We start from the raw sequence: 95,010 nt of genomic DNA on the forward strand, positions 1-95,010 counted from the left end.
ATGTACATGCCTTCCGGGGCGGTCCCCGTCGGGATGCCCGTCAGGTGGCCGTCGCGCCAGTAGCTGTTTCCGGGATTGATGTAGAGCGAGTAGGCCTTGCTGCCCCCGACCGTCAGCGACTCGGTGGTCGCCCGCGCCGGGCTGCTCGACGTGGAGCCGGGAACCACGCTGGATCCCTGGTACCACATGTCGTTGCCGCGCCCCGACTGGTCGTATACCACGGTGATGACGCAGGTCGTGCCGGCGCAGAACGAATCCTGGGTCGCCGCGTTCGCCGATCCGCCCGCGGCCAGGACGCCGATGTCCCGGCTGGTGTTGTCCGAGGCGCGCCGCACCTGGTACAGGTTGCCGCTGTAGGCCTGGTAGAGCGCTCGGGTGGTGCTGTGCGCCGCGACGCAGGGCGTACCGCCGGCGGCGTAGATGTCGCACGGGCCCGAGCCGGGCGGAGCGGGAGAGGTGGACATCGTCGGCGACGGCGAGGGCGTCCCCGCCTGACGCCACTGCTGGTTCGCGCCGCCGTTGCACGACCACAAAATGATCTTGGTGCCGTTGGCGGTGGCCGCGCCGTTGGCGTCCACGCACAACCCCGACTGCACGCCGGTGATGGTTCCGTTGGCGTTGAGGTTCCACTGCTGGTTGGTCTGGCCGTTGCAGTCCCAGATGATGACCGCGGTGCCGTTGGTGGTTCCCCGGCCGCTGGCGTCAAGGCACTTGTTGCCGTACACATTCAGCTGCTGGCTGGACGTCAAGGTCCAGGACTGGTTCGCATTACCGCTGCAGTCCCACAATTGCACCTGCGTGCCGTTGGTGGAGCTGCTGTTGGGCACATCGAGGCATCGACCGGATTGTCCGCCGACGATCGGCGCGGGTGATCCGACGGTGGCGGCCAGGGCGACGGTGGTCTGCGCGGCAAGAGCGATGCCACTGGTGATGGCGAGGGCCAACGCACACAGCACGCCGAGCAGGGGTCGATGACGGGTACGCCGGAGACTGGAAACAACCATGGCGGGTTCCTCGCAGTGTCGAAGGGTGGCCGGCGCACGAGCAGGCGAGCCGCCGGTCGAGCGGCTCGTGGCACCGAGTGCGGCACGGGACGGAGGAGCGGTATGCAGGACGTCGACAGTGGGGCTTTGGACTGCCGGCATCCCATGTCAGTGGGGGCCACGGGATCGACGAGGGCAATCGTCTCGATCCCGCTGAATACCAATTACCGACCTCGCAAGGGATCGAAGTCAAGACCTTAAGCCTACTTACTTCGATCGATGTGTCGACTATGGACGGCTTCGGCACGATATCTCCATCTACCACTCTCTCGCTCGGTCGCACTGACGACTCTGGAGCTGGTGAGCAGATAACACATAAGTCATACTCTTTTTCAGACGAGGGGGAGGCGCGGTGTGACGCAGGCACGACCCACGCACGACCGGCATCCGGACAGGGTCTACCGGCCGGGCTACGAGGTGGCCGCTGAGCAGCTACTCGGGCTGATAACCCGGATGGGCCTGCGCCCCGGCGACCGCATGCCCACCGAGAACGAGCTGGCGATGCAGTTGGGCACCAGTCGCACCGTGGTACGCGAGGCCGTGAAGATTCTGTCCGCCCTCGGCCGGATCCGCGCCCACAAGGGCCGGGGTCTGTTCGTGGCCGACGACGAAGGCATGCTCGGCACCGGCCGGTGGGCGTCCTTCTTCGTCCCGGACGACCTGGACCACGTCTACATGCTCTTCGAGTTCCGGCGAGCCCAGGAGATGGAGACCAGTCGGCTCGCCGCGCGCCGCGCCATTCCGGCGGAGATGGCGGCCATCGAGCGGGCGGCCTCGCTGTGCCGCCGGGGCCTCGAAGCCGGACGCGAGGACGTGTTCACCGAAGGCGACGACGCCTTCCACCGGAGCATCGCGGTCGCCTCCCACAACATGTTCCTGCAGATCGCCGTCAACGAAGCCCGCCGCTTGCAGGCCCAATCCAACCTCTTCGGGCTGCACGGGTCGATCGGCGGTCATGCCGGCCAAGCAGTCGACGAGCATGACGCCATTTGCCAGGCGATCCGGGCCGGCGATCCGGAAGCGGCCGCCCAGGCAGCGGCAACCCACATCGACAACACATTGGACGAATACCGCCGGGCGATTCAACGGCGCATCTTCTCGCCAGACCGGTGACGATCAGTCGCCCGACTCCCGTAGGCGGGCCCGCTCCTGCTCGATGATCTGCCGTTCGGCGGCAGCGCGCGTACCGTCGTTGTCGGTCGTATCGATGGCCTGCGCGTTGGCGTCCTTGGCTGCGCTTGGCCGGGCGTATTCGTCGAAGAGCGCGGCCTTGCCCGCGACCAGCTCGCGCATGCGAGTGTCCACAGTGTCCTCGGCTACCAGCCGGAAGACCTGTACCGGCCGGACCTGGCCCATCCGATGGCAGCGCGCGATGGCCTGCTCCTCGGTGCTGGGTTTCCACTGCGGCTCCACCAGGATCACCACCGAGGCGGTCTGCAGGTTCAAGCCGACACCGCCGACGTCGATCTGACTGACCAGCACGGCTGGCTTCCGGCTGGCCGTGAACGCATCGATGACGTCCTGGCGCTGCAACGGAGGAGTCGCGCCGGTCAGAGGTCCATGCGCTCGGGAGCCCAACGCCGCCGCGACCGCGGTGAGCACATCCCGGAAGTACGAGAACACGACGACCTTGTGCCCTTCCACCATCGCCTCATGGGCGATCTGGCGGATGTGTTCGAGCTTGGTCGATGTCCTCGTCGGATCACCGAAGGTGGCCCGTCGCATGGTCATGAAGTGTCCGTCCCAGACGGCCTTGCGGTAGCCGGTGACTTCGTCGCGGGCCAGTGAGACCGGTTGCGCGGTCTCGATCCGTGCAGGCAGTTCGGTGAGCACGTCGGACTGGTTACGGCGCAGGTACGCCGGCGCGATGGCGTGGCGGAACGCCTCGGGTGAGGGCGCCGCGGCGGCCTGCCGGGCAACGGTGGGGTTGATGTGCTCGGTGAGCACGGCGAACTCCGCGACCCGGTTCTCCATGGGAGTGCCGGTCAGCAGGGCGACCCGCTCGATCCGTTCGATGAGGCGACGGCTCTGCTCGGTGCGCTTCGCGGTCGGGTTCTTGATGTGGTGCGCCTCGTCGAATGCCACCATGGCGACTTTGATCCCCTTGAGGTCCATCCGGCTCAAGGCGGTGTAGGTGCTCACGCCGATGCCACCCTGGCCGCGCCAGGCGGCGGTGTTCTTGGCGAAGTCGCCGCCGTACAACAGGCGCGGGATCAGCCGGCAGTGTCGCCGGATCTCGTGCATCCAGTTGCCCGCCAGGCTCGGCGGGCAGATCACCAGAAAGTGCCGCTCGCCCTGCGCGGCCAGGTGGCACATGGCAGCCAGCGTCTCGACGGTCTTGCCCAGGCCCATCTCGTCGCCCAGAATCACCCGCCGCTGCGCGAGCATGAACCGGGCGCCAAACGATTGGTAGCCACGCAACGTGGAGATCAGCAGGCTGGTGTCCAACCGAAGGTCGTCGATGCGGGCGGCGTCGCCGGGCGACAGATACCCGGCCGGGCGTTGCTCGCCGCCATCCCTGCCGGTGACCTCGGCCAGCAGTGTCAGGTAGGTTGCGGCGTCGGCCTGGTACCTGCGCCACAGCTGCTTGGCGGTCGGCTCGTGCGCCAGCGCCGCGGCCGCGGCAAGCATCTTGGTGCGGGCCGTGGTCATCCGCGGTGAACGCAAGGCCGCCTCGAGCGTCGTCAGCGCGGCGAGGTCGGCCTGGCGGCCCCGACGGCCACGAAACAGGCTTCGCCAGCGGCTGGTGGCGCGCCGGGCACCGTCGATGCTGCCGGTGATCCCCTGATGGAGTTCGCGGGCCCGGCCGAGGACGGGGCGCACCCGGCGACGGACGACGGCCAGCCGATGCAGCGAAAGCAGCAGCTGGGTGTCGGCCGGTGAACGGCGGTCCGGGTCCGGCCGTAATAACGTGCCGGCCTCGACGGACTCGGCCAGGGCCTCGATGGCGGCCTCGATCGCGGCGACGGACGTCGGTCCCATACCCGGATACTCGCGCAGCTGGTGACGCCGGGCGATCAGCTGGCCGACGGTGGTGAGCCCGGCCGCCCGCAGCGACCCGAGGCGCAGCCGGCCGTCGGCCGTCTCCCGCAACCGCTCGATGTCGGCCTGATGCAAGCTTTGCGCGAACAGCTGTCGGCGGTGCGCGTCGGCGATCCCCAGGATCTCCGTGACCAGCCGCTGCTCGGCGTCGAGCAGAGTCCGGGCGGTCCGCTGTGCATCCACGGCGTCGGTGATCAGGACACGCGTCTGCGGACCACGAGCGGCGACCATCACGACCTCGTTTCACTCGCCACGCCAGGGGACGGCTCGTCGTACCGTATCTCCTGGGCGGCGGCGGGCGGTGGCGAGTAGATCACTGGGCTGTTACCGACACGGCCGGCCGCCGTGCGTCGAGAATGTGACCGGCCTCGCCCGAATCAATGCCGCCTCATTCGCGGCTACCTGGGCGCGACGCGCCGGATCAGCCGTAGCGGATCAGCGATCCCCACACCCGGGGCGCAGAATCCTCTGGCAGCCATACGGTCACCGCGGCGTACGCCGGCACGGACGGCTTGGAGATAGACGCTCTCGAGCGGGAATGGGGACATCTACCGGCCGCGTTCGGCGACTGGGACCTCGCGCCCTGTGGGCGTTCCGGACGCTGGACGACGACGGCGCGCCAGCCACGGCGGACCTCGCCAGGGAAGCGCCTGAGGATTGAGTTAGAGTTGAGCAGTAAGGCGTTGATGGGGACGAGTAGCTTCGGACGCAGCCGAGAGAGACCTGGGGACGGTGGAAGCCCGGGGCGTGCCCGCTGTGAAGATCACCCCTGAGCCGTCGGAGGAAAGGCCTCGGCCGAGTAGAACCGACCGCGTGAATGAGCGGGCCGCTGTGCGGCCAAGGAGGGTGGTACCGCGGGGTTCGCCTCGTCCCTCCGGGAACGTGTGAACGAGACCGGAGGAAAGATGCCGTACCAGCCCGTGCCTGCCCAGGTCGACCTCCCTGCGCTTGAGCACGCCGTGCTCGACTTCTGGCGCGAACGCAAGGTCTTCCAGCGCAGCCTCGACCAATCGCAGGGCAAGCCCGAGTGGGTGTTCTACGAGGGCCCGCCGACGGCCAACGGCATGCCCGGCGCCCATCACATCGAGGCGCGCGTGTTCAAGGACGTGTTCCCGCGCTACAAGACGATGAAGGGTTTCCACGTAGCCCGCAAGGCCGGCTGGGACTGCCACGGTCTGCCGGTCGAGCTGGCCGTCGAGAAGGAGCTCGGCTTCTCCGGCAAGCAGGAGATCGAGGCGTACGGGATCGCCGAGTTCAATGAGCGTTGCCGGGCTTCGGTGACCCGGCATACCGACGCCTTCGCCCAGCTCACCGAGCGCATGGGCTATTGGGTCGACCTCGACGACGCGTACCGGACGATGGATTCGGACTACATCGAGTCGGTGTGGTGGTCGCTGCGGCAGATCTTCGACAAGGGCCTGCTCGTGCAGGACTTCCGGGTGGCTCCATGGTGCCCTCGGTGTGGAACCGGCCTGTCCGATCACGAGCTGGCCCAGGGCTATGAGACCGTCGTCGACCCGTCGGTCTACGTGCGATTCCCGCTGACTTCCGGCCCGCTGGCCGGTGCGGCCTCGCTCCTGGTTTGGACGACCACGCCGTGGACGCTGGTCTCGAACGTCGCGGTGGCCGCCCATCCGGATGTCACCTACGTCGTCGCCACCGACGGCACTGAGCGCCTGGTGCTGGCCGAACCGCTGGTGGGCAAGGTGCTCGGGGAAGGCTGGTCGGTCGAACAGTCCTTCACCGGTACGCAGATGCTGCGGTGGGCGTACGAGCGGCCGTTCGATCTGGTGGCGGTCGAGGACGCGAATTTCGTCGTGACGGCCGAATACGTCACCGTCGAGGACGGGTCCGGCCTGGTCCACATTGCGCCCGCCTTCGGGGCCGACGACCTCGCGGTCAGCCGCGTGCACAGTCTGCCCATGGTGAACCCGGTACGTTCGGACGGCACGTTCGACGACTCCGTGCCGATGGTCGGCGGCGTGTTCTTCAAGACCGCAGACAAGGCGCTGGTGAAGGACCTCGCCGAACGGGGTCGGCTGTTTCGTCACCTGCCCTACGAGCACAGCTACCCGCACTGCTGGCGCTGCCACACGGCCCTGCTGTACTACGCACAGCCCTCCTGGTACATCCGCACGACCGCGATCAAGGACGAGTTGCTGCGGGAGAACGAGAAGACCACCTGGCAGCCGGAGACGGTCAAGTACGGCCGCTACGGGGATTGGCTCGACAACAACATCGACTGGGCCCTGTCCCGCAGCCGCTACTGGGGCACGCCGTTGCCGATCTGGCGCTGCGAGGCGGGTCACCTGACCTGTGTCGGCTCGCTGGCCCAGCTGACCGAGCTGACCGGCCGCGATCAGTCCACACTGGATCCACATCGGCCGTTCATCGATGAGGTGAGCTTCGACTGCCCCGAGTGCGCCGCCGTCGCGACGCGGGTGCCCGAGGTCATCGACGCCTGGTACGACTCCGGGGCGATGCCGTTCGCGCAGTACGGCTACCCGTACAAGAACCGGAAACTGTTCGAGACGCGGTATCCCGCCCAGTTCATCTCCGAGGCCATCGACCAGACCCGCGGCTGGTTCTACACGCTGATGGCGGTCGGCACGCTGGTGTTCGACAAGTCGTCTTACGAGAACGTCGTGTGCCTGGGGCACATCCTGGCCGAGGACGGCCGCAAGATGTCCAAACACCTCGGCAACATCCTGGAGCCGATCCCGCTGATGGACCAGCACGGCGCGGACGCGGTCCGGTGGTTCATGGCAGCCGCCGGCTCACCGTGGTCGGCGCGCCGCGTCGGGCACAGCACCATTCAGGAGGTCGTTCGCAAGGTCCTGCTGACCTTCTGGAACACCGTCGCCTTCCAGGCGCTGTACGCGCGTACCGCCGACTGGTCGCCCTCGGCCGCCGACCCGGCCGCCGCCCACCGGCCGCTGCTCGACCGGTGGGTCCTGTCGGAGCTGAACACGCTGGTGGATGCGGTCGATGCCGCGATGGAGGCGTTCGATACGCAGCGGGCCGGCCGGTTGCTGGCGGCATTCGTCGACGACCTGTCCAACTGGTATGTCCGCCGGGGCCGTCGCCGCTTCTGGCGGGGCGACCCGGCTGCGCTCGCGACGCTGCACGAGGCCCTGGTGACGGTGACCAAGCTGCTGGCTCCGATCACGCCGTTCGTGGCCGAGCGCGTGTGGCAGGACATCGTCGTGCCGGTGACGCCGTCTGCACCGGAGTCCGTCCATCTGGCCGACTATCCGAAGGCCAACCCAGCCCTGGTAGACGACGGCCTGGCGGCCGACATGGCTCTGGTACGCCGCCTGGTGGAGTTGGGCCGCACGGCGCGCGCCGAGTCATCGGTCAAGACCCGTCAGCCGCTGTCTCGGGCACTGGTGTCCGCACCCGGCTTCGCCGAGCTGCCGGAGTCCCTGGTCGAGCAGATCATCGACGAGCTGAACGTCCAGAGCGTGCAGTCGTTGGTGGACGTCGGCGGATCTCTGGTCGACACCACCGCCAAGGCCAACTTCCGTACGCTCGGCAAGCGGTTCGGCAAGGCGGTTCAGGCGGTGGCCGCGGCGATCGCCGCGGCGGACGCGGCTGCCCTGAGCGCTTCGTTGCGTACCAACGGATCGGCTTCGGTAGAGGTCGACGGCTCGGTTGTGGAACTCGGCCCGGACGAGGTCGTCATCACCGAAACGCCGCGGTCGGGCTGGGCGGTGGCCAGCGGCGGCGGCGCGACCGTCGCGCTGGACCTGGAAATCACACCTGACCTCAGGCTGGCCGGACTCGCGCGGGAGGCCGTCCGGCTGATGCAGGAGGCCCGCAAGTCCAGCGCCTTGGACGTTTCCGACCGTATCGCGGTCCGATACGAGGCGTCGGGGGAAACCTCGGACGCTCTGCGGGAACATCGTTCGCTCATCGCCGACGAGGTCCTCGCCATCGTCTTCGAAACCGGTGCGGGCGCCGGTGAGCCGTTCAGCGACGAGGCGCTTGGGCTGAGGTTCTGGATCACCAAGGCGTAGCTCGTAGTAGCTGATCACACAGACGGGCGTCGCCCGCCGGTGTATTCGATCGCGCCCGCTCACGGCCGGTGGCCATCATGACCCGCGTGCCCGCGTTTCCTCAGTCTGAGCAGATCATCGGCGCGCTGATCCCGCCGACGCTGCCGCGCGAGCATCCGCCGCCGCTACCCGGCGCCTGCTGAAGTGCGGATTCAAGCTTCGTGCAAGCCTGGTTCAACCCACCGGGCTCATACTTGCCGTCGTTCGCAACGCAAGGAGGAGATCTCTTGAAGCTACGAATCGTCGCTGCCGCTGTGGCGGGTGTCCTGGGAGCCAGTCTGATCGCCACGCCGTCGTACGCGGATTCCGGGTGCATGAACCTGATCTTTCACACGCCGACCAGGACTGAAGCTCGGGGTTGCTTTTACAGCTACGGCGATCACTTCACCATCGGCGACTACCGTGCCGACGGCTACCGCGCGGTGGTCGAGTGGGAGACCGACTATGGGCGCACCGGTGAATGCCACGACGCCAACGGCGCAGACAACGGCGACGTCGACTGCAACGAAAACCTGGCCGAGACCGGCAGCGTCAGAATAAGGACGGTCATCCGCGACGGCTCGGACGGATGGAACAGGTACCTGACCAACTGGTCCCCCTGGATGAAGATCAGCTGATCGTTTTCCGGGGCAGGGTCCGGGTGGAACGGAGCGCCCACTCCGTGCGGGTTGGGGCACCACGCCGCGGCGCGCCGACACGCAAGTGACCCTCGGTTGGGGCGTCCCGCGAGGGGCGCCCCGATGTCGTCTGGCGCAGTCATCGACGCCGTCCTATCGGGCGGCGTCTTTGTGCTTTGCGCTGCACCCACCGGAACGCGGTGATGTCATCGACCTCCACGCCACGCTCGACCAACAGCTCCTCAACGTCGCGATAGGACAGATTGAACCGGAGATACCAACGCCCTGAGGCTGCGCCTCCAGTGCGCCGGGACAATCCAGGCGCAGCGCCAGCGGAGCCTGCCGAGTCTTCTTCACGTCGTCGTTGGCGGCGAAGCCCGGATCGTGAGGGTGAAGACGTTGCCGCCGCCGGGACGTGCGAAGACCGTGACGGTGCCGCCGTGGGCGGTGGCGGTCTGCTGCACGATCGCCAAGCCGAGTCCGGAGCCGGGCACGGCTCGTGCGTCGTCGAGCCGGTAGAACCGCTGGAAGATGCGTTCGCGTTGGTCCGCCGGGATCGTCGGGGCCCGGTCGGCGATGCTGATGTCGGCGTACTCGCCGGAGGTGGTGGTGCGTTGTTCGACGTGGACGTCGACGGTCTGCCCGGCGCGGCTGAACTTGGCGGCGTTGTCCAGTAGGTTCACGACGGCTCGTTGCAATGCGCCTGGCTGGGCGAGAACGGTGACCGGCTGGGCGGCGTGCAGCGTGTACGCCGTCTGCGGGAAGTGCGCTTCGGCGAGGTCGACGGCTTCGGCCGCCAGGTCGGTGAGGTCGATGGTCGTGGCGGGTTCGTCGACGGTTCGCGACCGGGCGAGGTCGACGAGGTTGCCGACGAGCTGGGCCAGTTCGACGCTCTGCCGATCCAGGTCGGTGAGCAGCTCGGTCCGGTCGGTCTTGTCCAGCCGGTCGCCGGCGTGGATCAGGAACTCCACGTTGGTCCGCAGGCTGGCCATCGGCGTACGCAGTTCGTGCGCGGCGTCCTCGATCAGTTCCCGCTGCTGGCGTTGGGCGTCGCCGAGACGGTCAAGCATGTGGTTGAACGCCTGCCCCAGCTGGGCGACCTCGTCCTGCCCGTCGGTCGGGATGGGGCTGGAGAGGTCACGGGTCTCCGCGACATGCGTCGCGGCTTCGGTGAGCTGGCGTATGGGACGCAGCCCGGCTCGGGCGACGACGTGTCCGGCGAACGCCGCCGCCGCGGCCGCGCCGAGAATGAGGGTCGCGGTGACGGTGCCGAAGCGTTGCAGGGAGCCGTCCGTGCTGGCGAGCGAACGGGCCAGCTGGATAGTCTGCCCCTGGTTGCCGCGGATGGTCAGGATCCGATATCGCCCGTCATCGGTGCTGATGGTGTACACGGCCGAATCCTTGGCTCCGCCGGCGACCGCCTGATCGTCGGCGCTCCACGGCAACGGCTCGGTGCCGTGCGGGACGGTGGCCCGGGTGCCGTCTGGATAGCGCAGTTGCAGGCGCATCTCCTTGTCGCCGTCCAGCGGCGTGGCCGGGATAGTCGCCGCCGCTTCGGCGCTCAGGTTCGGCAAGGGGCCGTGCGACATGACTTGCAACTCCCGGTCCACCTGGCGGATCAGCGTCTGGCTGAGCGCGAGCCAGGCCAGTAACCCGACCGACACGGCTACCACGGTGACTGCGGCGGCGGCGATGACGGCCAGGCGACGACGGATGGATGGGCGGCTCACGACTGCGCCACGCGGGTCGACTCTGCCCGCAGGACGAAGCCGACGCCCCGGACGGTGTGCACGAGCCGGGCGCGGCCGCCTGCCTCCAGTTTGCGGCGTAGGTAGCCGACATACACGTCGAGGCTGTTGGACGACTGGTCGAGGTCGAAGCCCCAGACGTGCTCGAACAGCTGGCTTCGGGTGAGTACCTGCCCCTGGTGCTCCATGAGGGTCTGCAGCAGGTTGAACTCCGTGCGGGTCAGATCGATCAGCTCGTCGCCGCGGTGAACCTGGCGCGCGCGCCGGTCGAGGGCCACGTCACCGGCCCGCAGGACGTCGGCCTGACCCGGCGGCGGCCCGGCTCGCCTCAGCAGCGCGCGTACGCGGGCAAGCAGCTCCTGCAGTGCGAACGGTTTGACGAGGTAGTCATCCGCGCCGGCGTCGAGCCCGGCGACCCGGTCGGCCAGGGCGTCGCGGGCCGTCAGCATCAGCACGGGGGTGTGATCCCCGGCGGCCCGCATGCGTCGGCAGGCGTCCAGTCCGCTGACGCCGGGCATCATGACGTCGAGCAGAACGAGATCGGGCTGGCCGGCGGCGACCTTCACCAGGGTGTCGGTCCCGTCGACGGCGAGGTCCACGCGGTAGCCCTCGAAGCGAAGCGCGCGCTCGAGAGCCTGCCGCACCGCGGCGTCGTCGTCGCTGACCAGCAGCCGGTAGCCCGTCGTCATGGCACCACGATAGGAACGCCGGTGCGGAGTCCGGCGGGATTCTTACCGCTTTCTTAGACACCCTTGAGGTTCCGGGCCGGTTCGCCGTCGATTGTCCGCATCGGTCGAGAGACGGAATCTTACAGCCTGTTGAATAACCGGTTGGTTGATCCAACAGCGCCCTTCTCGGGCGTCCTTACCGCTGACCGGCACGTGCTGGGTTGGTCGGCGTTGGGGTTCCTGCGTCACCGGGACGGGTTTCACCGGCGGGCTGACGCTCGCCGGTCAGAGCCGTCCCTCGGCAAGGCATTGATAACCGGGCCTCGTGCTTCGGGGTCCCGGGTCTGGGCGTCATGCTGCTCGCCCCAGACAGCGAGGTTCGCCGCGGCGTTCAGATCCCGATCCGCCACATGGCCACAGGCGGCGCAGGTGAACATCCGCTGCGCCAGCGGCAACACTGCAAGGATCGCGCTGCACCTCGAGCAGGTTTTGCTGGAGGCGAACCACCGACCTGCGGTGATCACCTGCCCACCCGCCCACTGCTGCTTGTAGCCGATCATCCGCGCCAGCTCCGCCCAACCCGCATCGCTGATCGACCGGGCCAGCCGCCGATTCCGGACCATGCCCGCCGTGTTCAGGTCCTCCAACACCAGCCGGTCGTGGGTTTTGACCAGCCGATTAGCAACCTCATGCAACGCATGCGCGCGAACGTCTCTGATGCGCCGGTGACAACGGGCCAGCCGCGCCACCGCTCTACTGCGATTCTTCGACCCACACCGTGCCCGTGACACCCGCCGCGACAAACGCCGCAGCCGTGGCAGACCCGTGCGCAACGGCCGCGGCGGCTCCACCCGCAGGATCTCACGACCAGTACCGTCGGCCGCGACCACCAACGCGGTCAGCCCGCGATCGACACCGACCCAACCCCGCTGGCCGTCCTCCCGTGCCGGGTGGCGGCGGGCGGGGTGCAGATCGGCGGCCTCGACGGTGACGCTGATCGTCCACCGGCCCGCGTGCCGCGACACCGTGACGTACCGGATGGTGGCGCGGCCGTTGCGTAGCATGCGCCGCAGGCGGCGGGTGTCCTCCCGCACCCGCACGATCCCGATCTTCGGCAAGCAGATAGTCCGCGGACCGGCAACCGGGTCGCCGACCTGGATCGCCGCCCGACCGGCGGTGGTCTTGTTGCGGATCCGGAACGAGCCCGTCGTGGCGGTTTTGCGTTTGAAGCGGGGAAACCCCACCCGAGCACCCCGGCGCTTGCCTTTGCGGGAGTCGGCGAACGCTGTCAAGGCCCGGCCACAGTCGACCGCAGCCTCCTCGAACACCTGCTGACAGACTTCGCCCCGCCACCGCAAACCCGTACTGTGCATGGTCGCCTGCTCAGAGGAGTCCACCACCCACACACGACCCGCCGCCGACCGCTTCCACCCATTGAACGCATTGATCAGGTCAAACCCGGTCCACGGCACCTTCACCGAACCGTCAGCAGTCTTGCCCTTCGCATCCAATGCGTCCTTGACCATCGCCAGACACTGGTTGAACGCAAACCGCGCCGCACCTGCATGGCGCCCCAACACCACCAGCTGCGATGGTGAAGCATCGGCGGTGAACCGGAACGCCGCGAACCTAGCCACGCCGTCAGTCTCCCAGCCACCTACGACAACGAGTTCTTCAACAGGCTCTTAGGGAACTCTTAGAAACGGTTCCAGATGCTCTTAATGTCCGGCTCCAAGCTGATGCCGTTCACCTGACCACCACCGGTGATTCACCCGCCGTTTGCCGTACGGCCACCGGGCGGGTCTGATCCGGACCGGAAAGAGATGGTACTGCGTCATGCGACTGCGCCTTGGCCGCAAAAAGCCTCCCGACCAGGTCGAACCGCCGGCGATCGAAGATGGGTCGACCTCGGCGGACGACAACGACCACGCTGGTCACGCGTTGCGCGCCCCGAGCGCGCTGCACGCCTTCAACCGTTACGAGATCAAGTACCTCGTGCCGAGCGTCAAGCTGCCGGAACTGCGGCGTGAACTGCAGGCCCGGCTCGATGACGACGACAACGGCGTCGGCGGGTCGTACGGGGTGTGGAGCGTCTACTACGACACCCGGCATCTGCGTTTCTATTGGGAGAAGATCGAAGGTTTGCGGTTCCGGCGGAAATTGCGGATCCGTCACTACGGTGACCGGTCCACAGTCGGCGACGACACCACCGTTTACGTCGAGATCAAGCAGCGCGTCAACCGGGTGACCCAGAAACGGCGCATCGCCCTGCCGTACGGGCAGGCCCGGGAACTGTGCGATCTCCGGCGGCAGATCGACCACCTGCCTGCCCAGGCCGGCTTCGTCAACGAAGTCCTGGGCCTGGTCTCCGGATTCGATCTGCGGCCGACCGCCACCACCGGTTATCAGCGGGAGGCGTACGTCGGGCGCGACGCCGACCTCGGCCTGCGAGTGACCCTCGACCACCGCGTACGCGGCCGGGACCGGGACTTCGACCTGGCCGCCGACAGCGAGAACCGGCTGATCATTCCGGCGTCGTTGTCGGTGCTGGAGTTCAAGGCGAACGACCGCGTCCCGTATTGGCTGACCGATTTGGCCGCAGCGCTGGACCTGTCGATCGTCCGCGTCTCGAAGTACTGCCAGAGCATCGAGGCATTCGGCCAGGCGCCCCGCTCGATCTTCCACATCCCCGACGACCCCGCCATCCCCGACGCTGCCGTCGACCCCGACGACGCAGCTATCTCCGACGACCCCGCCGTGGCGAGCGCTGCGGCCGCAACCGTGAAGGCATGACCGTGAACTTCGAACTGCAAGACCTCACCGGCACGTTCAGTGTCACCGACATCGTCGTCGCCCTGATCCTGTCGTTCGTGCTCAGCGCGATCATCGGCTGGGTCTACCGGGCGACGCACCGCAATGTGTCCTACAGCCAGTCGTTCGTGCAGACCCTGGTCATCCTGGGCATGCTCATCTCGTTGATCATGCTCGTCGTCGGCTCGAACATCGCCCGAGCGTTCGCCCTCGTCGGAGCGCTGTCGGTGGTCCGGTTCCGCAACGCGATCAAGGAGACCCGCGACGTGGGGTTCATCTTCCTCGTCATGGGCGTCGGCATGGCGACCGGTACGCGGTTCTACGTGTTGGCGATGGTCGCGACGGCGGCCATCTGCTTGGTGATCATAGTCATGCACCGGTTCAGCTGGTTCCGGCTGTCGGTCCAGCGTCAGGTCGTCAAGGTGCAGGTGCCGCCCGAGGGCGACTACACCGCCGCCATCCAGGATGTGCTGATCCGGCATACCACGGAGTTCGAACTGGTCAGCATGGAGTCCATCCGGGGCGGCGCGCTCACCGAGTTGATGTACACGGTGCGGCTCAAGAAGGGTGGGGAGCCGAGTGACCTGATCGTCGCGCTCGGCCAGGTCACCTCCGGGCAACGGGTCACCGTGCTGACCGGGTACGACCAGACGGACCTGTGATGGCCGACGAAAGCCTTACGGCCGACGAAGGTGTTGTGGCCGGCGAATCTGTCACGGCCGGTGCGCGAGCGCCGGCCCCTCGCCTCAAGCACCGTATCCCGGTGCGGGTACGCCACTACTGGAAGCTGCTCGCCGTCTGCGGGCTCAGCCTGGTGGCGCTGGTCGTGCTCGCGGGCAACGTCGAGATCCGGCCTATCGTCACCAGCGGCGGCGCCGGCAAGTCCGACGACGTCGTGGAGAACGTCGCAGGCACCGTGGACCTGTTCGACGCGACCATCGCTCACACCATCACGCTCAGCTATGGCGAGGCCGAGTACCAGCGGATGATGGACGAGTTCATCGCGACGGGGGAGAAGGAGTACCTGCGCGCCGACCTCACCATCGACGGCACCGTCGTGGAGGACGTCGGCATCCGCCTCAAGGGCAACTCGACGCTGTCCGGTCTGACGCACAAGGGCAAGACACGATCGTTGTTCGGCGAGGACAACGGCGGTGGACCGGGCGGGGGCCGCCCCGGTGGCGGCTTCCCGGGCGGCGGGCAGATCCCCGGAGGTGGCCAGATGCCGGGTGATGGGCAGATGCCGGGCGGTGGCCAGATGCCTGGCGGCGGGCAGATGGCGGACGGCCTTCCCGGCGGCGGTATGGGCACGGTCTCGCTCGACAGCAGCCGTCCCGAAGAACTTCCCTGGCTCATCAGCTTCGACGAGTTCGCCGACGGCCGCCGCTATCAGGGCCATCGGCAAGTCGCCCTGCGAATCTCGGGCATGGGCGGCGGCAGCACGGTCCTCAACGAAGCCGTGTCACTCGCCCTCATCGGCAAGACCAGCGAACCCGCTCAGCAGTACGCGTACTCCGGGCTCCGGGTCAACGGGCGACCGGTCAGAACCAGGCTGCTCGTCGAGACGCCGGACGCCGGGTTCGCCGAGAGCCTTGGCGATGGAGTGCTGTACAAGACGTTGAGCACCGGGCAGTTCACCTACCAAGGCGAGGACCAGACCGACTACACCGAGGACTTCAAGCAGATCAACAACAAGGGCAGCTACGATCTGCAACCGGTCATCGACCTTGTGAAATGGGTCGAGCAGTCGTCCGACGCCGACTTCGCAGCGCACCTCGCCGACCATGTCGACGTCACCGCGTTCGCCAAGTACCTGGCCCTGCAGAACCTGCTGCTCAACTTCGACGACATGGCCGGGCCCGGTCGCAACCTGTATCTCTGGTACGACCTGAGCACCAAGAAGTTCCGGATCGTCGGCTGGGACTACAACCTGACCTTCAGCGGTAGCGCCACTCAGGGCCCGCACGACTCCACCTCCATGGGTGGCCGGTTCGGCGGCGGCATGCAACTGCCGGATGGCGTCAAGCTCCCCGAGGGATTCACTCCGCCGCAGCAGGCCGGGGGCGATCCCGGCGGCGGCTTCAGCATGGGCGGCAACAAGCTCAAGGAACGGTTCCTCGCCGCCGACGCCTTCAAACAGATCTACGACGACGCGTACCGCGAGCTGTATCGGAATTTGTTCGGCAACGGCGCCGCAGAACAGGCGCTTAACACGATCACCACCACCCTGTCGAAGGTGGACGGATACGACGCCGCCGCGGTGAAGTCCGACGCCGACAAACTGCGCTCGACCATCCAGCAGCGTACGACCGCACTGGCCAAGGACGCCGTCGTCACCGGCTGATCCTGGCCGCGGGCCCGGACACCGCCTCCTCATCTGGTGTCCGGGCCCGCGATACGCGCCATGATCACTTTGACGTCGGAGAACGCGACGGGGCGGCGCTCGTGGCGTCGAATACAAGCGTGGCTTCAGCGTTGCAGCGTCAGCAGACCGGGCCGATAGGGCAGCAGGCCGTAGTCGATACCGTCGGAGTTCGGGTTCCGGCCCTGGTACAGCAGTTGAAGGTGGCAGGCGTCGATGGTCATGGTCTGGTCGGCGTTAGCCCGGACCAGGTCGCCGTGGCTGATGTCGTTGGTCCAGGTGGCGCCGCTGTTGGCCTTGCCGGCGAAGGGGTTGCTCTCGGTGGCGGCCTGTGGTGTCCACGATCCGCCCAGGCTGGTGGCGGTGAACGAGCGGAAGTAGCGCCCGTGGGTTCCCATCGCCTCGACGATCATGAGGTACTGCTGCCGGCCCTGGACCCGGTAAACCTGAGGCGCTTCGAACAGGTTGCTTCTCGTATCGCTCATGATCGTGGTGTAGGTGGCGCCGAAGGTACCCGGGAAGTTGCCGATGGGCATGCCGGCGCGGTAGATCTTGCCGTTGTCCCCGGCGAAGAACAGGTACATTTTCGACGAATCGCCGATGATCGTCTGGTCGATCGGGCCGGAGTCGGAGCCGGCGATGGTTCCGGAAAACAGCGGCTGTGGCGACGACCATCCGTTCGGATTGGTGGGATCGCTGGAAGTCCGGTAGGAGAAGGCCTTCGCACCCCACTGGTAGGTGAGTACCCAGATCTTCTTCGGGGCGAAGTAGAACAAGGTGGGTGCGACCGTGCCGTACGGCACGGCTTTCTGGCTGGCTGAGCCCATATTGGACCAGCTGGTGAATGGACTGAAGGCCATCGAGCTCCAGGCGCTACCGCCGTCGTGGGTCGTGGCGTAGACGAGATGCTTTCCGTTGTAAGGCACGGTCGTGAAGTCTTTGAGGGATACCCAACCTGACTTCGGGGTCGCCAGCGGACCCGTCGATGTCCACCGGTACCGCGACGGAAGTGCGCACGTGACTGCATTCGATTTGGCCGGAACGCCGCCGGAGGGTTGGTGCGTGGGGACGCTCGACGGCGACGCGCTGGTGGCCGCCGAGGGTGACGACGGCGTGGGGCTCGCGGCGGCCACGTCTGGCGGCTGCGCACTTCGGGTTACGTCGGCCTGCTCCGCCGGCCCGGCAGCGCAACCGGCGGCGGCCCAGAACATGGCTGCTACGACGGCGATTGCAAATCCAGACCGCCGGCGAAGGCGCAGCTGCGACGGCGACATAGGGGCGTCTCCTAGGGTTCGATCAAGGGGGTTGCGTGGACGGATGGGGCTAGCGCCGATGCGACTCGAAGCTCGCCCGGCGTCTCGCCGCCGATCGGCGACGCCTCATCAGCGTCCCGGTGATAGCGCCGGCGGCCAGGAGTGCCGCGGTGCCGACAAGCCACACGGCGCCATGACCGCCGAGGGATGCCCGCTCGGGGGAGTGTGCGTCAGCCACGGCTGGAATCGACGACGTTGACGGCGAGAGCAGGTCCGTCGATGGCGACGGTGAGCCAGACGCCGCTCGAGCGGAGGCCGACCTTCGCGGCGTCGGTGTGGCCACGGGCGACGGCGAGGCGGTGGCCGGGCGGGGGCTCTGCGGTGCCGCTGAGCCGCCGACCGTGATGGTGGAGTTTCCGCTGCTGTGGTACCCCTCGGTGGCCAGGATCATGTAGTTGAAGCGGCCCAGTTTCAGTCCGTAGCGCGCCCAGGCGTCGAAGTGGTTGCCGGTCGTTATTGTGCCGCCGGTCTTCTTCGACCTGCGAACGCTCCAGTACTGCGGGAACGTAGCGGTGCCGACAATGGATGGGGCGTCGTATCGCATCGTCTGGTAGACGTCGTAGGTTCCGCCGTCGCTGGTGACAGTGCCTTTGAAGGTTCCCGTCGGCCGGTAGGTGCCCCAGTTGTCGACGATGTAGTACTCGACGAGGGGGTCGGTCGTCCATCCGTAAAGGGTGAGGTACGCGTTGCCGGAGGGATTGAAGCTGCCGGAGTAGCGCACGCTTTTGCGGCCCCCGGTGCTCCAGCCTTTACCGGCGACGAAGTTGCCGACATCGCTCCATGAAGTGCGGTAGTTGCCATCGGGGCCGAGTGTCATCGAGACGGAACCGGCGCGGTCGGACCAGAACGAGTAGTGGTATCCATCGTCGGTGCCGGCCTGGTAGCCGGTCTGACGGGAGGTGATGGTCGTGTCGGCGTAGGCGGCGCCAGGCAGAATGATCACTGCCGTGAGCACCGCCGCGAAGCAAGCGCTGCGGCGGAGTAGCCAGGCGCGGCTCTTCGGATGGACAGGTGAGTTGGTCATCACGTTCCACGTTGTCAGGGTTGCTGGAAGTTGCGAGTGGTCCATATCCGCTGGGACAGGTACTCCTTGACCCGTTTGACGTATTGCTCCGCAGCGTCGGTGTGCCACCGACCGGCGAACCACACGCCCAAACAGCCCCACGCGTCACCGGCCTTGTACTGCGAACCCCTGTCGACAGTGTTGAGCCAGGTCATCTTGCCCTCGTAGCAGGACCGCCAGACCGCGTACGCGTAGTCGGCGTTCATGGCCGTGGACTTTTCAACGCCCGGGAACGCCTGCATGTTGTACGGATACCGGACCTGCATAATGCCGTAGCTCTCAGGGCATTTGCCGGGGGCGCCGTCCTCCCCGAGCCCGTGCCCGGCTGGACAGCGCGACGCGTCGGTGCCGTAGTCGCCCTTGTTGTCCATGTGCCACCAGCTTTCGATGGCGGCCTGTGCCTTGACCATGTCTTCGTCGATGCCCCACTTGCAGGCAGCCCAGCGCAGGATCTGCTCGGTGGTACCGGTGAACTTGCCGTCGACGCGGGTTAGCGGCGCAGTCGCGCCCGGCACGGTGTGCCCGGTGGTCCGGTTGGCAGTGGCGTTGACCGCCTTGTTCTCGCGGATCGGTTTTGCGCGGACGGCGGTGGCGCACTGCGCGCCCGATGGCAGCTTTGCGCCGGGCGGCAGCAATCCGAACCGGGACACGCTGGGTTTAGGGCTGGCGTCCGACGGCGATGGTGACGTAGACATGCTCGCGGTGACAGCCGGTTGCATCGACTCCGTACCGGCAGCGGCTGTGGGCTCTTTAGGCGACGGCTCGTCGAACGCGCCCCAACCGTTGGCAGCGACGACACCGATGCCGAGCACCACGACGGCAGCCGCGGCCGCGATCGCCGGTTTCGCCGACAGCACTGATCCGGCCTTGGCAAACCAGCCACCTGAATTTCCGCTACCGGCGTGCGCGCGCCCGCCGACGCTTGCTCGCAGCTCCGGCAGGGCGAGCCCGACCGGCAGGGGGACCAGAGCCAGTCCGACAAGCAGGCGGTCGGCCGGCACAAGATCGCTCCAGCGGTAAGCACACCTGTCGCACTCGCGCGTGTGGCGGGCGAATCGCTTGCGCCACAAGGGCGAAGGCAGGCCGTTCCAGTCGCGGGCCAGCGAGGCGAGCTGGGCGCAGCGCGGTGAGGCCCGCAGCGCCCGCACGATCACGCGGGCCGCGTCCAACTGTTCCCTCATCCGCCGAACCCGGTCGGCCACTTGTTGCGACGTCAGCTCCAGCGCATCCGCCAGCTCCGAGCGGGTCAGCTCACCGGCGGCTTCAAGCCACCACAGCGACAGCAGATTACGGTCGCCCTCGTCCAGCCACCGGGTCGCCTCGGCTACCTCCAGCCGTTGCCCCTGCAAGCCGAGTTTGGCGATGGTCAGGTCCACGAAGTCGGCCGCGGGATCGGCGAGGTCTGGGTCCAGCTCGGTGGGCGACGCCAAGCGGTTACCGGTCCGCCATCGCCCGCGTACCTGCTGGATCGCGATCGCGACCAGCCACGGCCGGAACCGTTCCGGGTCGCGTAGGCCCGGCAGCCCACGAACGGCATGCAGCATGGTCTCCTGCACGACGTCGTCGACGTCGGCGTGCCCGTCCATCGAGCGGCCGACGATGTTGTACACCAGCGGCAGGCATGACGCCACGAGCCCGTCCAGCGCCGCCTGGTTTCCGCGCATCGCCGCGGTCACCGTCGCCGGATCGAATCTCACGTCTTGGTACACCTGGCTCGACCTTTCACCTGCCGTCGGCATATCGCCGGTCTCTGGTTTAGGAGATGTACGCGCAGCGGCGAGATGGCAGAAATCGTGGGAACTGGGGGAGGAAATTTTCCGGTCGGCTGGGAACGGCGGGATACCGGTGCATGCCGCCGCTGCCGACGGCAGCTCCTGCACGGGCGCCTATCGGCAGGTCAACGCATACTTGTCACGGCGTGAGCGGGTCGCAGCGGAAGCGGTCCAGAGGTTCCGTGAGCCGGGGGGCAGGTCGAGCGGTGCCGTAGTGGGCTTGCCTCGAATCTTCCTGTTACATCTTGACGAAGGTCACTTTTAGCGCTCACTGTTCACCTTGCGCGTTCAAACCCACGATCGGTGGGCTGCGCATCGGCGTCCCTCCCCACCATCCGTCCCCGAATTGCCACCGGGAAAATGTGAACGCTAACACGCCGCTTGCCTGCACCGATACCCGCGCGAAGGCTCGCCGGCTTACAGCGGGCCTCTCGGCTTCACGATCGCGAGAAAAGGTGGGTTCCGTCGCAAGACCGAGCCTGCCCGCCGCAACATCGCGCGACGCAGAACCCTGGCCGGCCCGCCATCCGTCCGGGCCGGAAACTCCGCACCGTCAATTTCCACGATTTCTGCCATGTCACTACCGCATACGCATCTCCTTAATCAGAGTCCGGCGAGCGTCAACCGCGCTCGCCCCTACTGACATAGGAGTACGTCGAGATGCGATCCATCGGGTGCCGCCCCCGGCGGCCAGCGTTCACGAGCGCCATCGCGGCAGCCATGCTCGCGGCCGTGACCGCTTGCGGCGGGCCGTCCGATACCGCTCCGGCCGCCAGCACGCAGGAGAGCCTCGCGGACGCGACGACGTCCCCGACCGAACTGGCTTCGCCCAACTCCTCGGTCTCAGCGTCCCCGTCGGCTCGCGCGAGCGCCACGTCCGGTGGCTCGACCAAGCGGTTCCTGGGCAGCAGCACGGTGCTCATCGGCGGCTCGATGTCCGACGAATCCGCCAGCGCGGCGCCGTTCGATCTGCGGTACGCCTACATACACAGCCAGCCCGCCCCGTCGTCGGCCTACTATTCGGCATCGCGTTGCCAGGCCGGGTGGTCGGGCTGGTGGGGTTGCTGGACCGGCCCCACCACCGCGCCTGGCACCCAGGTGACCGTCTACAAAAGCATGGCGGCCAACGCTACCTACCAGGGCCGCCCGCGCCCGCAGAAGTTCTTCTTCACCTGGTACTCATTGCGCGACCTTGGGGATGCGGCAGGCGAGGGCGACGGACCGGGCGAGGTCAAGGCCATCAACCGGCTTGACCTGCTCACGCGGTATCTGAACGACTACCGGTTCTTCCTGAAGAAGATCGGCAAGTCGCCCGACGCGATCGACCTCGAGCCCGACTTCTGGGGATTCGCACGATCGCTCGGCAACCTGCACAAAGTCCCGGCGCAGGTCTCGGGCGCGAATCCGACCGACTGTGGGTCACACGAAAACAGCGCCGCCGGACTCGCCCGCTGCCTGATCGCAATGACGCGCAAATACGCGCCGAACGCCGCGGTGGGCCTGCATCTGTCCTGCTTCGACTGGGAGTCGAACCCAGACAAATGCATCAAAGATTACGCGGATCTTGGCGCAGGCAACGGCGACTTCCTGGTCAGCGATGTGTCGGACCGCGATGCGGGCTGGTACGCACAGCCGGCCCACGGCGGCTACGACAAATTCTGGAACGATCAGAAGGCCGCTGCCGCGCTGCGGTTCTACAAGACGATGGCCGAAGCCGTCGGTAAGCCGGTGGTCTTGTGGCAGATTCCGGTCGGCAACATGGTGCAGAACAACACTCCCAACCACTACAAGGACGACAAGGTCGATTGGTTTTTCCGGCACATGGATCAGGTGGCCAGGGCGCATGTCGCTGCCCTGCTGTTCGGTGCCGGATGGACGGAACAGACGACGCCCGAGACCGATGGCGGAAACCTGATCCGCAAGACGATCGCCTACCGCAAATCGGGCGGTGTGCTGCTCAAGTAGGGGAGTCTACTATCGACGGTCGGTTGAAAGCGTTGCAGCTCAAGTGCCACGAGTGGGGGTTCTCCCCCTCGGACACCAACCTGTGATGTCTGCGGCGACCGCGGTCGCGCGATCACCATTCGCGGGTGGAGATCAGTTCCTCGATGTCGGCCTCGGCGAACCCGTACGCCGTAGCGACGAAGTGGAAGTCCATGCCGATCGTGTCGCGGGCAACGGTCTCGATCTCGCTGCCCGCCTGGTCGAAGACTTCCTCGAGCTCGTTGAACTCCTCCGTCGCCGCATGAGTGATCGCGTAGAGCGCGGCGAGGTCCGTGGGCTTCTCGGTTTCGATGCGGTCACACATCCGGACCAGGATCGCCTTGCCCAGGTCGACGAGATGATCCGGGTAGTAGCCGTCCTGGTACATATCAGCGAGAAACGAGTAGCCCGCCACTTCCTGATTGTGCGGCACGGTTCTTCTCCATACGTGCGGGGATTCCATCGTCGATGTCGCCGGACGACCCACATCAGCTTAGATCAACTGGGCAGGACAAGGGCCGCAGATACTCGCCGACCATGATCGCGTCGAGCCCGCGCTGTCCAGCGGCCTTTCGCCTGAGGGCATGACAACGCGCGGGACACTTGCAGCCGCGGAGGTCGATCCTTTGCTGCCGACGACGGCTGGCTACGCACGGATCCGGCTCGCTCTGGGCCTGGCCCTAGCCGGACCGGTGACCTGTGTTCGTCATCGGTTTCCCGCCCGGCCAGCCCAGCGAAACAGGCTGTAGTAATTGTGTGCAACGACGTCGCCTTGGTCGACCTCTTGCGTTACCTGTGATCGACGGCTCTTTGACAAATTTGTGACACCGCAGGCCTTTCGTTTGTCACATTCAACGATACATGTGCATGTTAACGTTCTCACCGGATGGACGATCCATCTAAATATTGAGATGCGGGAGGCATCATGATCAAACGGGCAGCGGCAACCATTATGGTTGCTCTCGGCGTAGCGGCCGGGACCCTCGCGATCGCACAACCGGCGTCGGCGGCCCCGGCGAACTACTACTGCAACTACGGCCCGAGCCAGGACAACTGCTACTTCTACTACAGCCACATGGCTGGAGCGCAGGGTGGCATCCTGCCGGCCGTGGCAGATCTGACGACCTACACGTTCAGTTCGTCTCAGACCGCCCCGGGAGCGGGCGCCGTCCTCGGCGCGAACTCGATGTCCGGGATCAACGGTGACAGCGTCAACTGCGTGCACATCTGGAGCGCCGTGAACTACACCGGCAACCAGCTGTTCCTGAACAAGTACGGCGTGGGCGTTTACACGTCGTATGACTTCGGCGTCGTCAGCAACGCCAACCGGTCCCAGTCCTGGGGCTGCTGACCCTCCGGTCAGACCGTAAACCGCGGGTGGTGTTCCAGCCCATTCGAGCTGGGCTGGAACACCACCCGCCACGATCTCACACATCGGAGTCATTTATGACCGCGCGATCCCTAGGCGTGGTGATGCTGTTCGCCGCCGCGCTGCTCTGCACCGCCTGCACAGATGCCGAATCCACCGCCCCGGCCCGACAGGCCCACAGCGACCTGGTCGTCGGCACGCAACCACCCATCGCGGCCGTGCCGCACCTGGACAGCATTGCGAACCTGACCCTTCCCATCGACGTCTACCGGTTCTCGGCGGCGCAGACCAAGATGATCGGCTCCGCGTCGGTGCTGCTGGTCAACGAGTGCGTACGCCGCTTCGGCTTCCCCCCGCTGCTGACCGACACCTACGGGCCCGGCGCGAGCAGCCTCACCCGCCGCTACGGCGTCACGGAATCTGAGATCGCCGAACAATACGGCTACCACGTTGCACCGCAGGAGAACATCAGTACTCCGAAGGACTCGACGGGCCAGCGGTTCACCAGGGCGGAGATGCTGGTGCTCAGCGGATCCGACTCAGGCATCGCCGCCGCACCCGGCGATCCGGCGCCGTCCGGCGCCGTGCACAGCGGCATGCCGATCCCGCCCGGCGGTTGTTACGCCGAGGCACGCAAGAAGATCAGCGCCGACGATCCAGCCGATACCAACCTGGCCAGCGAGATCGCCCGGGCCGGGTTCGATCAGGCGCAGGCCGACACGCGAGTGACGGCGGTGTTCGCCCAGTGGTCGGCGTGCATGCGTGAGCGCGGCTACACCGCGGCGGACCCGCTGGCTATCGCCGCGACGGCCGACCTGAGCCTGCCGACGCCGCGCTCGGCGGAGATCCAGACCGCGGTGGCCGACGTGGCCTGCAAACGCGAGCACAATGTGGTCGGGGTCTGGTTCACCGTCGAATCCGCCTATCAGAATGCCCTCATCCAGCGTCACCTGGAGAAGCTGACCGTGACCCGCCGGCAGCTGGACGCGGAGGTGCGCAACGCCGCCGCCGTGCTCGGATTGCCGGTGCCGAGGTGAGGGGAACACGGCTGGCGCGGCGACGCTGGTTCACCCTGGGCCTCGCCGTAGCGTGCGCGTTGTTGTCGCTCGGTGGCCTGGCGCTGTCCACATTGGTCAAATCGCCCGCGCAACTGGCTGCTGAGACCGGGCCGCCGACGGCCTCGCTGCTCACCAGTGTCGTCGAGCGGCGGGTTGTGGCCAGCACGATCGTCACCCGGGCCGCGGTCGTGTCGGCCCGGACCGTCGAGGCGACCCCGAGCGGACGCCAGGGCGAGGCCGCCGTGGTCACAGCGGTCCGCCGGGGGGTCGGCGCGGAGGTCAGGCCAGGTGATGTGCCGGTGGAGGTGTCCGGGCGCCCGCTGATCGTGCTCGCCGGGCCAGTGCCGGCCTACCGGGATCTGCGCCCCGATGACGAGGGCAAGGACGTGGCCATGCTGCAATCGGCGTTGCGCTCACTCGGGCTCTATTCCGGCCGGGACCGCGCGGGATATTTCGGCTCGGCCACCAAACAGGCGGTGGCCGCGCTCTACACGAAGATCGGCTATCGGGTGCCGACCACGGCCGGGGGCACCGACAAGGACAGTGACGCCCTGGCCGGTGGGCAGTCCATTGTCGAGGAGAAGCAGCGCGCGGTCGACGAGGTGCTACGCAAGATCGCCGCGCAGCCCTCGCCGGACCCGAGCCGCCCCCCGTCGGCGGAGGAACCACTGACTGAGCAGCTGCGTCGGGCCCGGGCCGAGCTCGATCGGGCGAAGTCGGCACTGGCGAAGCTGGTCGCGCGGACCGGGCCGATGCTGCCCGCCGGCGAGGCGCTCTTCCTCAGCGGGTTCCCGGCCCGGGTGGTGCAGTCACGGGCGAAGGTCGGTGAGACCGTGCAAGCACCGCTGATCACGCTCTCCACCGGGCAGCTCGCCTTCGAGGCGAAGCTCCGCCCGGACCAGGGCATCCTGATCAGAGTCGGGATGGCGGCCGAGGTCGTCGCCGAATCCCTCGGCGGTGCCGTCACCGCAACGATCAGCGAGATCGGGCCGGTCACCATCGACACCCCGGCCGCGGGCGGCGCCGCGGGACCGCCCTATCTGCCGGTGCGCATCACCCCGGCCCAAGCGTTGCCACTAACCTGGTCGGGGCAGAACGTGCGTCTGACGATCACCTCGGCGCAGACCCCGAACCCCGTTCTGGTCGTGCCCCTCTCGGCGGTGTCGGCGGCCTCGGACGGCAAGACCAGCGTCGCCAAGGTCGGCCCCAACCAGGCGCTGATCCGGGTACCCGTGACGGCCGGGGCCTCCGGCGATGGATACGTCGAGGTCACACCCGCCGTTGCGGACACGCTCGCGGCCGGCGACCGGGTGGTGGTCGGCCGATGATCAGCCTGCGCGGCATCGCCGTGACCTATCCCGGGCCGCCGCCGGTGCACGCGCTGCGCTCGGTCGACCTGGACCTGGACTCCGGCCAGCACGTCGCGATCGTGGGGCCGTCCGGCTCGGGGAAGTCCACACTGCTCAACGTGCTGGGCTTGCTGGACCGCCCCACGGCCGGCGTTTATCAGATCGACGGAACGGATGTGTCCCGGCTGCCGGAAAGCGATCGCACCGGAATCCGGGGCAGCCGGATCGGTTTCGTCTTCCAGGCATTCCACCTCATGCCCTACCGGACCGCCTGGGAAAACGTGGCCGTCGCCCAGCTTTACCGTGGCGTGCCCGCGCGAGCCCGCCGGGCGGCCGCCGCCGCGGCGCTGGACCTGGTCGGGCTCAGTCATCGGCGTGACGCGCTGCCGACAACCCTTTCAGGCGGGGAGCGTCAGCGGGTGGCGATCGCCCGAGCGCTGGTCAACCGGCCCGCGTTGATGCTCTGCGACGAGCCGACCGGCAATCTCGACAGCGCCAACGCCGCAGCCGTCCTGGACTTGCTCGACGGCCTGCGGTCCGAGGGCCTGACCATCGTGGTGATCACCCATGATGCCGTGGTCGCCGCCCGCGCGCAGCGTACCCTCGCCATTCACGACGGTGTGCTGTCCGAGGCGGTCAGCCATGGCTGACCCGGTGGTCCGATCCAGGTTGCGAGCCGTGGACCTGTTCGCAGAGGCGACCGCCGGGGTGGTGCAGCGGCCAGGCAGGTCCGCGCTCACGGTGCTCGGGACCGTCCTAGGGATCGGTGCGTTCGTTGCGATCCTGGGGCTGACCTCGACCGCGGGCGGCCAGATCGACCGCCGGTTCACAACGCTGTCAGCCACCGAGGTCACCGTCACCGACGTCGGTGTGCCCGCCAGTCCAGACGACACCGCGTCCTCGTTTCCGGCGAATGCCGCCGAACGCGTGCGCGCCCTCAACGGCGTCGTCAACGCAGGAGTGTGGTGGCCCGTACCGGTACGCCAGCCGAGGATCACCGCCGCGCCCCCGGCCGCCGCCGATTCACTGGCTCAGACCAGCGGTCTTTCTTTCCACGCCGCCGACCCGGGCGCGCTGGAGGCGATGCATCCCGTGGTGACCTCGGGCCGGCTGTTCGACGATTTCCACGCGTCCCGAGGCGAGCACGTCGCGGTGCTCGGCGCGGCCGCCGCCGCCCGGCTGGGGGTAACTCGGCTGGACGCGGCGCCCGCGGTATTCGTCGAGGGCCTCTCCTACACGGTTATCGGCGTATTCGACGACATCCAGCGTCACCCCGAACTGCTCCTGTCGGTGATCGTGCCGACGTCGACGGCTCTGACCGACTACGGCCCGCCACTCGATCCGCGTGCGTCGATGCTCATCGAGACCAGGGTCGGTGCCGCCGACCTGATCGCGAAACAGGCTCCCCTGGCGTTGCGGCCCGACGCCCCGGGCCGGTTCAAGATCAGCGCACCGGCTGATCCGCGGACCCTGCGCGGCGACATCGCCGGTGACCTCAACGTGCTGTTCCTCCTCCTGGCTGCGATCTCACTGGTGATCGGCGCGGTGGGGATCGCGAACACCACACTCGTCGCGGTGCTCGAACGCAGTGGTGAGATCGGGCTGCGCAGATCGCTCGGGGCACGGCGGCGGCACGTCGCCGCCCAGTTCCTCACCGAGTCGACGGCGCTCGGGACGCTCGGCGGTCTGATGGGGACGAGCATCGGGGTCGCAGTTGTTGTCTCGGTCGCGTTGTCGCACCAGTGGACCGCGGTGTTGAACCCCTGGACCGCGCTACCCGCGCCGCTGGTCGGCAGTGCCGTCGGGCTGCTGGCGGGGCTCTATCCGGCATTGCGCGCGTCCTGGATAGAGCCGGTGGAGGCCCTGCGCCGCTGATGGTGCGGCGGTCACGACGCGGCACAGCTCGTTGCCGAAGGTCATAGCGGTTCGCCAGAGCCATTCGCCCGCGGATTCACGGCGGGGGAGCCGAACGGGCGGTGCCGTGTCGCGGACTTGGCGGGCGAAGGTTTCGAAGCCAACGAGTCCGATTATCGGGATGGAACATCTTCGACTGAGCACGAACGGCACGCGATCGGCAGGGCGTTGATCCACGTGTTGGCCGCGCAGTGGCGGCGCCAGGAACTGTTCGGTTGACCTCGAACCGGCTACGAACGAGACGGCCGGCACCGGCGATAGCCACCCTCGGGTGGCCGCCGTGGTCGAAGCGTAAGGTCGGTGACTGTGACAGACTTGAACTCCACCGATCCCGCGTTCCCGACTGCCGACACCTTAGGGAGCGATGTCCTCTACACCGTCTATCTGACCTCCGTCGACGAGGTGCTTGAGCACGTCAGTGCGGCGGACACCCTGGGTCTCGGCTTCCGCCTCGAGTCGTACGTCCTGGCTGGCGAGGACTCCGAGTTGGGCGGCACCGAGTTCGAGTTCACCCTCCTGAACCATATGCCCGCCCGCCGTGAGGACAGCTGACAGATCTGAAGCGCCGCCCGCCCTTGGCGATGAGGAGTTCGTTCAGCGGGCAGGTCGGTCGCCGGAGTGACGATTCCCCTGGGGGCGCCGGCGAGGCGACCCGCAAGCCGGCACCGCAAGGCAACTTCGCGCAGTCTCCGCGGGCTTCGGCCATCAAGGCCGACAGCTACCACTGAATCTGACGCGGCCGGAACTCAACTAGGCACCTCAGTTGGGCGGGGCGGCGACGACCGTGAGGTGGATTCTCACCGCCACGGATCCCATGCCATGGGCGCAGCGGGAATCAAGGAACGCGGGTATCGTCCGCGTTCATGCGGATGGGGTTTTCGGTCGGGGTGCAAGAGCCTCATGAGGTCGTGTTCGAGTTCGACAAGGTCTGGGGCAGGCTCGTCATAACGGTCGACGGCGTGCCTGTGGTCAAGGATTTGCGGTTGGCCTCGCTCGACCTGACGAAGACCTACAGCTTCGAGGTCGGCGCGACGGAGTCGCATCGGGTAGTGATCGAGAAACGCCGCGAGCGGTTCTTCGCCGGCTTTCGGCCGCAGACCGTGCGCGCCTTTGTGGATGGTGAGCTCGTCGCGGAGGGCGTCGCCTGAGTTTCGTGGCCCGGCCTCATCGCGAGTTCCGTGAGCGTGGTGCGACCGTCGCCAGTCGGAAGCGGCGCGGTCGTGTCGGCGGCACACCACCAAACATCGACCGCGTCGCATACCGCAATGCAACTGCGTAACACGCACGTTCAACCGGTGCAAACACTGGCCGGGGCCGGCCACCCGCTTCAGCAAGCCGACGGCCGCCAGCACGATCATCGCTGATAAACGCGGGCGAATCGAGCATGATCACCGGGGCGCACGCAGGCGGTTGTTCAGGGCCCCGGATCAGTGGCGACCGGCGGAGGGATCATCGCCGGTCGCGCTCGCGTCGTACGACAGCAGCTCCCAGGAGTGACCATCCGGGTCCTCGATCGCCCGGTTGTACAGCCAGCCCAGGTCCTGCGCCGGACGGGGCTCGACCGCGCCGGCGGCCAGCGCCGCCTCGGCGAGCTCGTCCACGTCCTCGCGCGATCCGGCGGCCAGAGCGTTGATCACCTCGATCGGCCCCTGGGCGATCGGCCGTTTCGTGAAGTTCGCGAACTCTTCGTGGGTCATCAGCTGCACGGCGATCGCCTCGGTCAGCACCACCTGAGCCGATGTGTCGCCGCTGAACTGCGGATTGATCGTTCCGCCGAGCGCCGTGTAGACCTTCTTGCTCACCTCCAGGTCCGCGACCGGCAGGTTCACATAAATCTGCGTGTACGCCATTTCAGCGCCTTCCTTCAACGTCCTCGCGTACCGGTGTTGTCCGGCCGCATCTGAAACGTTAGGGGCGTATCTCGGCGTCGGTCTTGTACAGAAGCGACAGCACCTCGCCGGGTTGGGGGCGCTGCAGCTGAGTCGCCGTGCAGCCCAGGAAGCGGATCAACGAGTGAGCCAGGTGCGGCTGGTCGTGGTACCCGATTTGCTGGACGACGTCGGTGGCGGTCCCGCCATGGGCCAGGAGGATCGCCGCCTGGCGGGCCCGTTCGATCTGCCGGACTGTGCTTTGGGTCAACCCGGTCGCGGCCACCACCCGGCGCTGGACGGACCGCGGGGTGACCAGGGTCGTCGTGTCGCCGCGGAGCACGTCGGTGACCAGCGGGTCGCGTACCAGCATCCCGGCCCGGACCAGCCGGTCCACGAAGACGTCGGCGTTGTCGTAGGTCGGCAGCTGCCAGTCGTCGCCCTGCAGGACGAACGAGCGGTCGGTCACGTGCGGGCTCCGTACGGCGGTGTCGACCAGGTTCGTCACCGGCAACGGCCTCAGGTAGGCGCCATGCCGGAAGATGATTCCGAAGGTCTCGCCGTCGCCCGGGGGAACGTCCACCACCGCGGGCGTCGTCTCCGGACCTCGGACCGCCACGCTCGTGACGCCCTGGTGCCGCCAGATCACCAGCTCCCAGTTGGAGTTCGCCACCGACCGCATCCGGGCGGGCATCGTCGTCCCGCCGGCCCGATAGAGCCGTTCGACGTACGGAGAGTCGGACGGGCGCTGCTCGACCCCGAGATCCTGGTCCAGGTTCCGCCCGGTCGTCATGATCGCAAACGTAGCATGACCAGGGGCGAGATCACGTGCATCGATGCATTATGGGTAGTGGATACGCTCCGGTTCGAGGTGGCCGAGACGGCGCTGCGGCGGCGGTGGGCCGGCTTCAAGTCCTCCGAAGCCGGCCCACGATCAGGCGTCCGTCAGCCGGTCATGGCAGGCGCCATTGCTGATTGCTGCCGCCGTTGCAGGCCCACAGAACCAACTGGGTGCCGTTCGCCGTGTTGGAACCCGGGTCGTCCAGGCATTTGCCGGACGCCGGGTTGACCAGTCGTCCGCTGCTGGCCTGCCATTGCTGGTTCGCGCCACCGTTACAGGCCCACCACTCGATGAGCGTGCCGTTGTTGTAGTTGGCCCCGGTGATGTCCAGGCAACCACCACCGATGGTGATCGTGCCGTTGGCGTTGACAGTCCAGCTCTGGGCGGCGGCGTACCCGTTGCAGTCCCACATCTGGACCTTGTTGCCGTTCGTGGCGGCCGCGTTGTTGTTGTCCATGCACTTGCTGCTGTTCAGGCCGGAGACGATCGGCCCGGTGCGGCCACCTGCCGCAGGGCTGTAGGCGGCGGCCACGAGGTTGGCCTGGACCGAGTTCTCCGTCGCGTCGGACGGGTATCCGGAGGTCATGACGCCTTCGTAGAAGGTTCCGGCGGCACCGATGCTGTTGTCGCCGCCGATGCCGAGGATGATCGCGCCTTCCTTCTTCATCGGGTTGTAGCCCGACACGTTGGGGCGTGCGCCGTTGTAGAAGGTGGACAGTGAGCCGGACTGGGCGTTGCCGCCGCGGATCGACCAGTGGTTCGGCTCGCCCTTGACGATCGCGGTGGTGAACCGGTAGTTGATGGTCGGGTCGTTCGAGTTGTATCCCGCGTTCACGCCGGAGAACAGGCCGTTCTCCAGGTCGGCCATGATCCACGGCCCGTTTCCGGTGCCGTAGCCCCAGACCTTGATGTTGCCGAAGTAGATGGCCTCCATGGTGCCGTTGCCGTTGTCGCGGCTATTGGTCTCGGCGTTGCCGTAGTCGAAGCAGCATCCCCCGTTGTAGTGCGTGCCGTCGAAGATGGCGTACATGCCCTCGGGCTGGTCACCCTTGGCGACACCGTTGGTGGCGTTGTTCCGGTATCCGGTCCCGGGGGACACATAGACCCCGTACGCCTTGTGCCCACCGACCATGATCGGAGCGGCGGTCGCGTTCGCGAGGTTGTCGTAACCGCCGGCGGCCGGTCCGCTGAACCCACCAGGCGGGGCCTGCGTGAGATGGTTACCGCGGCCGCTCTGGTCGTAGATGATCGTGATCAAGCAGGTGGTTCCGGCGCAGAAAGAGTCCTGCTGCGAGGCGTCCACGTAATCCCCGGCCGCCAGCAGGCCGATGTTGCGGGTCGTGTTGTCCGACGAGCGGCGGACTTGGTACAGCGCACCGTTGTAGGAGCCGTACAACGCGCGAGTCGTGCTGTGAGCGGCGACGCAGGGCGTGCCACCAGCGGCGTAGATGTCGCAAGGCCCGGTGCCGGCGGCCTGCGAGACGCCGCCGCCGGTGACGGCGCCGACGAGCGCGGCGGCAGCGGCTACAGCCAGGACAGCGGTGCGAAGACGGTGGAGCCGTCGATGAGGTGCCATGGGGGTGTCCTCTTCTGGAGCGGTGCCTCGGACCCACGTGGTACTGCGCCGTCAGCGCATGGCGATGACGCGCGCGGGGGCGACAAGGTGGGTCCGTGGGCATGCGGATGTGAGAGCGCGGAGCTACAGATTCCGGGCGTGGCGGCAGGCGCTCTCCTTTCCGGACGAGGGGCCGGGCGTCGCCGTGCCGGTCGCGAGCCGGGGACGAGGGCTCGCTGGTGTGATCGCTAACATAGCCAACCTCCGATGCCGAAGGCAATAGCCAAATCTGGCCCATATTCGGTCTCAGAAAGTGTTATCTGACAGTCGCCGGGCGGCCCTTGGTTGCGTACCGTGCTCGGTCACGACGACCGGCTTGCCGTGGGCGAGTAGCGGCTGAAGTTTGCCCACGTTGTGACTCTCGGTCCGGGCCTCCCGGTAGTGGTCGATGCCCACGAGGTCGAACAGATCCCAGTCCACCGGCTCGAACGGCATTGCGGCGTACGCGCCGGACGTCGCGGGTGGCCCGAGCCAGGAACTCTCGCAGCGGCGCGACGTGGTGTCCGGCACGGATTTCGCCGCGCGCGTTCGCCAGCCGCCGCTGGAAGGTGCGGGCCGAGATGATTCCGCGCATGAACAGCGTCGACTCGGTGGCCACGCTGAACACCAAGCGGTCAGGCCGGATACGGCGCAGCCGCTCGGCCACCTCGGCCGCCCCGCCGATGTGCGCCAGGGTGGGCTCGGGGCTCTGGTCCCACAGCTCGGGAGAGAACCAGACCTCCAGGTCCAATGTCAGGGCGATCTCTGCAGCCACCCGGAGACGGTCGATGTCGCGGCCGCAGATCTTGACGGTGTTGCAGTGCCGGTCGTCGCGAATGACCTGCAACTCGCGTCGGACGACCGCGGGATCGAATACGGGGCGCCAGTCGGCCCAGAGGACCCGGCCGGCCGACGTCGTAGAGAACGCCCCGACGTTTCATCGCTTCGGCTTGTCCGCGCCGGCCTCGACCATCTTCTGGATCGCCTGACGAGTCACGCCCAGTTCTCGCGCGATGTCGGACTGGGACAGGCCGTCGCCCAGTAGCGCCTCGATCAGCCGTCGTCGTTCCCGAGCCAGCTCACGCACGACACGGGCATGCTCGAGGGCCGCGGCGCGTACCCGTTTCAGCTGATCGATGAGATCCGCTTGAGTCTGAGGCTCATTGGTCTTGCGCACCACGACATTATGACAACCCGGGGTTGTCGTTGTCAACCTGGGGTTGTCAAGACTGACGGGCCTGAGCTGGCGCATTGACCGTAGGGGCATCCACCGGGGCATCGTCTCCTGCGGCTCGACGGTTAGGGGTTGGCCGCCGATTTGGTTTCGCAGCGGCCCGGTACACCACAATGTCGGCAGGCCGCCGTCCCTCGCGGTCGGATCATCGGAGAGGACCACACGAAACTCATGGCGGCTCTAGGCAGCAGGGCACCCGATCCACACGCCGGCCCGCTGCGATGGCATACCCGGCCGACCGTGGCGGCGACCCTGCTGGCGGGCGGATTGAGCCTGGTCTGGGCGCTGTGGCTGGCCCGCGACGCGGGAGACCTCGCGGCGCAGTACGCGTGGACAGCTTTCGTCCGCGATCATCCCGGCTCGGCCTACAACTTGTCCTGGTACGGAGGAATACACCCAGCGTCATACAGCGTGATCTCGCCGTATCTGATGGCCCTGATCGGGGTACGCACCACCGGCGTCGTCGCCACCGTCGCGAGTGCCGCCCTCGCGGCCCGGCTGCTTTCCCGGTCGGGCGTACGCCGGCCTCTGCCGTCCGTCCTGTGGCTGACCGTCGCCGTCTGGCTCAATCTCGCCGCCGGACGCGTCACCTACCTGCTCGGCCTGGCCGTCGCCCTGCTGGCGGTGGTCGTCCTGCTGGACCGTCGGTCGCGTCCGGTGCTCGCCGCAGTACTGGGCGCTGTGGCCACCTTGTGCAGCCCGGTCGCCGGACTCTTCATCGAGGTGCTGGCCGCAGCGCTGTTCGTGACCGGCAGACGCCGCCCGGCGTACCTGCTCGCGGCTGGCCCGCCGGTGGTGATCGGCGCGACCGCTCTGCTGTTCCCGTTCTCTGGCGTGCAACCGTTTCATTGGTACGCGGCGCTGCCAACGCTCGCCGCCGCTGTCGCGGTCGCACTGCTGGTTCCGCGTGACTGGTCGACGGTACGGGCCGGAGCCTGGGTCTACGCGGCCGGCGTCGGCTTGTGCTGGGCGCTGCCGACGCCGATCGGGAGTAACGTCGAGCGGCTGTTACTGCTGGCCGGCGCGGCCGTCCTGATGTGCGCAGAAGCCGCCCGCAACCGCGTCGGCCGGCCCCGCTGGGCGAGCTATACAGCGATCGTGGCGATGGCCCTCTGGACCGTCGTGCATCCGGTCGTGAACATCGTCACCACCGCGCCTGTGACTGCGGGCGTGGCAGACGCACGTCCGCTGATCGCCGAACTTCATCGCCTGGCCACCCGTCAGGTCCGGGTGGAGGTGGTGCCGCTGCGCTCGCATTGGGAGGCGAGTGGCCTCGCACCGCATGTCAACCTGGCCCGCGGCTGGAATCGGCAGGCGGACGTGGCCCGGAACCCGTTGTTTTACCAGGATGAGTTGTCGGCCGAGGACTACCGTGCCTGGCTGCGTGAATGGAGCGTCGGATACGTCGTGCTCTCGACCGACGAGCCAGACGACGCCGGGATCGCCGAAGCGAAGATCATCAGCTCTGGGCCGCCGTGGCTGAGCCTGGCGTGGGCGGATGAAAACTGGCGGGTGTACCGGGTCGACGGCGTCGAGCCCCTCGCCACTCCGCCCGCCACGGTCACCTCCGACGGACCCTCGGAGATCACCCTCGACATGCCCAGCCCTGGCGCGGTGATCGTACGGATCGCCTGGTCACCGTGGCTCGCCATACGCGGCGTCGACGGCGATCCGGCCTCGCACGCCTGCCTGGCCCAGCACGGCAGGTGGACCGAACTGTCGACGCCGACCGCCGGCACGTTCACCATCGAAGCCCGCTACACCCTCAGCTGGGGCACCGCCTGTCCGAGCATGCCGTGAGGTGAACCGGCAGGAAGGCATCGGTCCTACCGCCCCAGCCAGCCGCCGTCGACGGGGATGACCGATCCGTGGATGTAGTCCGAAGCGGATGAGGCGAGGAAGACGACTGCTCCGGCGAGATCGTCGGCGCGGCCCCAGCGTCCAGCCGGAATGCGGTCGAGGATGGCGGCGTTGCGGGCCTGGTCGTCGCGCAGCGCCTGGGTGTTGTCGGTGGCGATGTATCCGGGCGCGATGGCGTTGACGTTCACCCCACGGCCGGCCCATTCGTTGGCCAGGGCTCGCGTCAAACCGACGAGGCCGGATTTCGCGGCGGTGTAGCCGGGCACGTTGATGCCGCCTTGAAAGCTGAGCAGCGACGCCGTGAAGATGATCTTTCCGTGGCCGCGATCGACCATGCGTCGGCCCACTTCACGGCTGAGAATGAACTGCGCCGAGAGGTTCACCGCGATCACCTCGTCCCAGTACTCGTCGGAGTGGGCGGCGGCCGGCGCTCGCTTGATGGTGCCCGCGTTGTTGACGAGGATGTCGACGGGCCGGCCATCGTACTCGAGCCGGTCGGCGAGGGCGGCGACCTCGTCGCGGTCGGTGAAGTCGGCCTGGTAGCCGGTGAAGCTGCGGCCGTGACCGCGTACGCGCTTCTCCACCTCGCTGCCGGTGGGTTCGAGATGGGCGCTGACCGCAACGATGTCAGCGCCGGCAGCGGCGAGGGCATCCGCCATGGCCAGGCCGATGCCTCGCCGCGCGCCGGTGATCACGGCACGCCGTCCGGTGAGGTCGAAGGGGTTCACGCGGTGGCCTCCTGGCAATCGATCAGGACCTTCATCACGTTGCCGCCTCTGCGTAACGCGTCGAACGCGGCTGCAGCATTGTCGAGCGGTTCGATACGGGAGATGAGCGCGTCGGCCGGCACGATGCCGCGGGTCAAGAGGTCGATCGCCGTGTCGTAGTCGCGGCGCTCGTAGACACGGGCGCCGATCATGGTCAGCTCCCGCCAGAAGAACCGGAACAGGTCGACCTCGCGTCGCTGATTGTGCAGGCCGACGACGACGAGCCGACCGCGTACGGCCAGCAGTTGGACGGCAGTATCGACGCCGGAAGCGGAGCCGGACACCTCGAAAGCGACCGCGACACCGGCATGGGAGGTCCACGCGTCGACTTCGGCGGCGACGTCCTGCTTCGCCGGGTCGAGCGTGCGCAGGCCGAGGCCTTCGGCGACCGCACGCCGGTGCGCATCCAATTCGAGAATGGTGACCTGCGCCCCGGCGGACCGTGCGACCAAGCCGATCAACACGCCGACCGGCCCGCCGCCGATCACGACGGCCGACTCTCCGGACTGCAATCCGGCGCGGCGTACATCGTGCACGGCGACCGCCGTGGGTTCGACCAGGGCGGCGTACGAAAGCGGTAGTTCGGGCGGCAGGGCGACGACCACTTTGGCCGCGACATTCCAGCGTTGCTGCATCGCGCCGGCGGTGTCGATACCGATGAAGTTGAGCCGGTGGCAGATGTGGCTATGGCCCGCGTGGCAGGCGGGGCAGGTGCCACACCAGTCCAGTGGCATGACGGTGACCGGTTGGCCGACGGTCAGATCCTCGACGCCGGGGCCGAGAGCAGCGATGCGGCCGGACATTTCGTGGCCGATCGGCTGGGGTGTGTGGACGCGATGATCCATTGCGCCGTGCAGGATGTGCAGGTCGGTGCCGCAGATGCCGGTGTACGCGACCGCGATCTGAACCTGCCCGGGACCCGGTGCGATCGGTGGCCGATCCTCGACCACGATCGTCGAGTTGCCGGCGTAAAGCGCTGAACGCATGTGACCTCGCCTCCGTCGGTCAGGTCGACTGGGCGTCACGCAGGTGCGTACGCAGCCAGTTCTCCGTCGTCGTGATGTGCATTAGTGCGGCTGCTTGAGCCAGGATCGCGTCGCCGGTGACCAGCGCTGTGTAGATGGCCTGGTGTTCGCGGAGGGTCTGCCCGGCGGCGTCGGCGTCCACAAGGCCCCGCCATACCCGGGCGCGCAGTGTCCGGCTGGAGATGCCGTCGAGCACCGTCAACAGCGTCTCGTTGCCGGTGGCGGCGATGACGGTGCGATGAAAGGCGGCGTCGTGCTGGTTGAGCAGTTCGACGTCGTCGGCTGCGGCCCGCATGGCGTCGAGGTGGCCCCTGACCTCGGCGAGCTGCTGCGGGGAGATGCGGGTGGCGGCGAGCGCAGTGGCCACCGGTTCGAACAGCCGGCGTACCTCGGTGAGTTCCAGCAAGTTTTCGCCCTGGAGGAGCTCCACTGCGTCGCCGATGCCTTCCAGTAGCAGTCTCGGCTGCAGGCTCGTGACGAAGGTGCCGTTGCCGCGCCGGACCTCCAGGACTCGGGCGGCGACCAGTGCGCTTACGGCCTCGCGCATGATGTTGCGCCCCACCCCGAGGTCGGCGGCGAGTTGCTGCTCAGGCGGCAGCTTGGAGCCGGGGGGCAGCTCACCGGACTGGATGAGCTCCCTGAGGCGGATCAGGGCCTTGTCGGTCAACGACATGTCTCGGCCTCTCGCGTTCAGCCCCGGCGGCGAAATCGGCGGGTGCGGGACGTCTTGTGAGCCGGGAGCGTAGCAGAGTAATCCCATGTCTCGAAACCGTCCGCAACGGACTGGCGACTCCATCAATCCGGCGTCTCTTCGATTTTCGCAGGTAGACATGCATGTAGCGAATTCCTCTCTAGACGGGGCTCGCTGCGACGGCTATAAAGACATCCCATGCCAAGTGTCGCGATGACAGGGCATCGATGGAGAGCGACATGGTCCAGCTACGGCGCGACGGTCGGCAGGCCAGCGTGCGGAAGAGGTAGGCAGTCATGGCTGAGGTGATCAGCACCGTCGAGGCGATGGACATCCGCTTCCCGACCTCGCGCGAGCTCGACGGGTCGGATGCGATGAATCCCGAGCCCGACTACTCGGCGGCTTACGTCGTGATCCGTACCAGCGGGGGCGGCGAGGGCTACGGCCTGGCCTTCACCGTGGGGCGTGGCAACGAGGTTCAAGTAGCGGCGGTGCGAGCCCTGGCGCCGCTCGTGGTCGGCCTGCCACTGGAGGATGTCCTGGCCGACCTCGGTGGGTTCTCCCGCCGGCTGACCGGTGACAGCCAGCTGAGGTGGCTCGGCCCACACAAGGGTGCAATCCACATGGCCGCAGCCGCGATCGTGAACGCAGTCTGGGACCTGTACGCCCGCAGGGAGGGCAAGCCCGTCTGGCGCCTGTTGGCGGAGATGTCCCCCGAACAGCTCGTTGACCTCGTCGACTTTCGCTATCTGCAGGACGCCCTGACTCGTGAGGAAGCGTTGGAGATCCTGCGGCGTGCAGAGCCGGGACGCGCGCAGCGGCAACGGCAACTGCTCGAACGAGGATTCCCGGCCTACACCACCACACCGGGCTGGTTGGGTTACACCGATGAGAAGCTGACCCGGCTGAGCAAGCAGGCGGTGGCCGACGGATTCAATCTGATCAAGCTGAAGGTGGGCGCCGACCGTGAAGCGGACGTCCGGCGGCTGCGGTTGGCCCGCGACGCGGTCGGCCCGGAGATCCGGATCGCCGTCGACGCGAACCAAGCCTGGGGGGTCGATCAGGCGATCTCTTGGCTGGAGCAGCTGGCACCTTACGACCCGTACTGGATCGAGGAACCGACCTCACCGGACGACGTGCTGGGCCATGCCGCGATCCGGCGTGCTGTCGCGCCCATCAAGGTCGCGACCGGTGAGCACTGTCAGAACCAGGTGATGTTCAAACAGCTGCTACAGGCGGGTGCCATCGACATCCTGCAGATGGACGCGAGTCGAGTCGCCGGGGTGACCGAAAACGTCGCGATCCTCTTGCTGGCCGCCAAATTCGGCGTGCCAGTGTGCCCGCACGCGGGCGGGGTCGGCCTGTGCGAAATGGTGCAGCACCTTGCGATGTTCGACTACGTCGCGGTCAGCGGAAGCATCGACGGCCGAGTCATCGAATACGTCGACCACCTGCATCAGCATTTCGTGGATCCAGTCGTGATCCGCGGCGGCTATTACGTCGCGCCGACCAGGCCCGGGCTCGGCGCGCGGATGCACGCGCGGTCGATCGCCGCGTACCGCTACCCGGACGGTCCGCAATGGACGTCCGCCATCTAGCCGACCTGCCCGGGTCAGCACCACAACGCACCTCCTGTAACGCGCAGTCCGAACCCGTTTCCCAACAGGAGTAGCTATGAATCGCACGAGAATTGCGGTCGCCGCGGTGACCGTCCTATCTGCCGTGCTCATGAGCGCGTGCACCGGCACCGATGCGCCCAGCGGCAGCACCGGAGGCGCACCCGTGGTCGGCGTCGACTACCCCCGGTCCGACACCGACTTCTGGAACTCGTACATCAAGTACACCCCGCAATACGCCACGCAACTCGGGCTGGACCTGAAGACCACCAACTCGCAGAACGACGTGGCGAAACTGACCTCCAACGTGCAGACCTTCATCAGCCAGGGAGTCAAGGGCATCGCGATGGCGCCGCAGGACACCGCCGCCATCGCCCCGGCGCTGCAAACCCTGGCCACGAAGAAGATCCCGGTGGTGACCATCGACACGCGCCCGGACCAGGGCGATGTGTTCATGGTGGTACGCGCGGACAACCGCGCCTACGGCGAGAAGGCGTGCCAGTTCCTGGGCGCGAAGCTCAAGGGCACCGGGAAGGTCGTCATGCTGCAGGGCGACCTCGCCTCGATCAACGGACGCGATCGCACCGAGGCGTTCAACGAATGCATGAAGAAGAACTACCCGGGCATCACGGTCTTCGGGGAAGCCACCAACTGGGACGGCGCGATCGCCTCCCAGAAGCTGCAGATCCGGCTCACCGAGCACCCCGACATCAAGGGCGTTTACATGCAGTCGAGCTTCGCCCTGGCCGGCACGCTGCAGCTGCTGAAGCAGCGTGGCCTGCTGACCGCGCCGGACGACCCCAAGCACGTGTTCGTCGTCTCCAACGACGGCATTCCGAAGGAACTGCAGGACATCGCGGCCGGCAACATCGACGCCACCGTCTCCCAGCCGGCTGACCTGTACGCCAAGTACGCGCTGTACTACCTCAAGGCAGCCATCGAGGGCAAGACATTCCAGCCGGGGCCGACCGATCACGACAGCACCATCATCCAGGTGCGTGCCGGAGTGCTCGAAGACCAGCTGTCAGCGCCACTGGTGACCCGCGACGGCGCTGTCTACGGCGGGGTGCAGAGCGTGAAGCCCGATGACAAGTCCCTATGGGGCAACAACATCAGCTGACGAGCCCCGAAGGACGGTAGGAACATGAGCGGCGACGGAGAGCGCTCCGCGACCGCAGCCACCGGCGATGGGCAGATCCACGTGGGCCTGCCTGTCGCCGAGGCGGCGCATATTTCCAAGCGGTACGGTTCCACGCTGGCGCTCGACGACGCCGGCATCACCGTACGCGCCGGTGAGACCCATGCGCTGGTCGGACGCAACGGCGCGGGCAAGTCCACACTGGTGTCGATCCTGACGGGGTTGCAGGCTCCGGACACCGGAGAGATCCGGTTCTCCGGCGTACCGGCGCCGCGGCTGTCGGACCGCGACGCATGGCGGCGTCACGTTGCTTGCGTGTACCAGAAGTCCACCATCATCCCGGAGCTCAGCGTGGGCGAGAACCTGCTGCTCAACCGGTACGAGCGGAGCCGCAGCGGGCTGATCAACTGGCGGGCTCTGCGGCACCGCGCGCAGGAGCTTTTGACCACCTGGTCGGTGGAGGTCGAGGCCCAGACCCGAGCGGCCGAGCTGAGCGTCGAGCAACGTCAGTTCGTCGAGATCGCCCGAGCGCTGTCGTTCGGCGCCCGGTTCATCATCCTGGACGAGCCGACCGCACAGCTGGACGCCGCAGCGATCGCCCGGCTGTTCGCCCGCATGCGCGATCTGCAGCGGCAGGGCGTCACCTTTCTGTTCATCAGCCACCATCTGCAGGAGATCTACGAGATCTGCGACATGGTGACCGTGTTCCGCGACGCGCGGCACATCGTCACCGCACCGGTCGGGGACCTGCCTCGGGGCGAGCTGATCGCCGCGATGACCGGAGAGGCAGGCGGCCTGGAGGCACCACGGTCGCGTACGGCCCTCGGCGGGACGGCGCAGGTTGTCCTCGACGTGGCCGCTCTGTCGACGGCAGGCACCTTCGACGACGTGACGTTCCAGGTACGCGCCGGTGAGATCGTAGGGTTGGCCGGATCAGGCGGCAGCGGCAAGACCGAGGTCGCCGAGACCGTCATCGGACTGCGAACCGCCGACTCCGGCACCATCGCAGTCGCCGGACACCGCCCTCGGCCCGGTGATGTCGGCGCGGCGCTGGCCGCCGGTGTAGGGTTCGTCCCCCAGGATCGCCATCATCAAGGACTCGTCTCAGGGATGTCGGTTGCCGACAACGCCACGTTGACCATCCCGCAGCGGATCGGATCGGCAGGCTTCCTCAGCACCCGTCGCCGCGACGCCGTCGCCGCGACCCTGATCGAGGATCTCGCGATCAAGGCGCCAGGGCCGGATCTGCCGGTGTCCGGGCTCTCGGGCGGCAACCAGCAGAAGGTCGTCATGGCGCGCGCCTTGGCCAACGATCCGAGTCTGCTTGTGCTCATCACCCCTACCGCCGGTGTCGACGTGCGGTCCAAGGAGTTCCTGCTCGGCAAGGTCGAACAGGTCGCCGACTCCGGGACCGGTGTCGTCATCGCCTCCGATGAACTCGACGACCTGCGGCTGTGCGACCGGGTCCTGGTGATGTTCCAGGGCCGCATCGTTGCCGACATGCCGAGCGGCTGGCGCGACCACGACGTCGTGGCGGCCATGGAAGGACTGACCATCGATGCCTGAGATCATGACCACGTCGGATGCTCCGGCCAAGGGTCCAAGCGCCGTGGCCGGGCCTCGCAGGATCGCCGGGAAAGTCGCCCTCGCCCGGCTGCGAGACCTCGCGCTAGTGCCCGCGGTCATCATCATCGCGATCGTCGGGCAGGTCATCAATCCGGTGTTCCTGAAGCCCGACAACCTGATCAACATCGGGCAGACGATGTCGGAGATGGCTCTGCTCGTCCTCGCACAGACCATAGTCCTGGTCGCCGGGAAGATGGACCTGTCGCTGGAATCGACTTTCGGACTGGCCCCGGGCGTCGCGGCGTGGCTGACTGTCGCCGTCGGGGCCGGCCACGGTCTCGGTCTGATCCCCGGCGGCTGGGCCGTTCCGATCACCCTGGCGGTCGGGGCGCTCATCGGTATCGCGAACGCCGCCCTGATCGTGCGTTTCGGGCTGCACGGATTCATCGTGACTCTCGGCATGCTCATCGTCCTGCGTGGGCTGCTGACGGGAATCTCCGGCGGCCAGACCTTCTTCAACCTGCCCGAGTCGATGATGTACCTGGGTACCGCCGTGTGGTTCGGCATACCGGCGTCGATCTGGATCTGCCTGGCGCTGTTCGCCGCCGGTATCGTCCTGCTGGGCTACACCAGCTTCGGGCGGTCGCTGTACGCCATCGGCGGCAACGTCGACGCGGCGAAGGCGGCCGGCATCCGCACTGACCGCGTCCTGTGGACGGCCCTGGTCGGCGCCAGCGTCCTGGCTGCCCTCGGCGGGCTGATGCTGTCCGGGCGGCTGGCTTCCGTCGCGGCCTCGCAGGGCAACGGGGCCATCTTCACGGTGTTCGCTGCAGCGGTCATCGGCGGTGTCAGCCTCAACGGAGGCAAGGGGACCATGTTCGGCGCTTTCACCGGAATCCTGCTGCTCTTCATGATCCAGAATGTGCTGACCCTCGCCGGTGTGCCGGCCCAGTGGATCGGCGCGCTCAACGGCGCCATCATCCTCATCGCACTGGTCGTCTCCCGGATCACCGGAGGCAAGGCCCAGGAGTAACGCGCCGTCACCGCCGATTCACCAGCAGAGTCCTCATCCGAAGGGAGCCCTACATGCGAGACTCAAGGAAACGGGTGGCCAGCGTGATCCGCTTGCGGCCGGAGAAGGCCGAGGAATATCGAACGCTGCATGCGGCGGTTTGGCCCGCCGTTCAGGAACGGATCCGGGCCAGCAACATCACCAACTATTCGATCTTTCTGCGCGACGGCCTGCTTTTCGCGTACTTCGAGTACGTCGGTGACGACTACGAGGCGGACATGGCGGCGATCCGCGCCGACGAGATCACCCAGCAGTGGTGGAAACTGACCGACCCTTGCCAGGAGCCGCTGCCGACGGCCGATCCGGGCGAGTGGTGGGTCGAGGCCGAGGAGGTCTTCCGCTTGGATGAACACCAGCACATCGGCGAGGACGGACGATGAGCTCGCCGGGCGCGGACGGACCGTTCGAACCGACACTCGCGTCCCTTGCCGACTACCAGGTCCCGGACTGGTTCCGTGACGCCAAGCTGGGCATCTGGGCGCACTGGGGTCCGCAGTCGGTGCCGCGTTACGGCGACTGGTACGCGCGCAACATGTACCGCGAAGGCTCCGATCAATACCGCTACCACGTACGCACCTACGGGCATCCTTCCGAGTTCGGATACAAGGACGTCGCAGCGCTGTGGTCGGCCGAGCGGTTCGATCCCGAGTCGCTGATGGATCGATACGTGTCGGCTGGTGCCAAGTACTTCGTCGCCATGGCGACGCACCACGACAACTTCCTCAACTACGATTCGGCGCTGCACCACTGGAACTCGGTCAAGGTGGGGCCTCGGCGAGACGTCGTTGCCGCCTGGCGGGCTGCCGCCGCGAGGCACGGGCTGCCGTTCGGGCTCAGCGAACACCTGGGTGCCTCGTTCACCTGGTGGGCCGGCAACAAGGGCGCCGACGAAGCCGGCCCGTATCGCGGCGTGCCGTACGACGGCACCGACCCGGCATACGAGGATCTGTATCTGCCGAACCACGAGCACTACGAGCAGACGCGGGGCGACTTCTTCCAGCCGTGGTACACGCCGAATCCGTGGTGGCATCGGCGGTGGCTGGCGCTCGTCACCGAGATGATCGACCGCTACCAGCCGGACCTGTTGTACTCCGACGGCCCTCTGCCGTTCGACACCGACGGCCACGCAGCTGGAGCGGCAGCGGTCGCGCGGCTGTACAACACCAGCGCCGTCCGGCACGGGGTCAACCGGGCCGTTTACACCCAGAAGGACCGTGATCCGAAGCTCGCTGCGATCGGCGTACTCGACATCGAGCGCAGCCAGGAGCCAGACATCCGGCCCGAGCCGTGGCAGACCGACACCTGCGTGGGCGGCTGGTTCTACGACGTGCGCTCGATCTACAAGACACCCGGCCACGTGCTGGAGATCCTGGTCGACATCGTCGCCAAGAACGGCAATCTGCTGCTCAACATCCCGCAGCGTCCGGACGGAACGCTGGACGACGAATGCGACCACCTGCTCGCGGAGATGGCCCGCTGGATGACCGTCTGCGGAGAGGGCATCTTCGGCACCCGCCCCTTCCGGGTCTACGGCGAGGGGCCGAGCCAGGTGCTCATCGACCACTTCCGCGAAGAACAGGTGCCTTGGACCGCGCGCGACTTCCGGTTCACCCGGCGGGGCGACATCTTGTACGCATTCCAGATGCGCTGGCCCGCCGACCGCCGGGCAGTCATCAGCACGCTGACGCCTGCCGATTCCGTGCGCTCGGTACGCCTTCTCGGGGCCGGCACTGTTTCGTGGCAGCAGACGGACGCGGCCCTGCTGGTCGAGCTACCCCCGACCGGCCCGGCGGGCGACGTCAACTGCCTGGCGATCGAACTGGCCGGTCATTGAGCGCTTCCACGCGCGTCAGTCCGGCAGCCAGCCGAGTTCGTGCGCCAGGGTCTTGGCGACCGCACGGATGCGGCCGTGTAATGCCGACTGCTCACGTGGGAGAATCAGGTGGAACGCCAGGGTGGGCACGCCCCGCAGCGGTCGCCAGGTGAGACCGGCCGGTTGGGTCGTGGCCGCGGCTTCTCCGGCCGGGGCGAGGGTGACCCCGTCGCGCAGGTCACGCTGAGACATGTCGAACGAGACTGCAGACGTGTGGATTCGGGCGGGTGGTCGGACGTCCCGGAACAGTGCGGACAGCTGATCGTGGACCACAGGATTGGCCGCTCGGTCTGGGAGCCGCAGCGGATACGCCGCCGCATCGGCGATCTCGATCTCCGGGCGTTCGGCCAGCGGATGGTGCTGCGCCAGCTGGACTCCGATGCGCGTACGCCGCAGCAGAAACCGGCGTACGCCACGGCCCGGTTGTTCACCGCGGGTGATCCCGGCATCGATGCGGGCGTCGGCGACTGCGGCGGAGATCTCCGGTGTCGCCATCGGGACTGCGCTTACCTCGAGTCCGCTGTTCTCCCGAATCAGTCTGTCGACCAGGGCCGGTGCCGTCCCGGCCCCGGCGCTGAGGCTGTATCCGATGCGCAGCGTGCCCAGTTCACCGGCTGCCGTGCTCCGGGCGGTGTCCCAGGCCCGGTCCAGCGCGGCTAGTGCGGGCGGCGCGGACTCCGCCAAAGCCGCACCGGCTGCCGTCAAGACGACGCTGCGCGTGTTGCGGACGAGCAAGGCCGTACCGAGTTCCGCCTCCAATCGGCGTACCCGGGCGCTGAGCGCCGGCTGTGCGATCCCGATCCGTGCGGCCGCGCGGGTGAAGTTCAGCTCCTGTGCCAGCACCAGGAAGTACCGCAGGCTCACCGTATCCGGTGCCACGTTTCCTCCCCGTCGATTGATCACGATCCGTTCTGAGTCTATGCCGAACTGATCTTTCCCTCGACCGCGCTTCAAGCTCTAACCTGCGCATACGAGCGTCACATCGAAGTCGGAGCTGTCCGGCCGAACACAGGAGGCTTCCATGGCCAAGGGCTACTGGGTCAGCGTCTACCCCGCTATTTCCGACCCTGGCAGGCTGACGGCGTACAACGAGTTGGCCCGTCAGGCCGTCCAGGCTGGGGGCGGGCGCACCCTGTCCCGTGGCGGTCGAGTCGTCGCCCACGAGGCGGGAATCACGCAACGAGTCGTTCTGGTCGAGTTCGACAGCTTTGAACGGGCCGTCGCGGCATACGAGAGCGAGGCATACCAGAAGGCGCTGGTGGCGCTCCCCGAGTCCGTCGAGCGCGACTTCCGCATCATCGAAGGCATCGACTGAGCGGCGTGTCCGTCGCTACGTCGGCATAGGTGCGAGTGTGCTGAGTTTGAGCAGGCCGTCGCGTAGCCAGAGGGCGGACTTCCAGCGCGTGAGGTTCTGCGCCCGCATGGCGGTGGTAGCGATGCGCTGACTCGGTCGCCGGCGCGCGTGGTCGTACGCGGCCAGGCCCTCGGCGACGTTGCGAGCGTCACGCAGGCAGTCGGCCAGGGCGACGGCGTCGATGATCGCCTCGCAGGCGCCTCGGCCGAGGTCGGGTGTCATCGCGTGAGCGGCGTCGCCGAGCAGCGCGATGTTGTCCCGCACGTAGGTCGGCAAGGTGGGGGTGACATAGAGGTCATGCCGCAGAATCCCGTCCTCGGTGATCGCGTCGAGGACCTCGCGCATCGGGCCGTGCCAGCCGCCGAACATCTCGTGGAGCCGGACGAGTTCCCGGCCAGGGCGGAAGTCCCGCTCGGGGGCCAGGCTGGCGCCGTACCAGTTGGTGCGTCCGCCTTCCTGCGGGCCGCAGCCGAACTTCCGTCCGCCGCTTCCCCACGTCTCGGTCATTCCATCGATGGGATGGTCGTCCAGCCAGCCCCGCCAGGCGGTCATCCCCGTATAGCGGGCGCGGTACTGCTCGCCGAACAACTGCGTACGCGTGCGGCTGAAGATCCCGTCGGCGGCAACGACGACATCGTGCCCGGAGGTCAGCCGGTCGACGTCATCCACCGGTTGTTGGAATCGCAGCACCTGTGGCGGGGTCGCTTTGTGTATCAGCTCGAGCAGCGCCGGGCGTGACAGGCTGTACACAGTGTCGCCGGCTCGCTGGGTGAGCTTCGCCATGTTGATGCTCGCGATGAGGCTGCCATCCGAACGGCGGAACTGGGCAGTCTCCGCGGTGCTGCCCAAGCTGCGTACGCCCGCGCCGACGCCGATCCGATCGAGTGCCCGGGTCGCTGACGGCCACATGCCCAGGGCCGTTCCCGCTCCAGACATCCCCGGCTCGCGCTCGAAGAGCGTCACGTCCCAGCCGTCGGCGTGCAAGGCGCTCGCCAAGGTGAGCCCGCCGATACCGCCCCCGATGATTGCCGCTGAACCACGCATGTGTTCAACCTACTACATATGTAGTGGATGGCACAACGCCTGTAGTATACGTGCGTGATCTCCCGCCGCGATCAGATACTGGATGCCGCCGTGCGGGTGCTCGGTGCGCAGGGCGTCCGGGCGTTCACGCATCGCGCGGTGGATGCGGAGGCTGGTGCGCCGGCCGGCACCACCTCGAACTACTTCCGCACCCGCGACGCGCTGATCGACGGCGTTGTCGAGAGATTCGCCCTGGTCGAGCGCCTGGCCTGGGAGGACATCGCGCAACAACTGCGGCCTGGTTCACCCGGCGAACTCGCTACCGCCATCGCCGCCTACGCCCAGGACGCGACCGGACCGCACCGCGTTCTCACCCTGGCGCGTTATGCGATCTTCATGGAAGCTGCCCTGCAGCCGCGCCTTCAGCAAACGCTCGCAGCGACGGCCGCCCATGTACGCGTCTGGATGGGCACCTGGGTCGCGGGTGTGGGCGTCCCGGATCCGGACTACGCGGTCGGGGTGCTGATGAACCACATGGACGGCATGATGCTGCACCAGCTCGCGTTCCCGGACCCGGACTTCGACCCGGGGCCCATGCTCAAGCGCGTGATCGACGGATTGCTCCGTTAGACACTTGACCTGTGCGGGTGGGTCTCCGGCATGGCAGACTCGAAGTGTGGCCGCACAGGACGAATCCTGGCGCTTAGAAGCCGACGACGAATGGCTGGCACGCCATCAGTCTCGGGCGATGGCCAACGTCCGGCGGCGCTTCAGTCGCATCCTGATCGCCGGCGATGCCGTCAGCAACGCCGAACTCGGCCCGTTCGGCGGGGCACCACGTAACCCGAGTCTGCGCACAGCGCCCGCGCGCTACGCGGTGATCCGGCACGTCGTCGCGGTGTACGCGTACACGTCGATCCGTCTGATGCTCGAGTACTGCCAGCGCTGCGGGCGGCCCATGCAAGAGGCGCACCATGTGGCGACGGTGCGAGCCGACGGCGTACGCCTGTCGCTCGGCGCGGTTCGTGCGTGCCGAAGCTGTGACACCGAGTCGTGGCTGTTTCGCTCCCACATGCCGGCCGTCGCCAAGGCGCGACGTGCGGCGGCCAAGACCGTGCTCTGACCGATACCGCTCCTAGGTAAGACCGTTCCGTGGATCATCGATCAGGAACAGCACTCCTGGCACACCCCAGATCACCCACATCGCGCCGTCGTGCCCGGGCCGTCCACGTCGACTTCGGGACCGTCCGCCGCGAGGCTCCGACGTGGGGGATGCTGTGGGCGTGGAGTACGTGTCCAGAGTGCCGCGACCGCCGCTGGACGGGCTGATCGACGACCTCTACTACCTGGAAGGCCCGCCGCCGTACGCTCGGCTGCTACTGCCGCCGATGCCCGGCGCACTTCTCATCGTCAACCTCGGGGAGCCGTTTCTCATCCGCGCCGGCGCCGAGATCGAGACGGCCGAGTACGCCGACGGCTGCGTGATCACCACGCCTACGCGTGCGTTCGAATTCGGCTACCCACCCCGGACCCGATCCGTCGGTGCGCACGTCAAGCCGTGGGGGCTCGCGCCGTTCCTGCCGATGCCCGCGGTCGAGCTGTGCGACCGGCCCGTGACGGTCGAGCAGGTATGGGGCCGGGCTGCAGTTGCCGAGCTACGAGATCGGCTGGCCGCCACGGACGGACCGCACGAGATGCTGACGCTGTTCGAGAACGAACTGCTGCGGCGACTGTGCGAGACGGCCGGCCTGGGGTTGGTCCGCCACACGAGCAGCGTCATCGCGGCGACGAGCGGCGCGGTGGCGATCGGCGACCTGACCGCGGCAGCTGGCGTCAGCAGTACTCATCTGGCCCAGCGGTTCAAGGAGCACATCGGCGTCACGCCGAAGCGACTCGCCCGGACTCAGCGCTTCGCCGCCACCATGCTGGCGCTCGACTTCACCGAATCGATCGACTGGGGCGGCGTCGCCGCCGGCGCGGGCTACTTCGATCAGGCCCACTTCGGCCACGAGTTCCGGGCGTTCACCGGGCTCACGCCGACCCGGTACGCCGAAGTCCGGCGACGGTTCCTGAGCGAACATCCCGGACACGCGTTGGACGGCTGGTCGTTGCCGGCAGATTGATTTTCTACAAGAACGCCAGCTCACGGCACGCTAGCTTGGGGACAACCCGAGTAAGGAGAGTTCCGTGGGCAAGGTGGTCATGTACAGCTCGGTGTCGGTCGACGGGTTCATCGCGGACGACAACGATCAGCCCGGACCGCTGTTCGACTGGCTGTCCAGCGGCGACGTCCCGCTGGACGAGAGCGGCGTACTCAAAGTGTCGCAGACGTCCTACGACTACACCCGGGCGTACTGGGACCAGATCGGGGTGACGGTCGCCGGTCGCCGCGTCTTCGACCTGACGGACGGCTGGGATGGCAAGCCTCCAAGCGGGATCGACAACGTGGTCGTCGTGACGCACCGGCCGGCCCCCGAGGGCTGGGATCCCGAAGCGCCGTTCCACTTCGTCGACGGTGTCGAGGCAGCGATGGCCAAGGCGCAGAAGCTTGCGGGTGACCGCGTAGTCGAAGTCGCCGCTGGGGACGTCGGTGGCCAGATGCTCGCCGCCGGTCTGATCGACGAGGTACGCATGGACGTCGCGCCCGTCGTGTTCGGGTCCGGCAAGCGCTACTTCGGGTCGGTCGACGCTCAGCACCTGCTGGCGGATCCGGATGTCGTGATTCAGGGCAACCGGGTGCTTCACCTGCGTTTTCCGGTTCGCCGCTGAAAGCGGGCGCTTACCCGGAGATGGCCAGTCGACCGGCCATCTGCCGTGAATGCCGGGGCTGCGATGATCAAGTGAATCGGGCTTGCGGCGATCAGCGCAGTGCGGCGATCAGCTCCGGCAGTGGCTCGATGACGAGGAACGTGCCGCCGGTCGGGTCGGCGATGTACGCGGCCGTGCCGATGTCGGCGTCCACCGGTCCGGCCAGCACCCGCCCGCCCAGCTCGGACGTACGCTTCACGACCTCGACGCAGTCGCCGACCTGGAGGATCGTGCGCCAGTGGGGTGGCGTACCCGGCGGGTAGTGGCCGCCGTTCATCATGCTGATGCCGCCGACGACCCGGTTCGCCGAGATCCACTCGTAGTATTCGTGGGCCTCGGTGGCGGTTCCGATCCGCTTGGTCCAGCCGAACACCGTGCCGTAGAACGCGGACGTCGCATCCATGTCACGAGTGACCACCTCACTCCAGGTCACCGCGCCGGGTTCGTCGACGACCTCGGCTCCGGCGAACGCAGCCCCGGGGATCGTTCCGTGTTGCCAGACGCCGACGACTGCGCCAAGCGGGTCGGTGAAGACGGCAGACCGGCCTCGTGGACCCCATTCGGTCGTCGGCCCGAGGGCGCTGCCGCCGGCGTCGAGTATCTGCTGAGCGGTGGCGTCGATGTCGTCGGTGGAGATGTGCGTCAACCAACCCGGCCGCTGGTCCGGCGTACCGGAGTCGGCCGGGATCTCGGCGAGACCCGCCACGGCGAGATCGCGAAGCAGGAAGACGGTGGCGCCGTTCTTGGCCGCTGCCGTCCAGCCGAAGAGGCCCGCGTAGAACTCCGCGGTGGCGGCGGCGTTCGGGCTGTAGTGCACTGCCCAACACGGTGTTGCCGGGGCATAGCCTCGTACTCGCACCTGGTGTTCCTCTCTCAGCTCGACGCGCCTAGGACAGTCACCATAGGACAGCCGAGCGTCGCGTTGATCAACCGTAGAGTCAAACGCCCGCGCGATGCGGCCGAGGTGATGTGGACTCCCGATCGAGCTGGACGGTGCGTTCCATGTCCACACTGGATGGTGTATGGCCGGGCTGGCGTCCGCCGGGCGGGGCCGCTACGGTGCCCGCGTGGGTATCTACCTGGTCGACATCGGCCCCGACAGCTGGGCCAAGGACGAGATCACCTTCGGCATCCGCTCGCTGCTCGATCGTGCCCTCGGCGAGCGGGGACTCGAACCTTATCCCGGGCCGGACCATGAGTCGGCGCCGGCGGAGAGCTTCGAGGAGAAGATCGCGCCGGATCTGGACGGTTTCACGGAGTTGTGCGCCGAACACGGAGCTGACGAGGTGCTCGACGCGGCGTTGTTCGTCCCGGTGCTGTTCGACGGCGTGATCACCCTGCCAGTCGGCAACGCGTACGACGAGGAGAGCACTCGGGTTCTGAGTTCACAACGGCTGCGAGACCTGGTCGCGCCGATGGCGTACCAGATCGGCTTGCCTGTGGAACTGGCGCGCGGCCCGCTCGCGCTCAGCACGAGTATCGAGGACCCGGTCGCCTTCTACGTCGCGGTTTATCGGCAGGCCGCCGAGTTCTCGCTGCGCCACGGCTGTCCGATGGGCTACATCTAGATCTCTTCGCGCCGGCGACGACGGGCGGTGATGCCAGCCGGTACGCTCGCCGCTCAAGAAGGGGCGAAGACCATGACGGACACGATGACCTTGTGGCGGCCGACCGGTCCGCAGGAGCTGGAGCTTGTACGCGCCTCCGGCTGGACGGCATGGCCGCCTAGGCTGCCCGACCAGCCCATTTTCTATCCGGTCCTCAACGAGCAGTATGCGATCATGATCGCCCGGGACTGGAACGTGCCCGCCTCGGGCGTCGGCTACGTCACGCGCTTCGAGGTGGAACGGGAGTTCGCCGCGCGCTACCCGGTCCGGCAGGCCGGCGGCCGCGACATTCTCGAGCTGTGGGTGCCTGCCGAGGAACTCGACGAGTTCAATCGGCATATCGTGGGGCCGATCGAGGTCGTCTACGAGTTTCGGCCGGACGGTGAGGAATAGCGTTCCGGATCTCTACTGCATTGCGGTGGCGACGGGGTGATCGAACGAGGCGGGGCAGCGGAAGACGTATAGGGCGTAGCCTCGGCCGATCACGACGTCGGTCGGTCCGGGTGAGGCTTGGCTGGTCTCCTCGACCGGCCGCCAGCTGCTGGTGTCTCCGCCCTGCCATTCACCGGAGTCCGCTGTGAACAGCAGCGTCATGGTGGTGCCGCAATCGGCGCAGTTCATCGGGTACGGGTCGGTGAGCGACCAGTTGGCGTACCCGCCGACCTTCCAGCCTGGGGCCAGCGAGAGGTCGTACTGGTAACCAGACCCGTCGTGCTTCTGCTCCCAGGCTCTGATGCGGGACTTGAGGTCGTCGGGCAGGAGGCCGGCGTACGGGAACTCGCGGATCTGCTCGGGATGCACCACGCACGGCGTCGGGAAGTAGTCGTCGTTCACTACTGGCGGCTCGGGCGCTGCATCGAGCAGTCGGCCGATTTCATCGCTGCGCCGCCAGTACACCCGCACGCTCGGGTTGTAGCCGAGCTCTGGATGGTCGAGCGGGCACCACAACACTTGCAGCACGTCGGCGTCGTCGGGGCCGGCGAAGTCGGGAGTGTCTCGCCGGTAGAGCTGTGCCACCGGAATCAGCGGGATGGGTTGCTCGACGAGGCTTTCGGGTTCGGAGTAGTCGTAGTCCGGCACCTGCGCTTTGTCGTCCTCGGTCAGGTCGTCGAAGTCGCCGGACGCGTAGACGGCCCGCATGTGGCGCACCGTCTGCGGGGTCAGCAGCCGGTTGACGTAGTGGTCGCCGCCGTCTTCGCATACCGGCCACGGCTCGTCGGCCGGCCAGAGCAGGGGTCCGGCGATCGAGCTGTCGCCGACCGCCGGTGCGCCGGGCCGTGGATGCAGCCGGGTCGCCGTCGTCGCGTACGCCGTGAGCTCCGGAAACGCGTCGGCGATGTCGAGCGGTCGGGGTGGAGTCGTCCGAGTCATGCCACAGAATGTCAGGATCCGGGGACGGAGTCGAACGTCGCCGGCACCGAGAGCCAGGTGGCCCGGCCGAACGGCCAGAAGAGCACGAAGGCGCGTCCGACCACCGCGTCGATCGGAATGGTCGCCTGCTGCAGGTCGTTGTGCGAGCGCCAGTTCTGCAGGGAGTCGGCGGACTCGTAGCGGTTGTCGCCCATCACCCACAGCCGACCGGCCGGGACGACGATGTCGAAGGTCTCCGGCGCCGCCTGCTGACCGGTGTGGTCGGTGTTGGGCCGGATGTAGGGCTCGTCGAGCGAGCGCCCGTTGACCTGAATCCGGCCCTGCTGGTCGCAGCAGACGACATGATCCCCGGGTACGCCGATCACCCGCTTGATGAAGTCTTCCTCGCTCGGATTCGTCCGCCAGGACATCGGCGAGACGAAGACGATGATCTCCCCGCCCCGGGGGTCCCGGAAGTCGTAGACCAGTTTGTTGACGAGCACCCGATCGTCGATGTCGAGCGTGTGCTCCATCGACGGTGAGGGGATGTAGAACGTCTGCACGACGAACGTCCGCACCAGCAATGCGACCACGAGGGCCACCACCAGGAGTACGGGGAGTTCCTTCCAGAAGGATCGGCTGGACTTGCGTACGCGGTCGGTGGTGGTCTGCTCGTCGATCACGATCGAAGCGTATGCGACCGAAGGCTTCCGCGTGGTCCGGATGATCTCCGGGAAGTGTCGGCCCGGTGCGGCATGATCCTCGTGTGATGGACACTGCCGAGTTGCTCGCCGGAGTCGACGAGATCCGCTGGAGCCGGATGCGGCACGCATACGGCCCGGCTGTCGAGGTTCCCGGGCTGCTCCGGGGCCTGGCCGATGCCGACCCGGCGAACCGCGAGGCGGCGCTGGACGCGATGTACGGCGGGATCCACCACCAGGGTGACGTCTACTCCTGCACGATCGCGGCGATCCCGTTCCTGCTGCGGATCGCCGCCGACACCGGTCGGCCCGGCCGGGCGGAGGTGGTCGAACTCCTCGGGAGCATCGGGGGAGCAGACGATCCTCAGCCGCGCACCGGCCGGTACGCACAGGCGCGGGCGGCTGTCGCGGCGGCGTACTCGTTGTGGTCGACTTTGATCGACGACGCGGATCCGCAGGTGCGCGCGGCCGTCACCACCGTCCTGCCGCTTGTGACCGAGCGGGCGGCCGAATCGGTGGAGTTGCTGCGGGCGCGGTTCGCGGTGGAGGAGTCCCAGCCGGTACGTATGGCGATCGTCGCGGGTGCGGCCGAGTTCGCCCGGCGAGGAGTCGCGACATCGGAGCTCGCCGGATGGCTCGATCACCTGCTCAACCATGATCACGACAGGCAGGTGAGGCTGGCGGCGCTCGTCGGGACGGTATCGCTTCCCACGCAGCCCGGCCGCCCGGAAGTGGCTGTCGGAACGGCGTTGGAGCTGCTCGACGCCGTCTACACCGGCGGAACGGCGACCGCCGAACCGGCCGGGTTCAGCACCCGTACGCTCGTCGGTTCCCTCCGCGAGCTGCGTGAGTCCGCGGCGGCCGGCCGCCGAGCGCCCGAGGCAGAGCAGCTCGTACGCGACGTCAGTGACGGGTTCGCCGACCGGGTGGCCGACCGCGTCGAGCTGCTGTCCACATTGCTGGCTTCGCCGGACTGGGAGCGACGGATCGACGCGGTGTATCCGGCGAGCAATCTGATGACCGGCTGGCGTGGGTCGTTCGAGCGGATGGTCGCGCTGATCGGTGACTTGTTGGCGGACGAGAGTCGGGGCGTTGCCCGCCGGGCCGTGTACGCCCTTGGGGATCTGGGTGAGCTGGCCCGACCGGCGGCCGACGCGTTGTTCGCGGGTCTTTCCCGGTCGCCGCGTTCGCTGGACGGCTCGGAGCCCACGGATCGGCTGCCGTGGGTCGTGGACTGGCCGAGTGACCGGCCGAGCGTCGGGCCGGCGTTGCGGTCGCTGGTGGAACTCCGGGATCCGAGGGCCTTGCCGATGCTGGAATGGGCGCTCGAACGGGCCGAGATTCCGGGGGATGCCGGGTACCTGGTCGGCCGATACGGCGAATCGGCGGCCCAGCTGCTGCCGCTCCTTCGGCGACGCCTGCCCGAGCAGGACGACCGTCGCCGCGACAGCCTCGTCTACGGGATCGGCGCCCTCGGCCCGGTCGCCGCGGACGCCGTACCCGACCTTCTTGAGCTGCCGATGAACGGGGCGGCGATCTGGGCTCTCACGAGCATCGGGCCGGCTGCGGCTGCTGCGATGCCGAGACTTCGCGAGCAGGCCGCAGCCGCAGACCGGTCGACCGCCGTCGCGGCCGCCGACGCGCTGCACGCCATCGGAGGCGACACTTCCGGGGCGTTGGCGGTCTACGATCGCTTCCTCAACGGCGATCTCTACGATCAGCGCGCTGCCGCTGATGGCCTGGGGCGGCTGGGCCCGGCGGCGGAGGCGTACGCCCCGAAGCTCCGGAAGCTCTTGCGGCGCAAGGATTCCTATGGCTGGCTACGGCTGGGCGCGGCGAGGGCACTATGGCGGGTCAGCGGAGAAAGCGCCGCCACGCTGCCCGTGCTCGCCGAGGTCTGGCAGACCAACGCCCACACGCGTACGACGATCGTCCAGGTCTGGTCCGAGATAGGCCCGGTTGCCGCCGACGCCCGGCCGTTGATCCACGCCGAGCTTGCCCGGGTACGCCGACACAACGTCAGCGAGGGCGCCTACAGCTCGGGCCAGGTCCCCGAGGACGAAGCCCTGCTCGCCGCGTGCCACAGCGCACTGGCAGCGATTACATAGCTCAGGCCGGCGCACCGATGATTCGGTCCACGATGGTGAATCCGGCTCGGCGGGCGGACTGTTCGGCGAGCTCAGCCAGCTCGGCGACCTCGGAATCGCCGGGTGTGTCGGCGTACGCCGAGTCCAGCGTGATCGCCCATCGGGTGTCCTCAAACCGCCACAGCCGCAGCATCGCAGTGGAGCCGTCGAGCGCGCGATAGCCGAACTCCCAGTCTTCGACGTCGGTCAGCCGGCCCCGGCGGCGCAGGCCGAGATCGGCCCGCAGACGTTCCAACGTGGACTGATCCAGCCCGCCACTCAGCCTGATGGTGAGCCGGCGTACCTCAGGCATCGGTGTCGCTGTCCGGAACGGCGAACGGCTCGGCGTCGCCGAACAGCCGCTGACGGCGCTCGGCCTCCGCACGGCGAAGCGCCTCGCGGGCCCGCTCGGCCTCTTCACGCGTGAAGGTCAGCCGCTCCCGCAGGGCCTCGTAGTCCTCGTCAGTGGGTGTGCGCTCGTCACTCACGCTGCCTCCGATCTGTCGTCTGACCCCGTGGAGCAGATCGAACGGATGGCGGTCAGTCTAGTCAACTAAATACGCCAGTGTCTCGATGAGACCGGGCACGTTTGCGTATGGCATACGCCAGACGTACGTCGTACACTATAATGCGTATGTAGTACGTGGAACGTGGTCCGATTCTCTAGACGGTGGTGTGTCCTATGAGAGCCTGGGAGCTACGTAGCAAGTGCCGACCGGCCGCCGGAGTCCGGGCCACGGTTTCTTCGGAGGGCGTGCTGGAGCTGTTCTCGGAACAGACCTCACGTCGCTATCAGTTCGGCCCGACCGGCACCGCGATCTGGATTGCGTTGCGCCGGAACGACGACGACGCGGACGCTGCCGCGGACATGCTGTCCGAGCTGTGGGGGACCGACCCCGAGGACACACGGTTCCGAGTTCGCGAGTGGATCGGCGAACTACGTCAGATCGGCCTCGTCCGAGTGAAGCACTAGGGGTTGCCGATCTGACGGCTGTCGATGGCATACGGGGGTCGCACATCCACCGGCCGGGTGCGACGGTGGGCCCGGCCCCGCCGACCACGTATCATGCGCTGTGCGAACGTAGTAAGCGGCGGATGATACGCGTGGCAGGCGAACAGGAGGCTGGTAGGCGATGCAGGACGACGGCGTTGTCGGACTCCCAGCCAGTTTCCAAGCCGCGTGGGGCCGCAAGGTCCGTCCGACGAAAGGACCGCGGCCGGGACTGAGCCTCGAGCGGGTCGTCGAGGCCGCCGTGCAGCTCGCCAGCTCGCACTCGCTGGACGCCGTGTCGATGAGCCGGGTCGCCAGCGATCTCGGTGCCTCCACGATGTCGCTGTACCGCTACGTGGCGTCCAAGGACGAGCTGCTCGAGCTCATGATCGATGCCGTGTACGCCCCGGTCGTCAGTGTGCCCGACTCGGACGCCGGCTGGCGCGCCCAACTGTCGACGTGGGCCTGGAGCAACCTGCGTGTGCTGCGTAAACACCCGTGGGTGCTGCGCATCCCGGTGCACGGATACCCGATGACGCCCAACCAGATCGGCGTGATGGAGAACGGGCTTCGCGCGCTGTGGGACACCGGCCTCGCCGAGAGCGAGAAGCTGTCGGTGATCATGCTGCTGACCAGCCTGGTGCGCATCCACGTGACGCTCGGCGGCGCGGTGACCGACGCGTTCTCGGAGGAGGGGCTGAGCGAAGTCCGGGGGACCGCGGCGTACGGGAGCATCCTGGCCCAGCTCGCGCCGGCGGCGAGCTTCCCGGCTCTGCACGCGGTCATCGAGGCCGGTGTCTTCGACGAGCAGGACCACCCCGACTTCGGCTTCGAGTTCGTCCTCGAGCGCGTGCTCGACGGCGTCGAGGCGCTCGTGCTGCTGCGCGCGGTGAATCCGGCCGCGACCACGCCCGCCTCCGCCTCCTAGGCACGTCCGGCCAGCTCATCCACCCGACCAACCGGGCGTCTGCTAGGGGCCCCCGGTGATGGGCGGTAGGGGTTGACCGGCGATTTACCGGCTGGCTAGCTTCGATTTCGTTCTCCCGGCCTGGCCCGCCGGACTTCACCCGCACGCCCGGCACCATTCGCACCTGCTCACCCCGGCACCGAGCCCGAAAGCCGAGCCCGAAAGCCGAGCCCGAAAGCCGAGCCCGACGACGGAGCCCGACGACCGAGCGCACCCGCGCCGGACGGCGATCCATCACGTCCTGGAACAGCCGGGACCGACCAAGCCGAGATCGACCAGAGGGGTGGTACGCGGGTGGCTGACGAGGACCAACTCCTCGATTACCTCAAGCGCACGACCGCGACGCTGCGCGAGACGCGCGCGCGGCTGGCCGACCTCGAGCGCCGGACCGCCGGAGAACCGATCGCCATCGTGGGGATGGCGTGCCGATACCCCGGCGGCGTCGATTCGCCGGAAGACCTGTGGCGCTTGGTGATGGACGAGGTCGATGCCGTCGCAGACTTTCCCACCGACCGCGGCTGGGACACGGCGGGCGTGTACGACCCGCAACCGGGCAAGGCCGGCCGCAACTATGCCCGGCAGGGCGCGTTCCTCTACGACGCCGGGAGCTTCGACGCCGGGCTGTTCGGGATTCCGCCACGCGACGCGCTGACGATGGATCCGCAGCATCGGCTGCTGCTGGAGGCGTCGTGGGAGGCGCTCGAACGAGCCCGGATCGACCCGACTTCGCTCAAGCGCAGCGCCACCGGCGTGTTCGCCGGGCTGATGTATCACGACTATCCCGACAGTCAGGGCGTCGGATCGCTCGCCTCCGGGCGGGTGTCCTACACGCTCGGTCTCGAGGGGCCGAGCATGACGATCGACACCGCGTGCTCGTCCTCCCTGGTCGCGCTGGACCTCGCGGTCGCGTCGCTGCGTTCGGGGGAGTGCTCCCTCGCGCTCGCCGGTGGCGTCGCCGTCATGGCCACAATGGACGTCTTCCTGGAGTTCTCTCAGCAGCAGGCGTTGTCCCCCGACGGGCGCTGCCGCTCGTTCGCCGCCCAGGCGGACGGCACCGGCTGGGGCGAAGGGGTGGGCGTACTGGTCGTCGAGCGCCTTTCGGATGCCGAACGCAACGGTCACCCGGTGCTGGCCGTGGTCCGGGGGATCGCGACCAATCAGGACGGTGCGAGCAGCGGCCTCACCGCGCCCAACGGTCCCGCCCAGGAGCGGCTCATCCGGCATACGCTGGACCTCGCCGGGCTGACGGGTTCCGATGTGGACGTCGTCGAGGCGCACGGCACCGGCACGAAACTCGGCGACCCGATCGAGGCGCAAGCCCTGCTCAACACCTATGGGCAGGACCGTCCGGCGGGTCAGCCGCTCTGGCTCGGCTCGATGAAGTCCAACGTCGGCCACACGCAGGCGGCCGCGGCGGTCGGCGGCATCATCAAGATGGTCCTCGCGCTCAGCCACGGCGTACTGCCCAAGACCCTCCACGCCGAGGAGCCGACGCCGCGCGTCGACTGGTCCGAAGGCGACATCCAGCTGCTCACCTCGGCCAGACCATGGCCCGACCTCGGTCGTCCGCGCCGCGCGGCCGTCTCGTCCTTCGGCGTCAGCGGCACCAACTCCCACGTCATCCTCGAACAAGCCCCGGCGCCCGTCCGCCCGACGGTCCCGGCTCGCGCGCTCCCGATCACCCCCTGGACCCTGTCCGCGAAGACTCCGGCAGCGCTGCGCGGTCAAGCCAGTCGCCTCCGCCATCACATCATCGAGTACGCCGAGGCAGATCCCGTCGATGTCGGGTTGTCGTTGGTGCGTACCCGGGCCGCGCTCGATCACCGGGCGGTGGTGGTCGGAGCGAGCCGGGACGAGCTGCTCGCCGGGTTGACCGCGCTGGCCGGAGAGACGGCCGATTCGGGTGTGGTGACCGGCGTGGCGCGCGGCGAGCAGCGTACGGTGTTCGTCTTCCCCGGTGTCGGCTCGGCCTGGCCCGGCATGGCGGTGGACCTGCTGGACACGTCACCCGTGTTCGCCGCCCGGATGGCCGAGTGCGCCGAGGCGCTGACCCCGCTGGTCGACTGGGACCTGATGAAGGTCGTCCGGGAGTCGTCCTGGCAGCCCGTCGACCGGCAGCAGCCCGTGCTCTGGGCGATCATGGTGTCGCTGGCGGCGCTGTGGCAGTCGCACGGCGTACGGCCGTCGGCGGTGGCCGGGCATTCGCAGGGGGAGATCGCGGCCGCCTGCGTCGCCGGGGTGCTGACGCTGGCGGATGCCGCCAAAGTGGTGGTGCTGCGCAGCAAGTCGCTGCTGGCGCTCACCGGCCACGGTGGAATGCTGTCGGTCGTCGCCGCCGAGGACTGGGTACGCGAACGGCTCGAACCCTACGGCGGGCGGCTCGACGTCTCGGCGGTCAACGGTCCCAAAACCGTTGTGGTGTCGGGTAATCCCGAAGACCTCCGCCGGTTCGAACGGGAGTTGGCGGCTGCACGGGTGATGCGATGGGCCGTGCCGGACGTCGACTTCGCGGCGCACACGGCTCAGGTGGACGCGCTCGAAGACGAGCTGAACGCGTGCCTCGCCGGGATCGAGCCGCAGCCGTCGGCGATGCCGTTCTACTCGACCGTGACGGGCGGGCGGCTGGACACCGCCGAGCTGGACGCGGCGTACTGGTATCGCAACCTGCGCTCCACGGTGGAGTTCGAGAGGACGGTACGCGCACTGCTGGCCGACGGCTACGGCGCGTTCCTGGAATGCTCGACGCACCCGATCCTGCGTCCCGGGCTGTCGGAGATCTTCGACGAGTCGAGCGCCCCCGCGACCGCGCTCGGCACCCTGGTACGCGACGACGGCAGTCTGCGCCGGTTCACCACTTCCCTGGCACAGGCCCATGTGTGCGGCGTACCCGTGGATTGGACGGCGACTTTCGCGGAGGCCGAGGCGACCGTCGTCGACCTGCCCACGTACGCCTTCGACCGCGAGCGTTACTGGCTGGACGCAACCGCGGGGGAGGTGGACGCGGCGGCGCTCGGGCAGCGGCCGGTCGACCATCCGCTGCTGGGGGCGGCCGTTACGCTCGGCGACGGCTCCACCCTCGTGACCGGGCGGATGGCGACCCGAACGCATCCGTGGCTGGCCGATCACTCCGCGCTCGGCACTCGATTGCTAGCCGCCACCGCGTTCGTCGAGTTGGCGATCCGGGCCGGCGACGAGGCGGGCTGCGCCCGGCTTGCCGAGCTGACCCTGCTGGAGCCGCTCGTCCTCCCGGATGAGGAGCCGGTGCGGTTGCAGGTCCGGATCGGCTTGCCCGATGCGAGCGGCGGCCGGCCGGTCGACATCCACGCCGCGGTGAGCGACCAGGACTGGATCCGGCACGCCACCGGCGTGCTCGTCGCCGACCGGGAGCCGGCCGGATTCGAGCTGACCGAATGGCCGCCCGCGGGGGCTCTTGCCGTCGACCTGACCGGTGCGTACGACGGGCTGCGGGCGGACGGCTACGACTACGGCCCGGCGTTTCAAGGGTTGCGCGCGGTCTGGCGGCGTGGTGACGAGGTCTTCGCGGAGGCAGTGCTGCCGGAGGTCGCCGGGCTCGGCGGATTCGGCTTGCATCCGGCGCTGCTGGACGCGGCTCTGCACTCGGTCATGGTCGGCGGCGAACCCGGCGAGACTCGGCTGCCCTACGCGTGGGCGGACGTGGCGCTGCACGCGGCCGGAGCCACCCAGGTGCGCGTACGCGTTGCTCCCGGGTCGGCGACGGGACTCAGCGTCCAGGTGGCTGACAGCGCCGGTCGTCCGGTGCTCTCGGCGGCTTCGCTGGCGACCCGCCCGGCACAGGCCGGACCGGGTCCGCTGTATGCCGTCGAGTGGTTCCCGACGCCGTTGCCGGACGCGTCAGTGGATTGGGCGTACCTCGAAGACGTGACCGAGGACGGGCCGGTGCCCGCAGTCGTCGTGCTGCGCTCTACGCAGCCAGACGGAGACGTCCCGGAAGCGTTGCGTACGACGGCTTCCCGAGTGCTTCAGTCCATTCAGGACTGGCAGATGCAGGATCGGTTCGCCGACGCGAATCTGGTGGTGCTGACCGAAGGCGCGCACGCCACCGAGTCGCTCGCCCTCGCGGCGGTCGCCGGGCTGGTGCGAGTGGCGCAGTCGGAGAACCCCGGCCGCGTCCTGCTGGTCGACACCGACGGGCGACCGGCCTCCGCCGAGGTGCTGGGCGCGGTCTTCGCCGGAGACGAACCCGAGTACTCCGTACGCGACGGCGAGCTGTGGATTCCGCGCCTGCGCCGGCTGGACCCGTCCCTTGCGATGGGCGAGTCGAGGCGGGAGCCGGACCCGTCGGGGACGGTCCTCGTCACCGGTGGCACCAGCGGCCTCGGCCGGTTGGTGGCCCGGCATCTCGTCACCGAGCACGGCGTCCGTCACCTCCTCCTCGTCAGCCGATCCGGACCGCAGGCGCCCGGGGCCGACGAGCTGATCGCCGAACTGTCCGGGTTGGGTGCTGCGGTGACGGTGGCCGCCTGCGACGTCGCCGAGCGCACGGCCCTGGCCGAGCTGCTGGACGTCGTCGACCCGGCGCATCCGCTCACCGGTGTCGTGCACGCGGCGGGCGTACTGGACGACGGCGTGATCGGCTCGCTGAACCCCGAGCGGCTCGACACCGTGCTGCGGCCCAAGGCGTACGCGGCGTGGCATCTCCACGATCTCACGAAGGACCACGAGCTGGCCTTCTTCGTGATGCTCTCGTCCGTCTCGGGTCTGCTGGGCGCACCCGGTCAGGGCAACTATGCGCTGGCGAACACGTTCCTCGACGCGCTGGCTGCGTACCGGGCGGACGCCGGGCTCGCCGCCACCTCCATGGTGCTCGGCCTGTGGGACACCGAGACCCGGCTGACCGGCGTGCTCGACCGCGCCGACCACAGCCGGATGAGCCGGCACGGCATCACCGCGTTGCCCGTGCGAGACGGGCTCGCCTTGTTCGACGCCGCGCTCCGGTCGGGCCGGCCGCGGCCGGTGGTCGCCCGGTTGCGCCTCAACATCGGCTCAGGCGCTCCCGCCATGCTCCGTGCGCTGCCCGGTGCGGCGGCCCGGCGTACGGCGGCCAACGCGGCAGGCCTGGTCCGTCCACTCGGGACGCTCACCGGCCCCACGCTGGAGAAGGCGATCCTGAGCACGGTTAGGGAACAGGTCGCCCGCATCCTCGGGTACGCCTCGACCGCGGTGATCGACCCGGGCAGCAACTTCCGGGACCTCGGCTTCGACTCCCTCACCGCGCTGGAGCTGCGCGACGCATTGGCGACCGCGGTCGGCGTACGCCTGCCGGCCACCCTCGTCTGGGACTACCCGACCGTCGCAGCCGTCGTCGCACATCTGCGCGACGCGACGAGCGGTGTGCGTACGGGGGTCAGGGTGGACGCGCCGACGCCGCGAGCAGACACCGACGAGCCGATCGCGATCGTCGGTATGGCATGCCGCTTCCCGGGTGGTGTGTCGTCCCCGGAGGATCTGTGGCAGCTGGTCGTCGACGGGCGGGACGTCGCCTCCCCGTTCCCGGATGATCGCGGCTGGCCGATCGAGCGGCTCTACGACGAACGGCCGGGCCTGCCGGGCCGCATCTCAGCCCGGGGCGGCGGCTTTCTCGAAGGCGCGGCGGAGTTCGACCCGACCTTGTTCGGGATCAGCCCCAACGAGGCGCTCGCCATGGACCCGCAGCAACGCCTGCTGCTGGAGACCAGCCTGGAGGCGTTCGAACGGGCCGGGCTCGACGTCACCTCGCTGCACGGCAGCAACACGGGTGTCTTCGCCGGGCTGATGTATCACGACTATCCCGGCAGCACCGCCAACGGGTCCATCGCGGCAGGCCTGGTGTCCTACACCTTCGGCTTGCAGGGGCCGTGCGCCACTGTGGACACCGCCTGCTCGTCATCGCTGGTGGCCCTGCACTGGGCGGTACGCGCCCTCCGGGCGGGCGAATGCGATCTGGCCCTCGCCGGTGGGGTGACCGTGATGGCCACCCCGGAATCGCTGCTGTACTTCAGCGCGCAGCAGGGGTTGTCCGCCGACGGCCGCTGCCGCTCGTTCGCCGAGTCGGCGGCCGGCACCGGGCTGTCCGAGGGCGTCGGCGTACTGCTGGTCGAGCGGCTGTCCGACGCCCAGCGCAACGGTCATGACGTCTTGGCCGTGGTACGCGGCAGCGCGGTCAACTCCGACGGCGCGAGCAACGGGCTCACCGCCCCGAGCGGCCCGGCCCAGCAACGGGTGATCCTGCGGGCGCTGGCCGACGCCGGTCTGTCCACTTCGGAGGTCGATGCCGTCGAGGCGCACGGCACAGGCACGAAGCTCGGCGATCCGATCGAGGCGCAGGCGTTGCTCGCCACCTACGGGCAGGATCGGACGGAAGATCAACCGCTGTTGCTCGGTTCGCTGAAGTCCAACCTCGGGCATACGCAGGCCGCCGCCGGGGTCGCCGGTGTGATCAAGATGGTTCAGTCGCTGCGGCACGGCGTACTGCCGGTGAGCCTGCATGCCGACGAACCGACGAGCGCGGTGGACTGGTCGGCCGGGCACGTGCGGCTGCTGACCGAGACGGTGGACTGGCCCGACCGCGATCGGCCGCGCCACGCCGCCGTGTCCTCCTTCGGGCTCAGCGGGACGAACGCGCACGTGGTGCTGGAACAGGCTCCGCCTGCGGATGCCGCCCCGGTCGAACCGGCTCCGGAGCGCGTACTGCCTTGGGTCGTCTCGGCCGAATCTCCGGCGGCACTGCGGGCTCAGGTGGGTGCGCTGCTCGACCACGTCCGGGCGGATCCCCAGATCGGTGCGCTGGATGTCGCGTACTCGCTCGCCACGCGGCGCGCCGTGCGCCCGCATCGGGCGGTGGCCGTCGGCCGCGATCAGGCCGCTTTGACCAAGGCACTTGCCTCGCTGGCAGATCGCGAGGCGGTGCGTTCCGGTGGTGGGCTGGCCTTCCTCTTCACCGGCCAGGGTACGCAGCGGCTCGGCATGGGCCGGGAACTGCACGCAGCCTTCCCGGTGTTCGCCGAGGCGCTGGCGGCGGTGGCCCAGGAGTGCGACTGGCATCTCGACCGGCCGCTGCTGGAGGTCATGTGGGGCGACGACGCCGAGTTGCTCGACCAGACCCGGTACGCCCAGCCCGCGATCTTCGCCGTCGAGGTGGCCCTCTATCGGCTGGTCGAATCGTGGGGACTCCGGCCGGACTACCTCGGCGGGCACTCCATCGGTGAACTGACCGCGGCGTACGCGTCGGGGGTGTTCTCGCTGGCCGACGCCGTGGCGTTGGTCGTCGCCCGAGGGCGGCTCATGCAGGCGCTGCCGCCCGGTGGAGCGATGGTGGCGATCGAGGCGACGCCGCAAGAAGTCGAGCCGCTGCTGACCCCGGGAATCGGGATCGCGGCGGTCAACGGACCCCGGGCAGTGGTGATCTCCGGCGACACGGCCGAGGTGGCGGCGATCAGCGATCAGTTCCCGGACCGGAAGCGTACGCGGCTTCGGGTCTCGCACGCCTTCCACTCGCCGCTGATGGAGCCGATGCTGGCGGAGTTCGCCGCGCTCGCCGACGGCATCGTGCACCACGAACCGGCCGTGCCGATCGTGTCCGCCCTGACGGGCACAGTCGCCGGGGCCGACGAACTCGGCGCGGCGGGCTTCTGGGCCCGGCACGTCCGGGAGACGGTGCGATTCCGGGACACCGTGCGGTTCATGGCGGACGCCGGCACCACAGCCTTCCTCGAGTTGGGGCCGGACGCCGCGCTTTCGGCCATGGGATCGCAGTGCGTCGACGATCCGACGACGGTCTTCGCCGCTGCGCTCCGCCGTGACCGTGACGAAGAGGTCGAGCTAATCTCCGCGATCGGCCGAGTCCACGAGCGGGGCGCCCACGTCGATTGGGCCGCCTTCTTCGCCGGTCGGGGCGCGCGTCCGGTCTCGTTGCCGACGTATCAGTTCCAGCGGCGGCGGTACTGGCTCTCCCCACGGGACGGTGGCGAGCTGTTCGCGGATACGGCGGTGGACGAGCAGCCCGAGGTCCTCGCGGCCGGCGAAGAACTCCGGCGCAGGGTGGCGGAGTGCCCGGCGGACGAGCGCGCCGGTGTGCTCATCGGCGTCGTACGCGATCAGGTCGCCACGGCATTGGGCTTCGACTCGGCCGACGACGTTCCGCCGGACCGCGTACTCGCCGAACTGGGCTTCGACTCCCTCGCCGCGGTCGAGCTGAGCCGACGGCTCGGCACACTCGCGGGTACGCAGCTCCCGCCGTCGCTGATCTACGACTACCCGACCGCCTCGGCGGTGTCGGTGTATCTCGCCACCGTGCTCGCCCCACCGGGTGACGACCCGGCTCGGCTGGTCCTCGGCGAGGTCGACCGGCTGGAGCAGCTGCTCGCCACTGTGGACGGTGATCGGGCTGTCGTCACCGCCCGGTTGGAGGCGCTGCTCCGAGGCTGGCGAGACGCCGGACCGGCGGACGGCGAAGTCCGGCTGGACTACCAGGCCGCCACCGACGACGAGCTGTTCAAGGTGCTGGACGACGAGCTGGGAATCGGGTGAGTCTCGGTGGGGGACAGTGACAAGCTTCGCGAGTACCTCAAGCGCGCCACGGCCGAACTTCAGCAGACTCGGCGGCAGGTACGCGATCTGGAGGCCAAGGAGCGCGAACCCATAGCGATCGTGGCGATGGCCTGCCGGTTCCCCGGTGGCGTCCGGTCGCCGGAGGACTTGTGGGACCTCGTGGCGTCGGGCACGGACGGAGTCTCGTACTTTCCCGAGAACCGAGGCTGGGACGTCGACGGACTCTACGACCCCGAACCCGCCACCCCCGGGCACACGTATGTCCGGGAGGGCGGCTTCCTGCACGAGGCCGGGGAGTTCGACGCCGACTTCTTCCGCATCACTCCGCGCGACGCCCGGGAGACCGATCCCCAGCAACGTCTGCTGCTGGAGACGACCTGGGAGACGCTGGAACGGGCCGGTGTCGATCCAGCCTCGCTGGCCGGTAGCGACACCGGGGTGTACGTCGGGATCGCGTACCACGACTATCCCTCGGGCGGCGGCATCGGCACGATGGCGAGCGTCGCGTCCGGCCGGATCGCGTACTCGCTGGGTTTGGAAGGCCCGGCGGTGACCCTGGACACCGCGTGTTCCTCGTCGCTGGTGGCGCTGCACCTGGCCGGGTACGCGTTGCGGGCGGGCGAGTGCGCCCTGGCGCTAGCGGGCGGGGTGACGGTGATGTCCACCCCGGCCCCGTTCGTGGGCTTCAGCCAGGACCGGGCGTTGTCCGCCGACGGCCGGTGCCGGTCGTTCGCGGCGGCGGCCGACGGCACGGGCTGGGCCGAGGGCGTCGGGATGCTATTGCTGGAGCGCCTGTCCGACGCGCGCCGCAACGGCCACCCCGTGCTTGCCGTCGTACGCGGTTCGGCGGTGAACCAGGACGGCGCGTCCAACGGCCTGACCGCGCCGAACGGGCCGTCCCAACAGCGAGTGATTCGGCAAGCCCTCGCCGTCTCGGGACTCAAGGCGTCCGATGTGGACGTCGTCGAGGCGCACGGCACCGGCACGGTGCTCGGCGATCCGATCGAGGCCCAGGCGTTGCTGGCGACCTACGGCCAGGACCGCTCGGCCGGGGGCCCGCTGTGGCTGGGCAGCCTGAAGTCCAACATCGGCCACGCGCAGGCGGCGGCCGGGGTCGGCGGCATCATCAAGATGGTCGAGGCGATGCGGCACGACCTGCTGCCCAAGACGTTGCACGTCGACGAGCCGACCCCCCGAGTCGACTGGTCGAGCGGCGACATCGCCCTGCTCACCGAGGCACAGCCCTGGCCGAGATCGGCGCGGCCGCGCCGGGCGGGCATCTCGTCGTTCGGGCTCAGCGGCACGAACGCGCACGTCATCGTGGAGGAAGCTCCGTCGCCCGAGTCCGTGGAGCCTGAGCCGGCCGGGGTTCGCCCGGCACCGGCAGTGACGGTCTTCACCGTGTCTGCGCACGGCGAACCGGCTCGCCAAGAACAGGCCCGCAAGCTGCTTACTCACCTGACCGATCAGCCGACGCTGGATCTCCGAGACGTCGCCTTCTCACTCGCGACCACGCGGTCGGCGATGCCATGTCGCGCTGTTGTCCTGGCCGACGACCGCGATGGTGCGATACGCGGACTGCAGGCGCTCGCCGGCGGCGATCCGGCCAGGGGCGTGGTGACCGGCACGGCGAAGATCCAGCCCGGTGTCGCGTACCTGTTCTCCGGCCAAGGCGCGCAACGACTCGGCATGGGACGGGAACTGGCTGACGAGTTCCCGGCGTACGCGAGTGAGCTACGCAAAGTCGTCGCCGAACTGGACCCGCATTTGGACACGCCGCTGCTGGACGTCATGTGGGGCGACGACGCCGATCTCCTGGAGCAGACTCGGTACGCCCAACCCGCCTTGTTCGCCGTCGAAGTGGCGCTGTTCCGGCTGCTGGAGTCGTGGGGCGTACGCCCCGGCTTCGTGGGCGGGCACTCGCTGGGTGAGGTCACGGCAGCCCACGTCGCCGGGATGATGTCGCTCCCGGATGCGGCTCGGCTGGTCGTCGCCCGGGGTCGGCTGATCGGTCGGCTCCCCGCCGGGGGAGTGATGGTCTCGGTGCTCGCCACCGAAGCCGACGTAGCTCCGCTGCTGATTCCGGGCGCGGAGATCGCTGCCGTGAACAGCCCGTCGTCCGTGGTCGTCTCGGGCTCCGGGGACGCGGTCGGCGCGGTGGCGAAGGCGTTGGAAGCATTGGGCCACAAGACAAAGCAGCTCGCGGTGTCCCACGCGTTCCACTCCGCTCTGATGGAACCGATGTTGGCGGAGTTCCAGGCGGCGGTGTCCGACCTCGAGTTCCACCCTCCGCGCATTCCAGTGCTGTCCAATGTGTTCGGTGAGGTGGTGTCCGACGCTCGCCTGGCCGATTCGGCGTACTGGGTGAGCCATGTGCGCTCGGCGGTCCGCTTCGCCGACGGCGTACGCGCACTGGAGGCGGCCGGCGTCGACACGTTCATCGAACTCGGCCCGGATTCGGTGCTGGCGGCGATGGGGCAGGACTGCCTGACCGGAGGCGGCGAATTCATCTCGACTCTCCGCCGGGGGCGGGCCGAGCCGATGGCGCTCGCAACCGGAATCGCGCGGGCGTACGTGCGAGGCGTACCGGTGAACTGGGCGAACTATCACGGCGGCGGCAACCGCGTCGACCTGCCCACGTACGCCTTCCAGCACCGGCACTACTGGGTCGACACCCCGGCACCGGCGGGGAAGTCCGCAGTGGACTCCTGGCGCTATCGGGTCGAGTGGGAACTCCGGCAGCGGCCGGAGGCCGGGCAGCTCTCCGGAACGTGGGTGCTCGCCGTTCCGGCCGCGTACGCGCAAGCCGAAGCACAGGCGGTGGCCGCCGAACTGAGCCGCAACGGCGCAACCGTGAGTTTCCTGGAGGTCGGCGACGACACCCGGGAAGAGCTCACGCATCGCCTCCGACGTCTGGAACCGCCGACGGGCGTGCTCTCCTTGCTGGCCCTCGACGACCGGTCCTGGCCGGCCGATGACGCCGTCTCCCGGGGATCCATCGGTACGTTCGTGCTGGCCCAGGCCCTCGCCGACGCGGCGATCACCGCGCCGTTCTGGTGTCTCACGACGGGTGCCGTCTCGGTGGCCGGCCACGAGGAAGTCGCTTCCGACGCGCAGGCGGCGGTGTGGGGGCTGGGCATCGGGCTGAGTCTCGATCGCCCGGCGAGCTGGGGTGGTCTCGTCGATCTGCCGACCGGGCTCGACGATGCCGCGTTGGCCCGGTTGTCCGGCGTACTCGCCGACTCTGGGGGCGAGGACCAACTGGCGCTGCGGGCTTCCGGTTGTTACGGCCGCCGGTTGGCGCGTGCGGAAGCGGCCCGCTCGGGGTCCGCCTGGCAGCCCCGGGGAACCACCTTGATCAGCGGCGGCACCGGCGGCCTCGGCGCACACGTCGCTCGCATGCTGGCGGCCCGAGGTGCCGAGCACCTGCTGCTGACCAGCCGTAGTGGCGCTTCCGCACCGGGGGCGGCCGAGCTGGCCGCCGAACTCGCCGACCTCGGTACGCAGGTCACCATCGAGGCGTGCGATGTGGCCGACCGTGCTGCGCTTGCCGAGCTGCTGGACCGGGCTCCCTCGGTCACCGCCGTGGTGCACGCCGCCGGGGTGGCCCAACGAGTCGCGCCGCCTGAGGAACTCACCGCGGCGGAGTTCGCCGAGATCGCGCGGGCGAAGGTGGCCGGCGCACGCAACCTCGACGAGCTGCTTCGCGACCAGGTGTTGACGGCGTTCGTGCTGTTCTCGTCCGGGTCGGCCGTCTGGGGCAGTGTCGGGCAGACCGCGTACGCGAGTGCGAACTCCGTCCTGGACGCCATCGCGCACCGGCGCCGAGCCCGGGGAGCCACGGCGACCTCGATCGCCTGGGGACCCTGGGCCGGCGGCATGGTCGACGCCGAACTCGGTTCGCTGCTGCGCCGGGTCGGCACGCTGCCGATGCGTCCGGCCGTCGCCGTCCAGGCGCTCGCGGGCGCGCTCGACGCCGACGAATCCCACCTGGTCGTGGCGGATTTCGATTGGGCTCGGTTCGCTCCGGCGTACACGTTCGCGCGGCAGCGGGCGCTGCTCGACGGGCTGCCCGAAGTACGGGCGATCCTCGACGGCGATCCGGCGGAGAAGTCGGCGACCGCCGGTCAGGAACTCGCGGCGGCCCTCGGCGGGCTGCCCGGAGCGGGTCAGCTGCAACTGCTCCTCGATCGCGTACGCGACCAGGTGGCGGAGCTGGCGGAATACGAAAGCGCGGCTGACGTCGGCCCGGACAAGTCGTTCGGGGACCTGGGATTCGACTCGGTCGACGCCGTGACGCTGCGGTCGAAGCTGAGCGCGCTGACCGGTCTCGCGCTGCCCAGCACGATGATCTTCGACTATCCCACCCCGCTCGCGCTGGCCAAGTTCCTCCAAGCCGAGCTGTGCGGGCAGGGGGCTGCGGTGTTGCCGGTGCTCGCGGAACTGGACCGGCTGGAGGACCTGCTGACCGGGCTGTCCACCGAGGAGCTCGAGGAGAACCGGGTGCTGGCCCGGCTCCAGACGCTGATCGGCCGCCTGTACGCCGGGCGGGACGACACCGTCGGCACCGACCTGGAGTCCGCGTCCGCCACCGAGGTCTTCGCCTTCATCGAACAAGAACTCGGTCTCTCATGACCGGCTGCGACTGGGGATGCGTGAGTGACGATGGCCAATGACGAGAAGCTGCTGGAGTACCTGAAGCGAGTCACGGCTGACCTCCAGCAGACCCGGCTCCGCCTGCGGGAGGCCGAGGAGGCCGACCACGAGCCGATCGCCGTCGTCGCGATGTCCTGCCGGTATCCCAGCGGGGTCGGCTCACCCGAGCAGCTGTGGGACCTCGTCGCCGGGGAACGCGACGGCATCTCCGGCTTCCCGGCCGACCGCGGGTGGAACCTCGACCTGCTCAGCGACGACCCGGAGCTGGTGGGCACCAGCTACGTGCGGGAGGGCGGCTTCCTGCACGACGCCGGAGACTTCGACCCCGAGTTCTTCGGGATGAGCCCCCGCGAGGCGCTCGCCACCGACCCCCAGCAGCGGATCATGCTCGAACTCGCCTGGGAGGCCTTCGAACGGGCCGGCATCGCGCCGGACTCGATGCGGGGCGCTCAGGTCGGCGTGTTCGCGGGCACGGGAGCGCAGGACTACCGGGACCTGGACGCCGACGCGGAGATCGTGGAGGCGTACCTCGCCACCGGGACTTCGGCGTCGGTCATCTCGGGCCGCATCTCCTACACCCTCGGGCTCGAAGGTCCGTCGGTCACTGTGGACACGGCCTGCTCGTCTTCGCTGGTCGCCCTGCATCTGGCGGTCCAGGCGCTCCGCCGCCGCGAGTGCGGAATGGCGCTCGCCGGCGGTGTCATGGTGATGTCGACGATGGTGCCGTTCGTCGCGTTCAGCCGGCAACGGGGACTGGCGCCGGACGGGCGCTGCAAGCCGTTCTCCGAGTCCGCCGACGGCACCGGATGGTCGGAGGGCGCGGGACTGATCCTGCTGGAGCGACTGTCCGACGCGCACCGCAACGGGCACCCCGTTCTCGCGATCGTACGCGGTTCGGCGGTCAACTCCGACGGTGCGGCCAACGGGCTCACCGCCCCGAGCGGGCCGGCTCAGCAGCGGGTGATCCGGCAGGCGCTGGCCGACGCCCGCCTGACGACGTCGCAGATCGACGTCATCGAGGCGCACGGCACCGGGACGACGCTGGGCGATCCGATCGAGGCGCAGGCGCTGCTGGCGACCTACGGGCAGAACCGGCCCGCCGACCGTCCACTGTGGCTTGGCTCGCTCAAGTCCAACATCGGCCACTCGCAGGCTGCGGCCGGGGTGGGCGGCATCATCAAGATGGTCATGGCGCTGCGGCACGGCGTACTCCCGAAGACGCTGCACGTGTCCGAGCCGACCAGCCACGTCGACTGGTCCGCCGGCGCGGTGGAGCTCCTGACCGAAGCCCGCGACTGGCCCCGGGACGACAACCCGCGACGTGCGGGCGTCTCCTCGTTCGGGCTCAGCGGCACCAACGTGCACGTGATCCTCGAAGAAGCGCCGGAGCCCGAGCCGGAGGCCGTCGAGCCACGACGTTCGCCCGACGTGGTGCCCCTGGTGTTGTCCGGTCGGGGGCAGGACGCTTTACGCGCGCAGTCCGCCCGGATCGGCGTACTCCTGGATGCTTCTGAAGGACCTGAACTGCTGGACGTGGCCTATTCGCTGACCACGTCGCGGACCTCGCTGTCGCATCGCGCGGTTGTGTTCGACGGCGCTGTGGGTCTCGCGGCGCTGGCGGCGGGCCAGGAGACCGCGAATGTGATCTCGGGTGTGAGCGCCGAGACCGCGCGCGTCGCGTTCGTGTTTCCCGGGCAAGGCTCGCAATGGCCGGGCATGGCGGTGGGGCTGCTCGATGCCTGCGGTCCGTTCGCCGACCGGTTGGCGGAGTGCGCCGAGGCGCTCCGCCCGCACGTCGACTGGGACCTGATCGACGTGCTCCGGCAGCGGCCGGGAGCGCCGGGACTGGACGATGTGGACGTCGTGCAACCGGTGCTGTGGGCGGTGATGGTGTCGCTGGCCGAGGCCTGGCGCTCGATGGGCGTCGAGCCGGCGGCCGTGGCCGGGCATTCGCAGGGCGAGGTTGCGGCGGCGTGTGTCGCGGGAGCCCTCAGCCTCGCCGACGGCGCGAAGGTGGTCGCGGTACGCAGCCGCATCATCCGCGAGGAGCTGGCCGGTCAGGGCGGCATGATGTCGATCGCGCTGCCCGTGGAGCGGGTCCGCGAACGGTTGCGCGACGGGTTGGAGATCGCCGCCGTCAACGGTCCCGAGTCGGTCGTCGTCTGTGGACGGACCGACGCGCTGGATTCGTTGTACGAGGCGGTTGTGGCCGATGGTGTGCAGGCCCGCCGCATCCCCGTGGACTACGCCTCGCACTCGGCCTTCATCGAACAGGTCGAGGACCGGATTCGCACCGAGCTTGCCGGGATCAGCCCGCAGCCGTCCGACGTGCCGTTCTACTCGACCGTCACGGCTGGAGTGCTCGACACCAGCGGCCTCGACGCCGGGTACTGGTACCGGAACCTGCGCCACACCGTCCGCTTCGAGGAGACGACCCGCGCGCTGCTCGCCGACGGCATCGGCGTGTTCGTCGAAGCCAGCCCTCATCCCGGGCTTCTCGTCGGACTGTCGGGCACGATCGCCGCCACGGGCGCCCGGGCGGTCGCGCTCGGCTCGCTGCGCCGCGACGAAGGCGACCTACGCCGGTTCCTCGTCTCGGTCGCCGAGGCGTACGTCGCGGGTGCGCCGGTCGACTGGCGGACGGTGTTCGCCGGCTCGGGCGCGCGCCCGGCCGACCTGCCGACCTATCCGTTCCAGCGCTCCCGCTACTGGCCCGACGAGCCACAGCGCGCCGGTGACGTCACCGCCGCCGGGCTCGAATCGGCCGACCATCCGCTGCTCGGGGCGTCGGTAATGCTGGCCGGCACCGAGGGTCTGCTGCTCACCGGCCGGCTCTCGGCCACGGCCCAGCGATGGCTTGCCGACCATGTCAGCAACGGTTCGGTCCGCGTACCGAGTGCGACCTTTGTGGAACTGGCGATCCGCGCGGGCGACGAGGTCGGTTGCGGGCTGCTCGACGAGCTGACGCTGGGCGCGCCGCTGCTGCTGCCCGCTCAGGGCGGCGTGCAGCTGCAGGTCAGCGTGGGTGCGCCGGACGACACCGGCCGCCGCGAACTCGCGGTGTTCGCTCGCGAGAATGCCGACGGTCCGTGGATCAGGCACGCTTCCGGGCGGCTCAGCCCTCGCGTGACCGCCTCCGCGTCCCCGGTCGGCGAATGGCCGCCGCGAGGTGCGACGGCGGTTCCGCTCGAAGGCGCGTACGACCAGCTGTCGGCGGCCGGGTTGCAGCTCGGTCCGGTTTTCCGAGGCGTACGCACACTGTGGCGACGCGGCGAGGAGGTTCTGGCCGAAGTCGAGCTGCCCGAGCAGGCTCGATCGGAGGCGGGGCGACTGCGGATGCACCCGGCGTTGCTGGAGGGCATCGCGCACGCGGCGGTTATGGGCGGCGTACCGGACGGGGCGGTGGCGGAGCCCGCGGCGTGGACCAGCCTGCGGCTGCACGCCACGGGTGCGACCACGATCCGGGTCCGGATGGCGTGGGACGCCCGTACGCTCGTCGCGATCGAGGCGGCGGACGAAGCCGGTGACCCCGTGCTCTCGGCGGACACGTTGTCCTGGCGGGATCTCGCGATGGACGAGCGGGCCACGGCTCACGCCGCCGACTCGCTCTACCGCGTCGACTGGGTGCCGGTCGCGGCAGCGGAAACCGGGGAAGTCTCCTGGATCGACTGGGCGTCGATTGTGGACGACGAACCGGTGCCCGACGTCGTCGTGCTGAACGTGCCCGGGGGGCTGCGACCGGACGACCTCCGGGCGGCCACTTCCCTGACCCTGGAGGTTCTGCAGCGCTGGCTCGCCGAGGACCGGTACGCCGATGCCAAGCTCGTCGTGCGTACGCGGGGCGCGGTCGGCGAGGTGACCGATCCCGCCGCGGCCGCAGTATGGGGCCTGGTGCGGTCGGCCCAGTCGGAGAACCCGGGTCAGATCATCCTGCTCGACGGCGACGTCGACATCTCTGTCTTGCTCAATTCCGGTGAGCCGCAGGTGCTCGTACGCGACGGGCAGATGTACGCCCCGCGCCTGGCCCGGCTCAGCCCCGCAACCGAAGCACCCGACTTGAGCACGGGTCCGGTGCTGATCACCGGCGGCACGGGTGCGTTGGGCGCGCTGTTCGCCCGCCACCTGGTCACCGAGTACGGCGTACGCGAGCTGCTTCTGGTCGGCCGGGCCGGTCCGGCGGCCCCCGGCGCGGAGTCGCTGAAGGCGGAGCTGACCGAGCTCGGTGCCGACGTCCAGATCGTCGCGTGCGACGTGGCCGACCGGGAGGCGCTGGCCTCGCTCTTGCACGGCGTACGCCTGACCGGGGTCGTCCACGCCGCCGGTGTGCTGGACGACGGAGTCATCGGCTCGCTGACGCCGGAGAAGATGGACGCCGTACTGCGGCCAAAAGCCGATGCGGCGTGGAACCTGCACGAACTGACCCAAGACATGAACCTGGCCGCCTTCGTGCTGTTCTCCGGGGCGGCCGGCCTCCTCGGCTCGCCGGGACAGGGCAACTACGCGGCGGCCAACGCGTACCTCGACGCGCTCGCGAGCTATCGCCGGTCGGCCGGGTTGGCCGCTCAGTCGCTCGCCTGGGGGCTGTGGTCGCGGGCCGGTCGAATGACGGGTTCGCTGTCGAGCACGGATATCTCCCGGATCTCGCAGGGCGGCGTCTTCGCACTGGCCGACGACGAAGGGCTGGCCCTGTTCGACGCGGCGCTCGGCACCGGCGAAGCCACCGTCGTTCCGATCCGACTCGACCTGGCCATGCTGCGCGCCCGGGGCGAGAATATGCCCGACGTCCTGCGTACGCTCGTCCCCCAGGTGCGCCGCCGCACGGCGGGCACGAAGGACGAGTCGGGTGTGCTGCGCCGGCAGTTGGCGGCGCTGCCCGAGCCGGACTGGGAACGGGCGCTGCTCGACCTGGTGCTCAACCAGGCGGCGCTCGTGCTCCGGTTCGAGTCCGTACGCTCGCTGATCCCGGACCGGCCGTTCAAGGACCTGGGATTCGACTCGCTGACCAGCGTGGAGTTCCGCAACCGGCTGGCCGCCGCGTCCGGTCTGCGGTTGCCGGTGACGGTCGTCTTCGACCACCCGACGCCGCTGGCGCTGGCCCGCTATCTGCTGAGCGAAGTCCGCGGCGACGCGGTCGAGGTACGCCCGGCGACGATCGACGTGAGCACCACCGAGCCGATCGCGATCGTCGGCATGGCCTGCCGATACCCGGGCGGCGCGAACACGCCGGAGGCGCTCTGGCGGATCGTCGCGGAGGGCCTCGACGTCGTCTCCGGCTTCCCCACCGATCGCGGCTGGGACGGCGAACGCCACTTCGATCCGACCGGGCGACGCCAGGACACCACGTACGTGAACCAGGGTGGCTTCCTCTACGGGGCGGCCGAGTTCGACGCGGAGTTCTTCGGAATCAGCCCCAAGGAAGCCCGGACGATGGACCCGCAGCAACGCCTGCTGTTGGAGACCTCCTGGGAAGCGCTGGAACACAGCGGTGTCGATCCCATGTCACTGAAGGGTTCGCCGACCGGCGTCTTCGTCGGCATGGCCTTCCACGACTACGCGCACAACAACAGCACCGGGGCCATCGCCTCCGGCCGGGTCGCGTACGTCCTCGGCCTCGAAGGGCCGGCGGTCACCGTCGACACCGCCTGCTCCTCCTCACTGGTGTCGATGCATTTGGCGATCCAGGCGCTGCGGGCGGGAGACTGCTCGCTGGCACTGGCCGGTGGCGTCGCGGTCATGGCGAGCATGGACAACTTCATCGAGTTCTCCCGCCAGCGCGCGCTCTCCCCGGACGGGCGCAGCCGGGCGTTCGCCGCCGCCGCCGACGGCACGAGCTGGTCCGAAGGCGTCGGCATGCTCCTGCTGGAGCGGCTGTCCGACGCCGAACGCAACGGCCACCGCATTCTCGCCGTGGTACGCGGCTCGGCGGTGAACCAGGACGGTGCGTCCAACGGGCTGACCGCGCCGAACGGACCGTCGCAGCAGCGGGTGATCCGGCAGGCGCTGGCCAACGCCCGATTGTCCGCCGCCGACGTCGACGTCGTGGAAGCGCACGGCACCGGGACAACACTGGGTGATCCCATCGAGGCTCAGGCCCTGTTGGCGACTTACGGCCAGGGGCGGCCGGTCGACCGTCCACTGTGGTTGGGTTCGCTCAAGTCCAACGTGGGCCATCCGCAGGCGGCTTCCGGGGTCGGTGGCGTCATCAAGATGGTCCTGGCGATGCAACACGGCGTACTGCCCAAGACGTTGCACGTCGACGAGCCGACTCCGCACGTGGACTGGTCAGCCGGTTCGGTGGAGTTGCTGACCGAGGCTCGGGAGTGGCCCGAACTCGGGCGTCCGCGCCGGGCCGGCGTGTCGTCCTTCGGGATCAGCGGAACCAATGCGCACGTGATCATCGAACAGTCCGTCTCCGGGCGGGCCGCGCTACAGGGGGACTCGGGTAGGGAATCATCCGGTGCGATCGTCCCCTGGGCGCTGTCGGCGAGATCGGCCGAAGGGCTCCGAGCCCAGGCGTCGAAGTTGGCATCCTTTGTGGAATCAGAGCCCGAACTGCGGCCGGTGGACGTCGGGTACTCGCTGATCACCGAGCGGGCGCTGCTGGAGCACCGGGCCGTCGTCGCCGGGTCCGACCGCGAGGAGCTGCTGCGCGGACTGGCCGCGCTGTCGACCGCGGAGTCCCGGGCGGTCCGCGCCGAACCGAAGTTGGCGGCGTTGTTCTCGGGCCAAGGTTCGCAGCGGCTCGGGATGGGCCGGGAGTTGTATGCGGCTTTCCCGGTCTTCGCTTCGGCGTTGTCCGAAGCCGTTACCGAACTCGATCAGCACCTTGATCGGCCGTTGCTCGACGTGATGTGGGGCGACGATGCGGAGTTGCTCGATCAGACGGGATACACCCAGGCGGCGTTGTTCGCGGTGGAGACGGCGTTGTTCCGGTTGGCCGAGTCGTGGGGCGTACGCCCGGACTTCGTGGGCGGGCATTCGATCGGTGAGGTGACCGCCGCGCATGTCGCCGGGGTGCTGTCCTTGGCGGATGCGGCGAAACTGGTGGCCGCCCGGGGCAGGCTGATGCAGGCGCTTCCTGCCGGTGGGGTGATGGTGTCGGTCGCCGCTCCGGAAGCCGACGTCCTCCCGCTGCTGGCGGACGGCGGGCTGGTGGACGGCGCGCTGGCGGATGGCGCGTGCGTGGACATTGCGGCGGTCAACGGCTCGGCTTCGGTCGTCTTGTCCGGTGCTGAAGACGCGGTGACGAGCGTCGTGTCCGTGCTGGAAGAACGGGGCGTGAAGACCAAGCAACTGCGGGTGTCGCACGCGTTCCACTCGGCATTGATGGACCCGATGCTGGACGAGTTCCGCGAAGTCCTGAATGGACTGACGTTCACAGAGCCGACGATCCCGGTCGTGTCGAACGTGACCGGCGACTTCACCCCGGTGAACAACCCCGAGTACTGGGTCACGCACGTCCGCGACGCCGTCCGATTCGCCGACGGCATCACGACGTTGGAAGCAGCGGGAGCGCAGGTCTTCTTCGAACTCGGCCCGGATGCCGTGCTCTCCGGAATGGCAGAAGGCCAGGGCACCTTCATCCCGGCTCAGCGGCGAAACCGCGAAGAACCGCTGACGATGGTCAACGCGCTGGGAGCTCTGCACACCGCCGGTGCCCGGGTGGACTGGAGCGCGTACTTCGCGGGGTCGGGCGCGACCCGGGTCGACCTGCCCACCTACGCCTTCCAGCGTACGCACTATTGGATGACCGCCGACGAGACGGCAGATCCCGAGTCGGTCGGCCAGGGCGCGGTCGAGCATCCGCTGCTGGGTGCCATGGTGGCGCTGGCCGGATCGGACAGCCTCGTACTCACCGGCAGGTTGTCGGTGGCGACGCATCCGTGGCTGGCCGATCACCGCATCCTGGACCGGATTCTGCTGCCAGGCACCGGGTTCGTGGAACTCGCGGTGCTCGCCGCTGACCACTGTGGATGCCCACTCGTCGAGGAGCTCGTGCTCCACGTTCCCCTCGTCCTGCCGGAGCACGGCGGCGTCCAGGTTCAGGTCACCGTCGGCGCTCCCACTGACGACGGCATCCGTCCGATCTCCGTGCACGCGCGCCACGAGGACGACGCGAGCGACGACTGGGTGCTGCACGCCGACGGGCGGCTCGCGCCCGATGCCACGCAACCGTCCTGGGTGCTCGATCAGTGGCCGCCGACCGGCGCGCAGCACGTCGACCTGACGACCTTCTACGACGACCTCGCCGAGGCCGGTCTGGACTATGGGCCCACGTTCCGGGGGCTGCGCAACGCTTGGCTCGCGGACGGGACCGTGCTCGCCGAGGTCGCGCTGTCTGAGAGTGCCGGCACGGGTGAGTTCGGCGTACACCCCGGTCTGCTCGACGCTGCGCTGCACGCGGTGGCCCTGGGTCGCGCCGAGGCTCAGGTCGCGCTGCCGTTCGCGTGGTCGAAGGTCGCGCTCCACGCGGCGGGCCAGAGCTCGCTGCGCGTCCAGGTCACTCCGACCCAAGGTGACGCGGTCACGCTCCGGGTCGCCGACCAGTCCGGCCGGCCGGTGCTCTCCGTCGAGGCGCTGCTCTCCCGCCCGGTCACCGCCGCGCAGGTCACCCGGCCCAGCGACGCCCTCTTCCGCGTGGAATGGTCCCGGTCCGAGGTCGTTCCACAGCAGATCGACTGGTACGCCTTGGACGCGGTCGGGACCAGGGAACTGGCCGACGTGGCGGTCCTCGACCTCACGGCGTACTCGGATGCCCGGGTCGCGGTGCACGAAGCTCTTCGATCCATCCAGGGTTGGCTGGCCGACGAGCGGGCCGCCGCGACCAGGCTCGTGGTGCTGGCGGATCGGAGCCTCGCGGGTTCCGCCGTCTGGGGCCTGGTGCGCTCAGCCCAGTCGGAGAATCCCGGTCGCATCGTGCTGGCCGACGCTGGTGTCGCGGATCTGCCGTTGCTCATCGGCTCCGGAGAATCGCAGGTCGCGGTACGCGACGGCGAGGTCTTCGTCCCCCGCCTCGTCCGAGTGCCGGCCGCCGGTTCAGGTATCGCATGGGACCTGCCCGGTTCGGTGCTGATCACCGGCGGAACGGGCGGCCTCGGTGCGGTCGTCGCGCGGCATGCGGTCGCCCGGGGAGCTTCCTGCGTAGTGCTCGTGAGCCGTCGTGGCGAGAGTGCGCCGGGGGCGGCCGAACTGGTGGCCGAGCTGCGCGAGAGCGGCGCCGCAGTGGTGGTATGCGCAGCGGACGTCGCTGATCGAGACGCACTCGTGGAGGTGCTCGGCCAGGTCCCGCCGCAGTTCCCGCTCCGGACCGTGGTGCACGCGGCCGGCGTACTCGATGACGGCGTCCTTGAATCGCTGACGCCGGAGCGACTGGACGCGGTGCTCGGGCCGAAGATGGACGCCGCGTGGCACCTGCACGAGCTGACCGCGGACCTGGACTTGTCGGCGTTCGTGCTGTTCTCCGCGGCCGCCGGGGTGCTCGGCGCGCCGGGACAGGGCAACTACGCCGCCGCCAACTCCTACTTGGACGCATTGGCCGCCTTCCGCGTCGAGCAGGGCCTGCCCGCGCAGTCGATCGCGTGGGGGCTGTGGGAGCAAGAGACCGCGATGACGGCGAGGCTGAGCGAAGCCGATCGCGCTCGGATGGCTCGGGCCGGCGTCCTTCCATTGTCCATTGCGGACGGAACGGAGCTTCTCGACGTCGCGGGTGCGGCGGGCGAACCGGCGTTGGTGGCGCTCAAGCTGGACCCCGGCGCACTGGCGTCGGCCGGGATGATCCCGGATCTTCTGCGTGGCTTGGTACGCGGACGCGCCCGCCGCAAGCTCGGGACCGCGACGTCGGGTGCGCCGGTGCTCGAAGCCGCGTCTTCGATCGCGTCTGACGAAGAGCGAGCGGCGTTGGCGCTGCGCGTCGTGCTCGACCACGTCGCGGCCGTCCTCGGGCACGCCGACGCCTCGCGGATCGACCCCGCGCAAGCCTTCACGAGCTTGGGTTTCGACTCCTTGAGTGCGGTGGAGTTCCGGAACGGCTTGGCGGTGGCGACCGGGTTGGCGTTGCCGGCGACGCTCGTGTTCGACTATCCGGCTCCCGATGTGCTGGCCCGATTCCTGAGCGACGAACTGGCCGGCCGTTCCTCGGTGGCGACTTCCGTCGCGACCACCACGGTCTCGGATGAGCCCCTCGCAATCGTGGGTATGGCGTGCCGGTTCCCCGGTGGAGTCACCTCTCCCGACGAACTGTGGCGGCTGGTCGCCGACGGCCGGGAGGGCATCGGCGGATTCCCGCTCGACCGGGGCTGGGATCTTGATTCGCTGATCGACCTATCCGGTCGTCGCCCGGAGACGTCCAGTGTGGACCGCGGCGGCTTCCTGGACAACGCCGGGGGCTTCGATGCGGGCTTCTTCGGGATCTCGCCGAACGAGGCGCTGGCGATGGATCCGCAGCAGCGGTTGCTTCTCGAGACTTCGTGGGAGGCGTTGGAGCGGGCGGAGATCGATCCGGCCGCGCTGAAGGGCAGCCGGACCGGCGTGTTCGTCGGGATGATGTACCACGACTACGCACACAGTGGCGCTTCCGGCGCGGTGGCGTCGGGTCGTCTGTCGTATTGGTTCGGGCTGGAGGGTCCGGCGGTGACGGTGGACACGGCGTGTTCGTCGTCGCTGGTTGCGTTGCATTTGGCGGGTCAGGCGCTGCGGTCGGGTGAGTGTTCGCTGGCGTTGGTCGGTGGTGTGACGGTGATGTCGTCGCCGGACTCGTTCGTCGAGTTCTCCCGGCAAGGCGGGTTGGCTCCGGACGGCCGGTGCAAGTCGTTCGCGGATGCGGCCGACGGCACGAGCTGGTCTGAAGGTGTCGGCATGCTTCTGGTGGAGCGGCTGTCCGAAGCACGCCGCAATGGCCATCGCATCCTGGCCGTGGTACGCGGCTCCGCCGTGAACCAAGACGGTGCGTCCAACGGGCTGACCGCGCCGAACGGGCCGTCGCAGCAACGGGTGATTCGGCAAGCACTCGCCAACGCCCGGTTGTCCGCCGCCGACGTCGATGCCGTGGAAGCGCACGGCACGGGCACGACGTTGGGTGATCCGATCGAGGCGCAGGCGCTGCTGGCCACGTACGGGCAGGATCGGGCCGAACCGCTGTGGCTGGGTTCGCTGAAGTCCAACATCGGGCACGCGCAGGCGGCGGCCGGCGTCGCCGGGATCATCAAGATGGTCCTGGCGATGCGGCACGGCGTACTGCCCCGGACGCTGAACGTGGACACACCGTCGTCCTACGTGGACTGGTCGGCCGGTGCGGTCGAGCTGCTGACCGAGGCGCGGGAGTGGCCCGATCTCGACCGTCCCCGGCGCGCCGCCGTGTCGTCGTTCGGGATCAGCGGCACGAACGCCCACGTGATCCTGGAACAAGGCCCGGTTGAGCATGAGGTTCGTGCCGAGTCCGACACTGCGCTCCCGGTGATCCCCTGGATGCTGTCGGCCCGGACCGGCCCGGCTTTGCGGGCGCAGGCGGCTGCTCTCGCGGCGTACGCGGCGGGGAACGGCGAGCTGAGCGACCTCGACGTTGCGCGTACGCTCATGCGGCGGCCAGTGCTGGAACACCGGGCGGTGGTCACCGGGTCCAGCCGTGACGAGCTCCTGGCCGCGTTGGCTTCCGTCGACACGTCTTCGGCTGTGCACACGACGCCATCTGTGGCGGTGCTGTTCTCGGGGCAGGGTTCGCAGCGTCTCGGGATGGGCCGGGAGTTGTATGCGGCTTTCCCGGTCTTCTCTGCGGCGTTGAACGAGGTCGTTGGCGCCCTGGACGGCTTGCTGGATCGGCCGTTGCTGGAGGTCATGTGGGGCGACGATGCGGAGTTCCTGAACGAGACCGGGTACGCACAGCCGGCGTTGTTCGCGGTGGAGACGGCGTTGTTCCGGCTGACCGAGTCGTGGGGCGTACGCCCGGACTTCGTGGGCGGTCATTCGATCGGTGAGGTGACCGCTGCGCACGTCGCCGGGGTGCTGTCCCTATCGGATGCGGCGAAACTGGTGGCCGCCCGGGGCAGGCTGATGCAGGCGCTCCCATCCGGTGGCGTGATGGTGTCCGTCGCGGCATCCGAGGCCGACGTTCTCCCAATGCTGGCAGACGACGCGCTGGCAGACGGCGCACACGTGGACGTCGCGGCGATCAACGGTTCCGCTGCCGTGGTTCTCTCCGGCGCTGAGCAGGCCGTGGCGCGCGTGGTGGCCGAGCTGGAGCGGCGCGGTGTGAAGACCAAGCAACTGCGGGTGTCGCACGCGTTCCACTCCTCGCTGATGGACCCGATGCTGGATGAGTTCCGCGCAGTCCTGAATGGACTGTCGTTCGGCGAGGCGACGATCCCGGTGGTGTCGAACGTGACCGGCGACTTCACCCCGGTGAGCGACCCGGAGTACTGGGTGACCCACGTCCGCAACGCGGTCCGGTTCGCCGACGGGGTTCAGGCGCTGGAATCGGCCGGAGCACGAGTCTTCCTCGAACTCGGGCCAGACGCCGTGCTCTCCGGTATGGCAGAAGGCCAGGGGACCTTCATCCCGGCGCAGCGGCGTAACCGCGAAGAGGCGGCCACGGTCATCACCGCGCTGGGCGACCTCCACGTGGCGGGTGTGCCCGTCCGCTGGTCCGCCCTGCTCGGCGAGCGGCGAAGCACCGCCGTCGAGCTGCCGACGTACGCCTTCCAGCGGTCCCATTACTGGCGCGTCGAGGCGGACGCCACCGACCCCGCGGCCGCCGGGCTCGGCTCGGTGACGCATCCGCTGCTGGGTGCCGCCGTACCCCTGGCCGGGTCGGACGCGCAGGTGTTCACCGGCCGGTTCTCGCTGGCGACCCATCCGTGGCTGGCCGACCATCGCATCCTGGGCCAGATGTTGTTCCCCGGGACCGGCCTGGTCGAGCTTGCGCTCCAGGCCGGCGGACGGCTCGACGAACTCGTGCTGCGAGCGCCGCTCGTCGTGCCCGAGCAGGGCGCGGTGACCATCCAGGTCTCGGTCGGAGCAGGGACGGACAGGGGCACTCGATCCGTGAGCGTCTACTCGCGGCTGGAGAACGCGGGGGAGTGGACTCTTCACGCGCAGGGCGTACTGAGCGACGAGGCCGATCCGCAGGATTGGGAGCTCGCCGAGTGGCCCCCGCCCGGTACGCACCCGGTGGACGTCGACGGCTTCTACGCCGGTCTGGCCGAGGCGGACCTCGTCTACGGCCCGGTCTTCCAGGGACTACGAGCTGCCTGGCGCTCCGATACCGACCTGTACGCCGAAGTCGAGCTGCCCGAAGCGGTCCACGAAGCGGCACAGGCGTACGGGTTGCACCCGGCACTGTTCGATGCAGCGCTCCATGACCCCCGCATCACGGCGAACCAGAGTGACGGCGAGGCGAAGGTCCCGTTCGCGTGGTCCGGGGTGTCGCTGTTCGCGACCGGCGCGACGCGACTCCGGGTTCACCTGCGGAGCCTCGACGGCGACGCGATGTCGCTGCGGTTGGCCGATCCGGCCGGGCGTCCGGTGGCGAGCGTCGTCTCCGTCGCCGTACGCACAGTGTCGGCCGACCAGCTCGTCCAGTCCGGCCCGGCGATCGCCGATTGTCTGTACCAGGTGGACTGGGTGCCCGGCGACGAGTCCCTCTCGACCGGCGATCTCGGCCAGGACATCGTGGTTCCCGTCGCCGACACCGCTGGCACTCTTCCGGAGCGGGCTCTGGCGGCCACGACGTCCACGCTCGCGGCGATCCAGTACTGGCTGGGCGACGAGCGGTCCTCGGCGGGCCGGATCGTCGTGCTCACCCGTGGCGCTGTGCGGATGTCGACCGCGGATGGCGTGCCCGATCCGGTGCAGGCCGCGGTATGGGGACTGGTGCGGGCGGCTCAGGCGGAGAACCCGGGCCGCATCGTGTTGGTCGACGCTGTGACGGAGTCTGAGCTGCTCGCCGCCGCTGTGCAGAGCGGCGCAACCGAGGTGGCGATCCGGGGCGACCGGCTCTGGTTCCCCCGGCTGACCAGGACGCCGATCCCGGAGCACGCTGTGTCCTGGGATCTGCCCGGCACCGTGTTGATCACGGGCGGCACCGGCGGAGTAGGCGCGGTGGCGGCTCGCCACGTCGTCGATCGGGGTGCCCCTAGCGTCCTGCTGCTGAGCCGCCGTGGCCCGGCAGCGGAGGGCGCCGAAGAGTTGGCGGCCGATCTACGTACGCGAGGCGCAGTCGTCACGATCGTCGCGGGCGATGCGGCCGACCGGGAGTCGCTGTCGGCGGCGCTGACGCAGGTTCCTAGTGAGTATCCCCTCGCGGCGGTGGTGCACGCGGCGGGCGTACTCGACGACGGCGTACTCACCTCGCTGACCCCGGAGAAGGTGAGCACAGTATTCCGGCCGAAGGTGGATGCGGCGTACCTGCTGCACGAGCTGACCCGGGAGCTCGGCCTGTCGAGGTTCGTGCTGTTCTCCTCGGTCGCCGGTGTACTCGGCGCTCCCGGCCAGGCCAACTACGCGGCGGCGAACGCCTTCCTGGACGCCCTCGCCGCCCTCCGGGCCGAGCAGGGTCTTCCGGCGCAGTCGGTCGCCTGGGGACTCTGGGCGCAGACCAGTGCGATGACCGCCCACTTGAGCAGCGCCGACCGAGCCCGGATGTCCCGCTCCGGAGTGCTCGCCCTGTCCGAGGGGGAAGGCACGGCTCTGCTCGACGCCGCAGTCGCCGTCAGCGCGCCCGCATTGATCGCGATGCGCTTGGACGGCTCGGGCCAGGTCGGTGACGTTCCGGACTTGCTGCGCGGCCTCGTGCGTACGCGTCGGCAGGCCGGAACGGCTCCGGCGGCGGGAGGGCTGGCTCGGCGGGTCCTCGCCGCTCCGGCCGAGGAACGCGAATCGATCTTGCTGGACGTCGTCCTGACACAGGCCGCCTCCGTCCTCGGTCATCGGGACACGGCGGCGCTCGCTCCCGCGCTCCCGTTCACCCGACTGGGCTTCGACTCGTTGAGCGCAGTCGAGTTCCGGAACGGCTTGGCGGCAGCGACCGGGTTGGCGTTGCCTGCGACGCTCGTGTTCGACTACCCCGCGCCCGATGTGCTGGCCCGGTTCCTGACCGCCGAGTACGCCGGCCGCCCCTCGTCCGAGGCGAAAGCAGCAACCGGCGGAGCAACGGATGAGCCGCTCGCCATCGTGGGTATGGCGTGCCGGTATCCGGGCGAGGTGGCTTCGCCGGACGATCTGTGGCGGCTGGTTGCCGACGGCCGGGAGGGCATCGGCGGATTCCCGATCGATCGAGGCTGGGATCTCGATTCGCTGATCGACCTGACGGGTAAGCGGCCGCACACGTCCGTTGTGGACAGAGGCGGGTTCCTGGCCGACGTGGCGGGCTTCGATGCGGGCTTCTTCGGGATCTCGCCGAACGAAGCGCTGGCGATGGATCCGCAGCAGCGGTTGCTTCTCGAAACTTCGTGGGAGGCGCTGGAGCGGGCGGAGATCGATCCGGCCGCGCTGAAGGGCAGCCGGACCGGCGTGTTCGTCGGCATGATGTACCACGACTACGTCCACAACAGCGCCTCGGGCGCGGTGGCGTCGGGCCGCCTGTCGTACTGGTTCGGGCTGGAAGGCCCGGCTGTCACGGTGGACACGGCGTGTTCGTCGTCGCTGGTGGCGCTGCATTTGGCGGGTCAGGCGCTGCGGTCGGGTGAGTGTTCGCTGGCGTTGGTCGGTGGTGTGACGGTGATGTCGTCGCCGGACTCGTTCGTCGAGTTCTCCCGGCAAGGCGGGTTGGCTCCGGACGGGCGGTGCAAGTCGTTCGCCGACGCGGCCGACGGTACAAGCTGGTCTGAAGGTGTCGGCATGCTGCTCGTCGAGCGGCTGTCCGAAGCACGCCGCAACGGCCACCGCATCCTCGCCGTGGTACGCGGCTCCGCCGTCAACCAGGACGGTGCGTCCAACGGGCTCACCGCGCCGAACGGACCGTCCCAGCAACGGGTGATCCGCCAGGCGCTCTCGGTCTCCGGACTCCGTGCCTCCGATGTGGATCTCGTGGAAGGCCATGGCACGGGCACGACGCTGGGCGACCCCATCGAGGCGCAAGCGCTCCTGGCCACCTACGGGCAAGATCGCGACCGGCCGCTGTGGCTGGGCTCGCTCAAGTCCAACATCGGGCACAGCCAGGCGGCGGCCGGGGTCGGCGGCATCATCAAGCTGGTTCAGGCGATGCGGCACGGCGTACTGCCGCAGACGCTGCACGTCGACAAGCCGTCCGTCCAGGTGGACTGGTCGGCCGGCGCGGTCGAACTGCTGACGGAGAACCGCCCGTGGCCGGACCTGGGTCGTCCGCGGCGAGCGGCGATCTCGTCGTTCGGCATCAGCGGCACCAACGCCCACGTGATCCTGGAACAGCCGCCCGCCGACGATCCGGCCGAGGTTCCGGTGCCCGATCCAGTATTGCTGCCGTGGGTGATCTCGGCGAAGTCGGCTGCGGGACTACGCGGTCAGGCGGCCACGCTCGCGGCGGCGATCGAGTCCGATCCGACACTGAGCGCGGCCGACATCGCGTACGCCCTGGCGACCGCCCGCCCCGGTCTCGAACACCGCATGGTCGTCGTCGGAAGCGACCGTGAGGAGCTGCTGAGCCGGCTGACCACGGTTCCCGAGTCCCGGGCCGTACGCGGAGAGCCGAAGATCGCCGTCCTGTTCTCCGGCCAGGGCTCGCAGCGGCTCGGCATGGGACGCGAGTCGGCGGACGCCTTCCCGGTGTTCTCCGGCGCGCTGCACGAGGTAGTGGCCGAACTGGATCGCCACCTGGATCGGCCACTCCTCGAAGTGATGTGGGGCTCCGACGAGGAACTGCTGAACCAGACCGCGTACGCCCAAGCGGCCTTGTTCGCGGTGGAGACGGCGTTGTTCCGGCTGACCGAGTCGTGGGGCGTACGCCCTGCCTTCCTCGGTGGCCACTCGATCGGTGAGGTGACCGCCGCCCACGTCGCCGGGGTGCTCTCGCTCGCCGATGCGGCGACGCTGGTGGCCGCCCGGGGCCGCCTGATGCAGGCGCTCCCACCAGGCGGCGTGATGGTCTCCGTGATCGCGTCCGCAACCGAGGTCGAGAAACACCTGGTCGAAGGCGTGGACATCGCCGCGATCAACGGCCCCGAAGCCGTGGTCCTCTCCGGTGCCGCCGACGCGGTCGAGCAGGTCGCACGTGCCCTGGCGGAGAAGGGCGTCAAGACCAAGCACCTCCGGGTGTCCCACGCTTTCCACTCCTCGTTGATGGACCCGATGCTCGACGAGTTCCGGGAAGTCCTGAATGGACTGAGATTCGGCGAGGCGGCCATCCCGGTGGTGTCGAACGTGACCGGCGACTTCACTCCGGTCGACCACCCGGAGTACTGGGTGACCCATGTGCGCAACGCCGTCCGGTTCGCCGACGGCTTGACCGCCCTGGAAGCAGCGGGCGCGCAGGTCTTCCTCGAACTCGGCCCCGACGCCGTGCTCTCCGCGATGGGGGAGGACTTAATCCCCGCGCTGCGGCGGAACCGGCCGGAGGCGTACACGCTCGTGAGTGCCCTCGGCGACCTGCACGTCGCGGGCGTACGGGTCGACTGGCGGGCCTACTTCGGCCGGACCGGCCGCGCCCGCGTCGAGCTGCCCACCTACGCCTTCCAGCACGAGCGCTACTGGTCCACCGGCGAGGAGACCAAGGATCTCGCGTCGGTCGGCCAGGGCGCGCTCGGGCATCCACTCGTCGGTGCAGCGGTGGCCCTGGCCTCCGGTGAGGTGCTGCTCACCGGCCGCCTCTCGCTCGCGACCCATCCGTGGCTGGCCGACCATCAGGTCCTCGGCCGCCCGCTGCTGCCCGGCACGGCCTTCGTCGAACTCGCGCTCCGAGCCGGCGAGCAGGTCGGTTGCGACCGCCTCGCCGAACTCGTCCTCCATGCGCCGCTCGCGTTGCCGGTTCACGGCGGCGTCCAGCTGCAGGTCTCGGCGGGCGCGCCGACCGCGTCCAGCGACCGCATCGTCGCGATCCACTCCCGGCCCGAGGGCGCGGCCGACTGGACCCTGCACGCGCAGGGCACGCTCGGCGGGTCCGTCACCGATCCGACGTGGGAGCTCACGCAGTGGCCGCCGGCCGGCGCACGGCCGTTGGAACTCGACGGCTTCTACGACGGTCTGGCTGCGGCAGGTCTGGAATACGGTCCGGTCTTCCAAGGGGTACGCACAGCGTGGCAGTCCGGTAATGACTTGTACGCGGAAGTGGCGCTGCCCACCGAGGATCGACTGGGAGCCGCCGAGTGCGGAATTCACCCGGCGCTGCTGGACATGGCGCTGCACGATCCCCGGGTCGACGCCGCCCAAGCCGTCCCCGGCGAGGTGCGCGTTCCCTTCTCGTGGTCCGGCGTCTCGCTGTTCGCCTCCGGGGCGACCGCGTTGCGCGTACACGTGCGAAACACCGGACCGGAAACGTTGACGCTCGCGATCGCCGACATGAGCGGGCAGCCGGTCGCGAGCGTCGACGCCCTCACCAGCCGGACCATCTCGGCCGACCAGCTGGGCGCGGTGCGCACGGCGGTCCACGAGGACCTGTTCCAGGTGGACTGGATTCCCGCAGCGACCGGGGCCCGGCCGGAGGTTCGATGGGCGCTGGTGGGGGCGGATGTCGATGACCAGATGCCCGAGGTCTTCGTCCTGCCCGTGACCGTGCCGGACGGCGACGTGCCGGGTCGGGTCCGCACCGCTGTGCGTGACGCGGTGACGACGCTACGGTCCTGGTTGGACGATCCGAAGTGGACATCGTCGAAGCTGGTCGTGCTGGCCGACCGTGGGCTCGCCGGGGCGGCGGTGTGGGGTCTCGTGCGCTCGGCGCAGTCGGAGAACCCGGGCCGAATCGTGTTGGCCGACGCCGCGCTGGACGACCTGCCGATCGTCGTCGGCGCGGGCGAGTCCCAGGTGATCGTCCGGGGCGGCCAGGCGTGGGTGCCGAGGCTGGCGCCCATGCCGCTGGCTCAGGACGACTCCGAGGCGGCGGTTTCCTGGGACCTCCCGGGTTCGGTGTTGATCACCGGTGGCACGAGCGGCCTGGGTGCGGTGGTCGCCCGGCACGTGGTGGCCCAAGGCGCACCGAGCGTCGTCCTGGTGAGCCGCCGGGGCCCGGACGCTCCGGAGGCCGGCGAGCTGGTGGCCGATCTGCGAGCGCAGGGCGCCCAGGTGACGGTATGCGCGGCGGACGTGTCCGACCGGGCGGCCTTGGCCAGGGTGCTCGACGAGGTTCCGGACGAGTTCCCCGTGCGCGCCGTGGTCCACGCGGCGGGCGTACTGTCCGACGGCGTTCTGAGCTCGCTGACCCCGGAGAAGATCGACGCCGTACTGCGGCCGAAGGTCGACGCCGCCTGGCATCTGCACGAGCTGACCAAGGACTCCGGCCTGTCGAGGTTCGTGCTGTTCTCCTCGGCGGCCGGCGTACTCGGCGCGGCCGGCCAGGGCAACTATGCGGCGGCGAACGCCTTCCTCGACGCCCTCGCGGAGCACCGGCGCGAATCGGGTCTGCCCGCTCAGTCCGTGGCCTGGGGACTGTGGACCGATTCGGGGACGATGGCCCGGAACCTGACCGAGGCCGACCGGGCCCGGATGGCCCGCTCCGGCGTGGTGGGACTGTCCACCGCAGAGGGAACGGCGTTGCTGGACCTCGCCGTCGGCACCGATGCCCGTGCCGTCGTGGCGATGCGGCTCGACGCGGGCAGCCTGGCCGACGGCCCGTCCGAGGTTCCGGAGATGCTGCGCGCGCTCGCCCCGGGGCGTACGCGTCGCCGGGTCAGCACCGTCGCGCCGATCTCCGGGCTGGCCGACCGGCTGCGGTCGCTCGCCGAACCGGAGCGTACCGCTGCCGTGCTGGAGCTGGTCCTGACCACGGCGGCCGCGGTGCTGGGCCACGCCGACGCCGGCGCACTGGACCCCGATGAGGCGTTCACCGGGCTGGGGTTCGACTCACTGAGCGCGGTGGAGTTGCGCAACACGCTCGGCGCGGCCACTGGTCTGGCGCTTCCGGCCACCCTCGTCTTCGACTTCCCGGACCCGCGTCTGGTCGCGGCGCACATGGCCGCGTTGCTGGTGCCCGACGCCGGATCGGACGACGAGGAAGGGGAGGACCGGTTGCGGCGGCTGTTCACCGAGATCCCGCTGCATCGCCTTCGGGACGCCGGTCTCCTGGACAGCCTCCTCGACCTGGCGGGGGTGGCGCGCGTGACCATTCCCGCCCAGCGCGACGCGCTCGACGACGTGGACATCGACGACATGGACATCGACAGTTTGATCAACGCGGCCCTCGACGACGCGGCGGAAGGGTGACGACGAGTCATGGTCAACGCAGACGGGAAGGCCGACGGCAAGATCGTCGAGGCGCTGCGGGCGTCGGTGAAGGAGGCCGAGCGGCTCCGGGCGAAGAATCGTGAGCTGCTCGCCGCGTCGCACGAGCCGCTCGCGATCGTGGGAATGGCCTGCCGTTATCCGGGTGGGGTCACCTCGCCGGAGGACCTCTGGCAGCTGGTCGCCGAGGGCCGTGACGCGATCGGCGGGTTCCCGGTCGATCGGGGCTGGGATCTCGGCTCGCTCGTCGACCCGATCGGGGAGCAGCCCGGGACGACCTATGTGGACCAAGGTGGCTTCCTCGCCACGCCGGGCGCGTTCGACACGGTGTTCTTCGGGATCGGCCCGAACGAGGCGATCAGGATGGATCCCCAGCAACGGCTGCTGCTGGAGACGACCTGGGAGGCACTGGAGCGGGCGGAGATCGATCCGGCCTCGCTGAAGGGCAGCAAGACGGGCGTGTACGTCGGCATGATGTACCACGACTACCCCTACAGCAACGCCGCGGGCGCGGTGGCCTCCGGCCGCCTGTCCTACTGGTACGGGCTCGAAGGCCCGTCCCTCACGGTGGACACCGCTTGTTCCTCGTCGTTGGCAGCGCTGCACCTGGCCACACAAGCGCTGCGGTCCGGCGAATGCACGATGGCGCTGGTCGGTGGTGTCGCGGTGATGGCTCAGCCGGACGTGTTCGTCGAGTTCTCCCGGCAGAAGGCGTTGTCCAAGGACGGCCGCTGCAGGTCGTTCGCCGCGGCGGCCGACGGGACGAGCTGGGCCGAAGGCGTCGGCATGATCGTGGTGGAACGCCTCAGCGACGCCGAGCACGCTGGGCATACCGTGCTCGCGGTGGTCCGCGGAACCGCCGTCAACCAAGACGGTGCTTCCAACGGGCTCACCGCCCCCAGCGGTCCGTCCCAGCAGCGGGTGATCCGGCAGGCGCTGGCCAACGCCCGGGTGGCCGCCGACCAGGTCGACGTCGTGGAGGCGCACGGCACCGGCACGACGCTGGGCGATCCGATCGAGGCGCAGGCCTTGCTGGCGACCTACGGGCAGAACCGCCCGGCCGATCGTCCACTGTGGCTCGGCTCGCTGAAGTCGAACATCGGGCACTCGCAGGCCGCCGCCGGGGTGGGCGGGATCATCAAGATGGTCATGGCGCTGCGACATGGCGTACTGCCGAAGACGTTGCACGTCGACGAGCCCACGCCGCACGTCGACTGGTCGGCCGGGCAGGTGAAGCTGCTCACCGAGGCCCGGGAGTGGCCGAAGGCCGACCATCCCCGTCGCGCCGCCGTCTCCTCGTTCGGGGTCAGTGGCACCAACGCCCACATCGTGCTCGAAGAGGCACCGGCGTCAGCGCCGCCGGAACCGGCCTCCCCGTTGGCGGCGGTGCCACTGCTTCTGTCCGCCAAGTCGGCCGACGGCATACGCGCTCAGGCGAGTCAGCTTCTCACCTATGTGGATGATCATGCGGACGTCACGCCGGAGGAGGTCGCGTACGCCCTGATGCGTCGGCCCGCTCTCGAACACCGCGCGGTGGTGGTAGGCGAGGATCGTGAGCGACTGCGTACGTCGCTCGCCGCGCTCGCCGCCGAGGAGCCCACTACGACGGTGGTACGCGGCCGGGCCGCCCGTGGTGGTGGCCTGGTGTGGGTGTTCCCGGGTCAGGGTTCGCAGTGGCTGGGCATGGGTGCGGAGTTGCTCGAGTCTTCGCCGGTGTTCGGTCAGGTGGTGGCCGATTGCGACGAGGTGCTGGCGGATTTGGCGGGTTGGTCGGCCGCCGATGTGCTGCGGGATGTGACGGGTGCGCCGTCGTTGGAGCGGGTGGACGTCGTTCAGCCGGTGTTGTTCGTGATGATGGCGGGGTTGGCCGCTGTGTGGCGGTCGCTCGGTGTGACTCCGGACGTGGTGGTCGGTCACTCGCAGGGTGAGGTCGCGGCGGCGTACGTGGCGGGTGGTCTGTCGCTGGCGGACGCGTTGCGGGTGGTCGTTCTCCGCAGTCGCGCGGTGTTGGGCATCGCGGGCACCGGCGGCATGATCTCAGTACCGTTGCCGGCCGGCGAACTCGGCGACCTCGGACCCGACGTCAGCGTCGCCGCCCTCAACGGAGCCGCGTCGGTCGTGTTGTCGGGGCCGGACGGCGACCTGGAGAAACTGCTTTCGGCGTACGCCGACGCCGGAGTGCGGGCCCGCCGGATTCCGGTGGACTACGCCTCTCACTCCGTGGCGGTCGACCGACTGCGGGACGAGATCCTCCAGGCGTTGGAGTCGATCCGGCCCGTCGCGTCCGGCGTCCCGTTCTACTCCACGGTCACCGGCGAGCTGATGGACACCGCCGGCCTGGATGCGGCGTACTGGTTCCGGAACCTCCGGGAGACCGTGCGATTCGAGCCGGTGCTGCGCCTGCTCGCCGACCGGGGTCACCGGACTTTTGTCGAGGTCAGCCCGCATCCGGTGATCACGGTGAGCATCCGCGAGACATTGGATGAGGCTCGGGTCGTCGGTTCGCTGCGCCGCAACGAAGGCGGCATGTCCCGGGTTTTGCTCTCCGCCGGGGAACTCCACACCGGCGGCGTCGACGTGGACTGGCCGGCGTTGTTCGGCGGAGCGCCACCGCGACCGGCCCAGATCCCGACGTACGCCTTCGACCGCCAGCAGTTCTGGTTGACCGAAGGGCCGAGCGGCGACGATCCGAGCGCGCTGGGACTGCTGCCGGTCGAGCACAACTTCCTTCGTGCGGCCGGTTCGGTCGGCTCAGCGGATCTCGTGGTGCTGAGGGGTCGGGTGTCCGCCTCCCGCCAGGCGTGGGTGAACGACCACGCCGCGTTGGACACGTTGCTGCTTCCCGGTACGGCGTTGGTGGACCTGGCGCTGTGCGCCGCCGACCAGACCGGCTGCCAAACGATCGAGGAACTGGCCCTCCGGGCGCCCCTTCTCCTGCCGCCCGACGGCGATCTCGCCCTGCAAGTGGTGGTCTCAGCGCCCGACGACGCCGGTCGCCGCGGCGTCGGGCTGTACAGCCGGGCGGCGAACGGGCCGGCCGACCAACCCTGGACTCATCACGCGGAAGGCGTACTCGGCTCCGAAGCGCCTGCGGTTCCCGGTGATCTCCGGACGTGGCCGCCCGCCGACGCTCAGCGGATCGAGGTCGACGGGGTCTACGACCGGCTACGCGACGAAGGCTACGGATACGGCCCGGCGTTCCAGGGGCTC

General features: G+C 68.8%; 59 protein-coding genes. 35 read left to right on the top strand and 24 right to left on the bottom strand.

Going from position 1 to position 95,010, the window contains the following annotated elements; genetic code table 11:
- Positions 1-1,004, bottom strand: a 1,004-nt coding sequence (locus tag HOV77_RS17985) for an arabinofuranosidase catalytic domain-containing protein (protein WP_290863563.1), incomplete at its 3' end; no start/stop codon positions are given.
- 393 nt (positions 1,005-1,397) lie between these two features.
- On the opposite strand from HOV77_RS17985, the gene HOV77_RS17990 reads away from it, so the two are divergent.
- Positions 1,398-2,156, top strand: coding sequence for an FCD domain-containing protein (locus HOV77_RS17990; protein WP_290863564.1), 759 nt, complete (start codon positions 1,398-1,400; stop codon positions 2,154-2,156).
- 3 nt (positions 2,157-2,159) lie between these two features.
- On the opposite strand, the gene HOV77_RS17995 is transcribed toward HOV77_RS17990, so the two are convergent.
- The gene (locus HOV77_RS17995; protein ID WP_290863565.1) at positions 2,160-4,316 is read right to left on the bottom strand and encodes a DEAD/DEAH box helicase; all 2,157 of its coding nucleotides are present in this window, start codon (positions 4,314-4,316) and stop codon (positions 2,160-2,162) included.
- A 674-nt stretch (positions 4,317-4,990) separates the two neighbouring features.
- On the opposite strand from HOV77_RS17995, the gene ileS reads away from it, so the two are divergent.
- Entirely contained in the window at positions 4,991-8,104 is a 3,114-nt protein-coding gene (ileS, locus tag HOV77_RS18000; RefSeq protein WP_290863566.1) for an isoleucine--tRNA ligase, read from the top strand.
- 266 nt (positions 8,105-8,370) lie between these two features.
- Positions 8,371-8,760 (top strand): hypothetical protein, encoded by a 390-nt coding sequence (locus HOV77_RS18005; protein WP_290863567.1) that lies wholly within the window; start codon positions 8,371-8,373, stop codon positions 8,758-8,760.
- A gap of 353 nt (positions 8,761-9,113) precedes the next feature.
- Here HOV77_RS18005 and HOV77_RS18010 read toward each other — a convergent pair whose 3' ends face one another.
- The 3 genes from HOV77_RS18010 to HOV77_RS18020 form a co-directional block, all read right to left on the bottom strand.
- The gene (locus tag HOV77_RS18010) at positions 9,114-10,490 is read right to left on the bottom strand and encodes a HAMP domain-containing sensor histidine kinase (protein WP_290863568.1); all 1,377 of its coding nucleotides are present in this window, start codon (positions 10,488-10,490) and stop codon (positions 9,114-9,116) included.
- Complete coding sequence (locus HOV77_RS18015; RefSeq protein WP_290863569.1) at positions 10,487-11,197, bottom strand: response regulator transcription factor; 711 nt, start codon at positions 11,195-11,197, stop codon at positions 10,487-10,489. The genes HOV77_RS18010 and HOV77_RS18015 overlap by 4 nt, the downstream gene beginning before the upstream one ends.
- A gap of 239 nt (positions 11,198-11,436) precedes the next feature.
- Positions 11,437-12,813 (bottom strand): RNA-guided endonuclease TnpB family protein, encoded by a 1,377-nt coding sequence (locus HOV77_RS18020; protein WP_290863570.1) that lies wholly within the window; start codon positions 12,811-12,813, stop codon positions 11,437-11,439.
- A 199-nt stretch (positions 12,814-13,012) separates the two neighbouring features.
- On the opposite strand from HOV77_RS18020, the gene HOV77_RS18025 reads away from it, so the two are divergent.
- From HOV77_RS18025 to HOV77_RS18035, 3 genes are all read left to right on the top strand, one after another.
- A complete protein-coding gene (locus tag HOV77_RS18025) occupies positions 13,013-13,969 on the top strand; it encodes a polyphosphate polymerase domain-containing protein (protein ID WP_290863571.1) in 957 nt (318 codons plus the stop codon).
- Positions 13,966-14,649 (top strand): DUF4956 domain-containing protein, encoded by a 684-nt coding sequence (locus tag HOV77_RS18030; RefSeq protein ID WP_290863572.1) that lies wholly within the window; start codon positions 13,966-13,968, stop codon positions 14,647-14,649. Before HOV77_RS18025 ends, HOV77_RS18030 begins: the two co-directional genes overlap by 4 nt.
- 101 nt (positions 14,650-14,750) lie before the next feature.
- Positions 14,751-16,331, top strand: a complete 1,581-nt coding sequence (locus tag HOV77_RS18035) for a CotH kinase family protein (RefSeq protein WP_290863573.1) — start codon at positions 14,751-14,753, stop codon at positions 16,329-16,331.
- Between the two features lie 125 nt (positions 16,332-16,456).
- On the opposite strand, the gene HOV77_RS18040 is transcribed toward HOV77_RS18035, so the two are convergent.
- The 3 genes from HOV77_RS18040 to HOV77_RS18050 are packed head-to-tail and all read right to left on the bottom strand — an operon-like array spanning position 16,457 to position 20,434.
- A complete protein-coding gene (locus HOV77_RS18040; protein WP_290863574.1) occupies positions 16,457-17,623 on the bottom strand; it encodes a non-reducing end alpha-L-arabinofuranosidase family hydrolase in 1,167 nt (388 codons plus the stop codon).
- A gap of 49 nt (positions 17,624-17,672) precedes the next feature.
- Positions 17,673-18,686, bottom strand: coding sequence for a glycoside hydrolase family 11 protein (locus HOV77_RS18045; protein WP_290863575.1), 1,014 nt, complete (start codon positions 18,684-18,686; stop codon positions 17,673-17,675).
- A gap of 14 nt (positions 18,687-18,700) precedes the next feature.
- Positions 18,701-20,434 carry a sigma-70 family RNA polymerase sigma factor gene (locus HOV77_RS18050; protein ID WP_290863576.1) on the bottom strand — a complete coding sequence of 578 codons (1,734 nt, stop codon included), beginning with the start codon at positions 20,432-20,434 and terminating at the stop codon, positions 18,701-18,703.
- Between the two features lie 783 nt (positions 20,435-21,217).
- Here HOV77_RS18050 and HOV77_RS18055 point away from each other — a divergent pair.
- Positions 21,218-22,462 carry a hypothetical protein gene (locus HOV77_RS18055; protein ID WP_290863577.1) on the top strand — a complete coding sequence of 415 codons (1,245 nt, stop codon included), beginning with the start codon at positions 21,218-21,220 and terminating at the stop codon, positions 22,460-22,462.
- A 112-nt stretch (positions 22,463-22,574) separates the two neighbouring features.
- On the opposite strand, the gene HOV77_RS18060 is transcribed toward HOV77_RS18055, so the two are convergent.
- A complete protein-coding gene (locus HOV77_RS18060; protein WP_290863578.1) occupies positions 22,575-22,913 on the bottom strand; it encodes a DUF5713 family protein in 339 nt (112 codons plus the stop codon).
- A gap of 492 nt (positions 22,914-23,405) precedes the next feature.
- On the opposite strand from HOV77_RS18060, the gene HOV77_RS18065 reads away from it, so the two are divergent.
- The 7 genes from HOV77_RS18065 to HOV77_RS18095 all read left to right on the top strand — a co-directional run bounded on the left by HOV77_RS18065 (position 23,406) and on the right by HOV77_RS18095 (position 29,318).
- Complete coding sequence (locus tag HOV77_RS18065; protein WP_290863579.1) at positions 23,406-23,831, top strand: hypothetical protein; 426 nt, start codon at positions 23,406-23,408, stop codon at positions 23,829-23,831.
- A 95-nt stretch (positions 23,832-23,926) separates the two neighbouring features.
- On the top strand, positions 23,927-24,886 hold the full coding sequence (locus HOV77_RS18070; protein ID WP_290863580.1) for a hypothetical protein: 960 nt from the start codon (positions 23,927-23,929) through the stop codon (positions 24,884-24,886).
- Entirely contained in the window at positions 24,883-26,235 is a 1,353-nt protein-coding gene (locus HOV77_RS18075) for a peptidoglycan-binding protein (RefSeq protein ID WP_290863581.1), read from the top strand. The genes HOV77_RS18070 and HOV77_RS18075 overlap by 4 nt, the downstream gene beginning before the upstream one ends.
- Positions 26,232-26,906 (top strand): ABC transporter ATP-binding protein, encoded by a 675-nt coding sequence (locus HOV77_RS18080; protein ID WP_290863582.1) that lies wholly within the window; start codon positions 26,232-26,234, stop codon positions 26,904-26,906. The genes HOV77_RS18075 and HOV77_RS18080 overlap by 4 nt, the downstream gene beginning before the upstream one ends.
- Before the next feature lie 28 nt (positions 26,907-26,934).
- Entirely contained in the window at positions 26,935-28,131 is a 1,197-nt protein-coding gene (locus tag HOV77_RS18085; protein WP_290863583.1) for an ABC transporter permease, read from the top strand.
- Positions 28,132-28,470: 339 nt separating this feature from the next.
- Positions 28,471-28,722: a hypothetical protein gene (locus HOV77_RS18090; RefSeq protein ID WP_290863584.1), complete on the top strand. Its 252-nt coding sequence runs from the start codon at positions 28,471-28,473 to the stop codon at positions 28,720-28,722.
- Positions 28,723-29,078: 356 nt separating this feature from the next.
- Positions 29,079-29,318 carry a hypothetical protein gene (locus tag HOV77_RS18095; RefSeq protein ID WP_290863585.1) on the top strand — a complete coding sequence of 80 codons (240 nt, stop codon included), beginning with the start codon at positions 29,079-29,081 and terminating at the stop codon, positions 29,316-29,318.
- 279 nt (positions 29,319-29,597) lie between these two features.
- On the opposite strand, the gene HOV77_RS18100 is transcribed toward HOV77_RS18095, so the two are convergent.
- From HOV77_RS18100 to HOV77_RS18120, 5 genes are all read right to left on the bottom strand, one after another.
- Positions 29,598-30,020, bottom strand: coding sequence for a VOC family protein (locus HOV77_RS18100; protein WP_290863586.1), 423 nt, complete (start codon positions 30,018-30,020; stop codon positions 29,598-29,600).
- Positions 30,021-30,078: 58 nt separating this feature from the next.
- Positions 30,079-30,831: a helix-turn-helix domain-containing protein gene (locus HOV77_RS18105; protein ID WP_290863587.1), complete on the bottom strand. Its 753-nt coding sequence runs from the start codon at positions 30,829-30,831 to the stop codon at positions 30,079-30,081.
- A 160-nt stretch (positions 30,832-30,991) separates the two neighbouring features.
- Positions 30,992-32,455 carry an arabinofuranosidase catalytic domain-containing protein gene (locus tag HOV77_RS18110; protein ID WP_290863588.1) on the bottom strand — a complete coding sequence of 488 codons (1,464 nt, stop codon included), beginning with the start codon at positions 32,453-32,455 and terminating at the stop codon, positions 30,992-30,994.
- Positions 32,456-32,740: 285 nt separating this feature from the next.
- A complete protein-coding gene (locus HOV77_RS18115) occupies positions 32,741-33,004 on the bottom strand; it encodes a hypothetical protein (RefSeq protein WP_290863589.1) in 264 nt (87 codons plus the stop codon).
- Between the two features lie 406 nt (positions 33,005-33,410).
- Positions 33,411-33,650, bottom strand: coding sequence for a TrfB-related DNA-binding protein (locus HOV77_RS18120; protein ID WP_290863590.1), 240 nt, complete (start codon positions 33,648-33,650; stop codon positions 33,411-33,413).
- Between the two features lie 297 nt (positions 33,651-33,947).
- Here HOV77_RS18120 and HOV77_RS18125 point away from each other — a divergent pair, with 297 nt between their 5' ends.
- Positions 33,948-35,507, top strand: a complete 1,560-nt coding sequence (locus HOV77_RS18125) for an MFS transporter (RefSeq protein ID WP_290863591.1) — start codon at positions 33,948-33,950, stop codon at positions 35,505-35,507.
- Positions 35,508-35,533: 26 nt separating this feature from the next.
- Here HOV77_RS18125 and HOV77_RS18130 read toward each other — a convergent pair whose 3' ends face one another.
- Genes HOV77_RS18130 through HOV77_RS18140 form a run of 3 tightly spaced genes read right to left on the bottom strand, consistent with a single transcriptional unit; the run spans position 35,534 to position 38,032 of the window.
- A complete protein-coding gene (locus HOV77_RS18130; RefSeq protein WP_290863592.1) occupies positions 35,534-36,295 on the bottom strand; it encodes an SDR family oxidoreductase in 762 nt (253 codons plus the stop codon).
- On the bottom strand, positions 36,292-37,320 hold the full coding sequence (locus HOV77_RS18135; protein WP_290863593.1) for an alcohol dehydrogenase catalytic domain-containing protein: 1,029 nt from the start codon (positions 37,318-37,320) through the stop codon (positions 36,292-36,294). The genes HOV77_RS18130 and HOV77_RS18135 overlap by 4 nt, the downstream gene beginning before the upstream one ends.
- A 19-nt stretch (positions 37,321-37,339) precedes the next feature.
- The gene (locus HOV77_RS18140) at positions 37,340-38,032 is read right to left on the bottom strand and encodes a FadR/GntR family transcriptional regulator (protein ID WP_290863594.1); all 693 of its coding nucleotides are present in this window, start codon (positions 38,030-38,032) and stop codon (positions 37,340-37,342) included.
- Between the two features lie 314 nt (positions 38,033-38,346).
- Here HOV77_RS18140 and HOV77_RS18145 point away from each other — a divergent pair, with 314 nt between their 5' ends.
- The 6 genes from HOV77_RS18145 to HOV77_RS18170 all read left to right on the top strand — a co-directional run bounded on the left by HOV77_RS18145 (position 38,347) and on the right by HOV77_RS18170 (position 45,276).
- Positions 38,347-39,648, top strand: coding sequence for an L-fuconate dehydratase (locus HOV77_RS18145; protein ID WP_290863595.1), 1,302 nt, complete (start codon positions 38,347-38,349; stop codon positions 39,646-39,648).
- Between the two features lie 76 nt (positions 39,649-39,724).
- The gene (locus tag HOV77_RS18150) at positions 39,725-40,786 is read left to right on the top strand and encodes a sugar ABC transporter substrate-binding protein (protein WP_290863596.1); all 1,062 of its coding nucleotides are present in this window, start codon (positions 39,725-39,727) and stop codon (positions 40,784-40,786) included.
- A gap of 24 nt (positions 40,787-40,810) precedes the next feature.
- Positions 40,811-42,370, top strand: coding sequence for a sugar ABC transporter ATP-binding protein (locus HOV77_RS18155; RefSeq protein ID WP_290863597.1), 1,560 nt, complete (start codon positions 40,811-40,813; stop codon positions 42,368-42,370).
- Positions 42,363-43,403 (top strand): ABC transporter permease, encoded by a 1,041-nt coding sequence (locus tag HOV77_RS18160; protein ID WP_290863598.1) that lies wholly within the window; start codon positions 42,363-42,365, stop codon positions 43,401-43,403. Before HOV77_RS18155 ends, HOV77_RS18160 begins: the two co-directional genes overlap by 8 nt.
- Before the next feature lie 74 nt (positions 43,404-43,477).
- Positions 43,478-43,822 carry an L-rhamnose mutarotase gene (locus HOV77_RS18165; protein ID WP_290863599.1) on the top strand — a complete coding sequence of 115 codons (345 nt, stop codon included), beginning with the start codon at positions 43,478-43,480 and terminating at the stop codon, positions 43,820-43,822.
- Positions 43,819-45,276 carry an alpha-L-fucosidase gene (locus HOV77_RS18170; RefSeq protein WP_290863600.1) on the top strand — a complete coding sequence of 486 codons (1,458 nt, stop codon included), beginning with the start codon at positions 43,819-43,821 and terminating at the stop codon, positions 45,274-45,276. Before HOV77_RS18165 ends, HOV77_RS18170 begins: the two co-directional genes overlap by 4 nt.
- Positions 45,277-45,291: 15 nt before the next feature.
- On the opposite strand, the gene HOV77_RS18175 is transcribed toward HOV77_RS18170, so the two are convergent.
- Complete coding sequence (locus HOV77_RS18175) at positions 45,292-46,194, bottom strand: LysR substrate-binding domain-containing protein (protein ID WP_290863601.1); 903 nt, start codon at positions 46,192-46,194, stop codon at positions 45,292-45,294.
- A gap of 142 nt (positions 46,195-46,336) precedes the next feature.
- Here HOV77_RS18175 and HOV77_RS18180 point away from each other — a divergent pair, with 142 nt between their 5' ends.
- Positions 46,337-46,630, top strand: a complete 294-nt coding sequence (locus HOV77_RS18180) for a DUF1330 domain-containing protein (RefSeq protein WP_290863602.1) — start codon at positions 46,337-46,339, stop codon at positions 46,628-46,630.
- A 15-nt stretch (positions 46,631-46,645) separates the two neighbouring features.
- Here the strand turns inward: HOV77_RS18180 and HOV77_RS18185 are convergent, their stop codons facing one another.
- Positions 46,646-47,713 carry an FAD-dependent monooxygenase gene (locus tag HOV77_RS18185; protein WP_290863603.1) on the bottom strand — a complete coding sequence of 356 codons (1,068 nt, stop codon included), beginning with the start codon at positions 47,711-47,713 and terminating at the stop codon, positions 46,646-46,648.
- Positions 47,714-47,767: 54 nt separating this feature from the next.
- Here HOV77_RS18185 and HOV77_RS18190 point away from each other — a divergent pair, with 54 nt between their 5' ends.
- From HOV77_RS18190 to HOV77_RS18205, 4 genes are all read left to right on the top strand, one after another.
- The gene (locus HOV77_RS18190; RefSeq protein WP_290863604.1) at positions 47,768-48,322 is read left to right on the top strand and encodes a TetR/AcrR family transcriptional regulator; all 555 of its coding nucleotides are present in this window, start codon (positions 47,768-47,770) and stop codon (positions 48,320-48,322) included.
- A gap of 46 nt (positions 48,323-48,368) precedes the next feature.
- Positions 48,369-48,815: a hypothetical protein gene (locus HOV77_RS18195; protein ID WP_290863605.1), complete on the top strand. Its 447-nt coding sequence runs from the start codon at positions 48,369-48,371 to the stop codon at positions 48,813-48,815.
- A 160-nt stretch (positions 48,816-48,975) separates the two neighbouring features.
- Complete coding sequence (locus HOV77_RS18200) at positions 48,976-49,815, top strand: helix-turn-helix domain-containing protein (protein WP_290863606.1); 840 nt, start codon at positions 48,976-48,978, stop codon at positions 49,813-49,815.
- A 64-nt stretch (positions 49,816-49,879) separates the two neighbouring features.
- Positions 49,880-50,461, top strand: coding sequence for a dihydrofolate reductase family protein (locus HOV77_RS18205; protein ID WP_290863607.1), 582 nt, complete (start codon positions 49,880-49,882; stop codon positions 50,459-50,461).
- 91 nt (positions 50,462-50,552) lie between these two features.
- On the opposite strand, the gene HOV77_RS18210 is transcribed toward HOV77_RS18205, so the two are convergent.
- Complete coding sequence (locus HOV77_RS18210; protein WP_290863608.1) at positions 50,553-51,317, bottom strand: VOC family protein; 765 nt, start codon at positions 51,315-51,317, stop codon at positions 50,553-50,555.
- A 250-nt stretch (positions 51,318-51,567) separates the two neighbouring features.
- Here HOV77_RS18210 and HOV77_RS18215 point away from each other — a divergent pair, with 250 nt between their 5' ends.
- Both HOV77_RS18215 and HOV77_RS18220 read left to right on the top strand, forming a co-directional pair.
- A complete protein-coding gene (locus HOV77_RS18215; protein WP_290863609.1) occupies positions 51,568-52,068 on the top strand; it encodes a hypothetical protein in 501 nt (166 codons plus the stop codon).
- Between the two features lie 72 nt (positions 52,069-52,140).
- Positions 52,141-52,500 carry an ADP-ribosylation/crystallin J1 gene (locus tag HOV77_RS18220; protein ID WP_290863610.1) on the top strand — a complete coding sequence of 120 codons (360 nt, stop codon included), beginning with the start codon at positions 52,141-52,143 and terminating at the stop codon, positions 52,498-52,500.
- 12 nt (positions 52,501-52,512) lie between these two features.
- Here the strand turns inward: HOV77_RS18220 and HOV77_RS18225 are convergent, their stop codons facing one another.
- Together HOV77_RS18225 and lepB are read right to left on the bottom strand one after the other, a co-directional pair.
- Positions 52,513-53,478 carry a hypothetical protein gene (locus tag HOV77_RS18225; RefSeq protein ID WP_290863611.1) on the bottom strand — a complete coding sequence of 322 codons (966 nt, stop codon included), beginning with the start codon at positions 53,476-53,478 and terminating at the stop codon, positions 52,513-52,515.
- Between the two features lie 11 nt (positions 53,479-53,489).
- On the bottom strand, positions 53,490-54,140 hold the full coding sequence (lepB, locus tag HOV77_RS18230) for a signal peptidase I (RefSeq protein ID WP_290863612.1): 651 nt from the start codon (positions 54,138-54,140) through the stop codon (positions 53,490-53,492).
- A gap of 86 nt (positions 54,141-54,226) precedes the next feature.
- Between lepB and HOV77_RS18235 the strand changes: the two genes are divergently transcribed.
- Positions 54,227-56,266, top strand: coding sequence for a HEAT repeat domain-containing protein (locus HOV77_RS18235; protein ID WP_290863613.1), 2,040 nt, complete (start codon positions 54,227-54,229; stop codon positions 56,264-56,266).
- Between the two features lies 1 nt (position 56,267).
- On the opposite strand, the gene HOV77_RS18240 is transcribed toward HOV77_RS18235, so the two are convergent.
- Together HOV77_RS18240 and HOV77_RS18245 are read right to left on the bottom strand one after the other, a co-directional pair.
- A complete protein-coding gene (locus HOV77_RS18240) occupies positions 56,268-56,597 on the bottom strand; it encodes a hypothetical protein (protein WP_290863614.1) in 330 nt (109 codons plus the stop codon).
- On the bottom strand, positions 56,590-56,772 hold the full coding sequence (locus HOV77_RS18245) for a hypothetical protein (RefSeq protein WP_290863615.1): 183 nt from the start codon (positions 56,770-56,772) through the stop codon (positions 56,590-56,592). Before HOV77_RS18245 ends, HOV77_RS18240 begins: the two co-directional genes overlap by 8 nt.
- Positions 56,773-56,966: 194 nt before the next feature.
- On the opposite strand from HOV77_RS18245, the gene HOV77_RS18250 reads away from it, so the two are divergent.
- From HOV77_RS18250 to HOV77_RS18275, 6 genes are all read left to right on the top strand, one after another.
- Entirely contained in the window at positions 56,967-57,257 is a 291-nt protein-coding gene (locus HOV77_RS18250; protein WP_290863616.1) for a PqqD family peptide modification chaperone, read from the top strand.
- Positions 57,258-57,417: 160 nt separating this feature from the next.
- On the top strand, positions 57,418-58,203 hold the full coding sequence (locus tag HOV77_RS18255; protein ID WP_290863617.1) for a TetR/AcrR family transcriptional regulator: 786 nt from the start codon (positions 57,418-57,420) through the stop codon (positions 58,201-58,203).
- 333 nt (positions 58,204-58,536) lie between these two features.
- Complete coding sequence (locus HOV77_RS18260; RefSeq protein WP_290863618.1) at positions 58,537-66,789, top strand: type I polyketide synthase; 8,253 nt, start codon at positions 58,537-58,539, stop codon at positions 66,787-66,789.
- Between the two features lie 6 nt (positions 66,790-66,795).
- The gene (locus HOV77_RS18265) at positions 66,796-71,445 is read left to right on the top strand and encodes a type I polyketide synthase (RefSeq protein WP_290863619.1); all 4,650 of its coding nucleotides are present in this window, start codon (positions 66,796-66,798) and stop codon (positions 71,443-71,445) included.
- A 30-nt stretch (positions 71,446-71,475) separates the two neighbouring features.
- Entirely contained in the window at positions 71,476-91,782 is a 20,307-nt protein-coding gene (locus tag HOV77_RS18270; RefSeq protein WP_290863621.1) for a type I polyketide synthase, read from the top strand.
- Between the two features lie 9 nt (positions 91,783-91,791).
- Positions 91,792-95,010: type I polyketide synthase (locus HOV77_RS18275; RefSeq protein WP_290863620.1), on the top strand; the 3,219-nt coding region annotated here is incomplete at its 3' end.

Source organism: Hamadaea sp., from assembly GCF_013362815.1.
Lineage (GTDB): Bacteria > Actinomycetota > Actinomycetes > Mycobacteriales > Micromonosporaceae > Hamadaea.

Excerpts from the sequence above, each read along its gene's own strand:
- HOV77_RS18045 (WP_290863575.1), bottom strand. The coding sequence starts at position 18,686 with ATGACCAACTCACCTGTCCATCCGAAGAGCCGCGCCTGGCTACTCCGC.
- HOV77_RS18105 (WP_290863587.1), bottom strand. The coding sequence starts at position 30,831 with ATGACGACCGGGCGGAACCTGGACCAGGATCTCGGGGTCGAGCAGCGC.
- HOV77_RS18185 (WP_290863603.1), bottom strand. The coding sequence starts at position 47,713 with ATGCGTGGTTCAGCGGCAATCATCGGGGGCGGTATCGGCGGGCTCACC.
- HOV77_RS18150 (WP_290863596.1), top strand. The coding sequence starts at position 39,725 with ATGAATCGCACGAGAATTGCGGTCGCCGCGGTGACCGTCCTATCTGCC.
- HOV77_RS18155 (WP_290863597.1), top strand. The coding sequence starts at position 40,811 with ATGAGCGGCGACGGAGAGCGCTCCGCGACCGCAGCCACCGGCGATGGG.
- HOV77_RS18240 (WP_290863614.1), bottom strand. The coding sequence starts at position 56,597 with ATGCCTGAGGTACGCCGGCTCACCATCAGGCTGAGTGGCGGGCTGGAT.
- HOV77_RS18040 (WP_290863574.1), bottom strand. The coding sequence starts at position 17,623 with ATGTCGCCGTCGCAGCTGCGCCTTCGCCGGCGGTCTGGATTTGCAATC.
- HOV77_RS18250 (WP_290863616.1), top strand. The coding sequence starts at position 56,967 with ATGAGAGCCTGGGAGCTACGTAGCAAGTGCCGACCGGCCGCCGGAGTC.
- HOV77_RS18180 (WP_290863602.1), top strand. The coding sequence starts at position 46,337 with ATGGCCAAGGGCTACTGGGTCAGCGTCTACCCCGCTATTTCCGACCCT.
- HOV77_RS18270 (WP_290863621.1), top strand. The coding sequence starts at position 71,476 with ATGGCCAATGACGAGAAGCTGCTGGAGTACCTGAAGCGAGTCACGGCT.
- HOV77_RS18065 (WP_290863579.1), top strand. The coding sequence starts at position 23,406 with ATGATCAAACGGGCAGCGGCAACCATTATGGTTGCTCTCGGCGTAGCG.
- HOV77_RS18160 (WP_290863598.1), top strand. The coding sequence starts at position 42,363 with ATGCCTGAGATCATGACCACGTCGGATGCTCCGGCCAAGGGTCCAAGC.
- HOV77_RS18110 (WP_290863588.1), bottom strand. The coding sequence starts at position 32,455 with ATGGCACCTCATCGACGGCTCCACCGTCTTCGCACCGCTGTCCTGGCT.
- HOV77_RS18135 (WP_290863593.1), bottom strand. The coding sequence starts at position 37,320 with ATGCGTTCAGCGCTTTACGCCGGCAACTCGACGATCGTGGTCGAGGAT.
- HOV77_RS18070 (WP_290863580.1), top strand. The coding sequence starts at position 23,927 with ATGACCGCGCGATCCCTAGGCGTGGTGATGCTGTTCGCCGCCGCGCTG.
- HOV77_RS18145 (WP_290863595.1), top strand. The coding sequence starts at position 38,347 with ATGGCTGAGGTGATCAGCACCGTCGAGGCGATGGACATCCGCTTCCCG.
- HOV77_RS18100 (WP_290863586.1), bottom strand. The coding sequence starts at position 30,020 with ATGGCGTACACGCAGATTTATGTGAACCTGCCGGTCGCGGACCTGGAG.
- HOV77_RS18235 (WP_290863613.1), top strand. The coding sequence starts at position 54,227 with ATGGACACTGCCGAGTTGCTCGCCGGAGTCGACGAGATCCGCTGGAGC.
- HOV77_RS18140 (WP_290863594.1), bottom strand. The coding sequence starts at position 38,032 with ATGTCGTTGACCGACAAGGCCCTGATCCGCCTCAGGGAGCTCATCCAG.
- ileS (WP_290863566.1), top strand. The coding sequence starts at position 4,991 with ATGCCGTACCAGCCCGTGCCTGCCCAGGTCGACCTCCCTGCGCTTGAG.
- HOV77_RS18030 (WP_290863572.1), top strand. The coding sequence starts at position 13,966 with ATGACCGTGAACTTCGAACTGCAAGACCTCACCGGCACGTTCAGTGTC.
- HOV77_RS18025 (WP_290863571.1), top strand. The coding sequence starts at position 13,013 with ATGCGACTGCGCCTTGGCCGCAAAAAGCCTCCCGACCAGGTCGAACCG.
- HOV77_RS18080 (WP_290863582.1), top strand. The coding sequence starts at position 26,232 with ATGATCAGCCTGCGCGGCATCGCCGTGACCTATCCCGGGCCGCCGCCG.
- HOV77_RS18055 (WP_290863577.1), top strand. The coding sequence starts at position 21,218 with ATGCTCGCGGCCGTGACCGCTTGCGGCGGGCCGTCCGATACCGCTCCG.
- HOV77_RS17995 (WP_290863565.1), bottom strand. The coding sequence starts at position 4,316 with ATGGTCGCCGCTCGTGGTCCGCAGACGCGTGTCCTGATCACCGACGCC.
- HOV77_RS18170 (WP_290863600.1), top strand. The coding sequence starts at position 43,819 with ATGAGCTCGCCGGGCGCGGACGGACCGTTCGAACCGACACTCGCGTCC.
- HOV77_RS18225 (WP_290863611.1), bottom strand. The coding sequence starts at position 53,478 with ATGACTCGGACGACTCCACCCCGACCGCTCGACATCGCCGACGCGTTT.
- HOV77_RS18220 (WP_290863610.1), top strand. The coding sequence starts at position 52,141 with ATGACGGACACGATGACCTTGTGGCGGCCGACCGGTCCGCAGGAGCTG.
- HOV77_RS18255 (WP_290863617.1), top strand. The coding sequence starts at position 57,418 with ATGCAGGACGACGGCGTTGTCGGACTCCCAGCCAGTTTCCAAGCCGCG.
- HOV77_RS18015 (WP_290863569.1), bottom strand. The coding sequence starts at position 11,197 with ATGACGACGGGCTACCGGCTGCTGGTCAGCGACGACGACGCCGCGGTG.